The 106,431-nt window shown below is 67.1% G+C and carries 119 protein-coding genes, 7 tRNA genes and 1 other RNA gene (2 of these 127 only partly in view); 77 read left to right on the forward strand and 50 right to left on the reverse strand.

Annotated elements, in window-relative coordinates; translation table 11 throughout:
* The 7 genes from lon to NMB40_RS02150 all read left to right on the forward strand — a co-directional run.
* Positions 1-1,528, forward strand: the 3' portion of a protein-coding gene (lon, locus tag NMB40_RS02120; RefSeq protein WP_494359983.1) for an endopeptidase La. It extends 938 nt beyond the left edge of the window; only the last 1,528 of its 2,466 coding nucleotides appear in the window; the start codon falls outside the window, past its left edge; its stop codon occupies positions 1,526-1,528.
* Positions 1,529-1,733: 205 nt separating this feature from the next.
* Entirely contained in the window at positions 1,734-2,006 is a 273-nt protein-coding gene (locus tag NMB40_RS02125; RefSeq protein ID WP_019185801.1) for an HU family DNA-binding protein, read from the forward strand.
* A gap of 11 nt (positions 2,007-2,017) precedes the next feature.
* A tRNA-Val gene (locus NMB40_RS02130) sits at positions 2,018-2,092 on the forward strand.
* Between the two features lie 27 nt (positions 2,093-2,119).
* A tRNA-Asp gene (locus tag NMB40_RS02135) sits at positions 2,120-2,196 on the forward strand.
* A gap of 88 nt (positions 2,197-2,284) precedes the next feature.
* Positions 2,285-2,361, forward strand: a tRNA-Asp gene (locus NMB40_RS02140).
* An 88-nt stretch (positions 2,362-2,449) separates the two neighbouring features.
* Positions 2,450-2,526: transfer RNA gene (locus NMB40_RS02145), tRNA-Asp, on the forward strand.
* Positions 2,527-2,658: 132 nt separating this feature from the next.
* The gene (locus NMB40_RS02150; protein WP_494359984.1) at positions 2,659-4,632 is read left to right on the forward strand and encodes a peptidyl-prolyl cis-trans isomerase; all 1,974 of its coding nucleotides are present in this window, start codon (positions 2,659-2,661) and stop codon (positions 4,630-4,632) included.
* Between the two features lie 70 nt (positions 4,633-4,702).
* On the opposite strand, the gene NMB40_RS02155 is transcribed toward NMB40_RS02150, so the two are convergent.
* On the reverse strand, positions 4,703-5,905 hold the full coding sequence (locus NMB40_RS02155) for a lytic transglycosylase domain-containing protein (protein ID WP_494359985.1): 1,203 nt from the start codon (positions 5,903-5,905) through the stop codon (positions 4,703-4,705).
* Positions 5,902-6,669 (reverse strand): hydroxyacylglutathione hydrolase, encoded by a 768-nt coding sequence (gene gloB, locus NMB40_RS02160; RefSeq protein ID WP_494359986.1) that lies wholly within the window; start codon positions 6,667-6,669, stop codon positions 5,902-5,904. The genes NMB40_RS02155 and gloB overlap by 4 nt, the downstream gene beginning before the upstream one ends.
* 11 nt (positions 6,670-6,680) lie before the next feature.
* On the opposite strand from gloB, the gene NMB40_RS02165 reads away from it, so the two are divergent.
* Genes NMB40_RS02165 through dnaQ form a run of 3 tightly spaced genes read left to right on the forward strand, consistent with a single transcriptional unit; the run spans position 6,681 to position 8,520 of the window.
* Positions 6,681-7,325, forward strand: coding sequence for a hypothetical protein (locus NMB40_RS02165; protein WP_494359987.1), 645 nt, complete (start codon positions 6,681-6,683; stop codon positions 7,323-7,325).
* 12 nt (positions 7,326-7,337) lie between these two features.
* Complete coding sequence (gene rnhA / locus NMB40_RS02170) at positions 7,338-7,790, forward strand: ribonuclease HI (RefSeq protein ID WP_068849587.1); 453 nt, start codon at positions 7,338-7,340, stop codon at positions 7,788-7,790.
* Positions 7,791-7,794: 4 nt separating this feature from the next.
* On the forward strand, positions 7,795-8,520 hold the full coding sequence (dnaQ, locus tag NMB40_RS02175; RefSeq protein ID WP_494359988.1) for a DNA polymerase III subunit epsilon: 726 nt from the start codon (positions 7,795-7,797) through the stop codon (positions 8,518-8,520).
* 3 nt (positions 8,521-8,523) lie between these two features.
* Here the strand turns inward: dnaQ and NMB40_RS02180 are convergent, their stop codons facing one another.
* Positions 8,524-9,228: a PP2C family protein-serine/threonine phosphatase gene (locus tag NMB40_RS02180; RefSeq protein WP_494359989.1), complete on the reverse strand. Its 705-nt coding sequence runs from the start codon at positions 9,226-9,228 to the stop codon at positions 8,524-8,526.
* Positions 9,229-9,398: 170 nt separating this feature from the next.
* Here NMB40_RS02180 and NMB40_RS02185 point away from each other — a divergent pair.
* Both NMB40_RS02185 and NMB40_RS02190 read left to right on the forward strand, forming a co-directional pair.
* Positions 9,399-9,489 (forward strand) — tRNA-Ser (locus NMB40_RS02185).
* A gap of 241 nt (positions 9,490-9,730) precedes the next feature.
* Positions 9,731-10,135, forward strand: coding sequence for a DUF6165 family protein (locus NMB40_RS02190; RefSeq protein WP_494359990.1), 405 nt, complete (start codon positions 9,731-9,733; stop codon positions 10,133-10,135).
* On the opposite strand, the gene NMB40_RS02195 is transcribed toward NMB40_RS02190, so the two are convergent.
* Positions 10,117-11,169 carry a glycosyltransferase family 9 protein gene (locus tag NMB40_RS02195; protein WP_494359991.1) on the reverse strand — a complete coding sequence of 351 codons (1,053 nt, stop codon included), beginning with the start codon at positions 11,167-11,169 and terminating at the stop codon, positions 10,117-10,119. The genes NMB40_RS02190 and NMB40_RS02195 overlap by 19 nt on opposite strands.
* Before the next feature lie 21 nt (positions 11,170-11,190).
* Here NMB40_RS02195 and NMB40_RS02200 point away from each other — a divergent pair, with 21 nt between their 5' ends.
* Together NMB40_RS02200 and NMB40_RS02205 are read left to right on the forward strand one after the other, a co-directional pair.
* Positions 11,191-11,940 (forward strand): 3-deoxy-D-manno-octulosonic acid kinase, encoded by a 750-nt coding sequence (locus NMB40_RS02200; protein ID WP_068849604.1) that lies wholly within the window; start codon positions 11,191-11,193, stop codon positions 11,938-11,940.
* A complete protein-coding gene (locus NMB40_RS02205) occupies positions 11,940-12,698 on the forward strand; it encodes an MBL fold metallo-hydrolase (RefSeq protein WP_448142098.1) in 759 nt (252 codons plus the stop codon). Before NMB40_RS02200 ends, NMB40_RS02205 begins: the two co-directional genes overlap by 1 nt.
* Before the next feature lie 63 nt (positions 12,699-12,761).
* On the opposite strand, the gene ffs is transcribed toward NMB40_RS02205, so the two are convergent.
* An RNA gene (gene ffs, locus NMB40_RS02210) (signal recognition particle sRNA small type) lies at positions 12,762-12,858 on the reverse strand.
* Positions 12,859-13,136: 278 nt separating this feature from the next.
* On the opposite strand from ffs, the gene NMB40_RS02215 reads away from it, so the two are divergent.
* Entirely contained in the window at positions 13,137-13,454 is a 318-nt protein-coding gene (locus NMB40_RS02215) for a DMT family transporter (protein ID WP_214900485.1), read from the forward strand.
* 174 nt (positions 13,455-13,628) lie between these two features.
* On the opposite strand, the gene NMB40_RS02220 is transcribed toward NMB40_RS02215, so the two are convergent.
* Complete coding sequence (locus NMB40_RS02220; RefSeq protein WP_494359992.1) at positions 13,629-14,264, reverse strand: cation efflux transmembrane domain-containing protein; 636 nt, start codon at positions 14,262-14,264, stop codon at positions 13,629-13,631.
* A gap of 131 nt (positions 14,265-14,395) precedes the next feature.
* Positions 14,396-14,488: transfer RNA gene (locus NMB40_RS02225), tRNA-Ser, on the reverse strand.
* Positions 14,489-14,623: 135 nt separating this feature from the next.
* On the opposite strand from NMB40_RS02225, the gene dnaX reads away from it, so the two are divergent.
* Genes dnaX through NMB40_RS02245 form a run of 4 tightly spaced genes read left to right on the forward strand, consistent with a single transcriptional unit; the run spans position 14,624 to position 17,864 of the window.
* The gene (dnaX, locus tag NMB40_RS02230) at positions 14,624-16,543 is read left to right on the forward strand and encodes a DNA polymerase III subunit gamma/tau (RefSeq protein WP_494359993.1); all 1,920 of its coding nucleotides are present in this window, start codon (positions 14,624-14,626) and stop codon (positions 16,541-16,543) included.
* A gap of 6 nt (positions 16,544-16,549) precedes the next feature.
* Entirely contained in the window at positions 16,550-16,870 is a 321-nt protein-coding gene (locus tag NMB40_RS02235) for a YbaB/EbfC family nucleoid-associated protein (protein ID WP_068849611.1), read from the forward strand.
* A 2-nt stretch (positions 16,871-16,872) separates the two neighbouring features.
* Entirely contained in the window at positions 16,873-17,469 is a 597-nt protein-coding gene (recR, locus tag NMB40_RS02240; RefSeq protein ID WP_282247032.1) for a recombination mediator RecR, read from the forward strand.
* Between the two features lie 35 nt (positions 17,470-17,504).
* The gene (locus NMB40_RS02245) at positions 17,505-17,864 is read left to right on the forward strand and encodes a histidine triad nucleotide-binding protein (protein ID WP_494359994.1); all 360 of its coding nucleotides are present in this window, start codon (positions 17,505-17,507) and stop codon (positions 17,862-17,864) included.
* Positions 17,865-17,910: 46 nt separating this feature from the next.
* Here NMB40_RS02245 and NMB40_RS02250 read toward each other — a convergent pair whose 3' ends face one another.
* Genes NMB40_RS02250 through NMB40_RS02265 form a run of 4 tightly spaced genes read right to left on the reverse strand, consistent with a single transcriptional unit; the run spans position 17,911 to position 22,281 of the window.
* Entirely contained in the window at positions 17,911-18,435 is a 525-nt protein-coding gene (locus tag NMB40_RS02250) for a Slp family lipoprotein (protein WP_068849617.1), read from the reverse strand.
* Positions 18,432-20,378: a transglutaminase TgpA family protein gene (locus tag NMB40_RS02255; protein WP_494359995.1), complete on the reverse strand. Its 1,947-nt coding sequence runs from the start codon at positions 20,376-20,378 to the stop codon at positions 18,432-18,434. Before NMB40_RS02255 ends, NMB40_RS02250 begins: the two co-directional genes overlap by 4 nt.
* Positions 20,371-21,327, reverse strand: coding sequence for a DUF58 domain-containing protein (locus NMB40_RS02260; RefSeq protein ID WP_494359996.1), 957 nt, complete (start codon positions 21,325-21,327; stop codon positions 20,371-20,373). The genes NMB40_RS02255 and NMB40_RS02260 overlap by 8 nt, the downstream gene beginning before the upstream one ends.
* Positions 21,328-22,281 carry an AAA family ATPase gene (locus NMB40_RS02265; RefSeq protein WP_282247305.1) on the reverse strand — a complete coding sequence of 318 codons (954 nt, stop codon included), beginning with the start codon at positions 22,279-22,281 and terminating at the stop codon, positions 21,328-21,330. It abuts the gene before it with no gap.
* Between the two features lie 40 nt (positions 22,282-22,321).
* Here NMB40_RS02265 and NMB40_RS02270 point away from each other — a divergent pair, with 40 nt between their 5' ends.
* Entirely contained in the window at positions 22,322-24,163 is a 1,842-nt protein-coding gene (locus tag NMB40_RS02270; protein WP_494359997.1) for an ArnT family glycosyltransferase, read from the forward strand.
* 33 nt (positions 24,164-24,196) lie between these two features.
* Positions 24,197-25,897 carry a hypothetical protein gene (locus NMB40_RS02275; protein ID WP_494359998.1) on the forward strand — a complete coding sequence of 567 codons (1,701 nt, stop codon included), beginning with the start codon at positions 24,197-24,199 and terminating at the stop codon, positions 25,895-25,897.
* Positions 25,898-25,901: 4 nt separating this feature from the next.
* Here the strand turns inward: NMB40_RS02275 and NMB40_RS02280 are convergent, their stop codons facing one another.
* Positions 25,902-26,474, reverse strand: coding sequence for a Maf family protein (locus NMB40_RS02280; RefSeq protein ID WP_494359999.1), 573 nt, complete (start codon positions 26,472-26,474; stop codon positions 25,902-25,904).
* Positions 26,475-26,576: 102 nt separating this feature from the next.
* Here NMB40_RS02280 and NMB40_RS02285 point away from each other — a divergent pair, with 102 nt between their 5' ends.
* From NMB40_RS02285 to NMB40_RS02350, 14 genes are all read left to right on the forward strand, one after another.
* The gene (locus NMB40_RS02285; RefSeq protein ID WP_282247301.1) at positions 26,577-27,086 is read left to right on the forward strand and encodes a YceD family protein; all 510 of its coding nucleotides are present in this window, start codon (positions 26,577-26,579) and stop codon (positions 27,084-27,086) included.
* Between the two features lie 109 nt (positions 27,087-27,195).
* The gene (rpmF, locus tag NMB40_RS02290; RefSeq protein ID WP_068849629.1) at positions 27,196-27,393 is read left to right on the forward strand and encodes a 50S ribosomal protein L32; all 198 of its coding nucleotides are present in this window, start codon (positions 27,196-27,198) and stop codon (positions 27,391-27,393) included.
* Positions 27,394-27,459: 66 nt separating this feature from the next.
* Positions 27,460-28,437, forward strand: a complete 978-nt coding sequence (locus NMB40_RS02295; protein WP_282247300.1) for a beta-ketoacyl-ACP synthase III — start codon at positions 27,460-27,462, stop codon at positions 28,435-28,437.
* A gap of 63 nt (positions 28,438-28,500) precedes the next feature.
* Positions 28,501-29,283 (forward strand): BUD32 family EKC/KEOPS complex subunit, encoded by a 783-nt coding sequence (locus NMB40_RS02300; RefSeq protein ID WP_448142107.1) that lies wholly within the window; start codon positions 28,501-28,503, stop codon positions 29,281-29,283.
* Positions 29,284-29,366: 83 nt separating this feature from the next.
* Entirely contained in the window at positions 29,367-30,311 is a 945-nt protein-coding gene (gene fabD / locus NMB40_RS02305; protein WP_494360000.1) for an ACP S-malonyltransferase, read from the forward strand.
* A gap of 76 nt (positions 30,312-30,387) precedes the next feature.
* A complete protein-coding gene (gene fabG, locus NMB40_RS02310) occupies positions 30,388-31,131 on the forward strand; it encodes a 3-oxoacyl-ACP reductase FabG (RefSeq protein WP_282248191.1) in 744 nt (247 codons plus the stop codon).
* 153 nt (positions 31,132-31,284) lie between these two features.
* A complete protein-coding gene (acpP, locus tag NMB40_RS02315; protein ID WP_068849637.1) occupies positions 31,285-31,524 on the forward strand; it encodes an acyl carrier protein in 240 nt (79 codons plus the stop codon).
* A gap of 136 nt (positions 31,525-31,660) precedes the next feature.
* Complete coding sequence (gene fabF / locus NMB40_RS02320; protein ID WP_068849639.1) at positions 31,661-32,923, forward strand: beta-ketoacyl-ACP synthase II; 1,263 nt, start codon at positions 31,661-31,663, stop codon at positions 32,921-32,923.
* An 86-nt stretch (positions 32,924-33,009) separates the two neighbouring features.
* Positions 33,010-34,365, forward strand: coding sequence for an aminodeoxychorismate synthase component I (locus NMB40_RS02325; RefSeq protein ID WP_494360001.1), 1,356 nt, complete (start codon positions 33,010-33,012; stop codon positions 34,363-34,365).
* 110 nt (positions 34,366-34,475) lie between these two features.
* Positions 34,476-35,540: an endolytic transglycosylase MltG gene (gene mltG / locus NMB40_RS02330; RefSeq protein ID WP_494360002.1), complete on the forward strand. Its 1,065-nt coding sequence runs from the start codon at positions 34,476-34,478 to the stop codon at positions 35,538-35,540.
* The gene (gene tmk / locus NMB40_RS02335) at positions 35,537-36,205 is read left to right on the forward strand and encodes a dTMP kinase (protein ID WP_494360003.1); all 669 of its coding nucleotides are present in this window, start codon (positions 35,537-35,539) and stop codon (positions 36,203-36,205) included. The genes mltG and tmk overlap by 4 nt, the downstream gene beginning before the upstream one ends.
* Positions 36,198-37,154, forward strand: coding sequence for a DNA polymerase III subunit delta' (locus NMB40_RS02340; protein ID WP_282246728.1), 957 nt, complete (start codon positions 36,198-36,200; stop codon positions 37,152-37,154). The genes tmk and NMB40_RS02340 overlap by 8 nt, the downstream gene beginning before the upstream one ends.
* On the forward strand, positions 37,151-37,504 hold the full coding sequence (locus NMB40_RS02345; protein WP_068849648.1) for a PilZ domain-containing protein: 354 nt from the start codon (positions 37,151-37,153) through the stop codon (positions 37,502-37,504). The genes NMB40_RS02340 and NMB40_RS02345 overlap by 4 nt, the downstream gene beginning before the upstream one ends.
* Positions 37,505-37,569: 65 nt before the next feature.
* Positions 37,570-37,644 (forward strand) — tRNA-Val (locus NMB40_RS02350).
* Between the two features lie 91 nt (positions 37,645-37,735).
* Here NMB40_RS02350 and NMB40_RS02355 read toward each other — a convergent pair.
* On the reverse strand, positions 37,736-38,509 hold the full coding sequence (locus NMB40_RS02355) for a hypothetical protein (RefSeq protein WP_494360004.1): 774 nt from the start codon (positions 38,507-38,509) through the stop codon (positions 37,736-37,738).
* Between the two features lie 6 nt (positions 38,510-38,515).
* Positions 38,516-38,728 carry a hypothetical protein gene (locus NMB40_RS02360; RefSeq protein WP_494360005.1) on the reverse strand — a complete coding sequence of 71 codons (213 nt, stop codon included), beginning with the start codon at positions 38,726-38,728 and terminating at the stop codon, positions 38,516-38,518.
* A gap of 357 nt (positions 38,729-39,085) precedes the next feature.
* On the opposite strand from NMB40_RS02360, the gene NMB40_RS02365 reads away from it, so the two are divergent.
* The 6 genes from NMB40_RS02365 to NMB40_RS02390 all read left to right on the forward strand — a co-directional run bounded on the left by NMB40_RS02365 (position 39,086) and on the right by NMB40_RS02390 (position 44,075).
* On the forward strand, positions 39,086-39,541 hold the full coding sequence (locus NMB40_RS02365; RefSeq protein ID WP_494360006.1) for a hypothetical protein: 456 nt from the start codon (positions 39,086-39,088) through the stop codon (positions 39,539-39,541).
* Between the two features lie 372 nt (positions 39,542-39,913).
* Entirely contained in the window at positions 39,914-40,237 is a 324-nt protein-coding gene (locus NMB40_RS02370) for a SymE family type I addiction module toxin (protein ID WP_494360007.1), read from the forward strand.
* Positions 40,234-40,578, forward strand: coding sequence for a hypothetical protein (locus tag NMB40_RS02375; RefSeq protein ID WP_494360008.1), 345 nt, complete (start codon positions 40,234-40,236; stop codon positions 40,576-40,578). Before NMB40_RS02370 ends, NMB40_RS02375 begins: the two co-directional genes overlap by 4 nt.
* Positions 40,571-40,924 (forward strand): hypothetical protein, encoded by a 354-nt coding sequence (locus NMB40_RS02380; RefSeq protein ID WP_494360009.1) that lies wholly within the window; start codon positions 40,571-40,573, stop codon positions 40,922-40,924. Before NMB40_RS02375 ends, NMB40_RS02380 begins: the two co-directional genes overlap by 8 nt.
* A 74-nt stretch (positions 40,925-40,998) precedes the next feature.
* Positions 40,999-42,108 carry a hypothetical protein gene (locus NMB40_RS02385; protein WP_494360010.1) on the forward strand — a complete coding sequence of 370 codons (1,110 nt, stop codon included), beginning with the start codon at positions 40,999-41,001 and terminating at the stop codon, positions 42,106-42,108.
* Positions 42,108-44,075, forward strand: coding sequence for a PEP/pyruvate-binding domain-containing protein (locus tag NMB40_RS02390; RefSeq protein ID WP_494360011.1), 1,968 nt, complete (start codon positions 42,108-42,110; stop codon positions 44,073-44,075). Before NMB40_RS02385 ends, NMB40_RS02390 begins: the two co-directional genes overlap by 1 nt.
* Positions 44,076-44,084: 9 nt before the next feature.
* Here NMB40_RS02390 and NMB40_RS02395 read toward each other — a convergent pair whose 3' ends face one another.
* Positions 44,085-44,579, reverse strand: coding sequence for a lipocalin-like domain-containing protein (locus NMB40_RS02395; RefSeq protein ID WP_494360012.1), 495 nt, complete (start codon positions 44,577-44,579; stop codon positions 44,085-44,087).
* A gap of 107 nt (positions 44,580-44,686) precedes the next feature.
* Here NMB40_RS02395 and NMB40_RS02400 point away from each other — a divergent pair, with 107 nt between their 5' ends.
* Complete coding sequence (locus tag NMB40_RS02400; protein ID WP_494360013.1) at positions 44,687-45,526, forward strand: LysR family transcriptional regulator; 840 nt, start codon at positions 44,687-44,689, stop codon at positions 45,524-45,526.
* Between the two features lie 29 nt (positions 45,527-45,555).
* Here the strand turns inward: NMB40_RS02400 and NMB40_RS02405 are convergent, their stop codons facing one another.
* Positions 45,556-46,518, reverse strand: coding sequence for an AraC family transcriptional regulator (locus NMB40_RS02405; RefSeq protein ID WP_494360014.1), 963 nt, complete (start codon positions 46,516-46,518; stop codon positions 45,556-45,558).
* A gap of 88 nt (positions 46,519-46,606) precedes the next feature.
* Here NMB40_RS02405 and NMB40_RS02410 point away from each other — a divergent pair, with 88 nt between their 5' ends.
* The 6 genes from NMB40_RS02410 (at position 46,607) to NMB40_RS02435 (ending at position 51,306) form a co-directional block, all read left to right on the forward strand.
* A complete protein-coding gene (locus tag NMB40_RS02410) occupies positions 46,607-47,440 on the forward strand; it encodes an oxidoreductase (RefSeq protein ID WP_494360015.1) in 834 nt (277 codons plus the stop codon).
* Between the two features lie 92 nt (positions 47,441-47,532).
* Positions 47,533-47,928, forward strand: coding sequence for a hypothetical protein (locus NMB40_RS02415; protein WP_494360016.1), 396 nt, complete (start codon positions 47,533-47,535; stop codon positions 47,926-47,928).
* A 40-nt stretch (positions 47,929-47,968) separates the two neighbouring features.
* Positions 47,969-48,202, forward strand: coding sequence for a cyclase (locus NMB40_RS02420; protein WP_068849669.1), 234 nt, complete (start codon positions 47,969-47,971; stop codon positions 48,200-48,202).
* A 26-nt stretch (positions 48,203-48,228) separates the two neighbouring features.
* A complete protein-coding gene (locus tag NMB40_RS02425) occupies positions 48,229-48,912 on the forward strand; it encodes a hypothetical protein (protein WP_494360017.1) in 684 nt (227 codons plus the stop codon).
* A gap of 42 nt (positions 48,913-48,954) precedes the next feature.
* Positions 48,955-49,938 (forward strand): alpha/beta hydrolase family protein, encoded by a 984-nt coding sequence (locus NMB40_RS02430; protein ID WP_494360018.1) that lies wholly within the window; start codon positions 48,955-48,957, stop codon positions 49,936-49,938.
* Positions 49,939-49,941: 3 nt separating this feature from the next.
* Complete coding sequence (locus NMB40_RS02435) at positions 49,942-51,306, forward strand: serine hydrolase domain-containing protein (protein WP_494360019.1); 1,365 nt, start codon at positions 49,942-49,944, stop codon at positions 51,304-51,306.
* 7 nt (positions 51,307-51,313) lie between these two features.
* Here the strand turns inward: NMB40_RS02435 and NMB40_RS02440 are convergent, their stop codons facing one another.
* The 3 genes from NMB40_RS02440 to NMB40_RS02450 are packed head-to-tail and all read right to left on the reverse strand — an operon-like array spanning position 51,314 to position 53,810.
* Positions 51,314-52,555 (reverse strand): FG-GAP repeat domain-containing protein, encoded by a 1,242-nt coding sequence (locus NMB40_RS02440; protein WP_494360020.1) that lies wholly within the window; start codon positions 52,553-52,555, stop codon positions 51,314-51,316.
* A 17-nt stretch (positions 52,556-52,572) separates the two neighbouring features.
* Positions 52,573-53,439, reverse strand: coding sequence for a hypothetical protein (locus NMB40_RS02445; protein ID WP_494360021.1), 867 nt, complete (start codon positions 53,437-53,439; stop codon positions 52,573-52,575).
* A gap of 8 nt (positions 53,440-53,447) precedes the next feature.
* A complete protein-coding gene (locus tag NMB40_RS02450; RefSeq protein WP_282246712.1) occupies positions 53,448-53,810 on the reverse strand; it encodes an H-NS family nucleoid-associated regulatory protein in 363 nt (120 codons plus the stop codon).
* A 177-nt stretch (positions 53,811-53,987) separates the two neighbouring features.
* Here NMB40_RS02450 and NMB40_RS02455 point away from each other — a divergent pair, with 177 nt between their 5' ends.
* The 4 genes from NMB40_RS02455 to NMB40_RS02470 all read left to right on the forward strand — a co-directional run bounded on the left by NMB40_RS02455 (position 53,988) and on the right by NMB40_RS02470 (position 58,908).
* The gene (locus NMB40_RS02455) at positions 53,988-54,374 is read left to right on the forward strand and encodes a hypothetical protein (protein ID WP_494360022.1); all 387 of its coding nucleotides are present in this window, start codon (positions 53,988-53,990) and stop codon (positions 54,372-54,374) included.
* Between the two features lie 109 nt (positions 54,375-54,483).
* The gene (locus NMB40_RS02460; RefSeq protein WP_448142129.1) at positions 54,484-54,864 is read left to right on the forward strand and encodes a helix-turn-helix domain-containing protein; all 381 of its coding nucleotides are present in this window, start codon (positions 54,484-54,486) and stop codon (positions 54,862-54,864) included.
* Positions 54,865-54,903: 39 nt separating this feature from the next.
* A complete protein-coding gene (locus tag NMB40_RS02465; RefSeq protein WP_494360023.1) occupies positions 54,904-57,834 on the forward strand; it encodes a sensor histidine kinase in 2,931 nt (976 codons plus the stop codon).
* A gap of 231 nt (positions 57,835-58,065) precedes the next feature.
* Positions 58,066-58,908 (forward strand): alpha/beta fold hydrolase, encoded by an 843-nt coding sequence (locus NMB40_RS02470; RefSeq protein ID WP_282246729.1) that lies wholly within the window; start codon positions 58,066-58,068, stop codon positions 58,906-58,908.
* Here the strand turns inward: NMB40_RS02470 and NMB40_RS02475 are convergent, their stop codons facing one another.
* Positions 58,909-60,102, reverse strand: coding sequence for a GAF domain-containing sensor histidine kinase (locus NMB40_RS02475; RefSeq protein ID WP_494360024.1), 1,194 nt, complete (start codon positions 60,100-60,102; stop codon positions 58,909-58,911).
* 149 nt (positions 60,103-60,251) lie between these two features.
* On the opposite strand from NMB40_RS02475, the gene NMB40_RS02480 reads away from it, so the two are divergent.
* From NMB40_RS02480 to NMB40_RS02490, 3 genes are all read left to right on the forward strand, one after another.
* Complete coding sequence (locus NMB40_RS02480) at positions 60,252-62,207, forward strand: tetratricopeptide repeat protein (RefSeq protein ID WP_494360025.1); 1,956 nt, start codon at positions 60,252-60,254, stop codon at positions 62,205-62,207.
* A 72-nt stretch (positions 62,208-62,279) separates the two neighbouring features.
* On the forward strand, positions 62,280-63,050 hold the full coding sequence (locus NMB40_RS02485; RefSeq protein WP_494360026.1) for a DUF2306 domain-containing protein: 771 nt from the start codon (positions 62,280-62,282) through the stop codon (positions 63,048-63,050).
* A gap of 64 nt (positions 63,051-63,114) precedes the next feature.
* The gene (locus NMB40_RS02490; RefSeq protein ID WP_494360027.1) at positions 63,115-63,561 is read left to right on the forward strand and encodes a nuclear transport factor 2 family protein; all 447 of its coding nucleotides are present in this window, start codon (positions 63,115-63,117) and stop codon (positions 63,559-63,561) included.
* Positions 63,562-63,566: 5 nt separating this feature from the next.
* On the opposite strand, the gene NMB40_RS02495 is transcribed toward NMB40_RS02490, so the two are convergent.
* On the reverse strand, positions 63,567-63,698 hold the full coding sequence (locus NMB40_RS02495; protein WP_494360028.1) for a hypothetical protein: 132 nt from the start codon (positions 63,696-63,698) through the stop codon (positions 63,567-63,569).
* Between the two features lie 131 nt (positions 63,699-63,829).
* On the opposite strand from NMB40_RS02495, the gene NMB40_RS02500 reads away from it, so the two are divergent.
* From NMB40_RS02500 to NMB40_RS02520, 5 genes are all read left to right on the forward strand, one after another.
* Positions 63,830-64,546 carry a hypothetical protein gene (locus NMB40_RS02500; protein WP_494360029.1) on the forward strand — a complete coding sequence of 239 codons (717 nt, stop codon included), beginning with the start codon at positions 63,830-63,832 and terminating at the stop codon, positions 64,544-64,546.
* Between the two features lie 65 nt (positions 64,547-64,611).
* Positions 64,612-64,941, forward strand: a complete 330-nt coding sequence (locus tag NMB40_RS02505) for a hypothetical protein (RefSeq protein WP_494360030.1) — start codon at positions 64,612-64,614, stop codon at positions 64,939-64,941.
* A 46-nt stretch (positions 64,942-64,987) separates the two neighbouring features.
* Positions 64,988-65,368: a YbjQ family protein gene (locus NMB40_RS02510; protein WP_489990049.1), complete on the forward strand. Its 381-nt coding sequence runs from the start codon at positions 64,988-64,990 to the stop codon at positions 65,366-65,368.
* A gap of 87 nt (positions 65,369-65,455) precedes the next feature.
* Positions 65,456-66,337, forward strand: a complete 882-nt coding sequence (locus NMB40_RS02515; protein WP_494360031.1) for an SDR family NAD(P)-dependent oxidoreductase — start codon at positions 65,456-65,458, stop codon at positions 66,335-66,337.
* A gap of 49 nt (positions 66,338-66,386) precedes the next feature.
* The gene (locus NMB40_RS02520; protein WP_494360032.1) at positions 66,387-67,265 is read left to right on the forward strand and encodes a LysR family transcriptional regulator; all 879 of its coding nucleotides are present in this window, start codon (positions 66,387-66,389) and stop codon (positions 67,263-67,265) included.
* On the opposite strand, the gene NMB40_RS02525 is transcribed toward NMB40_RS02520, so the two are convergent.
* From NMB40_RS02525 to NMB40_RS02535, 3 genes are all read right to left on the reverse strand, one after another.
* A complete protein-coding gene (locus tag NMB40_RS02525) occupies positions 67,266-67,424 on the reverse strand; it encodes a hypothetical protein (protein ID WP_494360033.1) in 159 nt (52 codons plus the stop codon).
* A complete protein-coding gene (locus tag NMB40_RS02530; RefSeq protein WP_494360034.1) occupies positions 67,421-68,557 on the reverse strand; it encodes a PepSY-associated TM helix domain-containing protein in 1,137 nt (378 codons plus the stop codon). Before NMB40_RS02530 ends, NMB40_RS02525 begins: the two co-directional genes overlap by 4 nt.
* Before the next feature lie 66 nt (positions 68,558-68,623).
* Positions 68,624-70,714, reverse strand: a complete 2,091-nt coding sequence (locus tag NMB40_RS02535) for a TonB-dependent siderophore receptor (RefSeq protein ID WP_494360035.1) — start codon at positions 70,712-70,714, stop codon at positions 68,624-68,626.
* A 180-nt stretch (positions 70,715-70,894) separates the two neighbouring features.
* Here NMB40_RS02535 and NMB40_RS02540 point away from each other — a divergent pair, with 180 nt between their 5' ends.
* From NMB40_RS02540 to NMB40_RS02550, 3 genes are all read left to right on the forward strand, one after another.
* Positions 70,895-71,113: a hypothetical protein gene (locus NMB40_RS02540; RefSeq protein ID WP_249833851.1), complete on the forward strand. Its 219-nt coding sequence runs from the start codon at positions 70,895-70,897 to the stop codon at positions 71,111-71,113.
* A gap of 115 nt (positions 71,114-71,228) precedes the next feature.
* Positions 71,229-72,206 carry an Lnb N-terminal periplasmic domain-containing protein gene (locus tag NMB40_RS02545; protein ID WP_494361026.1) on the forward strand — a complete coding sequence of 326 codons (978 nt, stop codon included), beginning with the start codon at positions 71,229-71,231 and terminating at the stop codon, positions 72,204-72,206.
* On the forward strand, positions 72,203-74,134 hold the full coding sequence (locus NMB40_RS02550; RefSeq protein WP_494360036.1) for an esterase/lipase family protein: 1,932 nt from the start codon (positions 72,203-72,205) through the stop codon (positions 74,132-74,134). Before NMB40_RS02545 ends, NMB40_RS02550 begins: the two co-directional genes overlap by 4 nt.
* Positions 74,135-74,252: 118 nt before the next feature.
* On the opposite strand, the gene NMB40_RS02555 is transcribed toward NMB40_RS02550, so the two are convergent.
* Complete coding sequence (locus NMB40_RS02555; RefSeq protein ID WP_448142145.1) at positions 74,253-75,611, reverse strand: MFS transporter; 1,359 nt, start codon at positions 75,609-75,611, stop codon at positions 74,253-74,255.
* 89 nt (positions 75,612-75,700) lie between these two features.
* Between NMB40_RS02555 and soxR the strand changes: the two genes are divergently transcribed.
* Positions 75,701-76,135 (forward strand): redox-sensitive transcriptional activator SoxR, encoded by a 435-nt coding sequence (gene soxR / locus NMB40_RS02560; protein WP_448142146.1) that lies wholly within the window; start codon positions 75,701-75,703, stop codon positions 76,133-76,135.
* A 3-nt stretch (positions 76,136-76,138) separates the two neighbouring features.
* Here the strand turns inward: soxR and NMB40_RS02565 are convergent, their stop codons facing one another.
* Positions 76,139-76,741, reverse strand: a complete 603-nt coding sequence (locus NMB40_RS02565) for a short chain dehydrogenase (protein WP_494360037.1) — start codon at positions 76,739-76,741, stop codon at positions 76,139-76,141.
* Between the two features lie 95 nt (positions 76,742-76,836).
* On the opposite strand from NMB40_RS02565, the gene NMB40_RS02570 reads away from it, so the two are divergent.
* Positions 76,837-77,721 carry a LysR family transcriptional regulator gene (locus NMB40_RS02570; RefSeq protein WP_494360038.1) on the forward strand — a complete coding sequence of 295 codons (885 nt, stop codon included), beginning with the start codon at positions 76,837-76,839 and terminating at the stop codon, positions 77,719-77,721.
* A gap of 94 nt (positions 77,722-77,815) precedes the next feature.
* Here the strand turns inward: NMB40_RS02570 and proC are convergent, their stop codons facing one another.
* Together proC and NMB40_RS02580 are read right to left on the reverse strand one after the other, a co-directional pair.
* The gene (gene proC / locus NMB40_RS02575) at positions 77,816-78,634 is read right to left on the reverse strand and encodes a pyrroline-5-carboxylate reductase (protein WP_494360039.1); all 819 of its coding nucleotides are present in this window, start codon (positions 78,632-78,634) and stop codon (positions 77,816-77,818) included.
* Between the two features lie 64 nt (positions 78,635-78,698).
* Entirely contained in the window at positions 78,699-79,370 is a 672-nt protein-coding gene (locus NMB40_RS02580; RefSeq protein ID WP_494360040.1) for a YggS family pyridoxal phosphate-dependent enzyme, read from the reverse strand.
* Positions 79,371-79,487: 117 nt separating this feature from the next.
* Here NMB40_RS02580 and NMB40_RS02585 point away from each other — a divergent pair, with 117 nt between their 5' ends.
* The 6 genes from NMB40_RS02585 to NMB40_RS02610 all read left to right on the forward strand — a co-directional run bounded on the left by NMB40_RS02585 (position 79,488) and on the right by NMB40_RS02610 (position 84,639).
* A complete protein-coding gene (locus NMB40_RS02585; protein ID WP_068849741.1) occupies positions 79,488-80,525 on the forward strand; it encodes a type IV pilus twitching motility protein PilT in 1,038 nt (345 codons plus the stop codon).
* 86 nt (positions 80,526-80,611) lie between these two features.
* The gene (locus NMB40_RS02590) at positions 80,612-81,754 is read left to right on the forward strand and encodes a PilT/PilU family type 4a pilus ATPase (protein ID WP_102944162.1); all 1,143 of its coding nucleotides are present in this window, start codon (positions 80,612-80,614) and stop codon (positions 81,752-81,754) included.
* 115 nt (positions 81,755-81,869) lie between these two features.
* The gene (locus tag NMB40_RS02595; RefSeq protein ID WP_448142150.1) at positions 81,870-82,454 is read left to right on the forward strand and encodes a hypothetical protein; all 585 of its coding nucleotides are present in this window, start codon (positions 81,870-81,872) and stop codon (positions 82,452-82,454) included.
* A 130-nt stretch (positions 82,455-82,584) separates the two neighbouring features.
* The gene (locus tag NMB40_RS02600; RefSeq protein WP_494360041.1) at positions 82,585-83,568 is read left to right on the forward strand and encodes an aldo/keto reductase; all 984 of its coding nucleotides are present in this window, start codon (positions 82,585-82,587) and stop codon (positions 83,566-83,568) included.
* A gap of 64 nt (positions 83,569-83,632) precedes the next feature.
* Positions 83,633-83,848 (forward strand): DUF4287 domain-containing protein, encoded by a 216-nt coding sequence (locus NMB40_RS02605; protein ID WP_494360042.1) that lies wholly within the window; start codon positions 83,633-83,635, stop codon positions 83,846-83,848.
* A gap of 83 nt (positions 83,849-83,931) precedes the next feature.
* Positions 83,932-84,639 (forward strand): YitT family protein, encoded by a 708-nt coding sequence (locus NMB40_RS02610; protein WP_282247055.1) that lies wholly within the window; start codon positions 83,932-83,934, stop codon positions 84,637-84,639.
* Between the two features lie 4 nt (positions 84,640-84,643).
* Here the strand turns inward: NMB40_RS02610 and NMB40_RS02615 are convergent, their stop codons facing one another.
* Both NMB40_RS02615 and NMB40_RS02620 read right to left on the reverse strand, forming a co-directional pair.
* On the reverse strand, positions 84,644-85,171 hold the full coding sequence (locus NMB40_RS02615) for a DNA-3-methyladenine glycosylase I (protein ID WP_068849753.1): 528 nt from the start codon (positions 85,169-85,171) through the stop codon (positions 84,644-84,646).
* Positions 85,168-86,958 carry a DUF4153 domain-containing protein gene (locus tag NMB40_RS02620; RefSeq protein WP_494360043.1) on the reverse strand — a complete coding sequence of 597 codons (1,791 nt, stop codon included), beginning with the start codon at positions 86,956-86,958 and terminating at the stop codon, positions 85,168-85,170. Before NMB40_RS02620 ends, NMB40_RS02615 begins: the two co-directional genes overlap by 4 nt.
* 91 nt (positions 86,959-87,049) lie before the next feature.
* Here NMB40_RS02620 and NMB40_RS02625 point away from each other — a divergent pair, with 91 nt between their 5' ends.
* The 3 genes from NMB40_RS02625 to NMB40_RS02635 are packed head-to-tail and all read left to right on the forward strand — an operon-like array spanning position 87,050 to position 89,043.
* Positions 87,050-87,616, forward strand: a complete 567-nt coding sequence (locus NMB40_RS02625) for a YqgE/AlgH family protein (RefSeq protein WP_494360044.1) — start codon at positions 87,050-87,052, stop codon at positions 87,614-87,616.
* Positions 87,609-88,076: a Holliday junction resolvase RuvX gene (gene ruvX, locus NMB40_RS02630; RefSeq protein ID WP_494360045.1), complete on the forward strand. Its 468-nt coding sequence runs from the start codon at positions 87,609-87,611 to the stop codon at positions 88,074-88,076. The genes NMB40_RS02625 and ruvX overlap by 8 nt, the downstream gene beginning before the upstream one ends.
* Before the next feature lie 16 nt (positions 88,077-88,092).
* Entirely contained in the window at positions 88,093-89,043 is a 951-nt protein-coding gene (locus NMB40_RS02635; protein WP_282248347.1) for an aspartate carbamoyltransferase catalytic subunit, read from the forward strand.
* Between the two features lie 43 nt (positions 89,044-89,086).
* Here the strand turns inward: NMB40_RS02635 and NMB40_RS02640 are convergent, their stop codons facing one another.
* From NMB40_RS02640 to NMB40_RS02715, 16 genes are all read right to left on the reverse strand, one after another.
* A complete protein-coding gene (locus tag NMB40_RS02640; RefSeq protein ID WP_494360046.1) occupies positions 89,087-89,887 on the reverse strand; it encodes a carboxylesterase family protein in 801 nt (266 codons plus the stop codon).
* A gap of 67 nt (positions 89,888-89,954) precedes the next feature.
* Entirely contained in the window at positions 89,955-90,221 is a 267-nt protein-coding gene (locus NMB40_RS02645) for a hypothetical protein (protein ID WP_494360047.1), read from the reverse strand.
* 13 nt (positions 90,222-90,234) lie between these two features.
* The gene (mgtE, locus tag NMB40_RS02650) at positions 90,235-91,596 is read right to left on the reverse strand and encodes a magnesium transporter (protein ID WP_068849782.1); all 1,362 of its coding nucleotides are present in this window, start codon (positions 91,594-91,596) and stop codon (positions 90,235-90,237) included.
* Between the two features lie 102 nt (positions 91,597-91,698).
* Entirely contained in the window at positions 91,699-93,468 is a 1,770-nt protein-coding gene (ptsP, locus tag NMB40_RS02655; protein ID WP_494360048.1) for a phosphoenolpyruvate--protein phosphotransferase, read from the reverse strand.
* A 2-nt stretch (positions 93,469-93,470) separates the two neighbouring features.
* Positions 93,471-93,740: an HPr family phosphocarrier protein gene (locus NMB40_RS02660; protein WP_282246197.1), complete on the reverse strand. Its 270-nt coding sequence runs from the start codon at positions 93,738-93,740 to the stop codon at positions 93,471-93,473.
* Complete coding sequence (locus tag NMB40_RS02665; protein ID WP_068849788.1) at positions 93,733-94,125, reverse strand: PTS sugar transporter subunit IIA; 393 nt, start codon at positions 94,123-94,125, stop codon at positions 93,733-93,735. The genes NMB40_RS02660 and NMB40_RS02665 overlap by 8 nt, the downstream gene beginning before the upstream one ends.
* Positions 94,126-94,213: 88 nt before the next feature.
* Positions 94,214-95,101: an RNase adapter RapZ gene (gene rapZ / locus NMB40_RS02670; RefSeq protein WP_494360049.1), complete on the reverse strand. Its 888-nt coding sequence runs from the start codon at positions 95,099-95,101 to the stop codon at positions 94,214-94,216.
* Complete coding sequence (hprK, locus tag NMB40_RS02675) at positions 95,098-96,048, reverse strand: HPr(Ser) kinase/phosphatase (RefSeq protein WP_068849794.1); 951 nt, start codon at positions 96,046-96,048, stop codon at positions 95,098-95,100. The genes rapZ and hprK overlap by 4 nt, the downstream gene beginning before the upstream one ends.
* Positions 96,045-96,497 (reverse strand): PTS sugar transporter subunit IIA, encoded by a 453-nt coding sequence (locus NMB40_RS02680; RefSeq protein WP_282246203.1) that lies wholly within the window; start codon positions 96,495-96,497, stop codon positions 96,045-96,047. The genes hprK and NMB40_RS02680 overlap by 4 nt, the downstream gene beginning before the upstream one ends.
* Before the next feature lie 20 nt (positions 96,498-96,517).
* Positions 96,518-96,841 (reverse strand): ribosome hibernation-promoting factor, HPF/YfiA family, encoded by a 324-nt coding sequence (gene hpf, locus NMB40_RS02685; RefSeq protein WP_282246205.1) that lies wholly within the window; start codon positions 96,839-96,841, stop codon positions 96,518-96,520.
* 57 nt (positions 96,842-96,898) lie between these two features.
* The gene (locus NMB40_RS02690; RefSeq protein ID WP_494360050.1) at positions 96,899-98,344 is read right to left on the reverse strand and encodes an RNA polymerase factor sigma-54; all 1,446 of its coding nucleotides are present in this window, start codon (positions 98,342-98,344) and stop codon (positions 96,899-96,901) included.
* Between the two features lie 41 nt (positions 98,345-98,385).
* Positions 98,386-99,105 carry an LPS export ABC transporter ATP-binding protein gene (lptB, locus tag NMB40_RS02695; protein ID WP_494360051.1) on the reverse strand — a complete coding sequence of 240 codons (720 nt, stop codon included), beginning with the start codon at positions 99,103-99,105 and terminating at the stop codon, positions 98,386-98,388.
* Positions 99,105-99,671 (reverse strand): lipopolysaccharide transport periplasmic protein LptA, encoded by a 567-nt coding sequence (gene lptA, locus NMB40_RS02700; protein WP_494360052.1) that lies wholly within the window; start codon positions 99,669-99,671, stop codon positions 99,105-99,107. The genes lptB and lptA overlap by 1 nt, the downstream gene beginning before the upstream one ends.
* Before the next feature lie 65 nt (positions 99,672-99,736).
* On the reverse strand, positions 99,737-100,297 hold the full coding sequence (gene lptC, locus NMB40_RS02705; RefSeq protein ID WP_494360053.1) for an LPS export ABC transporter periplasmic protein LptC: 561 nt from the start codon (positions 100,295-100,297) through the stop codon (positions 99,737-99,739).
* Positions 100,294-100,842 carry a KdsC family phosphatase gene (locus tag NMB40_RS02710; RefSeq protein ID WP_214900630.1) on the reverse strand — a complete coding sequence of 183 codons (549 nt, stop codon included), beginning with the start codon at positions 100,840-100,842 and terminating at the stop codon, positions 100,294-100,296. The genes lptC and NMB40_RS02710 overlap by 4 nt, the downstream gene beginning before the upstream one ends.
* A 41-nt stretch (positions 100,843-100,883) precedes the next feature.
* The gene (locus tag NMB40_RS02715) at positions 100,884-101,885 is read right to left on the reverse strand and encodes a KpsF/GutQ family sugar-phosphate isomerase (protein ID WP_494360054.1); all 1,002 of its coding nucleotides are present in this window, start codon (positions 101,883-101,885) and stop codon (positions 100,884-100,886) included.
* 53 nt (positions 101,886-101,938) lie between these two features.
* Here NMB40_RS02715 and NMB40_RS02720 point away from each other — a divergent pair, with 53 nt between their 5' ends.
* From NMB40_RS02720 to NMB40_RS02730, 3 genes are all read left to right on the forward strand, one after another.
* Positions 101,939-102,169 carry a BolA family protein gene (locus tag NMB40_RS02720; protein WP_481441684.1) on the forward strand — a complete coding sequence of 77 codons (231 nt, stop codon included), beginning with the start codon at positions 101,939-101,941 and terminating at the stop codon, positions 102,167-102,169.
* A 68-nt stretch (positions 102,170-102,237) separates the two neighbouring features.
* Positions 102,238-103,509, forward strand: a complete 1,272-nt coding sequence (murA, locus tag NMB40_RS02725) for a UDP-N-acetylglucosamine 1-carboxyvinyltransferase (RefSeq protein WP_494360055.1) — start codon at positions 102,238-102,240, stop codon at positions 103,507-103,509.
* The gene (locus NMB40_RS02730) at positions 103,506-103,817 is read left to right on the forward strand and encodes a hypothetical protein (RefSeq protein ID WP_068849825.1); all 312 of its coding nucleotides are present in this window, start codon (positions 103,506-103,508) and stop codon (positions 103,815-103,817) included. Before murA ends, NMB40_RS02730 begins: the two co-directional genes overlap by 4 nt.
* Positions 103,818-103,854: 37 nt before the next feature.
* On the opposite strand, the gene NMB40_RS02735 is transcribed toward NMB40_RS02730, so the two are convergent.
* The 4 genes from NMB40_RS02735 to NMB40_RS02750 form a co-directional block, all read right to left on the reverse strand.
* Positions 103,855-104,538 carry a DUF3108 domain-containing protein gene (locus NMB40_RS02735; protein WP_282246222.1) on the reverse strand — a complete coding sequence of 228 codons (684 nt, stop codon included), beginning with the start codon at positions 104,536-104,538 and terminating at the stop codon, positions 103,855-103,857.
* 2 nt (positions 104,539-104,540) lie between these two features.
* On the reverse strand, positions 104,541-105,320 hold the full coding sequence (locus NMB40_RS02740) for a DUF3108 domain-containing protein (RefSeq protein WP_494360056.1): 780 nt from the start codon (positions 105,318-105,320) through the stop codon (positions 104,541-104,543).
* A 67-nt stretch (positions 105,321-105,387) separates the two neighbouring features.
* Positions 105,388-106,047: a phosphoribosylglycinamide formyltransferase gene (purN, locus tag NMB40_RS02745; protein WP_494360057.1), complete on the reverse strand. Its 660-nt coding sequence runs from the start codon at positions 106,045-106,047 to the stop codon at positions 105,388-105,390.
* A protein-coding gene (locus NMB40_RS02750) for a DUF2238 domain-containing protein (protein WP_282246265.1) crosses the window boundary here: on the reverse strand, positions 106,044-106,431 show its 3' portion. 224 nt of this gene lie beyond the right edge of the window; 388 of the gene's 612 nt are visible here — the last part of the coding sequence; its start codon lies beyond the right edge, outside the window — the gene reads right to left on this strand; its stop codon occupies positions 106,044-106,046. The genes purN and NMB40_RS02750 overlap by 4 nt, the downstream gene beginning before the upstream one ends.

Raw genomic sequence — 106,431 nt, forward strand, 5'->3', positions numbered from 1 at the left:
CCTGAAGGTCGCCCAGGACACCCTGGATGCCGACCACTTCGGCCTGGACAAGGTCAAGGACCGCATCCTGGAATACCTGGCGGTGCAGTCGCGCGTGAAGCAGATGAAGGGCCCGATCCTGTGCCTGGTCGGTCCGCCGGGCGTGGGCAAGACCTCGCTGGGGCAGTCCATCGCCAAGGCCACCAACCGCAAGTTCGTGCGCATGAGCCTGGGCGGCGTGCGCGACGAGGCCGAGATCCGTGGCCACCGCCGCACCTACGTCGGCTCCATGCCGGGCCGCATCGTGCAGAACCTCAACAAGGTGGGCAGCAAGAACGCGCTGTTCGTGCTCGATGAGATCGACAAGATGTCGATGGACTTCCGTGGCGACCCGTCTTCGGCGCTGCTGGAAGTGCTCGACCCGGAACAGAACAACGCCTTCAACGACCACTACCTGGAAGTGGACCTGGACCTGTCCGAAGTGATGTTCGTGGCGACCTCGAACTCGCTCAACATCCCCGGCCCGCTGCTGGACCGCATGGAAGTGATCCGCATCCCCGGCTACACCGAGGATGAGAAGCTCAACATCGCCATGCGCTACCTGGTGCCCAAGCAGCTCAAGGCCAACGGCCTGAAGCCGGAGGAGCTGGAGATCGAAGCCGACGCCATCCAGGACGTGGTGCGTTACTACACCCGCGAATCGGGCGTGCGCAACCTCGAGCGCGAAGTGGCCAAGATCTGCCGCAAGGTGGTGAAGGAAATCGCGCTGGGCGGTCCGGCCGTGCTGGCCAAGCCGGCCAAGGCCGGCAAGAAGGCCGCGACGAAGAAGAAGGCGCTGGTGGTGGTCAACGGCAAGAACCTGGAGAAGTACCTGGGTGTGCGCCGCTTCGACTTCGGCCGCGCCGAGGAGCAGAACGAGATCGGCCTGGTCACCGGCCTGGCCTGGACCGAGGTGGGCGGCGACCTGCTGCAGATCGAATCCACCCTGGTCCCGGGCAAGGGCGCGCTGATCCTGACCGGCCAGCTGGGCAACGTCATGAAGGAATCGGCCTCGGCCGCGCTGTCGGTGGTGCGTTCGCGCGCCGAGCGGCTGGGCATCGATGCCGAGTTCCTGCAGAAGCACGACGTGCACGTGCACGTGCCCGATGGCGCCACCCCGAAGGACGGCCCCAGCGCCGGCATCGCGATGGTGACCTCGCTGGTGTCGATGCTGACCAAGGTGCCGATCCGCGCCGAAGTGGCGATGACCGGCGAAATCACCCTGCGCGGTCGCGTCACCGCCATCGGTGGCCTGAAGGAAAAACTGCTCGCGGCGCTGCGCGGTGGCATCACCACCGTGATCATCCCCGAGGAGAACCGCAAGGACCTGGCCGACATTCCGGCCAACGTCACCCGCGACCTGAAGATCATTCCGGTCAAGTGGATTGAAGAGGTGCTGGACCTGGCCCTGGAAACGCCGCTGACCGCGCCCAAGCCCAAGAAGGATGGGCAACGCGTCACAGTGCGGGGCAAGAGCAAGACAGCATCCACGACGCGCGTCAAGCACTGACGCGCGCGCGGGAAATGCCCGAAACCCGCGTCGTTATTGGCTTTTCAGCTTGCGCGGGTAGGGGTGCGCTGGTATAAAAGCACCACTCGCAAGTCAGCAGACGCTGACGGGTGCGAATCGAGAACTTCACTGGCGTCCGGCCACGTAGCGGGTCGGATGCTTCACTGTCGAACATGCGGAATCCCCGCCAAAGGAGCTGTACAGAATGAACAAGACCGAATTGATCGACGCCGTTGCCGAAGCCGCTGACCTGACCAAGGCCGAGTCGAGCCGCGCTGTCGATGCCGTCATCGCTTCCGTCACCAAGGCCCTGAAGGGCGGTGATGCGGTGACCCTGGTGGGCTTCGGTACGTTCCAGGTGCGTGACCGCGCTGCCCGTACCGGCCGCAACCCGAAGACCGGCGACACCATCAAGATCGCTGCGTCGAAGAATCCGTCGTTCAAGGCTGGCAAAGCCCTGAAGGATGCCGTAAACTAAGCGGCTTGCTGGGGTGCTTAGCTCAGCGGTAGAGCGTCTCCTTTACACGGAGAGGGTCGGGGGTTCGAAACCCTCAGCACCCACCATGCACCGCCAGTAAAAGTTTGAAATGTGGAGCGGTAGTTCAGCTGGTTAGAATGCTGGCCTGTCACGCCGGAGGTCGCGGGTTCGAGTCCCGTCCGCTCCGCCAGTTTCAACGAGGCCCCTGAGCGATCGGGGGCCTTGTTTTCTGCAACGATCCAGATCGTCGTGGAAGGCAGCAATAAAGGTTTTAGTGCGGAGCGGTAGTTCAGCTGGTTAGAATGCTGGCCTGTCACGCCGGAGGTCGCGGGTTCGAGTCCCGTCCGCTCCGCCAGTTACAAAAAATCCTCGAAAAGCAGTACTTCGGGGTGGGTTTTCTGAATATCTTCGGATATAATGAGCGCCTGCAAAGTTTCAAGCGCGGAGCGGTAGTTCAGCTGGTTAGAATGCTGGCCTGTCACGCCGGAGGTCGCGGGTTCGAGTCCCGTCCGCTCCGCCAATTCTTGAAGGCCCCTGGTGCAAACCAGGGGCTTTTCTTTTGCCTGAAGGCATGGAGCGCGGCCTCCCTGTTGGGGAGTGGCCCGAAGCGGGGTACACTGCCGGATTCGCCAATCGGGCCTTGATTTCTCCCATGCTGCAGAAACTTCGCGACAAGACCTCGGGCTGGATCGTTACCGTGATCCTGGGGCTGCTGATGATTCCGTTCCTGTTCGTGATCGACTCCAGCTACCTGGGTGGTGTCGGTGCGCAGAACGTGGCCAAGGTGGCAGCGCCGCCGACCTGGTGGCGCTCGGCGCCGTCGTGGTGGCCGATGTCCTTCCTGTGGCAGCACCATGAAATCAGTGCGGAAGAATTCCGTACCCGTTTCGAGCAGGCGCGCCAGCAGGCCCGCCAGCAGCAGGGTGAGAACTTCGACCCGCGCGAATTCGAAAGCGCCGAGAACAAGCGCGCCGTGCTCGACCAGATGATCGATGAGCAGGTCGTGCGCCTGGCCGGCGAACAGTCCGGCATCGTCATCGGCGACGCCGCCGTGCGCGAAACCATCGCCTCCATCCCGGCGTTCATCGGCGCCGATGGCAAGTTCAACCAGGACCAGTACCGCCTGGCGCTGGGCACCGGCAACCCGCCGCGTACCCCGGCACAGTTCGAAACGCTGGTGCGCGAGAGCCTGCAGCAGTCGATCATTCCGCAGGCGCTGCAGGAATCGGGCTTCGTCACCAGCGTCGAGGCCGAGCGGCTGATGAAGCTGCTGGGCGAAACGCGTGACGTGGAAATCGCCGCGCTGCCGGAACTGCCGGCCGACACCGCCGAAGTCACCGACGCACAGATCAAGCAGTGGTACGACAGCCACCCGAAGGATTTCCGCCAGCCGGAAACCGTGTCGCTGGAGTTCGTGGAAATCAACGCGGCTACCCTGCCGCCGGCTGCCGCCGCCGATGAAGCCACGCTGCGCAAGCGCTACGCCGACGAGAAGGCACGCTTCTCCACGCCCGAAGCGCGTCTTGCGTCGCACATCCTGATCGCCGCCGATGGCAGCGATCCGGCCAAGCTCAAGGCCGCCGAAGAGAAGGCCGCCGCGCTGGCCGCACAGGCCAAGGCGCCGGGGGCGGATTTCGCCGCGCTGGCCAAGGCCAATTCGGACGACACCGGCTCCAAGGGCACCGGTGGTGACCTGGGCTGGGTGGAACGCGACTCCATGGTCAAGCCGTTCGAAGACGCGCTGTTTGGCATGAAGGCAGGCGAAGTGAGCGCACCGGTCAAGACCGAGTTCGGTTACCACGTGCTGCAGCTGCGCGAGGTCCGTGGTGGCCAGCAGCGTCCGTTCGAGGAGGTCCGCGACCAGATCGCCGCCGAACAGCTCAAGGCCGACAACGAAGGCGCGTTCTCCGAACTGAGCGGCCGCCTGGTCGACCAGGTCTACAAGAACCCGACCTCGCTGCAGGGCGCGGCCGATGCGCTGAACCTGAAGGTGCAGACCATTGGCCCGTTCACCCGTGACACCGCCAGCGGCATTGCCGCCAACCCGGCGGTGCTGCGTGCGGCGTTCTCCGATGTGCTGGTGCAGGACGGCACCGTGAGCGATCCGATTTCGATCACGCCCGACCACAGCGTGATGATCCGCGTGACCGACCACAGCCCGGAGCAGGCGCTGCCGCTGGACAAGGCCCGCGACGGCGTGATCGCCGCGATCCGCGCCGACCGCAACCGCCAGGTCTCGGCCAAGGCCGCTGACGCGTTGCTGGCCAAGCTCAACGCCGGGCAGACCCTGCAGGCGCTGGCCGCCGAAGAAAAGCTGCAGCTCAGCCCGCTGCCGGGCCTGCCGCGCACCCAGCCGGTGCCGACCCCGGAAATCAACCGCGCGGTGTTCGCCGCCCCGGCCCCGGCCGAAGGCAAGCCGAGCTACGGCAAGGTCGCCGTGCAGGATCGCTACGTGGTGTTCGCGGTCAACAAGGTGACCCCGCCGAACCTCGCCGACGTCCCGGCCGAGCAGAAGCAGCAGTTCAAGGACCAGCTGGACCAGGTCGACGGCATGGCCTCGGCCAAGGCCTTCATCCAGGCCATGCGCAAGCACTACAAGGTGCAGGTCGAAGAAGCGAACCTCTAAGGGTTCGCTGAGCGCATACGAAAAAGGCCCGGCAATGCCGGGCCTTTTTTTGTTCCTCGACCCAACCGGCTCAATCCTCGACGCGCAACACCGCACCGGGCTTGAGCACGCTGCTGCCGCTCAGGTTGTTCAACGACAGCAGCGCCTTCAGCGGCATCCCGTAGCGCTTGGCGATCGTCCAGGCCGACTCGCCGTTGCGCACGGTGTGGCGGCGCGCCTTCGGGCGGTCCGCGCTGGCCACGCTGCGGCTGGACACCTGGGTCTCCGTACGCGGGCTGACCGTGTCCGTGACGGGGGCATCGGCCTTGGCCAGCATCACCGAAGGATCCACCGGCGCGTGGGTGGCCGGGGCCAGCACGGTCACCTGGCCGCTGGGGCGGCCCTTGCCGCTGGCCAGGGCCGGATTGAGCCGGGCGATGCGCGCAGGGTCCAGCGAGCGCTGTGCGGCCCACTGCTGCACGCTGGTGCCGGCCGGCAGGGTGTGGCCCTTGAGCACGGGCACGGTGCGGTCCAGCGACGCCATCACGGTCGGGGTGGTTTCAGCGTCTTCCAGCACGCAGGCCAGCGCGTGCAGCTTCTCCACGTACGCATAGGTCACCGGCGACAGCCCCGGCAGTTCGGCCGGGCGCGCGTTCTGCGCGTTCATGCCGGCCTTGCGCAGCGACTGCAGCACCCGGTACTCGCCGGCGTTGTAGGCCATGGTGGCCAGGCGCCAGTCGCCGCCGAACATCCCATGCAGGGTCTTGAGGTAGCGCACCGCGGCCTGGGTGGAATCGGCCGCCGACAGCCGGCCGTCGTAGCCGCTGGTCATCTGCACGCGGTGGTTCTTGGCGGTGGAGGCGATGAACTGCCACAGCCCGGCCGGGCCGGCGCCATTGCGCGCGTTGGGCCGGTAGCCGCTTTCCACGAACGGGATCAGCGCGAATTCGGTGGGCAGGTTGGCCGCGCGCAGCTCTTCGACCACATAGCCGAACAGCACCAGCGCATCGTCATCCTGGTTGGCCAGGCGCGAGGGCGCGTGGGCGAACTGCTTCTGCCAGCGCGGGCTGGTGGCCTCGACATCGCAGGTCGGTTCGGCCAGGCCATCGCGGAAGCTGGCGAAGATGTCCTGGCCATTTCGGACCGAAGCGGGGGGCAGGGCAGCGCCGTCCAGCGGCAACTGCGACAAGCCGGCCACGTTCTGCGACATCCCCGCACTCAACGACTGGGCGCCCGCGGTGCCGGCGATGGCGATCGCCAGGCCTGCCGCGAGCGGCAACCATCGCCGACTCATGTTCGGAATCCGTCTTTCCAGCCCCGCAGACCTGCCAGGACATCGACTTCATCGGTGACGGGACGACCGAGGTGCTGGCTGACGGCAGCGCGGACAGCGGGTGTATCGGTTCGCAGGAACGGGTTGCATTCCAGCTCGCTTGCCAACGTAACGGGCAGCGTGGGGCGTTCATCGCGGCGCATGGCCAGTGCCTCCTCTTGGCGTCGCGCGAGCGCGGCGTTGGCGGGGTCGACATGCCGCGCGAAGACGGCATTTGACACGGTGTACTCATGGCCGCAGCACAACAACAGGTGCGGCGGCAGGGACGCCAGCTTGTGCAGGGAAGCCAGAAGCTGGGGTGGCGTACCTTCGAACATCCGGCCACAGCCCAGGCTGAACAGCGCATCGCCACTGAAAAAATGTTCAGCGCTGTGAAATGCGACATGCGACCGGGTGTGTCCGGGCACGGATACTACGTCCATCTCCAGCCCCAGTGCCTGAATGCGTTCACCTTCGCCCACCCGGCGGGTGGCGCCGGGAATGCGCGGATCGTCCGGGGCGATCACCTCCAGCCCCGGAAACCGGGCCTGCAGCTCCGCCACGCCGCCGATGTGGTCGTCGTGGTGGTGGGTGAGCAGGACCGTGTGCGGGCGCCAGTTCTGCTGCGCTGCGGCGGCCAGCACGGGGGCGGCCTGGCCGGGGTCGACCACGATCGCGCGGCCGTCGTCGGCGACCAGCGCCCAGATGTAGTTGTCCGCGAATGCGGGTAGGGCAGTCAGTCGCATAGAATTGGACCATGCCCGCCGCGCCGAGCCCCCGTCAAGCTTCCGTCGCATCCTGGTTTGATACTGAACCGGCGCAGGCGCTGCGTGAGCTCGAGCGCAAGGCCCTGGAACCGGTGCTGGCCTCGTACCCGCTGAACCCCTGGTTGTGGATCGCGCCGACCCCGGCGTGGCTGGAGGATGCCGCGTTGCCGGGGCAGGGCGTGCGCCTGCACCGCAGCGCCGGCGGCTACACCGGCGACGTCACCTGCGCGCTGCCGCTGCCGTTCCAGAGCGAGAGCCTCAACGCCATCGTGCTGCAGCACGTCACCGCCCGCGACGCCGAACAGCTGATCGGCGAATGCGCGCGGGTGCTGATGCCTGGCGGGCGGCTGTGGCTGTCAACGCTCAATCCGTTCAGCCCGTACCGCAGCCAGTGGCGCCGCCACGGGCTGGTGGTGCGCACGCCGCAGCGGCTGCGCCACACCCTGGAGCGGGCTGGGCTGGCCTGCGACGAGCTGGCCTGGCTGGGCCCGATGTGGCGCGACCGCGCGCCCGAGCGCGGCAGCATCGCCGCCCTGCGCGCGGCCTGCCTGTTCACCGCCGAAAAACGCACCCTGGCCCTGCCAGGACCTACGCCACTGCCGGTACGCCGTTGGCACGGCACCGTGGCGACCTGATCTGGAGTTGTATTGAAAACCATTGAAATCCACACCGACGGCTCCTGCCTTGGCAACCCCGGTCCCGGCGGCTGGGCCGCGTTGATGCGCTACAAGGGCCACGAGCGCGAGCTGAGCGGCGGCGAAGCGCACACCACCAACAACCGGATGGAGCTGATGGCGGCCATCTCCGGCCTGGAAGCGCTGACCGAACCGTGCGAGATCGTGCTGTTCACCGATTCGCAGTACGTGCGCCAGGGCCTGACCCAGTGGCTGCCGGGCTGGATCCGCAAGAACTGGAAGACCGCCGGCGGCGACCCGGTCAAGAACCGCGACCTGTGGGAGCGGCTGCATGCCGCCACCCAGAAGCACAGCATCGACTGGCGTTGGGTGAAGGGCCATTCCGGCGATCCGGACAACGAGCGGGTGGATACGCTGGCGCGCGACGCCGCGATCCGGATCCGTGCCGCCGGCCCGGTACACTAAGCCCATGCGTCAGATCATCCTCGATACCGAAACCACCGGCCTGGAATGGCGCAAGGGCAACCGCATCGTCGAAATCGGCTGCGTGGAGCTGCTGGAGCGCCGCCCGAGCGGCAACAACTTCCACCAGTACCTCAAGCCGGACTGCGAGTTCGAACAGGGTGCGCAGGAAGTCACCGGGCTGACCCTGGAGTTCCTCGCCGACAAGCCGGTGTTCGCGCAGGTGGCCGAAGAATTCCTGGCCTACATCGACGGCGCCGAGCTGATCATCCACAACGCCGCGTTCGATCTGGGCTTCCTGGATTACGAGCTGTCGTTGCTGGGCGACCAGTACGGCAGGATCACCGACCGCTGTACGGTGATCGATACGCTGAAGATGGCGCGCGAGCGCTATCCGGGCCAGCGCAACTCGCTGGATGCGCTGTGCAAGCGGCTGGGCGTGGACAACGCGCACCGACAGCTGCACGGCGGCCTGCTGGATGCGCAGATCCTGGGCGATGTGTACATCGCGCTTACCTCCGGCCAGGAGGAAATCGGCTTCGGTTCGGCCGATGACGCCCGCCCGGGAACCGCGCACGCGCAGGCCTTCGATACCAGCCGCCTGCTGCCGCGCCCGCGCGTGATGGCAACGGCCTCGGAACGGGAGGCGCACGAAGCGCGCCTGGCCAAGCTGCGCAAGAAGGCCGGCCATGCCATCTGGGATGGCCCGAAGGTGGAAGAGGCCGTCGCGTAAGCTTTAGTGGCAACGCACCAGGATGACGGTGATGTTGTCCGAACCACCGCCATCCAGCGCCGCGGCGACCAGCGTATCCACGCATTCCTGCGCGCTGGCGTCGTCGTAGGCCAGGGTGCGGGCGATGCCGGTGTCTTCCACTTCCTCGGTCAGCCCGTCGCTGCACAGCAGCAGCTGCATGCCGGGGCGCAGCTCGCCGGCGGTGGTCGCCACGTTCAGGTGGGCCGGGTCGGTCACCCCCAGCGCCTGGGTCACCACGTTGCGGTGCGGGTGGGCGCGCGCTTCCTCCGCGGTCAGGTTGCCCTGCGCCACCATTTCCTGCACCACGCTGTGGTCCTGGCTCAGCTGCGACAGCTTGCCGTCGCGCCACAGGTAGGCGCGGCTGTCGCCGACCCAGGCCACTTCATAGCGGTTGCCCTGGACCCGGGCGGCCACCACCGTGGTGCCCATCGGCAGGCTGTCGTTGCGGCGGCGCGAGGTACGGATGATTTCCTCATCGGCCACCCGGATCGCATGCGCCAGCGTGGCGCCCTGGCGGATCTCGCGCACGATGGTCTCGCGCGCCAGCGCGCTGGCCACCTCGCCACAGGCGTGCCCGCCCATGCCATCGGCCACCAGCCACAGTGCCAGCTCCCCGTCCCCGTAGTAGGTGTCCTCGTTGAGGTCACGGCGCAGGCCAGGGTGGGTCAGGTGTCCGAATTCGATCATGGAGGTGCGCAGGCCAGGAGTGTATTGCTGAGGGATAACGGCATGATCGCGGCCCTGCGGACATCCGGCAAGGCATCGATACAGAAGAAATTCATCGGAAGCGCGGGAATGGCTTGCCGTCGGCGGCTCCTGACCGTATTATTCGCTCCCCGGTTCGCCGGGGACCATCTGGAGAGGTGGCAGAGCGGTTGAATGTACCTGACTCGAAATCAGGCAGGCGTTTATAGCGCCTCGGGGGTTCGAATCCCCCCCTCTCCGCCAGACACGCGAAAAAGGCCACCCATTGGGTGGCCTTTTTTGCGTCTCTGACGTTCGAGGGGGGGATTGCAACGGCGCGTTGCGCCGTTGCCCCCGCATTGCTTCCTCTCCCCGCCCCTGTCGGGGCAGCCCCTCAACAGAGGGGCTTCTTCCTCCGTTGGAGTATGTGAACGGTGATGGGCGCGAACGCTTCGCTCGCGTTGCGTTCGTTAAACTGGGGCTATTCGAAACGGAACATCTCCCTATGACCGCTGAAATTTCTGTCCCCGTGTCCTTTGGTGAGCTGCTCGACAAGATCTCGATCCTGCAGATCAAGTCCGAGCGGATCAGTGATCCGGGCAAGCTGGCCAACATCCGGGCTGAGCTTAGTGCGCTGGAGAAGACCTGGATGGGGCACGCGGCTGGGAGCCGGGACATCGCTGAGCTGCGTGCCGAGCTCAAGGACATCAATGAGCAGCTCTGGGATATCGAGGACAACATCCGCCTGAAGGACCAGGCCGCTGAGTTTGATGGGGCGTTCGTCGCCCTGGCGCGCAGCGTCTACCAGAAGAACGACCAGCGCGCGCGGATCAAGAAGGACATCAACCTGGCGCTGGGCTCGGTCTACGTCGAAGAGAAGTCCTACAAGGATTACAGCGGGCGCGGCTGATCGGCCACGTAGCGTTCGAAGGCGGCAATGCCGTCTTCGACCGTGATCAGCTGCATCACGTCGTCGAACTCAACCTTGGTGCCCCACTTGAGTTCGCTGGCCGGCTTGCCCAGGAACTTCCTCGCCGCGTCGTCATAGCGGTCCACGCAGTAGCGCCGGTCGGAATAGGGGCCGCTGCGGTGCGGGTTGCTGGCCGCGTGCAGGCCCAGCACCTTGGTGCCCATCGCGTTGGCGATGTGCATCGGGCCCGAATCCGGGGTCATCACCAGCGCCGCGCGGGCCAGCAGGGGCGGCAGCTGCTTGAGGGTGTCCTTGCCCACCAGGTCCAGTGCCGGGGTGTCCAGCTGGGCCTGGATGGCGTCGGCCATGCCGCGCTCCAGCGCGCTGCGGCCGCCGCACAGCACCACCCGCCAGCCGCGCGCGACCGCGTGGTTGGCCACGGCGGCGTAGCGGTCGGCATACCAGTTGCGGCGCACGTGGCTGGAACAGGGGGAGATCATCAGCACCGGCCGGCCATCGTCCTGCCACTGCGCCTGCGCCCATTCCACCGCCGCCGGCGGGATCGCCAGGTCCCAGCTGACCTCGGTCTGGCGGATGCCCAGCGGTTCGCAGAAGCTGCCGATCGCATCCAGCACGTGGATGCCGGGACGGTCGGGGATGCGTTCGTTGATGAAAAGACCGTGCAGGTCCTTGGAGCGTGCCTTGTCGTAGCCGATCCGGCGCGCGGCCGGGACGAACGCCGACAGCACATTGGCGCGGAAGGCCACCTGCATCTGCAGCAGCGCCTCGAAGCGGCCCGGCGGCAGCGACGCGCGCAGGGCACGCATGCCGGCCAGGCCGGTCTTCTTGTCGTAGGCATGGAACACCACGCCCGGCAGGCCGTCCAGCAGCTTGTGCCCGGCCTTGTCGATGATCCAGTGCAGTTCGGTCCCCGGCCGCGCCTGCTGCAGGGTGCGCACCAGCGGCACCACGTGGGTGACATCGCCCAGCGCGGACAAACGCAAAAGACACAAGGAAGAGGACGCTGATGCCATGGTGTTGTTAGACTCGAAGGAATGGTCGCATTCGACGCCACTGAAGCGCTGACGCCCTGCCGCGATGGACGCGGCATGGGTGCCATTCTGTTCGACCGCGAACGGCTGCGGCAAGCCGAGATGAGCCTGTTCTCCCCGGGGCACTGGGGCGACCGGGCGCGCCCGGTCGGCGATGGTGGCCGTGGCGGGGCCTGGTTCGTCGATGCGCCGTTCGGCCACTGCGTGCTGCGCCAGTACCTGCGCGGCGGCATGGCGGCCAAGCTCAGCCACGACCAGTACCTGTGGCGGGGCGCCAACCGCACCCGCAGCTTCGCCGAGTTCCGCCTGATGCGCGCCCTGCGCGCGTTGAAGCTGCCGGTGCCGCGCCCGATCGCCGCGTTCTACATGCGCGAAGGCATGCGCTACCGCGCCGCGATCCTGATGGAGCGCCTGGAAGGCGTGCGTTCGCTGGCCGACCGCGCGCTGGTGGCGGGGCGGGGGGCGCCCTGGGAAGAGACCGGCCGGCTGATCGCGCGCTTCCACCGCGCTGGACTGGACCATGCCGATCTCAACGCCCACAACATCCTGTTCGATGCCAACGGCCACGGCTGGTTGATCGATTTCGACCGCGGCGTGCAGCGCATCCCGGCCACGGCCTGGCGCGAACGCAACCTCAAGCGCCTGCACCGGTCGCTGGTGAAGCTGCGCGGCGAGCGCAGCCACGACGAGGTCGAGAAGGACTTCGCGCGCCTGCGTCGGGCCTACGACCTGGCCTGGAACCGGGGCTACTGATGGACTGGGCACTGCGCTTCATGGGGGTCGGCAATGCGTCGGCCGTGCAGCTGGGTTCGCCGATGGCGGTGATCGAGCGCGGCGGCCAGCCGTGGCTGACCATCGACTGCGGCGGCGAGGGGCTCACCGCTTACCTGGCCCAGTACGGGCGCATGCCCGAAGCCCTGTTCGTCACCCATGTGCACCTGGACCACGTGGCCGGCTTCGAGCGGCTGTTCGTGGATGCCTACTTCTCGCCTCAGCGGCGCGGCCGCATCCGGCTGTACGTGCCGGCCACCGTGGTGCCGTTGCTGCACCGGCGCGTGGCCGACTACCCCAATGTGCTGGCCGAAGGTGGCGCCAACTTCTGGGATGCCTTCCAGCTGATCGTGGTGGGCGAGGCGTTCTGGCATGACGGCGTGCGCCTGGAAGTGTTCCCGGTCCGCCATCACTGGCCGGAAACCGCCTACGGCCTGCGCCTGCAGGGCGCGTTGGTCTGGAGCGGCGACACCCGCCCGATTCCGGAAATGCTGGCGCGCTACGCGGCCGACAACGAACTGATCGCGCACGACTGCGGCCTGCACGGCAACCCGTCGCACACCGGCGTGGACGATCTCGAACGCGAGTACAGCGCCGAACTGCAGGCGCGGATGATGCTCTACCACTACGCAAGCGACGCCGACGGCGAAGCGCTGCGCCAGCGCGGGCACCAGGTGGCAGTGCCGGGAGAGCGCGTAATGCTGTCCACCCCAACGGCGCCAATGGCAACCCCGCCGTAGAGCCACGCCCTGCGTGGCTGCCCGGCATGGCCGACGCCTTTCGGCAGGCCCAAACGGGTGACGGCCCCGCCGGCTGACCTCGGCGCCCGCGTCGATCGATACCGTTGCTGCCTTCCGGCCCTGGCGGGATTTTCGACCTAGCGTCGCGAGGGGCCGACGGGGCCGCCATAGAGACGAGTGCAGGCAGGACAAGGTCCCGCAGTGCAGCCACGCATTCTATCCCAACCGCTGCCAGCAACGCCAGCCACCCGACGCCCGCCCACGCGTAGCGACACGCCACGCGTGTCCCACGGATAGCTGAATCCCGTGTAGCCCCAAACATCCAACTCACGCCACCCCGACCCCCAGCGGCTAGAATGCCTGCACATCTGGAGGAACGGCCTCCCCCGCATCGGGCATCAACGACCAGGACGGCCTGGCCCCATCAAAGGAGGCCTCATGGCCTGGATCTATCTACTGGCAGCCGGTGTACTGGAAATCGTCTGGGCGTTTGCGATGAAGCAGTCCGACGGTTTCAGCAAGCTCACCCCGTCCATCATCACCATCGCCGGCATGATCGCCAGCTTCTGGCTGCTCGCCCTGGCAATGCGCACGTTGCCGCTGGGCACCGCCTATACGATCTGGACCGGCATCGGCGCGGTCGGCGCGTTCGTGATTGGCATCGTGTTCCTCGGCGAGCACGTCAGCGCGATGCGGATTGCCGCGGCGGTGCTGATCGTCAGCGGGCTGGTGCTGATGAAGGTGTCGAGCGCGTAACGGCAAACGCGGGCTTCGTTCGGTGGTCATGCCCTACCGGGTGTTGACCACCGTCGGCGGTCGATAGGGATGCGACCCTACCCATCACGTCGCCACGAGCAAGCGGAACGCCACTTGGTAGGGTTGGTTCCCAAACAACCGCCGATCCTGCTGATCAGCACTTGGACGCATGACCTACGCCGAAGAGCTGCTTGCCTGACCCCGCATCTCCCGCCAAGCCAAACGCAGCACCCGCAGCGCTGAGCGCAGGAACATCACCAGCAGTGCCGCTGCGATCAGCAGATCCGGCCAGCCGGCGCCGAATGCCCACACGGCAGCGGCGGCCAGCAGCACGGCCACACCCTCGAAAATGTCGTTGCGCGAGCATTCCCACGCCGAGGCCATGTTGACGTCGCCGTTGCGGAACGGATTCAGCAGCCACAGGCATACGCCGTTGGCGGCGAGGTTGAGTGCGCCGGCGATGCCCATGCCTTCAAACAGCGGTACGGCCGGGTGGGTGAGACGCCAGCCGATCTGCACGGCTACGGCGATCGCCGCGCCAAGAATCAGCAGCCCTTTCAGCAACGCCACACGCGCCTTGGCGCGCATCGATGCGCCGACCACGGCCAGACTGATCGCATAGGTCAGTGCATCGCCGAGGTTGTCCAGGCTGCCGGAGAGCAGGGAGGAGGAATGGCTCCACCAGGCGGCGGCCGCCATCATCACGAAGGTGGCGAGGTTGATCGCCAGCACGATGCGCAGCACGCGGCGCTGCTTCGCCTGTAGGGCGGCGACGTCGACGATTTTTCCGCAGCCGCAGCAGTCGGACATGGGGGAGGGCGGGTTGGGAGGTAGGGCTATTGTAGGGACACGCCATGCGTGTCTGCGCGGCGCTGAACGGAGGTCAGCCACGGGGCAAACGCAAAAAGGCCGCCCCTGGGGGCGGCCTTTTTGCGTTTGTCTGGCGGAGAGAGGGGGATTCGAACCCCCGAAGCGCGGTTTAGACGCTTACACACTTTCCAGGCGTGCTCCTTCAACCGCTCGGACACCTCTCCGGACCTGCTGCGATAACCCGCTGCAGGGGCGCAGATTCTAGCCGGGGAATGCGATTGGCACAAGCACCACGATCACCCGGCTGGGGGGCTGGACAGGCGTGGCACAATGGACGTCCCGATGAAGACGGTGGCCTGATGTCCTATCTCGTCCTTGCCCGCAAGTGGCGTCCCAAGCGTTTTGCCGAGCTGGTAGGCCAGGAACACGTGGTCCGTGCGCTCAGCAACGCGCTGGACAGCGGCCGGGTGCACCACGCATTCCTGTTTACCGGCACCCGAGGGGTCGGCAAGACCACCATCGCGCGCATTTTCGCCAAGTCGCTGAATTGCGAGCAGGGCACCAGCGCCGATCCCTGTGGCCAGTGCCCGGCCTGCCTGGATATCGATTCCGGGCGCTATATCGACCTGCTGGAAATCGATGCCGCGTCCAATACCGGCGTGGACGATGTCCGTGAGGTGATCGAGAACGCCCAGTACATGCCCTCGCGCGGCAAGTACAAGGTCTACCTGATCGACGAAGTGCACATGCTGTCCAAGGCGGCGTTCAATGCGCTGCTGAAGACGCTGGAAGAGCCGCCGGAACACGTGAAGTTCCTGCTGGCCACCACCGACCCGCAGAAGCTGCCGGTCACGGTGCTGTCGCGCTGCCTGCAGTTCAACCTGAAGCGGCTGGACGAGGACCAGATCCAGGGCCAGATGACCCGGATCCTGGCCGCCGAGGAGATCGAATCCGACCCGACCGCGATCGTGCAGCTGGCCAAGGCCGCCGATGGCAGCCTGCGTGACGGCCTGTCGCTGCTCGACCAGGCCATCGCCTATGCCGGTGGCGCGCTGCGCGAAGACGTGGTGCGCACCATGCTGGGCACCGTGGACCGCACCCAGGTGGCGGCCATGCTCGAGGCCCTGGCCGACGGCGATGGCGTGCGCCTGCTGCAGGTGGTGGCCGCGTTGGCCGAATTCTCGCCCGACTGGAGCGGCGTGCTCGAAGCGCTGGCCGAAGCCCTGCACCGCATCCAGGTGCAGCAGCTGGTGCCCGGCGCCCAGGCCGACGGCGAAGGCATCGATGCCGCCGCCTTCGCCCAGCGCCTGCGCCCGGAAGTGGTGCAGCTCTGGTACCAGATGGCGCTGAGTGGCCGCCGCGACCTGCACCTGGCGCCCAGCCCGCGCGCCGGTTTTGAAATGGCCGTACTGCGCATGCTGGCGTTCCGCCCGGCCGCCGCGGTACCGCCGGTGCCGCGTGACCCGGGCACCGGTACCGACGTGGGCAGCGGTTCGCGCGGGGCCGAGCAGGGGGGGATGGCCGCCGCGCCGGCCGCCGCAGCCGCGCCCGTAGCGGCTGCGCCCGTTGCCGTCGTCGCAGCGCCTGTGGTCGCTTCGGCGCCGGTGGCCCCGGCGGCGCCCGTGGTTGCCCCCGCTGCGCCGAAGCCGACACCTGCCCCGGTGGCCGAACCCGCCGCCGACGACGATCTGCCGCCGTGGCACCAGGCTGGCAGCGACGACCGTGACGAAGCCCTGGCCGTGGAACTGGCCAGCCCCGACGCGGCCATGGCCGCACCGTGGGAAGCGCCGCCGGAACGCCCGCCCGTCCAGGCGGTGGCGCCCGCGCCGCGCCCGCAGGGCATCGCCATCACCCCGTCGCCTGCGGCCGGCAGTGCCGGCCCGGTCGCGCTGGCGTCCGCCGAAACCTGGCTGGAACTGGTCGCCCAGAGCCAGCTGAATGGTCCGTCGCGGCAGCTGGCCGCGCACGCGGCCTTCATCGGCTTCCAGCACGGTGTCTTGAAACTGGCCGTATCGCCCGGATTTGAGTACCTGTGTTCGGACCGTTCGCTGGCGGCCCTGACCGAGGCCCTGTCGGGCCCGCTCGGGATGACCCCGAAGATCGTGATCGAACATGGCAACGCCGAGGCCGAAACGCTGCACCAGCGTTCCGACCGCCAGCGTGGCGAGCGACAGCAGGCGGCCGAAACCGCCTTCATGGCCGACCCGTCGGTGCAGCTGCTGATCCAGCAGCATGGCGCCCGGGTCGTGACCGATTCCATCCGTCCTTTTGATGAGTAACACGACATGCGCGGCAACATCGCCCAACTGATGCAGCAGGCCCAGAAGATGCAGGAAAACCTGCAGAAGGCCCAGGAAGAACTCGCCAAGCTGGAAGTCACCGGCACCGCCGGCGGCGGCATGGTCAGCGTGACCCTGACCGGCGCCAAGGAGTGCCGCAAGGTGCGCATCGATCCGTCGATCCTGTCCGATGCGGAAATGACCGAAGACCTGGTCGCGGCCGCCTTCAACGACGCCTCCAACAAGATCGATGCCGAATCCAAGAACCGCATGGGCTCGGCCACGGCCGGCATGCAGCTGCCGCCTGGCATGAAGCTGCCGTTCTAAGCGTGAGCCTGCCCCTGCTCGAACAGCTGATCGAAGCCTTCCGGGTGCTGCCCGGGGTAGGTCAGAAGACCGCCCAGCGCATGGCGTACCACGTGCTGGAGCGCGAGCGCGAGGGCGGTAAAAAGCTGGCCGAGGTACTGGCCAAGGCGATCGAGCGCATCGGCCATTGCGCGCAGTGCCGCGATTTCAGCGAAACCGACATCTGCGCGGTCTGCGCCAATGGCAGCCGCGAACGCCAGCAGCTGTGTGCGGTGGAATCGCCGGCCGACCGGCTGGCGATTGAAACCGCCACCGGGTTCCGCGGCGTGTACTTCGTGCTGCAGGGGCGGTTGTCGCCGCTGGACGGCATCGGCCCGCGCGAACTCGGCCTGGACCAGCTGGAAGCACGGCTGGGGCAGGGCGAGGTGCAGGAACTGATCATCGCCACCAGCGCCACCGTCGAAGGCGAGGCCACCGCGCATTACCTGGCGCAGCTGGCGCGTGCGCACAAGGTGCGGCCCAGCCGCCTGGCGCAGGGCCTGCCGCTGGGCGGCGAGCTGGAATACGTGGATCGCGGCACGCTGTCGCACGCGTTCGGCACCCGTACCGAAGCAACCTGACAGCCGGCATTGCCGGCAACCCTCAAGGTGACCCCATGTCTGAAGACACCCTGTTCGGCAAGATCATCCGCCGCGAAATTCCGGCCACCATCGTCTACGAAGATGACGATGTGCTGGCGTTCAAGGACATCGCACCGCAGGCGCCGGTGCACGTGCTGTTCATTCCCAAGAACGAAGCCATTCCCACGCTGGACGACGTGCAGCCTTCGCAGGCCCACCTGATCGGCAAGCTGGCGCTGGCGGCGGCAGAGTACGCACGCCGCGAGGGCTTCGCGCAGGAGGGCTACCGCATCGTCATGAACTGCCGCGAGCATGCCGGGCAGACGGTGTTCCACATCCACCTGCACCTGCTGGCGGGAGCGCCGCTGGGGCATTTCGGTACCCCTGGGCACTGAGCCAATAAAAAACCGCCCCGAAGGGCGGTTTTTTTTGGCGTGACCGTTACCACCAGCCCCAGCCGCGGTAGCCCCAGCCGGGACCCCAACCCGGGCCCCACGGGCCATACGGGTAGACCGGCACCACATCCACCTGGCGCTGTTCCGGCCACAGGTAGATCACGTCGGCCTCCAGCTTCGGCAGGCGGTACTCGTAATCGCCGATGCGGGTGTTTTCGTAGCCGGCGATCTTGCCGATGAAGGTCACGTCGCGGCCTTCCTCGAACACGGCCGGATCGTAGAAGCCGGCACGGCAGGCCACGAAGCGGCCGTCGCTGGCGTCATTGGAGCTGGTGTTCGGGCGGCCGCTGCCATTGAGCGGGCGCGACAGCAGCTGGAAGCAGGTCTGGCCCTGGCCCGGCGTGGTTTCGATGATGCGGCCGCCCCAGCGGACCGGCGTGCCCACCTGCTGGGTGGCAACGGAATCGCGTGGGCTGACCACGCTGAACTGCCCCTGCAGCGGTTTGGGGGCCGTGGCACAGGCGGCCAGCGCCAGCGACGCGGCAAGGGGAAGCAGGATCTTGACGTTCATGAGGTTGCTCCGGTGGACGGGCGATGCCTGTGCAGGTCACGCACGAGTGAAGGGTCGAGCTCAGCGCCAGCGTAGCGCGCCTGAACGAAACGCTGGCTGAGCGGAATCAACGCCGGGTCGGGGCGTTGCCGGTGGACGCGCTGCGCCCAGTCCGTGGCGGTTTCCGCAGGTTCCCGGGCCAGGCCATGCCGCGCGTAACGCCGCCCCAGCCGGTGCCACGCCCGCAGCAGGGGATCGCGCTCGCGCTCCCCGCGGGCCAGCAGCCATGCCATCCAGCCTAGCGCGGCGCCTGCGAAGGCGATGAAAATGGCCACCAGCTGTGAAGGCTCCAACGCGTCGATGCCGAACGGGCGCAGCAGTTCGCGCTGGCGGTTGGCATCGAATGACAACACCAGGTCGTTCCAGCCCTGGCGCAGGAAATCGCCCACCTGGCCCAGCTGCAGCCAGCGGCTCTCCAGGGTGCTGCCGGCGCCATCGCCAAGGCGGTCTTCGAGCGTGTCGTAGATGCGCTCGGGTGCCACCGCCGCGGTCGGGTCCACCCGCACCCAGCCGCGCTGCGGCAGCCACACCTCGGCCCATGCATGCGCATCCATCCGCCGCACCACGTAGTAGTCGCCATAGGGATTGCGCTGGCCGCCGGCGAAGCCGGTCACCACCCGGGCCGGGATACCGGCACTGCGCATCAGCACCACGAAGGACGAACTGAAGTGCTGGCAGAAGCCGGCCTGCTGGTCGAACAGGAATTCATCAACGCTGTGCCGCCCGGGAGCCGGGGTGGACAGGGTGTAGGCAAAGCGCGAACGGATCCATTCCAGTGCGCGGTCCACGATCGCCGCGTCGTTGCTGCCTGCGTCCTGCCGCCATTGCCGGCCCAGCGCCAGCGTGCGCGGATTGAGATCGGGCGGCAACTGCAGCGTGGCCCTGCGCTGGAAATCGTCCAGTGGCCCGGTGTAACTCCCCGCCGGTGCCGACTGCAGGTGCCAGCGGGTCAATGCCGACAGAGGATGCACGCTATGCAGGCTGTGGTTGCCATCCAGCGTGGTGCCGGGGGGCGCCTGCAGCGGCAGGTCCAGCGCCACCAGCTGGCGGCGGTCGGTGGGTTCGTAGTCGATCTGGTAATCCCAGCGTGGCGTGGCGCGGGTGACCGTGGCCGGCGAGCGCTGGTCGGCATACGGGTCCTGGTCCCAGCGCCGGCCATCAAAACGGGTCATCACCGGGCCGCGCCAGTAGCGCTGTTCAGGCGCGGGGATCGCGCCGAAGAAGCTCACCCGCAACGCGGTGGAGTCATCGGCCATCAGGTCCAGCCATTCGGCCGGCTCCATGTGGTCGGACAAGCCGGGCTTGCCTACTGCCCGCTCGGGCAGGCCCCAGAGCGGCTCGCTCAGCCGCGGGAACAGCCAGAACGCGGCCAGCGCCAGCGGCAGGCCCAGCGCCACCAGTTGGCCCACGTCGCGTAGCTGGCTGCCCAGGGGGGCGTTGGGTGCCTGGCCCTCGGCGCGGGCCAGTCGCTGCAGGGTCAATACCGTGGCCAGTGCCGCCAGCACCGCAAGGCTCATCGTCACAGGGCCCTGGTCGAGCAGGAACGCCGAGAACGGAGCGAACAGCGCAAAGCCCAGCAGGCTGCGCGCATCGCGCAGGCTGCGAAGTTCGCTGGATTTCAGCGCCAGCATCGCCGCCAGAAGCGCGCAGCCGGTATCGCGGCCCGGGCGGGCACCCATCTGCCAGTAGATCGCGGCCAGCATGCCCAGCACCAGCAGCACGCGGACCGGACCGGGCAGCACGCGGTGCCCGGATACCAGGGCGGTGAGCACCGCCGCCAGTGCGAACACGCCGGCCAGCAGCGGGGGAAGCTGCAGCAGCAGCGGCACCAGGGCCAGCGCGGCGCTGGCCAGGGTCCAGCGACGGGCGGCAGGGGAAAGCAGGGCGGCGGAGAGATCAGCCATGCGGCATCAGCGCCAGGGCGCGTTGGCAGAGGTGGTGGTGGCTGCTGCCCTGGCCGGGGCCCAGCACCGGTTGGCCGGGGAGCTGCAGGGTGTAACGGCGACCTTCGCGCTCGGCCAGGTCGACCCAGCGGGCCAGCCGCGAGATCTTCACTTCGAGCGGCAGCGACCCCATCTGCCGCCAGTCGAGCAGGACGTCCACGCCCAACGGCTTCTCGTACTCACGTACCAGCAGCGTGTCGCGGCGTGCGGAGTGTTTCCAGGAAATGCTTCGCTGCGGGTCGCCCGGCCGATACGGCCGCAGCTGGTGCAGCTCATCGCCGCTGGCATGCACGCGGGTGTGCAGCGGGTCGCCATCGCCTTCGGGCAGCGGCGGGGGCTGCTGCTCCGGCGTGGCGTAGACCAGCAACGGCGTGTCGGGCCACACCCACGACCATGCCCGCACCAGCCCCAGTGGCTGGGTGGTGGAAATGCGGATGCGGTCCACGTCCAGCCAGCCGCGACGCGTGGTGGGCAGCGCCAGGTCCACTTCGATCTGGTCGGTATCCACCAGGTGTCCGTGTCCCTGGCTGGCGCCCAGCGCCAGCACCAGGCCGCGACGCACGCGCGTATCGGCGCGCGAGAGGTTGATGCGCAGGCGCAGCGTAGCGCCGGCCACCACCGGTTCGGCCGATACCGCATCGATCTGCAGGCCGGACAACTGCAGGTGCGCGCTGAGCGTGCTGGCAATGGCCACCGTGGCCAGCAGAAGCGCCAGCAGCAGCGCCGGGTTGTTGTTGTAGTTGAGCGCCCCCAGCAGCATCGCGACCAGCAACAGCGCTACAAACAGGCCGAAGCGGGTCGGCAGCACGTAGATGCGGCGGCGGTCCAGCCGGCGCGGCAGGCTCTCCGGCTGCCGGGGCCGGGCCATCAATACCAGCCTGCGCCAGCGGTCTCCCCAGCCGCTGCGCATTCAGTCCACCGGAACGGTCTGGAGGATGGCGCGGGCCAGCGCCGGTCCGGTGCTGGCTTCGGCCTCAGGCACCAGGCGATGCCCGGCCACCGCAATGAACAGCGTCTGCACGTCTTCGGGCACCGCATGGCTGCGGCCCAGCAGCAGCGCATGTGCCTTCGCCGCGCGCAGCAGCGCCAGCCCCGCGCGCGGCGACAGGCCCACCCGCACGCCGGTGTGCTGGCGGCTGCGCGCCAGCAGCGCCTGCACGTACTGGATCAGTGCTTCGCTGGCATGCACCTGGCTGACCGCCTCGCGCAGGGCGCGCACCTGGTTGTCGTCCAGGCAGGCGGTGGCCTGTGCGATCAGGTGGCGGCGGTCGGTGCCGCGCAGCAGCTCGCGTTCGGATTCGGGATTGGGATAGCCCAGCGCAAGCCGCAGCAGGAAGCGGTCCAGCTGCGAATCGGGCAGCGGGAACGTGCCCGAGAGGTCCACCGGGTTCTGGGTGGCGATCACGAAGAACGGATCGGGCAGCGGATGGGTCACGCCGTCGAGCGTGACCTGCTGCTCGGCCATCGCTTCGAGCAGCGCGCTCTGCGTGCGTGGCGGCGCGCGGTTGATTTCATCGGCCAGCAGCACATGCGTGAAGACCGGGCCCGGGTGGAACTGGAACTGGCGGCTGGTGGCCTCGTAAACCGAGACGCCGAGCACATCGGCCGGCAGCAGGTCCGAGGTGAACTGCACGCGCTGGAAGCCCAATCCCAGGCTGGAGGCCAGCGCGTGGGCCAACGTGGTCTTGCCCAGGCCGGGAAGATCCTCGATCAGCAGGTGCCCGCCGGAGAGCAGCGCGACGAACGCCAGGCGGACTTCATGGGCCTTGCCCAGCACCAGCCCATTGACCTGGTCCTGCGCGTTGCGCAGGGACTGTCGCAGTTCTTCGGGTAGCATGGCGGGCACGCGGGGCGAAGTATCCATGTTCGTCTCGTGTCGATGATTCCTTCGATTCTATAGAGCAATGCAGGGCGAACAACGCGCACGCACAATATTTTTGGTGTTGTGGACGCTCATCACGGCCGTCAAGCTCGTGGTGGCCGCGCGTCTGCCCCTGTTCGTGGACGAAGCGTTCTATTGGCAGGAAGGCCAGCACCTGGCCGCCGCCTATTCCGATCTACCTGGCCTGACCGCCTGGCTCGCACGTTTGGGCGTGGAGCTGGGGGGCAACCATGTACTGGCGCTGCGCCTGCCGTTCCTGGCGATCGGGGCGATGTTGCCGTGGCTGGTTTCACGCATCGCCACCCGCTGGTTTGGCGCGGTGGCCGGCTGGCAGGCCGGCAGCCTGACCCTGTTGATGCCCCTGTCGGCCACGCTGGGCATGCTGGCCGTGCCCGATGTGCCGATGGCGCTGGCGGCGGTGTTGTGCCTGGATGCCGGCGCGCGCCTGCTGCGCAACGTCGATGCGGCGGCGGCGGTGAAGCTGTCGCTGGGGCTGGTGATCGGCGCGCTGAGCCATTACCGCTTCATCGGCGTGATCGTGGTCGGTTTCATTGCCCTGCTGCTGTTGCCGCAGGGGCGGCGCACGCTGCGTGATCCGCGCGTGTGGGTGGCGCTGGCGGTAGGTGTGATGGCCTGGCTGCCACTGCTGGCGTGGAATGCCGACAACCAGGATGCCGGCCTGAAGTTCCAGGTGGTTGAACGCCACCCGTGGGCATTCCAGTGGAGCGGCCTGTGGTTCCTGGTGATCCAGCCGATGCTGGTCACGCCGATCCTGTGCATCGCGATGTGGAAGGTGGCGCTGGCCGGCACCCGTTCCGGCGGTGGCGCGCGGGCGCAGTGGCGCTACTTCGGCCTGGTGGGTGCGGTGTCCACGCTGGCGATCTTCGCGCTGGGTTTCTTCACCGACGTGGAACGCATCAGCTTCCATTGGCCGCTGCCTGGCTACCTGGCGCTGTTGGTGGCGGTGCCGGTGGTGCTCAACGGCTGGCCACGCTGGCTGCGCCGCACCGGCTGGTGGCTGGCCGGGGCAGGGCTGGCGCTGGCGTTCTCGTATTACCTGGTGGCCTCCAGTCCTGGCCTTCGCGAGCAGCTGGCCGGCGACAAGTACTACCCGCGCAACTTCGCCGGCTGGGCGCCGTTGGCCGATGAGGTGCGCAGGGAACTGGCGGGCATGCCGCCGGGCACGCGCGTGCTGGCCGGCAACTTCAAGGTCGGCGCCGAACTCGGCTTCCAGCTGCGCGATCCGCGCATTGAAGTGCTGCGCCACCCGCTCAACGACAAGCACGGCCGCACCGCGCAGCTGGGCCTGTGGGGCCTGCTGCACGATGGCCAGCGCGATGCGCCGATGCTGCTGGTGCTCTCGCCCAGTGACCAGCGTTACCGCGACCTGCTGGATCGCTACCACGACATCTGCGCGCAGGTGGGCCCGTTGCCGCCGCCGCGCGTGGTAAGCCAGGACCATGGCTACCAGCGCTTCCTGCTGTTCAAGCTGCCCGCGCAGCGCATCGATGGCCCCTGCGTGACCCCGGCCATGGCCTGGATGGATGCGCCCCTGCAGGATGAGAAGGTGGCCGAGCGCATGGAAGTGCGCGGGTGGGCGTTCAAGGACGGCGTAGGGCTGTCGCGCGTGGAGCTGTTGATCGATGGCCAGCCGGTGGGCGATGCGGTGTACGGCCGCGCGTATGACATCACCGCCGCGTGGAAGATCTCCACCGATCCCCAGCACCCGCGCGTGGCCTTCGATGCCACGCTCGACACCCGCCAGCTCGCGCCGGGGAAGCACTGGCTGGGCATGACGCTGTATGGCAACGACGGCAGCGTGGAGCAGTGGCAGGAACAATCCTTCATCGTCCCCGCGCGCTGATCGCGCCGGCATTTTTCACGGAAGAAAAGATCCATGCGCGACGCGTTGCCTGCTGCTGCCTTTCCCGCCGTCGCCGTACCTGCCAACACTGAACCGCGCGTTCTCTCACGGTTGACCGCCCTGCTGTGGTGCAGCGCGCTCGCGGTCACCGCCGTGGGCCTGGCGGCCATGGCATGGCTGGCGCCGCGCGTTTTGTATGCCGACCCGTGGCGCTTCACCCAGAGCCTGCTGGAGCTGCCGTGGCCACGCAACGTGCTCGCCTCGGACAATGGCCACCGCGAGATCCTGCCCAACCTGGTGCGCTACGCCGAACTGGTCTGGCTGCAGGGCAACCAGTGGCTGCAGATCCTCACCGGCATGCTGTTGGCGGTGCTGTCACTGGCAGGCCTGGCCTGCATCCTGCGTCGCGATGCGGCGGTGCCGGTGGTGCGTGCCGCGGGCGTGCTGACCGCGGCGTTGTCGCTGTTCTGGGTGGGCAGCCAGCGCGTGCTTACCCACGCCAATGAAACCGTGCATGCCTACCTGATCACCGCGCTGTTGATCGCCGGTGTTGCGGCGCTGCTGCGGGGTGGTTGGCGGGGTGCCGCAATGGCGGCGCTGTGCGGGATCGCCGCCACGTTCTCGTTCGGCAGTGGCGTGGCGGTGTTCGTCGGCTTTGCCGCGGTGCTGGTCGTGCGTCGTGCGCCGTGGCAGCACTGGGGGGTGCTGGCCGCCGGCGCCGCGTTGGCCGTGGGCGTGCACCTGGGCATGGGCAACACCGGCATGCGCAGCGACATCGTACTTGCGCCGCTGCGCCAGCTGGACCTGCTGCTGCGTTGGCTGGCCTCGCCCTTCATCTACGCGGCGTGGCCGCTGCTGGACCCGGCCATTGCGCAGCAGCTGCCGGTCGCGCCGCTGCGCGCCGCTGTCGGCGGCGTAGCCGGTGGATATCAATCGGTGTTCGGCCCGGTGATGGGCGCGCGCTGGCCGCACCTGCTGCTGGGGCTGGCCGGGGTGGCAACCCTGCTGGCGATGAGCTGGCGCAGCTGGCAGCGCGGCCGTACCGCCAGTGCCGGTGAAACGGTGGCGTTGGCCCTGGCGTGGTTCGGGCTGGCCGTGGGCGGGTTGATCGCGCTGGGCCGCATGGGCTACTTCGTCGACTATCCCGACCAGCTTTCCGCGCCGCGCTACGTGCTCTGGTCGTGGCTGTTCTGGTGCGGGCTGGTGCTGTGGGCGGTGGTCCGCATCGGGCCGCGCCGCCCCCGCCGCACCGCCGGCCTGGCCCTGCTGCTGACCCTCGCGCTGCTGCCCAGTACCGTCTGGATGGGCATGCTGGGGCTGGGCATGCAGCGGGTGGCGGCCGCCACCGCTACCGCCGTGGCGGCCGGGGTGGTGGATCCGGCGCAGGTCCATGGCGAAACCGTGTTGAGTGAACTGCAGTCCGCGCTGCCGGTGGTGCGGGCGCAGCGCATCTCGATGTTCGCCTGGCCCGAAACCCGCTACCTGCAGGGCGAGCGGGCCGGCCTGGCCGGCACGGGCGTACCCATTCGCGGTGCCGCGTTGGCCCCGGTCGAAAATGCGCTGGGCGGCCCGGCCTGGCGGATCGACTTCGATGCCGACAGCAGCGCCAAGCGGCTGGTCCTGCAGTGTGGTGAGCGCCCGGTGGGGCTGGCCCTGCAGGTAGGCGGCCGTTGGACGGGCTGGGCCACTGGCCCGCTGGAAACGGCCTGCCTGGGCGCCCTGCAGCTGCGCTGAGGGCTCAGGGCAGGGTGTAGCCGGCTTTGCGCAGCAGCCCGCTGAGGACGATCAGCGGCAGGCCGATCAGGGCAGTCGGGTCGCGGTTGTCGATCGCCTCGAACAGCGTGATGCCCAATCCCTCGCACTTGAAGCTGCCGGCGCAGTCCAGCGGCTGCTCGGCCGCCACGTAGCGGGCAATCTCGTCCGCGCCCAGTGCCCGGAACCGTACCTCGGTCAGGTCGCAGGCCTCCAGCACCCGGTCGTCGCGGACCAGGCAGATCGCGGTGTGGAAGGCCACCGTCTGCCCGGACATTGCCGCCAGCTGCGCGTGCGCCCCTGGCACATCGCCGGGCTTGCCCAGCGGGGCCCCGTTCAGGTCCGCGACCTGGTCCGAACCGATCACCCAGCGCCCCGGGTGGCGGGCCGCCACCTCGGCCGCCTTGGCCCGCGCCAGCCGGATCGCCAGCGCACGTGGCGCCTCGCCCGGGGCAGGGGCCTCGTCCACGTCCGGCCGCGCCGTCTCCAGCGGCAGGCCCAGCCGTTCCAGCAGTTCACGGCGGTAGCGGGAGGTGGAGGCCAGCAGCAGGGGAAGCATGCGACAATACCGGGGTGACTGGGGGTGGGCCGCACTCTACCGCACGTTCCCGCATCGGGGTAATTGACAACGGGCGGTGGCGTCCTTAACATTCAGCGGCTTATGTCCGCGAACGTGCCCGAATTGCTGGATGCCTGGCGGATGGTCGCAGCACGAAGGTGCTTCGACGGTCAGGTAGAACTGGCAGAAATGACCCGCCTGCAAGGCCTTGTTGCCGATACCGAGGGAAAGTGCACCTTTGCGCTTGAATTCGGCCACGACGACATCCTGCGGGTATCCTATGTGGATCTGACCATCGATACCGAGCTGCCGCTGATCTGTCAGCGCAGCCTGCAGCGCTTCCTGCTGCCGGTGTCGGTCAAGCAGCGGCTCGGCCTGATCCGCAACGAAGACGAAGAGTCCTCGCTGCCGGAAGAGTACGAGGCGATGCTGGTGCCCGAAGACGGCAGCCTGCGTCCGCTGGATCTGGTCGAGGACGAACTGGTCCTGGCCGTGCCGGTGGTGCCGCTGTCGCCCGAGGGTGAAGCGGTTGACCGGGACTGGGCACCGACCGAAGAAGAACAGAGCAAGGCCAATCCGTTCGCGGCATTGGCGGCGCTGAAGAAACAATAGCAGCCGGATTGTCGTCGGCGGCTGCGGCGAAAGCGAAGACTGTGCTGGGCGCTGGCGTCCTGCGCGACGATACGACGAAGCAAAAACGAACCGAGTTTGGAGCAATCCCATGGCTGTGCAGAAATCCCGTGTTACCCCGTCCCGCCGCGGCCAGCGCCGTTCGCATGACGCCCTGAGCGCCAAGCAGCTGTCCACCGACCCGACCACCGGCGAAGTGCATCTGCGTCACCACATCACTGCTGACGGTTTCTACCGCGGCAAGAAGGTGATCACGACCAAGTCGAACTCGGCCGTCGAAGAAGATTGATCTGTGTGAGGGCCGCTGCCCGGTCGGGCAGCGGCCTTTACCCTTTCTTCCGTTACAGGAAATGCAATGAGCAAGCGGATCTACTCGAGGATCGCGGGCACTGGTAGTTACTTGCCCGAAAAAGTGTTGACCAACCAGGATCTGGAGAAAATGGTCGACACCAGCGATGAGTGGATCCAGACGCGCACCGGTATCCGTGAGCGGCACATCGCCGCCGAAACGGAAACCACCAGCGACCTCGGCTACCACGCCGCGGTACGTGCGCTGGAAGCGGCCGGTATCGACGCTTCCCAGCTCGACATGATCGTGGTGGGTACCACTACCCCCGATCTGATCTTCCCGTCCACCGCGTGCCTGATCCAGGCCAAGCTCGGTGCGAGCGGCTGCCCTGCCTTCGACGTCAACGCCGCCTGTTCGGGCTTCGTGTTCGCGCTGGGCGTGGCCGACAAATTCATTCGTTCCGGTGATGCCCGCCACGTGCTGGTCATCGGTGCGGAAACCCTCACCCGTATCGTCGACTGGAACGACCGCACCACCTGCGTGCTGTTCGGCGATGGCGCGGGCGCGGTGGTGCTCAAGGCCGACGAAGACACCGGCATCCTGAGCACCCACCTGCATTCGGATGGCAGCAAGAAAGAACTGCTGTGGAACCCGGTGGGCGTCTCGGCCGGTTTCGGCGAAGGCGAACAGGCCCGTGGCGCGATCCTGATGAAGGGCAACGACGTGTTCAAGTATGCCGTCAAGGCGCTGGACTCGGTCGTGGACGAAACCCTCGACGCCAACGGCCTGACCAAGGCCGACCTGGACTGGTTGATCCCGCACCAGGCCAACCTGCGCATCATCGAAGCCACCGCCAAGCGGCTGGACATGTCCATGGACCAGGTCGTGGTCACCGTGGACAAGCACGGCAACACCTCCTCCGCGTCGGTGCCGATGGCGCTGGACGTGGCGGTGCGCTCGGGCAAGGTCCAGCGCGGCCAGCTGCTGCTGCTGGAAGCCTTCGGTGGCGGCTTCACCTGGGGTTCGGCGCTGCTGCGTTATTAATACGTTAATCGGTTCACACGAAACGGCCCCGATGGGGCCGTTTTGCATTTCTGGAGGTGTGTCATGGTCGAACCCATCGTCATCGAGGGCCAGCGCGCCTGGCTGAAGCAGTACGGCGAGAGCAGCCGCGCGGTCGCGCTGGGCCTGCTCAATTTCGTGGCCAACCGCTTCCAGCTGGACGCCCTGCGCCCACCGCCGCACCGCGGCGGCGACGCCGCCCGTGAAACCGAAGCGCGGCGCCTGGCCGAACTGCAGGCCCAAGGCGTGAACGTGCCGCACGTGATCGGCAGCGGCCACGCTTCGCTGGTGCTGGGCGACAACGGCAGCTCCTTCAACACCTGCCTGCGCCAGGCCGACGATGCCGGCCGCGACGCGCTGGTGTCGGCCGCCATGCAGGCCATCGTGGCCGCCCACGCCAAGGGCGCCTATTTCGGCCAGCCGCTGCCGCGCAACCTGACCTGGGACGGCCAGGCCATCGGCTTCATCGATTTCGAGGAAGACCCGCTGGAAGTGATGGACCTGGCCCAGGCCCAGGCCCGCGACTGGCTGATGTTCGGCTATGGCGTGGCCAAGTACTACGAACACCGCCCCGAGCAGCTGCAGGCGCTGATGGCCGCGGCCATGGACGGCGAAGACGCCCCGGTGCTGGCGCATGCGCACGCGGTGTCCGGCCGGCTGCAGCGGTTGGCCCGCTACAGCATGAAGATGGGGCGTTCGGCGCGCGCGCTGGCGCACGCCATAGTGATCGTGCACGGGGCCACCACGCTGGGCATGTTGATGTTGGTGGCGATCTGCTTTGATTTCTTCAGCGATGGCGATCTGGACATTCTGCAGCTGTTCGTTTGACCCCCTCAATACGCGCCAGTACAGACGAAGCGCGGTATTCCCCCTTATCATTCGCCGTTCGTTTTTTGCAGGCGGAACTCCGCGTGACCGATTCCAATCTCGCTTTCGTGTTCCCCGGCCAGGGCTCGCAGTCGCTGGGCATGCTTGCTGAACTGGCTGAACTGCACCCGCAGGTGCGTGAAGCGTTCACCGAAGCCTCCGATGGCGCCGGCGTGGACCTGTGGGCGCTGTCGCAGGGTGGCCCGGAAGAGATGCTCAACCGCACCGAGTACACCCAGCCGGCCCTGTTGGCCGCCAGCATCGGCGTGTGGCGCGCATGGCAGGCGGTGGGCGGTGCCCAGCCGGCCGTGCTGGCCGGGCACAGCCTGGGCGAGTACACCGCCCTGGTGGCCGCCGGCGCGCTGACCCTGCGTGACGGTGCCCACCTGGTGCGCCTGCGTGGCCAGTTCATGCAGGAAGCCGCCCCGACCGGCGTGGGCGCCATGGCCGCCGTGCTGGGCGCCGAAGACGCCCTCGTCAAGGAAGTCTGTGAACAGGCCTCCGGCAGCCAGGTGGTGGTGCCCGCCAACTACAACTCGCCCGGCCAGATCGTCATTGGCGGCGATGCCGCCGCCGTCGACCGCGCCCTGGCGCTGCTGGCCGAAAAGGGCGTGCGCAAGGCCGTGAAGCTGGCCGTCAGCGTGCCTTCGCACACCCCGCTCATGCGCGAAGCCGCCAACCGCCTGGCCGAAACCATGGCCGGCCTGGACTGGCGCGTGCCGACCCTGCCGGTGGTGCAGAACGTGGATGCCCGCGTGCACGACGGCATCGATGCCATCCGCACCGCCCTGGTCCAGCAGCTGTACCTGCCGGTGCAGTGGACCGGCTGCGTCGAAGCCCTGGCTGCGCGCGGCGTGACCCGCGTGGCCGAATGCGGCCCCGGCAAGGTGCTCAGTGGATTGATCAAGCGCATCGACAAGAACCTGGATGCGCGCACACTGTCCACGCCCGCCGACTTCGAGACGGCCCGCGAGACCTGGGTCGCCTGATGACTTTCGACCGCGTTCGCCACGTGCCAGCCCCCGGGCCGGTGCTGCGGACCGGTCCCGTTCGAGGAAACTGAGCATGAGCAAGCCCCTTCAGGGTGAAATCGCACTGGTGACCGGCGCCAGCCGTGGCATCGGCGCGGCGATCGCCGATGCACTGGCCGCGCAGGGCGCGACCGTCATCGGTACCGCCACCACCGATTCCGGTGCCGCCGCCATCGGCGAGCGCCTGGCTGCCGCAGGCGGCCACGGCCGCGCGCTGAACGTGACCGACCCGGCCGCGCTCGAGGCCGTGCTGGACGGCATTGCCAAGGAATTCGGTGCCATCACCATCCTGGTCAACAACGCCGGCATTACCCGCGACAACCTGCTGCTGCGCATGAAGGACGAGGACTGGCAGGCCATCCTCGACACCAACCTGACCAGCGTCTACCGCACCTCCAAGGCCGTCATCCGCGGCATGATGAAGGCGCGCAAGGGCCGCATCATCAACATCGCCTCGGTGATCGGCGTGACCGGCAATGCCGGCCAGGCCAATTACGCCGCGGCCAAGGCCGGCATCATCGCCTTCTCCAAGTCGCTGGCCAAGGAAATCGGCTCGCGTGGCATCACCGTCAATGTGGTGGCGCCGGGCTTCATCGATACCGACATGACCAAGGCGTTGCCGGAAGAACAGCGCACCGGCCTGGTCAAGACCATCGCCCTGGAACGCCTGGGCGAGCCTTCCGACATCGCCAATGCGGTGGCGTTCCTGGCCGGTCCCTCGGCCAGCTACATCACCGGCGAAACCCTCCATGTGAACGGCGGCATGTACATGCCGTAAGCATGTGGTGCAGGGACTGCACCGCAAGTGGTTGATCCAAATGGAGTTTTGCAGCCATGCAAGGCCCCTGCGGTTTCCACTACACTATCCCACGGCCATCGCCATTTGATGGCGTCACTTTTTGAACCACTACTCCATCTGGAGCGATATCCAATGAGCACCATCGAAGAACGCGTCAAGAAAATCGTCGTCGAACAGCTTGGCGTCAAGGAAGAAGAAGTTGTCACCACCGCATCGTTCGTCGATGACCTGGGTGCCGACTCGCTGGACACCGTTGAACTGGTGATGGCGCTGGAAGAAGAATTCGAGTGCGAGATCCCGGACGAAGAAGCCGAGAAGATCAGCACCGTCCAGGCTGCGATCGACTACGTCAAGGCTCACGTCAAGGCGTGATGTCGGGCGGCTTGCGCGCGGTAGTGGTGCTTACCGCCACCGCGTGCAGCAAACCCATGGGGCCGCGCTTGCGGCCCTGTGCTTTTGAGCGTTACACCGCGTCAACCCCGCATTACCCGGGTCAGGAGAATCTGCAATGAAGCGTCGCGTCGTCGTTACCGGCATGGGCATGGTCTCGCCGTTGGGCAATGATCTGGCCACCAGTTGGAAGGGCATCACCGAAGGCCGTTCCGGCATCGGCCCGCTGACCAACGTTTCGCAGGCTTACCTGGACCGTTTCACCACCAAGATTGCAGGTGAGGTCAGGGACTTCGACATCACCGCCGACAACGAACAGTTCGGCAAGTTCCGGGTCAGTGGCAAGGATGCCAAGAAGATGGACCCGTTCATCCATTACGGCCTCGGTGCCGCCTTCATGGCCTTGAACGATTCGGGCCTGGAAATCACCGACGGCAATGCCGAACGCATCGGCGCCATCGTTGGCGCGGGCATCGGCGGCCTGCTGGGCATCGAGGAACAGACCATCGAGTTCCACGAGGGCAAGAAGATCTCGCCCTTCTACGTGCCCAAGACCATCATCAACATGCTGCCCGGGCAGCTGAGCATCATCACCGGTTTGAAGGGTCCGTCGTTCTCGGCGGTGTCGGCCTGCGCCACCTCCAACCATTCCATCGGCACCGCCATGCGCATGATCCAGTACGGCGATGCGGACGTGATGGTGGTGGGCGGTGCCGAGCGTGGCTCCTCGCCGACCGCGCTGGGCGGCTTCTGCGCCATGAAGGCCATGAGCACCCGCAACGACGCCCCGGCCGAAGCTTCGCGCCCGTGGGACAAGGAGCGCGACGGCTTCGTGCTCGGCGACGGTGCCGGCATCCTGATCCTGGAAGAGTACGAACACGCCAAGGCACGTGGCGCGCGCATCTACGCTGAGCTTGCCGGTTTCGGCGCCAGCTCCGACGCGTACCACATGACTGCCCCGAGCGAGAACGGCGAAGGCGCCGCCCGCTGCATGACCATGGCCCTCAAGGATGCCGGCGTGACCCCGGACCAGGTGGGCTACCTCAACGCGCACGGCACCTCCACGCCGCTGGGCGACCTGGGCGAAACCATGGCCATGAAGACCGCCTTCGGCGACCACGCCTACAAGATGATGGTCAGCTCCACCAAGTCGATGACCGGCCACCTGCTCGGCGCGGCCGGCGGCGTGGAAGCCATCTTCTCGGTGCTGGCGCTGCGCGACAACATCATTCCGCCCACCATCAACCTGCACGAAGCAGGCGAGGGCTGCGACCTGGATTACGTGCCCAATACCGCACGCGAGGCCAAGGTGGATGTGGTGATGTCCAACGGCTTCGGCTTCGGCGGCACCAACGGCACGCTGGTGTTCAAGCGCGTCTGATCGCGCCTTCCAACGCTACCGCACCGGGCCGCCATCTTGGCGGCCTTGGTGTATCTGGCCCCCGCACTTACTTTGGTTGCCCTGCCATGTTCCAGACCCGCCTGCTGCCCGACACCACCGACCTGCTTGCGCTTCAGCGGCTGGCGCCGGAGCGTTACCCGCTGCTGATGGAATCCACCGCCTCGGGCACCGCGCAGGGCCGCTGGGACCTGCTGCTGATGTGCAGCGGTGAATCGCTGGCGCTGCAGGCCGATGGCGTGGTGCGCGACCACGGCGGTGCCGCGCATGCCGGCAGCTTCCTCGACGTGCTCGACGCGCACTGGCAGTCCCTGCGTTTGCCGCGCGAAGAAACCGGCCTGCCGTTCCGGGGCGGCTGGGCACTGATGCTCGACTACGAACTGGCTGGCCAGATCGAAACCGTGCTCAGCCTGCCGGCGCGCGCCGACGGCCTGCCCAGTGCGCTTGCCCTGCGCTGCCCGGCCGCCGTGCTGCACGACCGCGTGCTGGGCCAGTTCCACGCCGTGTGCGAAACCGACCACGCCGCCCAGCTCGACACCCTGCTGCAGGACCTGGAAGGCACCGCCACGCTGCCCCCGCTGCCACAGTGGCAGCCCCCGGCGCAGATGGAAGAGGACGCGCCCACGCGCTTCACCGACGGCGTAGGCAAGGTCATCGACTACCTGCGTGCCGGTGATGTGTTCCAGGTGAACCTGTCGCGGCGCTGGATCGCGCATTTCGATGAGGCGCTGTCACCGCAGGCGCTGTACGCGCAGCTGCGCGTGGCCAACCCGGCACCGTTCGCCGGCCTGTTCATCGCGCAGGGCAGGGCGGTGGTGAGTTCCTCACCGGAGCGCCTGGTCTCGGTGCATGGCGACGACGTGCAGACCCGCCCGATTGCCGGCACCCGCCCGCGCTTCGCCGGCGACGACGATGCCGAGCGCATCCGCGAACTGGTCGGCCACCCCAAGGAGCGCGCCGAACACGTGATGCTGATCGACCTGGAGCGCAACGACCTGGGCCGCATCTGCACCGCCGGCAGTGTTGAAGTGGACGAGCTGATGAGCGTGGAAAGCTACGCGCACGTGCACCACATCGTGAGCAACGTGCGTGGCCGCCTCCGCCCGGGCGTGAGCCCCGGCCAGGTGATTGCCGCCACCTTCCCCGGCGGCACCATCACCGGCTGCCCCAAGGTGCGTTGCATGCAGATCATCGCCGAGCTGGAACAGACCGCGCGCGGCGCCTATACCGGCGCGTTCGGCTGGCTGAACCGCGACGGCGACCTGGACCTGAACATCCTCATCCGCACTGCCGAAGTGGCCGGTACCCACGCCGCGTTCCGCACCGGCGCCGGCATCGTGGTCGATTCGGACCCCGCCAAGGAACTGGACGAAACCCGCGCCAAGGCCCGCGGCCTGATGCGCGCGCTCGGCCGCCAGGAATGAGCAAGGTATGCTGTAGGGCGAACCCGTAGGGACACGCCATGCGTGTCCGCGCTGAAACGATAAACCCGTAGAGCCACGCCCTGCGTGGCTGCACCACCACCGAGGAATGCATGGCAGGCGTAAAACGAGGTTGTCTAACGGTCCTGACGGTACTGCTGCTAGGCGCACTTCTCTTGGCCGCCGCCGGCGCATGGTTCTGGCACAGCCAGAGCGGCTTCGCCGACACCGCCATCAGCCCCGACCAGCCCAGCGTGGTCATCGCCCCGGGCGATGGCCTGCAGACCGTCGTGCGCAAACTGCGCGATGCCGGCGTGGATGAAGGCAACGACACCCAGTGGCAGCTGCTCGCGCGCCAGCTGGACGCTGCCGGCAAGCTCAAGGTCGGCGAATACGCGCTGGACGCCAAGCTCACCCCGCGCGAACTGCTCACCCGCATGCGCCAGGGCCGCACCCTGCAGCACCGCGTCACCATCGTCGAAGGCTGGAACATCCGCCAGCTGCGTGCCGCGCTCAAGCGCGCCGATCCGCTGATCCACAAGACCGACGAGCTGGACGATGCCGCGCTGATGAAGGCGCTCGGCTTCCCCGGCCAGCACCCGGAAGGCCGCTTCCTGCCCGAGACCTACGTCTACCAGCGCGGCGATACCGACCTGGACGTGCTCAAGCGCGCCCACGCCGCCATGGAAAAGGAACTGGCCGCCGCCTGGGAAAGCCGCGCCGACGACCTGCCGCTGAATTCCCCGTATGAGCTGCTGATCCTTGCTTCCATCATCGAAAAAGAAACCGCGCTGCCCAGCGAGCGCCCGCAGATTGCCGGCGTGTTCATGCGCCGCCTGGAGATGGGCATGCGCCTGCAGACCGACCCCACCGTGATCTACGGCATCGGCAGCAGCTACGACGGCAACATCCGCAAGCGCGACCTCACCACCGATACGCCGTACAACACCTACACCCGCGCCGGGCTCACCCCCACGCCGATCGCCATGCCGGGCCGCGATGCCCTGCAGGCTGCCGCACGCCCAGCCGCCGGCGATGCGCTGTACTTCGTGGCCGTGGGTGATGGCAGCGGGGCGCACGTGTTCTCGGCCAACTACACCGATCACAATGCCGCCGTGGCGCGTTACCTGCAGGAGCTGCGCCAGCAGCGCGCCCAGCCACAGGCGGCCCCGCAATGAGCCCCGCACTGCGCCGCCACCCGCGGTTCGTCAGCCTGGAAGGCGGCGAGGGCGCCGGCAAGACCACCGCCCTCAACGCCATCCGCGCCGCCCTGCAGGCGCAGGGCCACGAAGTGGTGCTGACCCGCGAACCCGGCGGCACCCCGCTGGCCGAACGCATCCGCGCGCTGGTGCTGACCCCGGATGCGGAGATCGCCGCCGAACCGCTCAGCGCCGAAGCTGAGCTGCTGCTGGTATTCGCCGCGCGTGCCCAGCACGTGCGCCAGGTGATCGAACCGGCCCTGCGCCGGGGCTGCTACGTGCTCAGCGACCGCTTCACCGATTCCAGCTACGCCTACCAGGGTGGCGGCCGTGGCCTGGAGCCGGTCTGGATCGCCGAGCTCGAACGCCGCGCCGTGGGCCTGCTGCCCGGCCTGACCCTGCTGCTGGATGTGGACGTGGCCGTGGGCCGCGCCCGCGCCAACGGCCGCGACCTGTGGCCGGACCGCATCGAAAGCGAGCAGGACGATTTCTTCCAGCGCGTGCGCGCGGTGTTCCGCGAGCGCGCCAGCCAGGACCCCACGCGGTTCCGCCTGATCGACGCCAGCCAGGACCAGGCCGGCGTAGCCGCCCAGGTCGTGGATGCCATCAACGCATACCTCACCAAGGAGGGCGGCAATGGCTGAGTTTTCCCCCTGGCAGCAGCGCGCCTATGACCAGACCATCGCCGCGCTCGACGCTGGCCGGCTCGGCCATGGCCTGCTGATCTGCGGCCCGGCCGGGCTGGGCAAGCGCGAGGTGGCGCTGCGCATGGCCACCCACGTGCTGACCCGGGGCGAGCCGGCCGCGGCCCAGCGCGCCACCCAGCTGATCGCCGCCGGCACCCACCCGGACCTGCAGCTGGTCTCGTTCATTCCGAACAAATCCGGCGACAAGCTGCGCACCGAGATCGTCATCGAGCAGGTGCGCGAGATCTCCCAGAAGCTTTCGCTCACCCCGCAGTACGGCATCGCCCAGGTGGTGGTGGTGGACCCGGCCGATGCCATCAACCGCGCCGCCTGCAACGCCCTGCTCAAGACCCTGGAAGAGCCGCAGCCCGGCCGCTACCTGTGGCTGATCAGCAGCGACCCTGCGCGCCTGCCGGCCACCGTACGCAGCCGCTGCCAGCGCCTGGAATTCAAACTGCCGCCGCGCGAGGAAAGCCTGGCCTGGCTGCAGGCCCAGGGCCACAGCGAAGCCAGCGCCCGCGAAGCGCTGGATGCCGCCCGTGGCCACCCCGGGCTGGCCGACGACTGGCTGCGCAACGACGGCCTGGCCCTGCGCCGGCAGGTCGCCAGCGACCTGGAAGCGCTGGTGGCCGGGCGCTCGGGCGCGGTGGAACTGGCCCAGCGCTGGACCGCCGATGACCATGCCGCGCTGCGCCTGCGCCACGCCGCCGACCTGGCGCTGGCCCAGGCCACCGGCGGCGGCTTGACCGATCCCGAGCGATTGCACAAGCTGGGGGCCTGGTTCGACGCCGCCAACCGTACCCGCGATCTGTTGCGCACCACCGTGCGCGCCGACCTGGCGGTGGTGGAATTGTTGTTGGCCTGGAACAAGGTCAACGAGCGGCACGCAAAGGGGAATAGAGCATGAGCGCCACCAACGCCCGCCAGGGCATCCTGTCGCTGGCCGTCAAGGACAAAGCGTCGCTGTACAGCGCGTACATGCCGTTCGTGAAGAACGGCGGCATCTTCGTGCCCACGCCCAAGCGCTACTTCCTGGGCGATGAGGTGTTCCTGCTGCTCACCCTGCCGGACTCCAGCGAGCGCCTGCCGGTGGCCGGCAAGGTGGTCTGGGTGACCCCGGCCGGCGCCCAGGGCAACCGCGCGGCGGGCATCGGCGTGCAGCTGGCCGACGGCCAGGAAGGCGAGAACGTGCGCAACAAGATCGAGACCGCGCTGGCCGGCACCCTGAACTCGGACAAGCCCACGCACACGATGTGAAGAAATTTGCGCAAACCCGTTGACGCGAAATTTTGCCGCCCTATAATGAGCCGCTCAGCAGCATCGGGCGGTTAGCTCAGCGGTAGAGCATTGCCTTCACACGGCAAGGGTCACAAGTTCGAACCTTGTACCGCCCACCACATAGAACCCTGATTTTTAAGGGTTAACGTCAAAGCCGGCCTTGGGCCGGCTTTTTCGTGTGTGTCTGTTAAGTGCATCCAAGTTCGCGTCCTAAGGTTCTGCGGCCACCGGCGAACGTTCTTCGTAGAAATAGTCGAGATTCACGGTCTTTGAGTCCTTCAACTGCAAGACGAGTGTCTCGCCCGGGATTTCGATCCACCCGCCATCAAGTTCCTTACTGGATTGATTTTCTTGGGGGCCTTGTTCAGGACAGGTGTCGCTCGCCGATTTCTTCTTTCGTAGGGGCAGCGGTTTCTTGATTGCATATGGCAGAACTACCCGCTCAAGGTTGCCGTCCTTTCCAACGCTGTACTCCTGCACAGGCCCGGCGAACAGATAGCACATGCCGTCCAGTTGAACTTCCGTGGTAAGCCACACGAAAGATACTTCTTGCGGCTTGAGAAGTTCAGCCCAGCTGGCGCGGGGTCGCAGCCTGATCAGACGGTTGGCCATAATGCCTGCGGCCCAAGCTATCGTCGTTGTTGTCAGGAAATAGGCCGAGATTCTCAAGGGGAACTCGGTCAAGCTCTGAACTCCGGCCATCCCCCAGGCGCTTTTGAGATCGCCAGAAAGAAGTGCGAGAACCGGACCGATATCTGGCTCAGGCAAGCCGCGCGCACGGGTGTAGCCCGCAGCCAGGGAAAAGCCAATTCCGTGGAGTACAACATTGGCCGCTACGGCCAATGCAAGGCCGGCGCTGAAATGCTGCTCAATGGGGCTGCCAGGAGCCGACGGGTTGTAAAGCCTTGTCAGGCCCAGAACGAAGGCGGCTCCCGGCAGGAAAATGCAGAGCCCAACCAGCACGGAAAGGCTGAAGGACCCCACGTCCCTTTACTTCTTCTTGGGAGCCTGGGAAAGGGCGCTGCCAGCTGCATGGCCGCCCTTTGTCGTTGTGTACGAACGCCCGCTGACAACAAAGGAGTCGGTTCCGGATGCGGAGCGGGCGGCAAGAACCTTGGTGGCCAAGGTGCGCGCGGTTCCCCTGTCAGCGAACGCTTCCTTCGCTGCTTCGCTGAATGTGGCTTTTCCGCTCAGGCTTTTCATTGGCTGGTCTCCGTGACGAACCTACTGTAGCGCCTATTCCAAGCTGGGGCCCGCAGGAGGTCAAGTCATCGCTCGCGCGTCCCAAGTGGAAGGTGGCGAGAGTACCGCCAGGATGCACTGATCGTGCGATTCAACTGCTTTCTGAAGCGCGAATTTTTTCAGAATCGGCTGTCGGATCTAGCCCAGGCACGTCAGATGGCGGCCGAGACGATCCTTGGCTGACCGACGGGGGCCCAATCATCGCGACAGCTCGGTAGGCCTTATCAATGAGTCTTGGAAGAAGCGAAAGAACAATCAATTTCTCTTCTGGCTCGTCATCCGGCAGCGTGTTCCTACCATCGCGCGATAGGGCACATCATGAGCAGCCTGACTGGTTCGGAAGATGCTTACAGCACTCTGGTTGAAAGGGGCGAAGAGGGGTGGATCTACGGTCTTGTGGCGTTTGCCATCTTCGAAGAGCAGCGGATTGAGTGGATGCGTCACATCGAGTCAAGGTCCGGTTGCCTTCCCGATAGTGATCAGATTCGGGAATGGTACGAGCAGCAGCCAATTTCAGCGCTGATCCGCGCGCGGGAGACTGCGAAGGTCATGTTGAGTAAGCATGTTCAGGCGGCCCGCAAGATGCCCGGTGACGACTCCAAAGGCATGAAGGCAAGTTTCGCAGGTAGCTTGGATTCCCGTCAGCATCGATCAGGCGAGATGGACCCTTCGCCGGCGATGTCTGCTGCATCTCGAATTCTTCGGGATCCATCCAAAAGCAAGGCGGCCATGATTGCAGCGGAGCTTGCCCTGGGTCCGCGCCCGAAGCGGTAGATTCCGACACGCTTCGGGCGGCGCGCTCGAAGTTTTTACGCGTGCCTGAAGTGTGGATCACTCGTTGAAGTGTGAACTGCATTCGCAGATTGATAAGCAAGTGTGGTCGCTTGCGTCATCACTTAGGTTTCGTCAACCAGGATCGCCAGATCAAGAGATACAAACGATTTCCCAGCGTCCGCATCATCCTGCATGGTGTTGTACAGAGCCTAGAAACTCTTAAAGCCACACAATGTTGGACGTGCTTTGTCGGGAGGGCGGCTAATACAAGACCCTCGTGGAAATACGCCCGCCGTTCTGTGTGGCTTACGGTTTCTAGCCTCCCGACGCTCTTGTCACTCCGACGAGAGCCACACGTGCCGGAGGTCCAACATGTTTAGATGGCTGGCTAGTACGCCCTGCGAAGACGAACTTCGCCCCAAGCGCAAAGCCTTTTCCCGCCCGCCACGCACCTACAGGATGTGTGGGCATTGGTACGAATTACCTGGCGGGATAGGGCGCTACGAACGTGTTCCCTGTCTCAAGCTGACTGGCCGCTGGTTGCGGGATGTCGGCTTCGAGATCGGTGCCAGGGTGGCCGTTGAGGTGAAGGATGGCTCCATCACGCTCACGGTGATCGAAATGCCACCGCCGGTGGCTCCGAAGGTTCCCCACAAGGTGCAGCAGGAGTTGGCCCAGCTTGGGAGGTTGTCATGAGCAGGCGCGTACTCATGCGGGCGAAGATGGATGACAGCCTGCGCGCCAACTTCCAGGCTGCGGCGGCGCGCAATTTCCTGCCGGCAGCCACGGTGCTGCGGCAGCTGATGCAGGCTTACGTGGTGGTGCAGGGCGCGCCTGCCGACTCCGTGGCAAGGCGGCCTGGCAACGCCGTTCCGGTTGCTGCCGAGGCGGTGGCGAGGCTGACGCGGCCGCTGCACATGCAGGGCGACGACCGCGATGCTGACGTGCTGTTCCAGCGGCAGTGCTGCTGGAAGAACAGCGAATTCGGGAATGGAACGATCAGTAGCAAAGGGACCAGGGAGCGCACCCATGACTGACGACATGAGCAACTCAAAGTACGTGCAGGCCTCGCGTAGGGAAGCGGTGAGGGTCTGCTCCGGCATTCTGGAGGGGAGAGTGGATGTATTGAACGGTTGTCACCACCTTTCGGCGCTGCAATTTGAGGTGGGCGTCGATGACTGGGATCCTGACTTCAAGGTGTTTGTCGGGATCTCAGCCGAGTGTGTTGTCCCGCCTGGCCAGCCGGCTCGCAGGTACTGGTCAGCAAAAGAGGTCGAACGCTTCGAGCCGGACATCAATGATCCTGTCGGCTGGGCAATGGCCCTGGTAGGGGCGCCCTGCAGGTCGGTGGTGAAGCGCTTCAGCGCAGATATGGGCCGCTGAGCCACTGATGGGGGCTGCGCACGGCGGCCCCGGCTGGCCGTAGAATCCGGTTTCCAACGGTGAAGGATCACGGCATGAAGCTCAGGGGCGTGGGACGCGGCAGGGTGTGCATCGCGGTGGCGGGGCTGGTGCTGCTGGCCGGGTGCACCGAGATGAATCTGTCCGAGCCGGGCGTGAAAGCGCCTGACGAAGCGGCTGCGCCCCAGGCGCACGCCGAGGTGGCGGAGCCGCCAAAGGCCGCTCCGGCAGCCGTTGTGGCCCAGCCGGGCAACGAGGCCACCAAACCCTTCGCTTTCGACGCCCCGGCCACGGCCGACACTCCACCTGCTGCATGCCGGTTCGATGGCCTTAGCCTGCCGGCCAACACCAAGGTGTTTGCTGCCGGGGCGTACTCCGGCAAGGAGAGCGACTTCCAGATCGACCAGAGCGGCCACCCGGCGACCACCATCCAGGTGGCGGTGCATGAGCCCGACGCGCCGGTGGCGTTGCTGCTGGGCGCCTACGAGCCCACCGTGTGGACCGTTGGCTGGACCCGCGGCACCCGTATCGCCGCCGTGCTGGTCACCGGTTACCACCGGCAGCAGCTGACCGGCCTGCCGGCGGGCGTGCCGGTGCTGGTGAGTACCTATGACAACCGTGGCCCGTGCGGGTATGCCTACGTGAGCGAAGAGGGCGCGGCCAAGCTCAATCCGATGGCGCGCGAAGCCTTCGGCCGCCCGGTGGAAGTGGCCTACGTGGCGCGCGATGGTCGCGCGGTGGTCGGCAAGCTGCCGCCGGGTGCAGCGCTGGTGACCGATGCTGCTGCCGCGCCGGTGGAGGCGTTCCGGCTGAAGGATGCGCCGCTCGCGGGCCAGGCCGGACTCGACGCCGCGATGCGCGATGGCACCCTGCGCGCTTCCGCGCCCGCCGACGTGCGTGCCTGGAATGCGGCGCGCCAGCGCAGCGAGGGCGCGCCGGATATTCCACGCATTGAAGGTGGCAGCGCTTCGCGCGGCACAGAAGTGCCGTATCGCAGCTACACCGTGCTCAAGGCCTTCGCGATTCCCGCCGGCCTGCACGGTGCGCACTCGGCCACGTTCTTCGTCGCTGCGGGTGTGCCGGCACCCACCGGTGACCCTGGCCATTCGCAGGTGCGTTTCATCGAAAGCGGCAGCTGCATGGGTCCGACCTGCGGGATGCGCTGATGACATTGCAGAAGCGTGTGATGGCGTGGGGGGTGACGCTCGCGCTGGTGCTGGGTGCTGTCGCGCCTGTGGGGGCGCAGACAGCACGCAAGCCATCCCCCTACGAGTACCGCCCGGGCAATGACGTCGCTGCGCAGCCAGCGGTGGGGCCGGACTACCTGTCGCGGATCGATGGCCGTGAGCAGTTCATGCAGCTTGCCCGCGTCTACAACGCCGGCACCGCGCTGGAAATGCCGCACCTGATCTTCGTGATCGACCGGCAGAATGGGGCGCGCGTGTACTACATCAATACGCCGCGCTTCGAGCTGCACGAGAACTTCGTGCGCCGGCAGGGGCTGGTGCGTTCGCTGGACAAGGCCACGCTCAATGCGCAGTACCGTGATCCACAACGGCGCTTCCTGTTCGGTACCGTGAGCTGGCAGAAGGACCTGCCGGGGTACACGTACGAGTTCTGGGAGGGCGACAAGCTCACCGCCGCGCTGCTGCGGCAGACCGACGAGGTGGTACGCGCATCGTTCCGTGATCCGATCCGCTTCAAGACCAACTCCACCCAGCATGAGCAGCTGGCCAGCGGCATGAAGCTGCCGTTTGTCAGCCAAGAGGCCTTGTTGCGTGAGCAGCGTTTCCTGCCGTTGAACACCGGCAAGGCCGAAGGACGGCTGCGCATCGTACGCACCGAGGCGCAGCTGCGCACGTTGTCGCCGCGCGATATTCCGGTGCTGGACGAGGTGCCGATCGCGCTGGCCCCGGTGGCCGGGCTGGTCACCCAGCGGCCGTCCACGCTGTTGTCGCATGTGAACCTGCTGGCGAAGGGGTGGGGTATTCCCAACGTGTACGTGCGCGACGCCCAGAACGCGCTGCGCCAATACGATGGCCGCTGGGTGGCGCTGGAGGTCAGCAACAACGATTACCGGGTCACGCCGCTGGCGCGTCCGGCACGCACGCCGACTGCAGCGCCTGTTCGCGCCACGGTGCGCAACCTGCCGCGCCCGGATCTGGCGGTGGTCGCGCTTAAGCCGCTGGCGGTGCTGCGTGCACGCAACAGCAGCCACTGCGGGGTGAAGGCGGCCAACCTGGGCACGCTGAGGGCGGCGCTGCCACCGCTGGCGCGCGTGCCCGATGGCTTCTGCATTCCCTTCGCGCATTACCAGGCCGCCATGCAACGGCTGGACATTCCCCAGCGCTTGCAGGCGCTGCAGCGCCGCCCCGGATTCAACACCGACCCGAACGTCCGCCGCGAGGCGTTGGCCGCGCTGCGTGCGGAGATCACCGACGCCGCGCCGGACCCTGCCTTCATCCGCATGCTGGATGCGCAGTGGCAGGGCCAGTTGAAGGCCGGCGGGGTGTTCGTGCGCAGCTCGTCCAACTCGGAGGACCTGCCGGGCTTCAGCGGGGCAGGGCTGTACACCACGGTGCCCAACGTGACCCGCGCCGATGCCGTGGCCAAGGCCGTACAGACAGTGTGGGCCTCGGTCTACAACTTCGAGGCCTACGAAGCGCGCACCGCCGCAGGACTGCAGCAGGACGCGGTCGCCATGGCGGTGCTGGTGCAGCTGGCGGCACCCTCGGACAGTTCCGGGGTGATGATCACCCGCGATCCGTTTGATCGCGCCCACCAGCACACCACCTACATTTCGGCCAAGCGCGGGCTGGGCATCCGTGTGGTCGAGGGCAAGCGCCAGGCCGAACAGGTGATGTATTCGGACTGGTCCAAGGCGGTGCAGGTGCTGAGCCGGTCGGCCGAAGATACCCAGCTGGTGGCCAAGGCCGGCGGCGGCGTGCGCGAAGTGCCCATCACCGGCTCACGCCAGGTGCTTACCGATGCGCTGATCGCGCGCCTGGCCAAGGTGGGCAAGGCCACCAAGCAGGCATTGGGCGGGGTAGACCAGGATATCGAGTGGGCCGTGGTGGGCGATGAGATCGTGATGCTGCAGTCGCGGCCGTATGTGGATGGCGGCGCGCGGTAGCGCATCTGCTCAGTCAACCCGTCGCCAGACGGAGATGGGCACACTGCCATCCGCGCGCGGTGGAACGGAGTAGCGCAGTTCCACGCCCTCCAGCGTGTACCTGCGCCGCTGGGTGGTTCCTTCCCAGTTGGGGAAGGACGCTCCGTCGATGGTGAATACCAGTTCGTTGGCCCGTTCGTCGATGGCCACCACACCGTAGTGGGTGCTGCTGCCCATCACGGCGGAACGGAAATCCTCGGCACTGCCCTCGGCCTTGCTGTCACTGCCAAACCGCTGGCGGTCGGACCGGAAGATCTGCAGCGAGTACTGCCCGCTGGCATCGACCATCAGCCTGCCCTTCGGGTGTTCCCCGTAGTCGCGGGCGATATCGCCGTTGGGCAGGCGCTTGTCGGCGGCTATCAAGATCCAGGTGCCCTGCAACGGCGAAGGGCGCGTCTGCGCCTGTGCGTCGCGCGCGCCCAGTCCTGCCAGCAGGGCGAACAGCGTTCCGGTCAGAATCTTCATCAGGTGGCTCCTCATGGCGTTGGGGATGCGCCAAGCCTGGACCGGTTGAGTGATGCGATAAAGCCATCTATAAGGATATCTGTCATTTCAGAATCGAATGGTTGGGCATGAAAGCCATCGACGTGGAAGCGGTCAGGGCGTTCCTATTGGCCGGCGACCTGAAAAGCTTTACCCGGGCCGCCGAGGTGATGGGCACCACGCAATCGGCAATCAGCCTCAAGCTGCGCCGGCTGGAGGACCAGCTTGGCCGCCGCCTGCTGGAGCGCACCCCGCGCCATGTGCGCCTGTCCGCCGAAGGGCTGGCCTTTGTCGGGGTGGCGCGCGAGCTGGTGCTGTCCCACGACCGCGCGGCGGCTGCGTTCACCACCGAGCAACGCAGACTGTCAATCGGGATCAATCAGCAGCTGGTAGGTAGTGAACTGCCGGTGCTGCTGGGGAAGATGCGCGACCACGACCCGAACCTGCGGGTCGAGATACGCATTGGCGGCACCCACGAGCTGATGCAGGCCCAGCAGCGCGGGGACCTCGATGCCGTGCTGGTGTTGCGCCCCGACGAGGGCGGCAAGCGCGGCAGGATCGCATTCCAGGAGTCGTTCGCATGGTTCGCGGCGCCGGGCTGGGAGCGGTTCGCGGGCCAGCCCTTGCCGTTGGCCACGCAGGGAGAACCCTGCCGCATCCGCCTTGAGGCCGTGCGCGCACTGGACCGCGCCGGCATCGCATGGCGCGAGGTCTTCATAGGAAAGGGTGCTGCGATCCTCGGGGCGGCCGCTACAGCAGGCCTGGCGGTAGCCGTACTGGCCCGGCGCGCGGCGCCGCCCGGCACGGTGGACGTGGGCGGGCTGCTCTCATTGCCGCCGATCCGGGCGCAGGACGTGATGCTCTACAGCAGCCTCAGCGACCGGCGGACGCGTGAGGCATTGCGGATCCTTACGTTGGCCTTCCAATGAAACGGCGGATGGCCTGCCGGCGCTCTGCGTCAGTGGGATGAAACATAGCTTGCGCCGGGCCATGCCTGCGGAATGGCGAAGCTCTCGCGCATGCGCTGTGCTTCCTTTGCCGGTGTCAGCCCGAACAGCCGCTTGAACTCGCGGCTGAACTGCGAGGTGCTTTCAAACCCTACCGCGTGGCAGGCCGCAGCGGCCGTCATGCCCTCGCGCACCATGAGCAGGCGTGCCTGGTGCAGGCGCGTTGATTTCAGGTACTGCATGGGCGAGGTGCAGGTCACTGCCTTGAAGTGACTGTGGAACGAGGGCGTGCTCATGCCGGCGCTCTGGGCCAGTCGCGCGACATCCAGCGGTTGGGCGTAGTCCGAGTGGATGCGCTCAAGCGCTTTGGCAATCTTTCCGAACCTTCCCTGCTGGGAGAGTGCCGCGCGCAGCACGGCCCCTTGCGGGCCGGTGAGGACGCGGTAGTACAGCTCACGGAGCAGCTGGGGGCCGAACAGGGCCGATTCCACGGGATCGGCAAGCGCGCGTAGCAGACGCTCCAGGGAGAGCTGCATGGCCGCATCCAGCGGGCTGGACATCATGCTCTGCGGTTGCGCCACGTCCGTGCTGATGTCGTGGCGGTCAATCTCCAGCATCAGCTCGGCCGCAAGCGGAAAATCCAGGTGCAGGTACAGCGCGAGCAGCGGGGATTCCGCCGACGCATCCGTTTCCATGGTGAACGGCACCGGCACGGAGACGGCCAGGTACTGGTTGGCGTCGTACACGTACGTGCGTTGGCCGAAGTAGCCGCGCTTGCAGCCCTGGCAGACGATCACGATGCCAGGGTCGTACAGCACCGGGGTTCGCGAAAGCGGGCGGTCGGACCGGAGCACGCGCACGCTTGGCAGCGCGGTCAGGTTGTAACCCTCCACCGGTGCCAGGGCGAGCACAAGCGGTGCCAGCGGCAGGGGGCTGGCCGGTCCGGAGCGGGCGGTGGCGTTGGAGGGTTTCATAGGATCAGGCAATAAGCGGAGCGAATTACGCCTTATCGAGACCGGGTGCTGGAACTATTGTGCACCCCATCCCCTGATGGAGCACCCCATGACGCACCCCAAGCGAATCTTCATTACCGGTGTGAGCAGCGGCTTCGGCCTGGCGCTCGCCCGTGAAGCCCTGGCCGCTGGCCACGAGGTGGTTGGCACGCTGCGCCAAGCCGACGGCATCGCGGCGTTCGAGGCGCTGGCGCCCGGGCGCGCGCATGCGCGCCTGCTGGACGTTACCGATGAGGCAGCCATCCGGGCGGTCGTCAGCGCGGTGGAGGCGCAGCTGGGGCCGATCGATGTCCTGGTCAACAATGCCGGCTATGGCCATGAGGGCGTGATGGAGGAATCTCCACTGGCGGAGATGCGCAGGCAGTTCGACGTTAACGTGTTTGGCGCCGTGGCGATGATGCGGGCCGTCCTGCCCGGAATGCGCGCCCGCCGCTCTGGACGGATCCTCAACATCACCTCCATGGGCGGCATGATCACCATGCCGGGCATTGCCTATTACTGTGGAAGCAAGTTCGCGCTGGAGGGCATCAGCGAAGCGGTGGGCAAGGAAGTCCGTGACCTGGGGATCCGTGTGACGGCGGTGGCGCCGGGCTCCTTCCGCACCGACTGGGCAGGCCGCTCGATGGTGCGTTCACCGCGAACCCTGAGCGACTACGACGCGGTGTTCGACCCGATCCGCCAGCGCCGGCAAGAGGTCAGTGGAAAGCAGCTCGGCGACCCACGCAAGGCCGCGCAGGCCATGCTGGCCCTGATGGAAAGCGAAGCGCCGCCCGCGCATCTGTTGCTTGGCAGCGATGCCCTGGCCTTGGTTCGAGAGAAGCACATGTCTGCCCTGGATGACCTTGTGCGCTGGGAGCGTGTTACCCGCTCCACCGATGGCTGAACGAGGGGCAGTTACATCGCGGGTGGCGAGCGGACTTCGGCCTGTGCTTTCATTGGAATCGCATGCTGCCGCATGTGTCCAGAGAGACATCCATGCCGTCTGATACCAGAAGGATTTCCGGCGCAGCGCTGCTGCTGGTTTCCGTGGTCTACGCGCTCGCCATTGTGTGGGGCGTTGAGTGGCTGCTCGATCTACTGCGCTCACGCACGTTTGGCATGGGGCCGGAACTGCAGCCACGCTGGGTACGCACCGCGCTGGCTCTGGCGCCCTTCGCGCTGTTCTCGCTGTGGGTAGGCATCCGCCGCCCGCCCCGCGTGCGCCGAGGCTTCATCGCCGGGCTGCTTGCTTCGCTTGCGTTGTGGGGCTGGTACTACGCAGACGGATGGATGAACACCGGCGGCGGCGCCAACATCGGGCTGGGCATTATTATGATGCTCTCGCCACTCCCGGTGTTCGTGGTCATCTGGTGGTTCGCACGCAGGGCATGACCGACGGTCACGTTCAGACATACAGGAGGAACCAGTCAACATGGAAAAGCGTGTCTGCTTTGATTTCGAAATAGAGTTCAGCAACGGTGGCGGTATCCAGGGCCAGGAGTTCCGGCTGGATATCGAGGGCGATGACATCAGTGATGACGCGCTCGCCGACTACATCGTTCGTGACATGCGGCTGCTGATGGTGGGTACGGTGCGCATCCTCAACAAACGGATCATCGAAGAGCCGCACAAGCGCCCACTGGATGCGCTTGACGGAGCGGAATAATGGCGCGACACGGCATTGGAACGAGCATGCAGCGGGCCATCATTCTCGTGGTGATTGCGCTGGGTTCGGCTTGTAGTGGCAATCAGGACCGGCAGGTTGAAGAGGGTAATCCGGCCTCAGCGGCCAATGCACGAAGCGGTGCTGAACCCTCCAGAGCGCCGGGTGGGATGCCGCGCAGTGCTCCGGTGCTGGGTGAAGATGTGCCCGACGTTGAGGCAAGCGCTTACATGGAAGCCAACGGCGTTTCCCTTGAAGTTGCCAGGGAGCGGCTGCTGATCGAGTCAGAGCTTCTGCCACATGTCCAGGACCTACGGGAGCGATATCGAGAGAGGATGGCCTTCATCACGATCGAGTCAATGCCGTATCAGCACCTGGTGGTAGGGTTGAAGGGGCCGGCAATGGAGCCCGCCCAGCACATCAGTGTTCGCGGGACGGATGTCAGGGTTGAGTTCGAGGAAGGCTACCCCTACACGGCGCGGGAGTTCAGCGACATCATGAGCAAGGCAAGCGCCAGGGCTCTGGAGTTTTTTCCGGATGTGACCGGCCTGAGTGGTCGTCCGGAACTTGGCTTGATCGAAGTCATGGTGAGTGGAACAGACGAGCGGCGCTACCTGGCCGCGAAAGCTGAACTTGAAGCGGTGGCCGGCATTGAGATCAAGATTCTGTTGGGTAGGTCCCCGCCGAGAAATCTGATTGATATTCCGCATTGATCGACTCAAGGAGTGAGCCGCAGCGTGAAACCGAATACTGGAATGCCGGCCTTCCTTGGCCGAATGGGTGCGTTGCTTCTTTCGGTACTTGTTGGCCTGCCGGCTGCAGCCGCGAATGCCGTGTTTCAAGATGTCCTGCAGGTGCCTCGCGTTGACGGCAGCCTGTTGGCCGTGCACGTGCAGCGCCCCTCTTCAACGGGCAAGGTGCCGCTGCTGGTCTATATCGACGGCTCGCTGTGCATCCCCTCCACCTACAACGAAAGCGTTGCCTGGCTGCTGGAAAAGAGTGACGGTGCCCATCCCTTCGCGTTGGCCGTGATCGAGAAGCCGGGCCCGACCATCCCAGCGCTCAACGCCGAGGGAGATATCGAGATCGGACCAGATTTCCAATGCAGCGCGGAGTTTCGTCAGCACTACTCCATCCACCAGCGCGTGATTGACCATCTGCGCGCGCTGCAGCACCTGAACCGGCATGCGAGCTGGTGGAACGGGGAGCTGCTGGTATGGGGCTTCTCCGATGGGGGGCGCATTGGCGCGCAGCTGGCGGCGTACTACCCGCAGACCAGGGCCGTGGCGCTGGTGGGCGTTGGCGGCGGAATGCGGATGGCGGATTCCATGGAGGCGATGGTGTGCGCAGCGCCTGCGGACACCGCTGCGTGCCGCGAATCGCTGCGCAAGGAAATGGACGAGATCCGCGCCGCGCCGTTGCCCACGCGCGATTGGATGGGGGAATCCAACACCTATGCGACATGGGCCAGCCGCTTGGATGCGGTGGAGGCCAATGTGCTGCGCGACCTCAAGGCGCCGCTATTGGTCGTGCACGGCGAACGCGACGGGTCGGTGCCGGTGGCGTCCGCACGGAAGCTGGCCGAGCTCATGCAGGGCTCAGGCGTGGTGTTCCGTTACCGGGAAGTTCCGGGCATGCGGCACAGCCTGTGGGGAACGGCGTCCCCGCAGGAGAGCGAGGCACTGCACCAGGAGGTGCTCGAGTGGCTCACCAGACCGGACAAGGAATGGGAGGATTGAAGAATGACGGTGCGTTCCTGGACTACAGCGTTGCTGTTTCTTCTGACGGGCCCGGTCGGCGCAAAACCGCCAACGGAGGCCGCATTCGACGAATGGCTGGCGGCGTTCAACAGCAACGACAGGGCTGCGCTGGGCCGATTCAATGAACAGCGGTTCGGTGACGCGGGACACAATCTCGATTATCTCCTGGACACCCGCGAAGAGACGGGTGGGCTGGACGTGGTGCGCGTTGAGCGCAATGACGAGACGATGTTCGTTGCGCTGATGCAGGAGAAGAGCTTTCCTGCGTATCGCCGCGTCACGGTGCAGCTCAAGAAGCCAGGTTCACCGCTTCTTGAAGAGGTCACCCAGGACCCCGTACGCATGACCCAGGCAGACGCGCTGAAGGCATTGGATGCATTCGCCACGTGCCTGGCCGCAGCTGATCGGTTCTCCGGGGTGCTGGTGGTCGAGCAGGATGGCAAGCGGTTGTACGGCGGGAATTTCGGATTGGCCGACCGCGGACGCCGAACGCCGGTGCAGCGGGATACCGCGTTCCTGTTCGCGTCGCAAGGCAAGATGTTCACGGCCGTCGCGGTGCTGCAGCTCATCGAAGCGGGCAAGCTTGGCTTCGATGATCCCATTGGAAAGCACCTGATCGACTATCCAAACAAGGATATGGCGAAGGTCACCATTCGGCAGCTGCTTTCGCACCAAGGGGGTGCCGGAGACATGGGTGTTCTGCAGCCGGAAGAGGGTGCCAACCGCGCCTGGGTTCGCTCGATCGCGGATCTGGTCAAGCTCAACGGGGAGCGTTCCCCGGAGTTCCCGCCGGGCTCCCGGTTCGAGTATTCCAATTACGGCTTCGTGCTGCTTGGGGCGCTGGTCGAGAAGGTGAGTGGGCAGAGCTACTACGACTATGTCGCCGAGCACGTCTTTGCTCCGGCGGGCATGACCGCAACGGGCTATCCGACGACGGAGCAGATGGCCACGGTTGCCCAAGGCTATACGCAGGGCGAGGACGGTGCGCTGAAGCCGAGCGCTGAGCAGCTGCCGTGGCGCGGTACCCCGGCAGGTGGTGGGGTATCGACCGCCGTTGACGAGGTGCGCTTCGTGGACGCACTCAAAGCAGGCAAACTGATCCCGCTGCCGCTGTTGAGGGAAGCAACGCGCCAGCAGACCCGCTGGTACGGCTATGGCTTCATCTCATCCGGCCCGGCGGAGTTTCCGCATTGGGGTCACGGGGGTGGTGCGGCGGGCAACAGCGCGGCGCTATCGGTATACCCATCCAACAACATGACCATGGTGTGCCTGAGCAATCGTGATCCGCCGGCATGCGACCGCTTGTTGACCAGCCTGCATTACCATCTGGCACCCCCGCGACCCTGATGCCCGCCTAGTCGGTCTGCGTGGCACGGCTCAGCAGCAGCCGCGCCTGCGATTGCCAGCCGCCGATGAACAGGTCCGGCTTGCCATCGCCATCCAGGTCGCCACGGGCCATGCTCCAGCTGCGGCCCACGGTTGTTGCGGGAATCACCTTCGCGGTGACGTCGCTGAAGGTGCCCTTCCCATCGTTCTGCCACGCGCGTACCTGCAGGGGTACGAAGCCCGGCACGTCGATGGCGCTGACCACCAGATCAGGATGACCATCCTCGTTGAAGTCCACCACGGTGCCGCCCCAGCTTGAGAAGCGGTGGGTGGGCAGGCGGGCACGGGTTTCATCCTTGAACCGCGCGTTGCCCTGGTTGATCAGCAGTCGCGTCTGCGGGTCCTTGTCCCAGTCCCGGTTGTTGCTGGTGAGGTTGAAGAACACCAGGTCCAGCCGGCCATCGCCGTTGGCATCCAGGGCATGCACTTCGCGGGTCTCGGTCGGGATCTGTGGGCCCAACCGGTCGGTGGCATTGGTGAAGCGCCCGCCGCCATCGTTCAGCAGCAGCCGGTTGATCGGATCCTGGCTGGCAATGGCCATGTCCAGGTCGCCATCGCCGTCCAGATCGGCCAGCACGATGCCCTGCGCCTGCACGTCGATGGCCGGCAGGTGGGTGGTGCTGGCGTCGATGAACCAGCCTGGGCGTGCACGGTCATTGAGCCACAGGAAGGGCCGCGCCACGCCCTCCTTTCCCTCTGTGGTGTTGCCCACCACGATGTCGGGCAGGCCGTCGCCGTTCACATCGCCGACCGCCACCGCGTTGGCCTGGCTGGTGGCGGGCAGGCGTTCGCTCGCCCGGGTAAAGCCACCCTTGCCGTCGCCCAGGAACAGGTTGTGCTGCTCGGTATCTTCGGCCACGAACACCACATCCAGGTGGCCGTCGCCATTGAAGTCGGCCACGCGCACATGCTCGTTGTCGCCCGCGATGGAGCCGAACGCACCGGGTATGTGGCTGAGCTTGCCGGTGCCATCGTTGAGGTACAGACGGTTGGCGCCGTTCTCCACCGCCACCGCGACATCCAGGTCGCCGTCACCATCGGCATCCAGCAACGCCGCATCCAAGGCGTGCAGTTCGGCATCCGCCGGCACGTGGGTGGCGGTGACGTCGGTGAACACCGTGGAGGCCGGCGGCGGTGGCGCCGCGCAGGCGGTGATCGGGGTGCAGGACAGGGCCGTGAACAGCAGGAATGACGGGGTGGGTCGGTTCATGCAGTTCGTTCTCCAGTTCATTCCACCAAGGCAAGTTGCCGCGTGGAGCTTGGCCATAGTGCAAGCTTGTGGGTGACGTTGGTGAGGGTCCGGCGCGGGTCGGTGGGGTGTGGCCGGGACGATGTGCTGCTTCGGCCCTGGCGCCACAGCCCGAACATCACGATCTCCGCGCCCACCGGGAAGGACTTCAGCCAGGCGGCGTCGGCGTGGCCGACGCTGACTTCATAGAAGTCACGGCGATCGGTCACGCCGGTGTGCTGGTACTTCGGCGCGCAGTTGAGGAACAGCGAACCCGGCTGCGGCGAGCGGTGCGACCTTACGGTGCCGACCAGCGCCATGGGCAGGTCGGTAGTCCCGGCGCCAATACGCTCCCAGGCTTCGTCATAGCGCTCCTGGTCGTAGAAGAAATTTTCCCAGTCCACCCGCTTCTTGCCCAGGCGCAGGGTGACCTGCGAAGCCACGAGGTCATCGCTCTCACACATCGCGCGCAGCACCAGTAGATCGGTGAGGGTGCCCAGGTAGCCATCGAGGGTGTGCTGCTCGATGCCGCCACGTTTCAGCGCCTGCTGCAGCAACAGCAGGCGCAGCTCATGCCGGCCGTCGTCCAGCGGCGGCAGGAACTCGGGATCCGAACCTGCGGCGAGAATGGCCTGCAAGCGGCCGGGGGCGTTGTACCGGCAGCCCGGCTGGTGCTCGGCGCCCTTGTTCAGGGTGATGTAGGAAGGGTCCGCCGCCACGAACTTTACCGAAGCGCCGCACCCTTCACTGTCGCACAGCAGGGTGGGCAGGGTCTGCTGCGTATCGTGGCGCTTCTGCAGGCCCTCGATGCGATGCAGAGTGCCGTGCGTTCCCACCGCCCTGCGCATCTTGAGATCACCGCTCATCTTCGCGTTCAGCCCGGGTAGGCCGGGAAGCGCTCATCGGGGTGGTGCTTCTTCCACTCGGTGTGGGCAACGGTGCCCTCCCAGGCAAGGAAGGTGTTCGGCACGCGGCCGCGACCGGACCAGGTTTCCTGGGTATGCGGCAGCCAGTAGCGCGGCGGCAGTTCCTTCCGCTCGGCCTTGGCGGGTTTGGCCCGCTTGGCCGGGCTGGCCGCGCCCTCGCTGCCCAGCAGGGCACGCAGCCTGCGCTGCTGTTCCGGGCTGAAATCGCCGAAGCTGGTGGTCAGCAGCAGGGTGACGCGCTCATACGCCTCCTTGGTGGCTGCACGCAGCACGGCGTGCGGGGAGAGGGATGCGGATGGCTTGCGGGGCATGGAAGTCCAGGAAATGAGGGCTGACGGCGGCCACGATAACAAATGCCCATGTGATCAATCCCCGGAATCAGTGTCAGACAACCGGCGGGGGAGGCGCGCATTACTCTTTCGAGGCATGCGCGCCGGCGCCGATGGGTCCTCAATGGCCACAGCCAGATCGACGCTGGAGGCGCCCCGGTGCAGCTGTTGTACGCAACCTTTCCAGACCGCATGCCCGGCGTGGGCCTGCTGTTGTTCCGCCTGTTGCTGTCGTCGATGCTGGTAGGGCCGTGGGGCCTGCGCGGGGCGCTGCCCGCGGATGACCTGCTCGGGTTGGCCTGGGTGGCCGCCGCCCTGATCGCGTTCGGCGCGCTGCTGCCAGTAGGGATAGGCGGGGCACTGGTGCTGGCCGGGTTGGATGCCGCGCTGGACGGCTGGCCGCTGGCGGGGCTGCTGCTGGCGCTGCTGTTGCTGGGCCCGGGCGCGTATTCGGTGGACGCGGTGCTGTTCGGTCGGCGGGTGCTGGAGCTGCCCGCGTCACGGCGCGGCCACGCCGATGCCAAAGACACTCACCCGAAAGAGTAGTCGCGCGGCCAGCCAATCGGGGCTTGGGCGGGGCGCGCTGCAGGAACAGCATGCACGGGTAGATTTCGCGAGGTCCGAGCCAATGCATGCCCATCGTCCGGCATCCGCCGTGGAACCCGTGCCAGGCGCACCTTCGCGCGCGGTCGGGCGGGCGGTCGACTACATCGAGGCCAACCTGTCCGAACCCCTGCAGCTCAGCGCCATTGCCGGGGCGGCGTGCATGAGCCGGTTCCACTTCGCCCGCACCTTCCGCGAGCAGACCGGGCTGAGCCCGATGGAATACCTGCGCATGCGGCGCATTGAGCGCGCCAGGCACCTGCTGCGTACCGAGGGCCAGCGCGTGTGCCAGGTGGCCAGCGCGCTGGGCTTCTACGACCAGAGCCACTTCGTGCGCTGGTTCCGCCGCTCCCTGGGCTGCACCCCTACGGCCTACGTGCGCGCCCTGCCGCCGGCGGCATGCCAGCAATGCGACGGAACGCCTTGCGGGTAAGCGTTTTTGTATGATGGTCGGGACGCGCAGGGGCTGACCATGACGATCGCATTCCGGGGCCTTGCCTGCGCGTGCCTGCTTCTGCTGGGCGGCCATGCTGCGGCGTTGGACCCGGCGCGGGCGGTGGGGCAGTTCCACCACACCGCATGGACGGTCAACCAGGGCGCACCGGGGCAGGTGACCGCGCTGGCGCAGACAGCCGATGGCTATCTCTGGCTGGGTACGGAAATCGGCCTGTACCGGTTCGATGGCGTGCGCTTCACGCGCTTCGTGCCGCCCGGCGATGACGCCTTTCCCGCGACCAGTGTGTCGACCCTGTACGCCGCCCGCGATGGCGGCTTGTGGGTGGGCTTCCGCTACGGCGGGGTGAGCCGGGTCGAGCGCAACGGCGTGCGTCACTACGGGCCAGCGGCGGGGTTGCCGACCAGCACCGTGTTCCGGTTCGCCGAAGACGGCCAGGGCCGCTTGTGGGCGGCCACCTTTACCGGCCCGCTCTTGCTGCAGGGCCAGCGCTGGGCGCGGCCCACGCAGGCCATGGGCTACCCCGGACGCCAGGCGCGTACGTTGTTCACCGATCGCGAGGGCACGCTGTGGGTCGCCACGGAAGCCGGCATGGTGGTGTTGCGACGCGGTGCCAGCGCATTCGAACGGCTGCCGGCCCGCGTGGGCCGGGTGAGCCAGATTGCCCAGGCGCCGGACGGTGGCATCTGGGTGGCCGAAGCGGACGGCGGTGTGCGCCCGCTTTCAGGCCAGGGCGATGCCGTGGAATCGGCCGGGCTGCTGTTCGACCGTGATGGCGTGCTCTGGGCGACCACGCTGGGTACCGGGCTGGTTCGCCGCTCACCGCAGCGTACCCAGGCGGAGGCGGAGTCCTTCCGTCGCGTGGACGGGCTCAGCTCCGATTACGTGCAGCCGTTGCTGGAGGATCGCGAGGGCAACGTGTGGGTGGGCAGCAGCCGCGGGCTGGATCGTTTCCGCCACGCCAACCTGGTGCAGGTGCCGATGCCGGAAGGCGCGCAGGAGTTCGCCATGGCCGCGGAGGGCGACGCGCTGCTGGTGGGCACCCGCAACCACCCGCTGCAGCGCGTGGACATGGCCTCACGCCAGACGCTGGCACTGCCGGCGGGGATTACGGCCATGCACCGCGATGCTGGCGGCACCACGTGGCTGGCCGGTCCAGACGGGGTGTGGCGCCGGGACGGGGAGCGGTTCTCGAAGGTATCCGGGCTGCCGGTGGCAGCGCGCTCGGGTGTGCAGGCCATCGCGACCACCCCGGACGGCGCGCTCTGGGTGTCCTTGAACACGCCGGGGATGTACCGGTTCAAGGACGGGCAGTGGGCGCACTTCCAGGACCGGCCCGGACTGCCCACGGGCGGTTCGCCGCTGGTGATGCAGGCCGATGCCCGCGGGCGGCTGTGGCTGGGCTTTGCCCGCAACGCGGTGGCGGTGCTCGACCAAGACGTGTTCTCCACGCCGTGGGCGGGTGAGCCGCTGGACGTCGGCAACGTCACCGCGTTCTTCGAGGACGCGCACGGCATGTGGATGGGCGGCGAACGCGGCCTGGCGCGGGTGGCCGATGGCCAGCTGCACAACGTGCTGCCCGCAGTGCGCGAAGACCTGCGCGGCATCAGCGGCGTCGTGGCCGATGCTGCTGGCGACCTGTGGTTCAACGGGGCGCGTGGCGTGGTGCATGTGCGCGCCGGGGACATCGCCGGGCTGTTCAATGCGCAGGGTAGCCCGCGCTACGAGCGCTTCGATGCGCTGGATGCGTTGCCCGGCATCGCGGCACAGTTCCGGCCGTTGCCCACTGCCGCGCGAACGCAGGATGGGCGGCTGTGGTTTTCCACCACCAGTGGGCTGGTCTCGATCGCCCCCGCCCAGGTCGTGCGCAACCGCGTGGCACCGCCGGTGGAGATCCTGTCGGTGGCGGTGGACGGTGCGGACATGCCGATCCATGGCGGTGCCGTGGAGCTGCCGGCCGGTACGAAGAACCTGCGCATCCGCTTCACGGCACTGAGCCTGTCGATTCCCGAGCGGGTGCGTTTCCGCTATCAGCTGGAAGGCTTCGATCCGCAGTGGTTCGAGGCCTCGACCGGGCGCTCGGCGTTCTACAACGCGCCCGCCTCGGGGCAGTACGTGTTCCGGGTAGTGGCCAGCAACAACGATGGGGTCTGGAACGAGCAGGGCGCCAGCCTGGTGGTCAACGTTGCACCGCATTACTGGGAAACCGCCTGGTTCCGCGTGCTGTGCGTGATCGCGGGTGCGGCACTGCTGTGGCTGCTGTACCTGGGCCGGCTGCGGCAGCTGGCGGCACGGATCCGTACACGGCTGGACGAGCGTCACCGCGAGCGCGAGCGGATCGCACGCGAGCTGCACGACACCCTGCTGCAGAGCACGCAGGGGCTGATCCTGCGGTTGCATGCCTCCAGCCGCAAACTGTCGCCCACCGATCCGGTCCGCGCCGAGCTGGAAGCGGCCATGACCATGGCCGAGCAGGTAGCGGCCGATGGCCGCGAGCGGGTGCGGGGCCTGCGTGGCGATGTGGAACGCACGCGCGATCTTGGTGCTGCGCTGATGGGCGTGGCAGAGGAGGCGCATGGGCTTGAGACCCCGGCCGTTCGCCTGGTGGTGGAAGGCACGCCGCGCGCCATGCAGACCTGTGCGGCCGAAGAGGCGTACATGATCGGCCGCGAAGCCCTGCTCAATGCGTTCCGCCACTCACGCGCCGCGCAGGTGCAGATCCTGGTCAGCTATGGGCGCCACGGTTTCCGTCTGCGCATCAGCGACGACGGGATTGGAATGCCCCAGGGGGCCGAGGCGGTGGCAGGGCATTGGGGCCTGGAAGGCATGCGCGAGCGCGCTGCGCGCGCCGGTGGCACGTTGACGATCCTGTCCGGGCGCTCCGGGCGCGGCACGGAGATCGACCTGCAGGTGCCGGCGTCTTTTGCGTGGGAACCCCGGCGCCGCTGATCCGGGCATCGGCATGAAGAGCAACGGCGTACAAGCATGAACCTGCCGGTTTCTGGCCCCATGTGAGGTGCCGCCCATGCGCAGGATTCACCGATGCCCCCCAACGTGTTGGATACGCTGATGCTCACCCGCCGCCAGGCGCTCCAGGCCGGTGCCTCGGCGCTGGCCGTCATGGCGTTGCCGGGCTTTGCCATGGCACGCACCCCTTCCCCCGCTCCGGAGAACACTTTCATGTCCGAGAACTACGTCACCACCAAAGACGGCGTCCGCATCTTCTACAAGGACTGGGGCCCGCGCGATGCGCAGCCCATCGTCTTCCACCACGGTTGGCCGCTGTCGTCGGACGACTGGGACACCCAGATGCTGTACTTCCTGCAGAAGGGCTACCGCGTCATCGCCCACGACCGCCGCGGCCACGGCCGCTCGGCACAGGTCAGCGACGGGCATGACATGGACCATTACGCAGCCGATGCATCGGCCGTGTTCGAACACCTGGACCTGCGCAATGCCGTGCATATCGGCCATTCCACCGGTGGCGGCGAAGTGGCGCGCTACGTGGCCAGGCATGGCCAGCCGCAGGGTCGTGTGGCCAAGGCGGTGCTGGTCAGCGCGGTGCCGCCGCTGATGCTCAAGACGGCCTCGAATCCGGGTGGCCTGCCCATCGAAGTATTCGATGGCATCCGTGCGGGTGTTGCGGCCAACCGTGCGCAGCTGTTCGTGGATTTCCCGACCGGCCCGTTCTATGGCTTCAACCGCCCCGGCGCGACCATCTCCCAGGGCGTGATCCAGAACTGGTGGCGCCAGGGCATGATGGGCAGCGCCAAGGCCCACTACGAGGGCATCAAGGCCTTCTCCGAAACCGACCAGACCGAAGACCTCAAGGCGATCACCGTGCCGACGCTGGTCATGCACGGCGACGACGACCAGGTGGTGCCAATCGCAGACGCGGCGCTGCTCTCGGTGAAGCTGGTCAAGAACGGCACCCTGAAGGTCTACAAGGGCTACCCGCACGGCATGCTGACCACCCACGCCGACGTGATCAATCCGGACCTGCTGGCCTTCATCAAGTCCTGATCAGGCGCTGCCACCCGGCATCCGGAACGTAAACGCTGTCCCGGTGGCCTCTTCCGAGGCCACCACCAGCGTGCCCCCATGTGACCGCGCAATCTCCGCGGCGATGTAAAGCCCCAGGCCCAGGCCGGGGCGAGGCAATTCCGCCTGCTCGCGCGAGAACGGACTGAAAATGGTCGCCAGCCGTTCGGCCGGAATATGCCCGCCGTTGCGCACGGTCAGCACCAATCCTTCTGGACCGGTCACCGCATCCAGCGTGATCGGCGCAGCAGCGTCGCCATGCTGCACGGCATTGGTCAGCAGGTTGGCAAGCAACTGCCCCAGGCGGTTGGAATCGCACACCACCGCGCCGTTGATCTCCATCCGCACCGCGATATTCGAACGCCCGGTAGCGTTGGCCACCTCGTCCACTACCTGCTGAAGATCGGCCGCCAATCGGTCCGCGCTGCGCAATGCCACCGGAATGCCGCCACCCAGTCGGCCACGCGCGAAGTCGAGCACATCGCTCACCAATCCCTCCATGCGATTCACGCTGGCCGTGATGTGGTCGAACATGCGCTGCTGGGTATCCGTATGCGGCGCAGCTTCGAGTGCTTCGGTCACGATGCTGATTGATTGCAGGGGATTGCGAAGGTCGTGGCCCAGCACGGCAATGAACTGGTCACGCAGCTCAGCCACCTGCCGCGCATCGGACAGCGCCACTGCCGCCTGCTCAAGGCGTTCTTCGGTATCGAGGTAATTGCCGACCAGCTCCGCCAGCAGTTCCATGGAGCGCTGGACATGCACTTCATCGAACGTGGCCGGCGCCGAATCGATGGCGCACAGGGTGCCGAAGAAGCTGCCATCCGGCCTGAAGATCGGTACCGAGGCGTAGCTCTCCATCCCATAGATGCGCGGGGTATGGTGGGTGGAGTAGACCGGGTGCAGGCTCGCATGGGCGAACACCACCGCCTTGGGCGACTGCCGGATCTCATCGCAGATGGTGGTCTCCAGCACCAGCTGGCCGCCCGCCACCAGGCCAAAGCCGAGGGTGTCGTGGGTGGCGCAGGCCGTCCACGTGGTATCGGTCACCCGGGCAATGGCCGTGAACCGGCAGCCGGTAATGTGGGCGACCGTCTCGAGGATGCGCGGCACGGCCGCAATGCGGCCGATCTCGGCGATATCGCGGAGCAGGGCGGGATCGGACAGTTGGGGCATGGGGTTCAAGCAGGTCTTGAGGCCAGTAATGGTCACACGAATCGTGCGATGTTGGGATCCGTCCAGAGCCGCTTAACGGTTCAGCCGCCGCGGGATTGGTGCAGAATGGCCTGCGCCCAGCCCATGGAGGAACGATGTTCAAGCGTTTGATGCAGAGCCTGACCGGCAAGCCCGCCAGCGCCAGACCGCCGCTGGCCGTCTCCCAGGCTGCAGCCCCTCCGGCGGAGGCAGCGCCAGCCCAGCTCATCACCGCGTACGACGCCCACGGCCGTGAACTGCAGGTCACCCGGGCCGACTGGCGCGACAACATGCTGTTGCCCCAGATCAAGGCGATGTGGGACCAGCCCAACGAGCTCTACCAACTCATCCTCAATGCGCTGGACGACGGGTTCGCCGCCGAGGTTGATCCTGCGTCCCAGCGGATGCTGGAGATCGACCCCATCGTTGAACGGGCCCACGTCATCCGCGCGATCGTGCTGATGCAGCAGGAACGCTTCGCGCAGGCCGGGCAGGTGCTGCGCGATGCAATCGGCAGGATCGGCGAGACCGCAACGCTCCTTACCAACCTCGCGAAGGTGCAGGCCGGTAGTGGCGACGAGCATCAGGCCGATGCAACGTTGTGGAAGGCGCTGCAACTGGACCCGAACCAGGACAACGGCCTGGGCTGGTGGCTTGCACGTCAGCGCGAGCGCGGCGGTGAGCCCGCCTACCGGGCAGCACTGGAACTGGCAGCGGCCCTGCCGGGCAGCTGGCGCGCCAGCCTCTATCTGGGGCGGGAAAGCCTTGCGAAGCAGGATGTCCCGGCAGCGCTGGACCAGTTCCGCAGCGTGCTCGCCCAGGCAGCGCACAGCACCGATGTGTTGCTGGTCATTTCAGGCGACCTCGGCAATGCCAGCAGGATCGTCGAACTGGTGGACCTCATCGGTCCGTCCTACGACCCGGAAACGCATGGGCCGCAGGTCGGGATGAACCTGGTCCAGGCCTATCTGCATCTTGATCGCCTGGACGAGGGCGAAGCGCTGCTGCATCGCCTGTACGCGCTCAACATTCCGCCGTTCAAGCAGCATCTGGATGCAATGGCCAGCCAGTACGAGGCGCGGCGGCAAGCGGGTGCATCATCGCGGCCGATCGACACGGAAGCACTGCAGATCGCGCACATGCCGTTCGAACTTCCGATCTGGCGTTACGGCCTGCGCGAGCCGCAGTGGCTGTTTGCGAACAAGCCCGAAGGTGCGCGCAAGGTGACCTTCCTGATGCTGGGCAAGGTCGTGAACGGCGAAGAGCGCGCGGAACAACAACGGGAAGACGAACTGGGGCGCCTGAGTCGCGCCATTCCGCTGTACCTGGCGGAAAGCGCCTACGAATGGACATCCCTGCACGCCCACTCCCTGGCCGCAGTGGTCCGGGGTGGCGGGCCGGTGCTGTTCGGTGCCCAGGACGAGGCCGGCGAACGCGAAACCGCGGCGGGGTTCGCGTCCAGTACGGATCTTCTGGTGCTCGGTTCCATTGGTGAGGCAGGGAACCTCTGGACCGTCGATCTTGGGATCTGGGATACCGCCCGCGTGGCATTGATAGGGCGCGAAGCGGTGTCGTCGGACAGGGCAGGGTTGGAGGCCGCGATACTGGCGCTGGAAGGCAGGGTGCTTGCGCGCCTGGGCGGCGTACAGGGCGCGCCGCACGATGCGATCTACACGCGGCCCACGGCGGAACAGATGCAGCCGTATCTGGGCGCGCTGGCGCAGTCACTGACGCTGTCCCTGGTCGCCAACGAGGTCACGCGGAAGCAGGATCTGTGGGGCGAGCGCAACCTGATCGAATGGCCGCTGCGGATGGCACTGCAGTGGCCGGAGCAGGAAGTGTTCAAGGCCCTGTACCTGTCGGGTATCAGCCACGCGGCGCGCTACGGTTCCGAGCTGCTCAGCGAGTTCGAGGGGCGTTCGTTCGCCCTGCTGCACGAGATGGGGCAGGCGAAATCGCCCCTGGTCGACCTTGGACCGCTGCTGCTGCATGCCTTTGGCCGGGGCGACGGGCTGGCAGCGCTGCGCAGGGACACCGCCGATGCACGTCGCCTTGCATGGATTGAACGGGTAGTCGGGGTTGGCTAGATTGGCGGCTCGACAGTAGCTCAACCGGAAGAGACGCTGATGCCAACGCCCCGGTACACAGTGTTGAGAGCCATGTTCATGGTCGTCACCTGGCTGATCATCGTGGTGGTATCAGCCGAATTCCTGCTGGCGGCCTATGCAAACTACGGGCTTCTGGACAGCCCCGCGTACGGCCGCTTCGTGGATCGCCACGGCTGGCTATGGCTGCATCTGGCCGGTGGCGTGGTGGCCATCGTGACCGGGCCGATCCAGCTGCTGGCGCGCTGGTGGTGGGAACGTCCTGCACTGCACCGGCGGGTTGGGTATCTCTATTTCGGTGGAGTCCTCACGGCCAGCGCAGCCGCCGCCGGATTGATCGCCACCACCCCCGCACCGCTTTCCATCAAGATTGGTTTTGCCGGTACGGCCCTGGCGTGGTTGACCACCGCGCTGTTGGCCATGAGGGCAATCCACCGCGGACGTGTGGAGCGGCACAGGACGTGGATGATCCGCAACTACGCGGTGACCTTGGCGCCTGTCCTGTTCCGCTTGATGTTGCCCGTGGCCATTGCCTCAGGTCTGGCGCCGGGCGGGGCACTCATCTCGTGCCTGCTGTGGGCAAGCTGGCTGTTGCCCCTCGTCATGTTGGAAGTATTCCGGCGACTGGTCCTGGCTGCTACGCCTTCGCCCTACCGTTGGAGGACTGCCATCAGGCAGCACCTGCCTTGGTTCCTGATCAACCTGGGTTTCGCGGGTAAAGGCAGGGATTGCGAGGCGCATGGTGGCGCGCATTCCTGGTACAACGTCGACGGCACAACCTGCGGGTGTTATCACTGCAAGGTGGTCCGACCTGGCGCGCCGTAGCGGCATCGATCCAATCGTTGGACGCGTCACCTGTTGACTACCTTGTCACTCTCTTGGGGATTCCATGTCCGCACTTGCCCTGCTGTTTGCTGCTGCCGCCACCGCAAACACCCCGGCGGCACCCGACGCCGCCACCATAGCCGCCATCGAGGCGACCTGCTTTGACTATGTGGATGGCCAGCTGGAAGCCGATCCCCAGCGGGTAGCGCGGTCATTGCACCCAGACCTGGCCAAGCGGATGGTGCTGGGCGAAACCCCGGACGAGCGGCTTGGCCTGCGCCGCATGAGCAAGGAAGAACTGGTGGGCCTGACCCGCCAGGGCGCGCTGAAGACGCCCAAGGCGGAGTGGGACCGTACCTGCCGCGTGCTGGACGTTACCGGCAATGCGGCCTCGGTGCGGCTGGAGACGCCCTGGTTCGTGGACTACTTCCACATGGGTCGTTTCGGTGAGCGCTGGATCATCGTCAACGCGCTGTGGTACTCCAAGCCCGCCGTCGAACGTGGGGGCTGACAGGATCAGTCGCTGCCCAGCATCTTTGCCAGCGCGGCGGTCACCCGCCGTTTCACCGCGGGTGGCATGCGCCGGTTGGCGATGTAGTCATGGGCCCAGAGCCCGTCGGACGCCAGTCGCACGATGAAGTCGGCCATGGCCTGGCATCGTCCGGACCAAGGGGGTTCTTGTTCATTTTTGCCGCGCTCCTTAAGCTTCCGACAGCAACACGCACATCAGCACGGAGCGCAACGCAGCCCTGCCACGCGCCACCGGTCCAGGGGGGACCATGTACTCAACGGAATTCTTCGTAGCCCGTTTCCAGGAACTCGACACCGACGCGCTGGTGGAGAAGCTGGCGACGCAGGAGTTGACGGACGAGGCGCGCCAGGCCTTGACCCAGGTGCTGCGCGAACGCGGCAAATGGGGCGATGCGCTGGAGGGCGAGCTGCACCTGTCACGGCGGAACCAACACCTGAAGACCGGCGTGGACAATCGCTGCGATTTCTGTGGGAAGTCCCTGCTTACCGGGGCGTTCGCCATGGAGGGGCAGAAGTTCTGCGGCATCGACTGCTTCCACACCTCGCGTCTGCGCATGGTGGGCGAAGACATCAGCGACGAACGCGCCGCAGCGCATGCACGTGCGCTCAAGGCCGGCAGCTGCCCGCGATGCGGCAGATCACACCAGCAGCCTGACATGCACAGCGCACATTATATTGCATCGATGGTTTTTGTTGTCACGACCAGCACCGAGACAACGTTCTCGTGCCGTGCCTGCGCCAACCGCAGCAACCTCTGGGCCATGCTCTCCTGCGCCACGCTCGGCTGGTGGAGCTTGGCGGGAATTTTCGCCACGCCGTATCGGGTGCTCTGGAATGCCAGTGAAATGCTGCGTCGCAAGCCTGCGCCGGAGCCGTCACCCGCAATGCTGGACTGGGCGCGTATGGCTCTGGCAGATATTGAGTTGAAGGCAACAGGTGCGGGTCGTTACGGGCTGCGGGCGTGAGTCCTCGGCATCGAATGGTTGCGACGTGCTTGTTCGCAGCGTTTTCCTGCGCTCCGCTCACTGCGTTGGCGACCAACTACACCGGTGTACTGACCACCGCGATTGGCATTCCTTTGCTTTTCATCGCAGCAGGTTTGTTACTGACCCTGCTGGTTGTGCGCACGCAGCCGCGCTCATGGCTCACATGGCTGGCTACGATCCTTGCAGCGGCACTGCTGCTGGCAGGCGTGTGGGTATTCGAGATCGATACGTGGCGGCTCTGGCCCTACGCCAATGACAGCCAACGCGTGGCCAAGGGAACAGCGGTGGGCGTGTACTGCATGCTTTGGTTGGCGGTACTGGTTCAGACATGCCTCCTTTGGATCCTCGGCGCGCGACGGCCACAGGCGCATTAACCCTTCCGACCATCCGGGGCGGACCGCCCCTGGCAACGAGGCAACCATGGCAGACCCCTACAACAGCGCCGCACGCCCGCCGACCGGGCCCCGTCTTGACGACTCGATGGTGACCACGGCGTTTGAGCTGCCCGGCTTCCGGGTCGCGCGAAACCTCGGCGTGGTGCGCGGCATCACCGTGCGTTCGCGCTCCATCGTCGGCAACTTCCTGGGCGGCATCCAGACGCTGTTCGGCGGCAACATCACCATCTATACCGAGCTGTGCGAGCAGGCGCGCGAGGAGACCTACCGCGACATGGCCAAGCATGCCCGGATGCTGGGGGCCAACGCGATCATCGGGATGCGCTACGACGCCACCGACATCATGACCGGGCTGACCGAAGTGCTGTGCTATGGCACGGCCGTGGTGGTCGAACCGCTGCGGTGATTCGTTTGAGAGCGATACGCGGTTTGTATCGTGGACTGCTGCAGGGAGTATTGGCGCTGCGTGTGCCGTCAGCACGATCCTGTGCGGATGCAGACGCACGACGATGTTTCATTTGAAGGGCAGGTTGGGCTGGTTACCGGTGCAGCCAGCGGATTGGGCTTGGCCTACAGCCGGCTGTTGGCCCGGCGCGGGGCCCAGGTGGTCATGCATGACGTTGGCGCCGGGCTGGATGGAAACGGGCAGGACCCGCGCCGGATCGATGCGACCGTGGCGCTGCTGCGCGGTACCGGGCTGGAGGTGCATGCCGCGCACGCGGCGATCGACCAGCGCGATGGCTGCCGCGCGCTGGTCGCCGACATCATTGCCCGTCATGGCCGGATCGACTTCATCATCCACAACGCGGGGTGGGTGGAGTACCAGCAGATCGATGCGCTGGAGGAGGATCGCTTCGACCACATGATGACCATCGCGGCCAAGGCGCCGCTGTGGCTGGCCGAGGCGGCGTGGCCCTCGATGCAGGCCAACCACCATGGCCGCATCGTGCTGACAACCTCCGACCGCGCGCTGTATCCGCAGTACGTGCAGAAGGGGTTGGCCGCGTATGCCGCCGCAAAGATGGCGGCGGTGGGCATCGTCAACGTGCTGGCCGCCGAAGGCGCACCGCACAACATCATGGTCAATGCCATCTCGCCGGTGGCCAAGACCCGCATGTGGGGCGTGGAAGGCGAGCCGGATGAGCTGCACCCGGATGCGGTGGCGCCCGGCGTTGCCTTCCTTGCATCAGCGGCCTGCAGCGATGGCGGCTGGATCCTGCGCGCCAGCAACGGCCAGTTCCACGCAACCCGCAGCGTGGAGGCCGACGATGTGGCCTACCCGCGTGACCTGCGCGCCACGTCTGCGGAAAGCATCGAAGACATTGCCGCGCAGTGGTCGCGCATCGCGCAGCCCACGGTGGAACCCCGCAGGTAGTCACCGGCACGGCATACTGGCGGGGTTTCCGTCCAGCGCATGCATGCCCATGGTTGATCTCCGCCTGCTTCGCCAGTTTGTCGCCGTGGCAGAAGAGCTGCATTTCCACCGCGCCGCCGCGCGCCTGCACATGTCGCAGCCACCGCTGACGGCGGCCATCCGCAAGCTGGAAGACGAGATCGGCAGCGAGCTGATCCAGCGCGGCAACCGTACGCTTGGGCTCACCGCTGCAGGGGCGATGCTGCTGGCCGAAGCGCGCCTGCTGCTGCAGCAGGCCGACCACGCGCTGACCGCCACCCGTGATGCGGCGGCAGGGCGCACCGGTACCGTGCGGCTGGGCTATGTGGGCAGCGCGCTGTACGGGCGCCTGCCCGGGGTGATTCGCCGCTTCCGCCAAACCAGCCCGCACGTTCGCCTGGAGCTGATCGAAGCCACCTCCGCACGTCAGATCCAGATGTTGCGCGAGCAGCGGATCGACGTGGGCGTGGTGATTCCGCCAGTGTTCGAGGCCGACGACATGCGGCTGCAGGCGTTCGACCGGGACCACCTGTCGATCGCCCTGCCGCGCGCGCATCCGCTTGCACAGCGGGAGCACTTGACCATTGCGGCGCTGGCGGATGAACCGTTCGTGCTGTGGCCGGCGCGCGAGGGCAGGGGGTTCCACTCACAGGTGGTGCGCCTGTGCGCGGCGGCAGGATTCACCCCGCAGGTGGTGCAGGAGGCGCACGGCATGCATGCGGTGCTGTCGCTGGTAGCCGTGGAGGCGGGCATCTCGGTGGTACCCGCCAGCATGGCCGGGTTCCGCGATGACGAGGTGGTGTATCGCCCGATCAGCGGCGATGAAGCCGCGTTCGAGCTGCAGCTGTGCCTGCGCGCGGGTGAGGCATCACCGGCGGTAGTGAACTTCGCCCGGAACGTGGCCGGCTGATCAGCGCGTGCGCTTCACCCACCCACGCACCACCAGCCCGATCAGTGCGGCGAAGATCACCCACGACACCACATCGAACACACCGTCCCCGATCAGCGCGCTGACCAGGCCGAGCACGCTGGCGGCGGCGATCCAGGCAGGCGCTTTGAACGGACTCATGCGGCACCCCCGGTCTTTTCCGCGCGCTCGATCTCGGTTACCCGCGCTTCGGTGCTGCCGCGCTTGAACCACAGGTACAGGCCGCTCACCAGCACTGCGATGGTGAGCAGGTCCAGCAGCGCCCACAGGATCTTCAGCGGCAGCTTGCCGTAGTCGCCGAAGTGCAGCGGCTGGCTGAGCAGCAGCACGCTCATGTAGGTGGGCAGCTGCGGCCGGGCGGTGAGTTCGCCGCTGGTCGCATCGATCAGCACCGGGCGGTACAGGCGTTCGGTGAGGGGAGTGTTGCCCTGCATGAACACGCCATAGTGGTGGTCGCCGCTGTAGCCGGTGCCGGGGAAGCTGACGAACGCCGGGCGCATGCCGGGTTCGGCGGCGCGCGCGGTGTCCACCGCGGCCTGCAGCGAGGCCAGCGTGGTCGGGCGCGGCTGGCCGGCGTAACGCGCGGCGAACTCGCCCAGCTGCTGGCTCTGCCAGGCGGTTTCAAGTGGCTTCGCAATCGTGTTGATGGCGCCGGTGATGCCCACCACCAGCGCCCAGCCCAGGGTGACCACGCCGATCACGTTGTGCAGGTCCAGCCAGGCCAGCCGGCGGCTGCGCCCGGTGCGCAGGGTGCCGAAGCGCTGGCGGCGCATGAAGGGGCCGTACAGGACCAGGCCGGAGATGATCGCCACGGCGAACAGCAGGCCCATCGCGCCCATGAACAGCATGCCGGGCAGGCCGAGGAACAGGTCGGTATGCAGGCGGTACAGGAAGTACATCACCCCTTCGTTGAACTGCGGCGCGGGCAGCACCTCGCCGCTGCTGGCATCGAGCAGCGCGGTCTTCATCTGTGGCGGCGGCGTGGCCGCCTCGGTACCGGTGTTGACGTACACCGTATGGCCTTCCCAGTCCCAGCCCACGAACAGCGGCACGTTGCCCGGGTACTGCGCCACGGCGGTGCGCACCTGTTCGTCCAGGTTGCGATGCGCGGCCTGCGGCTGCGGGTTGTCCACGTGCGGTTCGCTGAGGTGGGCGATCTCCTCGCCGAACACCAGGGGCAGGCCGGTCACGCACAACAGCAGCAGGAAGAGCGTGCAGACCAGGCTGGTCCACTTGTGGACCAGGAACCAGGCTTTGATGGTGGAACGTTGCATTGAATTCTCTGGCGGCGGCTGGAGAGGGTACGAGCGCGGTAGTGCCGGGCCATGCCCGGCAAACCGTCAGAAGCGATAGGAAATCGTGCCGGTCACCGTGCGCGGGTTGCCGGTGAAGCAGTCCCCGAAATTGCGGCACGGGGCGAAGTACTTCTTGTCGCTCAGGTTGGTGATGTTCAGCGCCATCGTCCAGTCGGTGACCTGCACTTCGGCCAGCGCGTCCACCAGCGTGTAGCTGGGTGTGCGGATGAAACCGCCGTAGCCCAGCGACTGGGTGTTGCCCACGTAACGGCCACCGATGCCCAGGCGCAGGCGTGCGTCGTCGACCAGGTGGAAGGCCTTGCCCAGCCACACCGAGGCCAGCTCCTGCGGGGTGTCGTTGAGGCGCTGGTTTACTTCCATGGCGAAGTTGCTCTTGGTCACTTCGGCCTTGTTGCGCGAGTACGCGGCGGTGAGGGTGATGTCGTGCGCGAACTGGAACTGGCCCTCGACTTCCACGCCCTTCGATTCGATCTCACCGGTCTGGATCACGTTCAACACGTTGTCCGGATCGTTGGTCTGGCGGTTGGTTTCGGTGATGCGGTAGGCCGCCAGGGTCACCAGCATGTTCGACGCCGGCTGCCACTTGATGCCGCCTTCCCACTGGTCGCCCTGCATCGGCTTGAACGCACGGCCGTACAGGTCCTGGCCGGTCACCGGCAGGAAAGACTCGCTGTAGCTGATGTACGGCGAGAATCCCGCGCCAATCTCGCCGATCAGGCCGGCGCGGTAGGTGGTGGCGTTGTCGGTCTGGCTGGGCAGGCCTTCGGTCTTGCTGCGCGCATGGTCGCGGCGTGCGCCCAGCACCAGCGAGACGCGGTCGGCCCAGCGGATCTGGTCCTGCAGGTACACGCCCAGCTGGGTGGTCTGCTGGTCGGGCAGGCGGTCCCAGCCGTTGATGGTCACGCCTGTGGAGATCGGGTTGTAGATGTCGATCGGGGTCGGGGTGGCATCCAGGTTGTACGACTTCTCGCGGTAATCGCTGTAGTCCACGCCGGCCAGCAGCAGGTGCTGGAACGCGCCGGTGGCGAAGTCGAACTGCACTGCGTTGTCGCTGGTCAGCGAACGCACGTCCGGGCGCACGCCGTAGGCGTTGCGGTTGAGCACGCGCTTGTCGGCATCGATGAACGGGTCCAGCGGATTGGAATAGGTGTCCGGGTACAGTTCGCGGAATTCGGTCTTGCCGTCCAGGTAGCGCACGGCCGAGCGCAGGCTGATGCTGTCGCTGAAGCTGTGGTCGAACAGGGCGGTCACGCTGTACACGCGCGAATCGAGTTTGTCGAAATCGCGGTCGCCCAGGAACGTCGACGGATCCAGGCGCGGCGAACCGGCCGGTGCATTGAGCGTCGCCACCACCGGCAGGAACTGCTGGCTGGAGGCGGTCTTGTCGTGCTGGTAGCTGGCCAGCACGGTCAGGGTGCTGCGCTCGCCCTGCCAGCGGATCGACGGCGCCAGGTACACGCGGTCATCGTCGATGTAGTCGGTCTGCATGCCGGATTCGCGCACCAGCCCGACGAAGCGACCGGCGAGGGTGCCGGCCTCGTTCAGGGTGCCGGCCACGTCGCCCTGGAACTGCCTGCGGTCGAAGTTGCCCAGCTGCACGGCCACTTCACCGCCCAGGTCGCCGAAGGTCGGGCGCTTGGTGATGGCATTGATGATGCCGCCGGTGGCACCGGCGCCGTACAGCACCGACGAGGGGCCGCGCAGCACTTCCACCCGCTCCAGGCCGTACACCTCGGTGCGTGCCAGCGGGTTGAAGCCGTAACTGCGGCGCAGGCCGTCCAGGTACTGCACCGGGTCCAGGCCGCGCACGGTGCTGCCATCGCTGCGGGTATCCAGACCGTAGGCATCGGCGGTCACGCCGGCGCTGTAGCGCAGGGTTTCCTGCAGGTTGCGGGCGCCGCGGTCGGTGAACAGCTCGCTGGTCACCACGCTGATCGCCTGCGGGGTCTGGGTGAGCGGGGTATCGGTCTTGGTGGCGGTGCTGGCGCGGTCGGCCACCACTCTCACCGCATCCAGGGTACGGGCGGTGCTGGTGTCCTGGGCGTGGGCCATGGCCGAGGCCAGCAGGGTGGGAACCAGCAGCAGCAAGGGCGAACGGCGCGACAGGGCAGGCATGACGGGGATCCCGGGGACTGAGGGCCCGGATTATCAGGAGGTGAGGATGCGAACGCAAATGAATCTCAGATACAAGCCCGTGGCGGTCGGCTTTCATCCCTTTGCCACATCCCCTGCACGACCCGTACGCGCCGCCGGTCTTAACGTAGTCCGTCCCCGCTTCCCCTCTGGAGACACGCCATGAATACCCTGCAGACAGCCGCCCGGGCGATGCGCAATGGCCTGGAGGAGATGGCGGCCCTGTTGGTGGGCGAGCGCGCCGAGGACCTGCGCCGTGACGATACCGCCGCGCCGGGGGTGGGCATTCCGATGCCGCGCCGCCTGCCGCTGCGGCGCGCCCTGCCGCGCGCCCGCAAGGGCATGGCGCCCTGGCAGAAAGTGGGCGCGCCGCGCCGCTGAGCGAACCTGAACAGGGAAACATGTCCCCCACACGGTGGTTATGGCTAACTAGCGCCCCGACCAACCGACGGAACGATGTGTGAAGACAGCAGGACGATGGGGGCTGGCCGTATTGATGCTGGTCGCAGCGCTGTGGGTGGCCGGGCTGCTGGCCTATCAACTTCCCGGGCCGAATTGGCTCAAGGGCGTGCTGCTGGCGGGGTGGGGCGCATTCGCGCTCACCACGGCCGTGGCCGTGGGACGCGCCCGTGCCGGGCGCTGGCCAGGCCCGCTGTTCGTGGCCGCGCTGGTGCTCTGCGGCGTCTGGTGGCTGCTGCTCAGCCCGCGCCAGGACCGGGTCTGGGCCGATGATGTCGCCCAGCGCCTGAAGGTGGTGGAGTTCGACGGTTCCCGGGTGGTGCTCGACAACGTGCGCAACTTCACCTGGCGCACCGATGACGACCACGACGTGCGCTGGGATCGCCGCGAATACGACCTGGACCAGCTGCGTTCGGCCGACCTGGTGCTGTCGTACTGGATGGGGCCGATGATCGCGCACACGCTGGTGTCGTTCGGGTTCGCCGACGGCCGCCAGCTGGTGTTCTCGCTGGAGATCCGCAAGGAGCGCGGCGAATCGTTCTCGGCGCTGGGCGGGTTCTTCCGCAAATTCGAGATGACCCTGGTGGCGGCCGAGGAAACCGACATCGTGCGGGTGCGCAGCAACGTGCGCGGCGAGGATGTGTACCTGTATCGCCTGAAGGGGATGACCCGCGAGCAGCTCAAGGGCCTGTTCGTGTCCTACCTGGGCGAGGCGCGCAAGCTGGACGCGGCACCGGCGTTCTACAACACGCTGACCAGCAACTGCACCACTATCGTGTACGAGCTGGCCAAGCAGATCGCGCCGGGGTTGCCGCTGGACTACCGGCTGCTCGCCTCCGGCTATTTCGCCGAGTACGCGCGTGACCTGGGCGTGCTCACGCCCGGCGTGGACTTCGCCACGCTGAAGGCGCGCGGGCGCATCACCGATCGCGCGCGGGCGGCCGGTGATGATCCGCGCTTGTCGCAGCTGATCCGCGCCGGCGTGCCGGGCATCGACCCGGAGGTGACGCCATGAGCCGTCTCCTGCGCCGTGGCGTGCCCCTGCTGGCGGTGCTGCTGTCGCTGCTGCTCTCCAGCGGCTGCGCCATGGTCACCATGAAGCAGGTCTCGCCCACCGATTACCTGGCCAGCAAGCGCGGCGACGTGCTCACCTCCGGCAAGTTCAGCATGGCCTCGCAGGAAACGCTGAGCGTGATCGGGCTGGACGTGGCGCTGTGCGAAAAGGACGTGGCCGCCTGCGAAACGACACTGAGGGACACCCGCGACCTGCCCGAGGAACAGCGGCTCTCGACGCTGTCCGAGCTGTGGGTGAAGAACGCGCTGGCGCTGACCCCCAAGCCGAAGGACCGCGACAAGACCCCGATGTCCGACGCGGCGCTGGATGCGTGGCTGGAAGCAGCGCGGTATGCGTATGCCTACCTGTTCTTCAGTGGGCGCACGCCGTCGGACCGCGCGTTCGAAGACCGCCAGACCCAGGTGCGCGACTACTACAACTACGCCGCCGAGCAGACCGCCACGGTGGTGTTCAAGCGCAGCCGCGAAAGCGCGCTGGAAGGCGAGGACTACAACGCCGCGGTGGCGGGCGAGCGTTGGACGCTGACCTCGGACTTCGACGAGCTGCGCCTGACCAGCATTCCCACCACGATGGTGTCGGCGTCCTCGGTGAGTTTCGCCGGCCTGCGCAGTACCTATCGCCGCGACGGGTTCGGTGCCGAGCTGGTGGTGGTGATGGACCCGCCCAAGCTGATCGCCCCACTGGAAGGCGAGAAGGCCGAGATTCCGCAGTACAGCGAGATGTCGGCGATCAATGCCACCGCGCTGCTCCGCTTCAAGGGCGACACCCTGCAGCAGGTGCTGGATACCACCCAGGTGCTGTTCGACGTGTACTCGCCCGAGTCCACTGAAAGCGTGGACCTGCACGGTGAAAAAGTGCCGCTGGCCGGCAACTTCACCGCCGCCTACGGCATGTGGCTGGCCCAGTCCGGCTTTGCCACCCAGTCGCTGCGCACGCTGTTCGGGTTGAGCGAAGGCATTGCCGAACCGCACATGTACCTGATGCAGCCGTGGGATCCGGACCGCCGCATCATCTTCATGCTGCATGGGCTGGGCAGCAGCCCGGAAGCGTGGGTGAACGTGGCCAACGAGATCCTGGGCGACCCCGAGCTGCGCAGGCACTTCCAGGTGTGGCAGGTGTACTACCCGACCAATGCGCCGATCGCATTGAACCGCTATGAGATCGACCAGGCGTTCGACAACACGCTCCGGCATTTCGATCCGAAGGGCACCTCGCGTGCGTCGAAGGACATGGTGTTCATCGGCCACAGCATGGGCGGCGTGCTGGCCCGGCTGCTGGTCACCAGTTCCGGCGACACGTTGTGGAACCAGCTGCTGGCCAACTACGACCTGAAGGGTGAGCGGCTCAAGCGCGTGCAGGCCAAACTGGGCCCGCTGCTGCACTTCGATGCCGAACCGAACGTGGAGCGCGCCATCTTCATCGCCGCCCCCCACCAGGGCACCGATATCGCGGGCAACCGGGTAGGGCGCTTCATCGGGCGCCTGGTGCGCCTGCCGATCACCATCCTGGGCAAGTTCGAGGATGTGTTCCAGGCGCTGCAGCAATCGGAAGTGCAGTCGGCGCAGGCCACCAAGCTGCAGATCCCCAACAGCATCGACAACCTCAAGGCCACCGACCCGTTCGTGAAGGCGGCCGCCGCGCTGCCGATCATGCCGGGCCTGAAGTACCACTCGATCATCGCCCAGCGCAAACCCGAGGTGCCGCTGGAGAAGTCCGACGACGGCCTGGTGCCCTACTGGAGCGCGCACCTGCCTGGCGCGGTGTCGGAGAAGGTGATCATCTCCGGCCACAGCGTGCAGGAAACCCCGCAGGCAGTGCTCGAGATCCGGCGGATCCTCAGGGAAGATCTTGAGGAAGTGACGCCCTGACATGCCGCCTCGGTCGGCACCGCGCAGCCACGCAGGGCGTGGCTCTACGCGCGGGGCGCCGATCATCCGTAGAGCCACGCCCTGCGTGGCTGCGCGGCGCCGGATCAACCGACGACAATCAAACCCGCCGCGCCACCACCACGCTCGCGGCGGCCAGCAGCAACATGATCGCGAAGGTCTGCAGATAGCCCAGGGTCACATCCACCGACAGCATCAGGGCGAACAGCGAGCCGGAAATGGCCAGCGTGGTGGCCACGCCCAGCGCTTCGCTCAACTGCAGGGCGGATGTGTTCGCGCCCTGCTGCGCGGGCGGCGACAGCGACAGCGTCAGCACCGACAGGCTGGGGTAGATCAGCCCCATCCCCAGCCCGGTGAGGGTCCACCCCGCCAGCGCCAAGGCCAGCGGCACGCCTGGCTGGATCGCCAGTGCGGTGCCGATGATGCCAGTGCACATCAGCAGCGCGCCGGCGGTGAGCAGTTGCCGGCGCGACAGCCCCTGGCCGCCATGACCCTGGAACCATGAGCCGCTGAACCAGCCCAGCGCGCCCAGGCTCAACGCCACCCCGGCCAGCAGCGGGCTGAGGCCACGCTCGCGCTGCAGCAGCAGCGGCAGGAAGGCTTCGCAGCCAAAGAACGCAGACGCTGCAATACCGCGCAGGGCGATCACGCTGGGCAGGCCCCGGCGCAGGCGCAGGGTGCCGCGTGGCAGCAGCTTCCAGCTGCACAGCGCCAGCAGCGCCACTGCCGGCAGCAGCACCGCCAGTGCCGGCCAGCCGACCTGCTGGCCGCCCACGTACAGCAGCAGCGCGCCCACCGACGCACCGATCGCCCAGCGCACCACGCTGCCCTCCGAACGGGGCGCGGCAGCCAGCGCCGGCACCGCGCGCAGGGCGGGCCGCAGCAGCAGCGCGGCCGGAATGGCCAGCAACGGCACGCCCAGGAACACCCAGCGCCAGCCGGCGTGTTGCACGATCAGGCCGCTGATGGCCGGGCCGATCAGCGACGGCACCACCCAGCCTGCCGAGAACGCGGCAAAGACGCGTGGCCGCAGCACTTCGGGGAACGTGCGCCCGACCAGCACGTACAGCGAAACCGAAATGGCACCCGCGCCCAGCCCCTGCAGCAGCCGGCCGATCACCAGCACCGGCATGTGCTGGGCCAGCCCGGCCACCAGCAGGCCGGCGATGAAGCAGCACAGGCCCAGCCACAACGGCCGCGCCGGGCCGAGCCGGTCACTCCAGCGGCCCGCCAGCGTCATGCCGATCACGCTGGTGGCCAGTGTGCCGCCGAACGCCAGCGCGTACAGGCGCAGGCCGTCCAGCTCATGCGCCACGGTGGGCATGGCGGCGGCCACGGCGAGTGCCTCGAAGGCATGCAGCGATACCAGCGCGACCATGCCGATGGTGGTGGCGCGGTAGCGCGGCGAGAGGATCGACGTGGGCGCGTCGGCAGGCAGTGCAGCTACATCGGAAGACATGCGGATTCCAGGCAACGAAGAAGCGCGGTGCTTGCGGCACACCGCGAGGTGCCGCACGATGACACCTTAACCATGGTTGAGGTCAAGAAGTGATCGCGCAGGAGCTGAGTGTAGGCGACGTGGCACGTCGCAGCGGCGTGGCGGTATCGGCGCTGCACTTCTATGAGCGCAAGGGGCTGATCCGCAGCCTGCGCACGGCGGGCAACCAGCGCCGCTTCAGCCGCGACGTGCTGCGCCGGCTGGCGGTGATCCGCGTGGCGCAGCGGGTGGGCATGCCGTTGGAAGCGGTGGCCAATGCGTTTGCGGCGCTGCCGGAAAACAAGACGCCGACCCGCGCCGAGTGGGCGAAGATGTCGGCGCTATGGCGCGGCGAGCTGGATCAACGCATCGAGGAACTGTTGTTGCTGCGTGACCAGCTCACCGATTGCATCGGCTGTGGGTGCCTGTCGTTGAAGCGCTGCCGGTTGGCCAACCCGGGCGATGCGCTGGGCGAGCAGGGCGATGGTCCGCAGCGGTGGGGCTGATGGTTACCAGACGGTAAAGACCTGCCCGCTCTGCACGCCTTCCACGCTGCGCTGGTAGGCCAACGACGCGCGGTGCGCGGTCACCGGTTCAAACCCCGGGAAATACGCGCCGTAGTCGTCCATGGATTCCGCCAGCACGTTCGGGCTCACCACGTTGATGCGCAGCCCGCGCGGCAACAGGTCGCAGGCCGCCGCCCGCACGAACCCTTCCAGCGCCGCATTGACGGCGGTTGCATTGGCGCCATCGCGGATCGGCTGTGCGCCGACGATACCGCTGGTCAACGTGATCGAGCCGCCCACGTTCAGGTGGTGCTGCGCGGCCAGCGCCAGCCGCACCTGGCCCAGCAGCTTGTCCTGCAGGCCCAGGTTGAACTGCGCCGGCTGCATGTCGGCCAGCGGCCCGAAGTGCAGCCGGCCGGTGGCGGCCACCACCGCATCCACCGTACCCACCTGCTCGAACAGTGCCTGCACGCTGGCATCGTCGGTCAGGTCCACCTGCACATCGCCGCCGTGGCGGCCGGCGCGGATCAGCTGGTGGTGCACCCCCAGCGTGCTGGCGACGGCCTGGCCCAGGGTGCCGCTGGCGCCTACGAGAAGAATCTTCATGCCGGTTGCTCCTGAAGGAATGGAGCCAGTCTGCGCCGGGTTACCGGGTTTGGTAACCGGCGTATGCTTTGCAGATTCCTAACCAGGAGTTTCCAATGGACACCCTGCGCTGCATGCAGGCCTTCGCGGCCGTGGTCGACCGGGGCAGCCTGAGCGCGGCCGCCCAGCAGTTGGGGGTGTCGCCGGTGATGGTGGGCAAGTACCTGCAGCAGCTCGAGGCCTACCTCGGCGTGCGCCTCCTGCAGCGCAACACCCGCAGCCAGAGCCTCACCGATGCCGGCCGCAACTACCTGGCCGGCTGCCGCGCCGTGCTGGAGCAGGTGCAGCAGGCCGAGGCCAGCGTGGAAGGGCTGCAGGCGCAGCCGCAGGGCGTGCTGCGCATCAGCGCGCCGGTGACCTGGGGCAGCTGCGTGCTGGCACCGCTGGTGGCGGATTACCTGGCCGCGTTCCCGCAGGTCAGCGTCGAACTGGACCTGAGCAACCGGCGCGTGGACCTGATTGAAGAACAGTTCGACGCGGTGGTGCGGATGGGCCAGCTGGGGTCGGCCGAGTGGGTGGCGCGGCCGCTGCCGCCGTATGCGATGCAGATCTGTGGGGCGCCGTCCTACCTGCAGCGGCGTGGCGTGCCGGCCCACCCGTCAGAGCTGCACGCGCATGACTGCCTGACCCACCTGGCCTGGCGCGGTGGGCACGGCTGGCGCCTGCGTGGTTACCCCGAGCAGGACTGGTCGGCGCATTCGCGGCTGCTGTGCAATGACGGCGATGGGTTGCGCCGGGCCGCGCTGGCCGGGGCGGGGTTGATCCTGCAGCCGGCGGTGTTGTTGGCCGACGATATCGCGGCGGGGCGGCTGGTGCCGGTGTTGGGCGATTACCTGCCCGAGCCCAGGCCGTTGCACCTGGTCTATCTGCCGGATCGGCGGCCGCGGCCCAAGCTGGCCAGTTTTGTTGAATTCCTGTTGGGTGCGCTGGCGCCGGATTGACCGCGCAGCCACGCAGGGCGTGGCGCTACACAGCGACGATTCCCATCGTAGAGCCACGCCCTGCGTGGCTGCGCGATCCACCGGCAACGTTCATTCAATCATTGGCCGCCGACAACGCCTGCCCGCGCCGCGTCGCCGCATTGATCGCGCGCGCCACGATGGCTTCGAAGTCGTCGCCCTGGAAGCTCTCGATCGCGGCCTGCGTGGTGCCGTTCGGCGAGGTCACCCGGCGCCGCAGCTCGGCCGGGGCTTCGCCGGATTCGTCCAGCATGCGGCTGGCGCCCAGCAGGGTCTGCACCACCAGCGTGCGCGCGGCGTCGACCGGCAGGCCCTGCGCGATGCCGGCCGCTTCCATCGCCTCGGCCAGCAGGAACACGTAGGCCGGGCCACTGCCGGAGACGGCGGTGACCGCATCCATGCGTGCTTCATCCTCGATCCATACCGTGCGCCCGGCGCTGGCCAGCACGGTATCGGCCTGGCCACGCTGTTCGGCGCTGACGCCTGCGGTGGCAAACAGCCCGGTCACACCTGCACCGAGCAGCGCCGGGGTATTGGGCATGGCGCGCACCACCGCGCCCGCACCGCCCAGCCAGCGCAGCAGCTGCGCACTGGTGATGCCGGCGGCGATGGACACCACCAGCGGGCCCTGGGCCTGGGCGATGTCGGCCAGCGACGCACAGACATCGCGCAGCACCTGCGGCTTCACCGCCAGCACCCACATCGCCCCCTGCGCGGCCGCTTCGGTGGCGCTGGCGTAGGTCTTCACGCCGAAGTCGGTGGTGAGCTGGCTGCGCAGCTCGGCAACCGGTTCGGCCACGTGGATGTTGCCGGGGGCAGTGCCCTGGCGGACCAGGCCGGCGATCAGGCTGCGCGCCATGTTGCCGCCGCCGATGAAGGTGATCGAAGTGCTCATTGGGCATCCTTGTACGTGATCTGGGCAGCGGGGCAGGGCCCCGCGCTACGGGCGGGTGGGCAACTCAATGGCGTGCGCCGAACAGGGCGGTCCCGACGCGGACCATGGTCGCGCCGTGGGCAATGGCCTCGGGGTAATCCCCGCTCATGCCCATCGAAAGGGTATCCACCTGCGGGTACCGGGCGGTGAGCCCGGCAAACAGCGCGTGCATGCGTTCAAAGGCCTGGGCGCGTCGATCCGCGTCCGGCCACGGCGCCGGGATGGCCATCAGCCCGCGCAGGCACAGGCGCGGTTCGGCGGCGATGGCGGCGGCCAGCGCCGGTACCGCGTCGGGCGTGCAGCCGTGCTTGCTGCCCTCATCGTCGATATTGACCTGCACCAGCACGTTCAACGGCGGCAATGCGTCGGGGCGGTGCGCGGCCAGCGCGGTGACCAGCTTGGCCCGGTCCACGCTCTGCACCCAGTCGAAGCGCTGCGCGGCCAGGTCGGCCTTGTTCGACTGCAGGTGCCCGATCAGGTGCCACTCCAGCGCCAAGGCTGCCAGTGCATCGATCTTGGCCACCGCTTCCTGCACGTAGTTCTCGCCGAACGCGCGCTGGCCCTGCGCCGCCAGTGCCGCCACCGCCTCGGCCGGTTGGGTCTTGGACACCGCCAGCAGGCGCGGCGGTGGCCGCCCGGCGGCCGTGGCCGCGTTGTGCAGGTTCAGCAGCAGGGTAGACAGGGGCAGGGCGGTCACGGGTGGGGCGCTCAAGGGGTAGCTCTAGAAAGAGATATCGCGGTGGATCAGGGAGGCTATACTGCCGACCGGGGAAAGATCCTTCCAGTCGCAGCAGTCTATGGGGAGTAGCAGCGTATGGATATCGCCGAGCTGTTGGCGTTTTCCGTTAAGAACAAAGCGTCGGACCTTCATCTGTCGGCAGGCCTGCCGCCGATGATCCGCGTGGACGGCGATGTCCGTCGCATCAACATTCCTGCCTTGGACCACAAGCAGGTCCACGCCCTCGTTTACGACATCATGTCGGACAAGCAGCGTCGCGATTACGAGGAATTCCTCGAAGTCGACTTCTCGTTCGAGATTCCCAGCCTGGCGCGCTTCCGCGTCAACGCGTTCAACCAGAACCGTGGCGCCGGTGCGGTGTTCCGTACCATTCCGTCCGAAGTGCTGACCCTGGAAGACCTGAACACGCCGCCGATCTTCCGCGAGCTGATCGACCAGCCGCAGGGCCTGATCCTGGTGACCGGCCCGACCGGTTCGGGCAAGTCGACCACGCTGGCGGCGATGATCGACTACATCAACAAGAACGAATACGGCCACATCCTCACCGTCGAGGATCCGATCGAATTCGTGCACACCTCGCAGAAGTGCCTGATCAACCAGCGCGAAGTGCACCGCGACACGCACGGCTTCAACGAAGCACTGCGTTCGGCACTGCGTGAAGACCCGGACATCATCCTGGTGGGCGAACTCCGCGACCTGGAGACCATCCGGCTGGCGCTGACCGCCGCCGAAACCGGCCACCTGGTGTTCGGCACCCTGCACACCAGCTCGGCGGCCAAGACCATCGACCGCATCATCGACGTGTTCCCCGCCGGCGAAAAGCCGATGGTGCGCTCGATGCTGTCCGAATCGCTGCGCGCGGTGATTTCGCAGGCGCTGCTGAAGAAGGTGGGCGGCGGGCGTACCGCGGCGTGGGAAATCATGGTCGGCACCCCGGCCATCCGCAACCTGATCCGCGAAGACAAGGTGGCGCAGATGTACTCGGCGATCCAGACCGGCCAGCAGATGGGCATGATGACGCTCGACCAGCACCTGCAGGACCTGGTCAAGCGCAGCCTGATCACGCGCAACCAGGCCAAGGAATACGCCAAGGACAAGCGCATCTTCGAATGATGGTGGCGCCGGGCCCCGCCCGGCGCGACAGATTCGCAGCGCCGGGCCATGCCCGGCCCTCGGCAAGGTTTCCGGAGCACATCGCCATGAACACCACCAGCACCACCATCGACTTCACCTCGTTCCTCAAGCTGATGGCGCACCAGAAGGCGTCGGATCTTTTCATCACTGCGGGCATGCCGCCGGCGATCAAGGTCAACGGCAAGATCTCGCCCATCACCCAGACCCCGCTCACGCCGCAGCAGAGCCGCGACCTGGTGCTGAACGTGATGACGCCGGCGCAGCGCGAAGAGTTCGAAAAGACCCACGAGTGCAACTTCGCCATCGGCCTGTCGGGCGTGGGCCGGTTCCGCGTGAGCTGCTTCTACCAGCGCAACCAGGTCGGCATGGTCCTGCGCCGCATCGAAACGCGCATTCCCACCGTGGAAGAGCTGAGCCTGCCGCCGATCATCAAGACGCTGGCGATGACCAAGCGCGGCATCATTCTGTTCGTGGGTGCGACCGGTACCGGTAAGTCCACCTCGCTGGCGGCGATGATCGGTTACCGCAACCTGAATTCCACCGGGCACATCATCACCATCGAAGACCCGATCGAATTCGTGCACAAGCACGAAGGCTGCATCATCACCCAGCGCGAAGTGGGCATCGACACCGACAGCTGGGAAGCGGCACTGAAGAACACCCTGCGCCAGGCGCCGGACGTGATCATGATCGGCGAAGTGCGTACCCGCGAAGGCATGGACCACGCCATCGCGTTCGCCGAAACCGGCCACCTGGTGCTGTGCACCCTGCATGCCAACAATGCCAACCAGGCGATGGACCGCATCATCAACTTCTTCCCGGAAGACCGCCGCAACCAGCTGCTGATGGATCTGTCGCTGAACCTCAAGGGCGTGGTCGCCCAGCAGCTGGTGCCCTCGCCGGATGGCAAGTCGCGCAAGGTGGCGATGGAAATCATGCTGGGCACGCCGCTGGTGCAGGATTACATCCGCGATGGCGAGATCCACAAGCTCAAGGAAGTGATGAAGGAGTCGGTGCAGCTGGGCATGCGCACCTTCGACCAGAGCCTGTTCGAGCTCTACCAGGCCGGCGAGATCAGCTACGAAGACGCACTGCGTTACGCCGATTCGCAGAACGAGGTGCGCCTGCGCATCAAGCTTTCGCAGGGCGGCGATGCGCGCACGCTGTCGCAGGGCCTGGACGGCGTGGAGATTTCCGAAGTCCGCTGAACCTGCGGGCGCGGAACCAGGGCGCGTACGGTGCAATGCCGGCGCGCCTTTGTTGTAAGTGGTGTTTCAAGGGGCCGGCACCACGCCGGTGACACTGCCAATGATGAGAATGCACATGGAATTGCATGATCCCTACCGCGCACCGGCGACCATTCCGATGCCACCTGCTTTGCCCGGCACGCTGCCGGAATCCCAGTCCCAGGCACGGGCGATTTCCGACGCGGCCGAGTACTACTCGCCCTCCACCCTGAAAATGGTGCTGCTGTCACCCACCACGCTCGGGCTGTACCCGCTGTACTGGTTCTGGCGGAACTGGCAGGCGATCAAGCGCGAGACCGGCGGCGACCAGTGGCCCTGGGCGCGCGCGCTGTTTTCACCGATCTGGTCGTTCTTCTGCTTCCGCGACCTGAGCGACGCGGCCAGCAGCCGGCGTCGCGAACTGGCCTTCGCACCAGGGCTGTTGGCGGTGACCTACTTCCTGCTCAACTTCGCCAGCCGGCTGCCCAACGCCGGTTGGTTGCTGGCGCTGTTCACGTTCGTACCGCTGCTGCCGGTCAACAGCCTGCTGCGCCGCTACCACCAGGATGAACGGGTCGACATGGAGCGCATGGATCGGTTCAACGTCTGGCACATCCTGGTGATCATCGCCGGTGGCCTGCTGCTCCTGCTGGCCGTGATCGGGACCGTGGCCGAAAGCTGAGGCGGGCAGATGGCGCCTGCGCGCGCAGGCGCCATTGATGAAATCCGCTCATGACCACCAGTGGTCCCGCCGGTGCAATCGCCGGCGGCAGCGGGCGTATCGTGGGGCTCCCCACTGGAAGGAGCACCCCATGCAGACACGAACCCTTGGCAACAGCGGCCTGCGCGTTTCCGCGCTTGGGCTGGGCTGCATGGGCCTGAGCCATGCCTATGGCACCGCGCCTGATGTGAGCGCCGGCGTTTCGCTGCTGCACGCGGCGGTGGAGCGCGGCGTGACCTTCTTCGACACCGCCGAGGTCTACGGCCCGTTCCGCAACGAGGAACTGCTGGGCCAGGCGTTGGCGCCGTACCGCGACCAGGTGGTCATTGCGACCAAGTTCGGGTTCAAGGAAGCCAATGCCGACCTGGGGCTGGACAGCCGCCCGGAGAACATCCGCGCCGTCTGCGAGGCCAGCCTGCAGCGGCTCAGGACCGACCGCATCGACCTGTTCTACCAGCACCGGGTAGACCCGAACGTGCCCATCGAAGATGTTGCCGGCACGGTCAAGGACCTGATCGCGGAGGGCAAGGTGAAGCATTTCGGCCTGTCCGAAGCCGGCGAAGCCAGCATCCGCCGCGCGCATGCCGTGCAGCCGGTGGCGGCGCTGCAGAGCGAGTACTCCCTGTGGTGGCGCGAGCCGGAGCAGAGCGTGCTGCCGGTGCTTGAAGAGCTGGGCATCGGCTTCGTGCCGTTCAGCCCGCTGGGGCGTGGCTTCCTGACCGGGGCGATCACCGCCGATACCGAGTTCGCGCCCACCGATTTCCGCAGCTCGCTGCCGCGCTTTGCGGTGGAGGCGCGCCGCGCCAACCAGGCGCTGGTCGAGGCCATCGGGGCCATCGCCGCCGCCCGCCAGGCCACCCCGGCCCAAGTGGCGCTGGCCTGGCTGCTGGCGCGCAAGCCGTGGATCGTGCCGATTCCCGGCACCACCAAGCTGCACCGGCTTGAGGAGAACCTGGCCGCTGTCGAGCTGACCCTGCACGAGTCGGACCAGCAGCAGATCGCGGCGGCGCTGGACGGCATCGCCATCGTGGGCGACCGCTACAACGCCGAACGGCAGAAGCAGGTCACCCGCTGACGGATGTCGATTTCGTGCGCTGGCCAACGTCGTACTGGGTGAACCCCTCTGCAAGGAACAGGTCATGAGCGACACCACCCCGGTCAAAGGCCCCGCGTCGTACTTCCCGTCCATCGAAAAGACCTATGGGCAGCCAGTGGGTCACTGGCTTGCCCTGCTGGCCACCCAGGGCGGGCTCAGGCACATGGCGCTGGTCACGTTCCTGAAGGACCAGCACGGGCTGGGACACGGGCACGCCAACGCGCTGGTGGCGCACCATCTGAGGGATGGAACCGGCTGACGGGCGGGATGAATCGATTTCACCTGCAACTGTCACGCGGATCGTGTCTAATACCGCTCCCCACGTGTCTGGCCCCACCCCCCATGTCCCTTGAATCCCATGGCCCCGCGCCGTGCGACGACGCTGACGGCCATCTGGTCACCGCCGGCCCGCTGACCCCGCCGCCGGACAGCGCCGGCACCGTGGCCGATGCCATCGCCCTGCGCCATTCGGTGGCCGAGGACGTGCAGGGCATGATCCTGGCCACCCTGGTGGCCTCGCTGGGCCTGGCGATCTTTGCCAAGGGCGGGCTGATGATCGGCGGCATGGCCGGCCTGGCCTTCCTGGCCCACTACGCGTTTGGCTGGAACTTCGGCCTGGTGTTCGTGCTGGTCAACCTGCCGTTCTATTGGGTGGCAGTGCGGCGCATGGGCTGGGAATTCACCCTGAAGACCTTCGCGGCGGTCACCGCCTGCGGCGTGCTGACCGACCTGCTGCCGCGCTGGGCCGATTTCGCCCACATGAGTTCGCTGTATTCGGCGCTGGTCGGCGGCGCGCTGGCCGGGCTGGGCATCCTGTTCTACATCCGCCACCGCGCCAGCCTGGGCGGCATCGGCATCCTGGCGGTGTACCTGCAGCGTACCCGTGGCTGGAGCGCGGGCAAGGTGCAGATGTCGTTCGACACGCTGCTGATGGGCGTGGCGTTCTTCGTGCTCTCGCCCGACAAGGTGATGTATTCGGCGATCGGCGCGGTGGTGCTGAGCCTGGTGCTGATGTTCAACCATCGGCCCGGCCGGTACATGGGCGTTTGAGGGCTTACCCGGTTTTCTTGAGTTTCTGCAGGCGTTTGTACACCGGGCAATCCGGGCTGTGCGCGCCGGGCAGGTAGCCCAGGCTCATCAGGAATTCGCCGGTGATTTCGCCGCCGGTGAAGCGGAACGTCTTCTTGAACAGCTTCACCCACTCGGCCTTGTCGCGCGGGTGGTGCGCGTCCAGCCATGCCGCGAAGCTGCCGTGGCTGGCCCGCAGCTGCTGGATCACCTGGGCGTTGTGGATGGCCGCATGTACCTTGAGCCGGTTGCGGATGATGCCTGCATCGTTGAGCAGGCGTTCCACGTCGCGCTCGCCATAGCCGGCCACGGTATCCACATCGAACTGGCTGTACGCCGCGCGGAACCCTTCGCGCTTCTTCAGGATGGTTTCCCAGCTCAGCCCGGCCTGGTTGATTTCCAGCAGCAGGCGCTCGAACAGCTCGCGTTCGTCGCGCTGCGGAAAGCCATATTCGTGGTCATGGTAGTGACCGTGCACCGGGTGGCCCGGTGCGATGAGGCAGTAACCGCTCATGGGGTGTCGTCTTCAACGGGAGGTTGTTCGATGCCCAGTCTAGGCCCATCGCCGAGCGACAGTTGCGGCCAGCGTGCGGGATGTATCGTCAGGTTACCCCGCAGCAGCGGGTCGTACGCCGGGTCGCCCTGATACTCCGAGGGCATCGGGAATTCGATCTTGCCGGCGTCCGTCCAGTCCTTGCCCTCGCGCGCGTGCAGGCGGCATACCGCGCCGCCCCATGACGGCTCATGGCACAACAGCACCTCGTCCACGCCATCGCCATCCAGGTCGCGGCGCAGCGCCACGCAGACCTCGTCCATTTCCAGGCAGCTGCTGACGTTCACGGTCCTGGCCAGCAACGCCTGCCACCAGTCTGGATCCGGCGCCGGGCTGCCCTTGGCGAGTTTCAGCTGCTGCTGCAGCACCTTGAGGTCTTTGATGGTGTCGCTGTAGTCCCCATAACGGGCTCGCCGCGCGTCCACGCTCAGGACATTGGCGATCAGGGTGCTTGCACGCGGATCGTCGCGGAAGCGCGGGTCCTGCTGCAGTTCCTTCAGCACCACGGCGCCGCGCCGGCCATAGCCGAAGCGCAGATCGGTGGCGTCTTCGCCCTTGATCGCCGGCGCGGTTGCCTGCAGCCGGGCCGCCTGGCTGGCCAGGCTGATCCGGATCGGGTCCAGTACCGGCGTATTGGCCAGCACGGCCGCGCCCAGCACCACCCAGCACATCCAGCGGTTGACCGGTTCGATCCGCTGCAGCCAGCGCCCGCGCCTGCGCACTGCGGCCAGCGCATACCCCACCGCGTAACCGCATACCAGCAGCGCCGCCAGCAGCGCCCAGAAGCGCTCCAGGGTGACCCCGTACTGGCTGATGCGCAGGCCCATCGCATACAGCGCCAGTGCCGCATATACCGGCAGCGTGAGCAGGCTGGCCTCGACCAGCCGGCGCAGCCACGCCGGGTAGGGCGGCAGCTCGCTTTCATGCTGGTACACCGCGTTGCTGAAGACGATCAGCAGCAGCACCAGGGTCAGCAGTACCGTGGCCGCCGAGCGCGTGCGCCACAGCGGCTCCAGCCCGGTGAAGGGCAGGCAGACCACGAAGATCACTGCGATGAACGCCAGCAGCGGCAGCAGGCCGCGCGCCACGGCGAACAGCACCTGGCGGATGACCTGGATGGCCCGGTCCTGGGTGCGCCCGATCAGCACGCCGAACCCGAACAGCATGCCGGTGGCCAGCGCGATGAAGGCTTTTTCGCGGAACAGGTCGCGGAAGAAGTGGATGTCCACCAGGTCGAACAGCGCCGCCCACAGCCACAGCAGCATCCAGGTCAGCCCGGTGAAGCCCAGTGCCAGCGCAAGGGTCAGCCCGTTCTGCCAGGCGCGCTCGAACAGGGCTGCGTAGGTGGCGCGCCAGTGTCCGTGCTGCAGCCGGAACTGCCACCACGGCAGCGCGACGAACGCCGCGACGGCCACGCACACGGAAAACGGCATCAGCAGCGGTGCCTGGCGCAGGTCGTCGGGCGTTCCGCCCAGGTTCCAGCCGATCCAGCCGGCCATCGCCAGCACCACGGCCGAGGCCAGTGCCGCGTGCAGCCACAGGCGGCGGTCGCGCAGGTCCACCAGGGTCAGTGCAACGGCGGTGGGCACGCTCAGTACCCAGGTGTACCAGCACAGGCGCGTGCCGAACGCCTGGAACGGGCCGTGGTCGGCCGCTTCCTGCACCGCATACAGCATCAGGCCCTGCAGCAGCGCGATCAGCACGATGGCGGCGCGCGAGGCAAGGGACAGGGGTGGCTGCGGGTTCATCGTGCTCTCCATTGCGTACACACGTCCATGACTGCACGCATCGTAGCCGAGGCTCACGCCCGTGTGAGGATGCAGCGGGTAGAATGGGCCCATGTCCACGTTGCCTACCTCCCTTGCCGATCACCTGCTGGTTGCGCTGCCGTCGCTGACCGATCCGACCTTCGCGCGCACCGTAAGCCTGATCTGCCAGCACGACGAGAACGGTGCCATGGGCGTGCTGGTCAACCAGCCGTCCGAGTACACGCTGGGCGATGTGCTGGCGCAGATGGAGATCCAGACCGACGACCGGGTCCTGCGCGACCAGGTGGTGCTCAATGGCGGCCCGGTGCATCCCGAGCGCGGCTTCGTCATCCATGACGATGCCCGTGCGTGGGAATCGAGCCTGCAGGTGGGCGAGGGCGTGTACCTGACCACCTCGCGCGATATCCTCGAAGCCATGGCCCGCGGCGAAGGCCCGCGCAATGCGCTGGTCACGCTCGGCTGTGCCGGCTGGACCGAGGGCCAGCTGGAAGGCGAGATCGCCGACAACAGCTGGCTGACCGTGCCGGCCGATGCCGAACTGCTGTTCGCCACGCCATTGGAGCAGCGCTGGCAGGGCGCGGCCGCGCGGATCGGGGTGGACCTGTTCCGGTTGACGGACTACAGCGGCAATGTCTGAGCCGGCCACCATCCGCCGCGACGGCACCGTGCTCGGCTTCGATGTCGGCTCGCGCCGCATCGGCGTGGCGATCGGCAGTTCCTTCGGTACCCATGCCCGCGCCATCGCGGTGGTGGACGTGCACGGCCATGGCCCGGACTGGACCGCGGTCGAACGCCTGATCAAGGAATGGCGGCCCGATGGCCTGGTCGTGGGCGACCCGCTCACCCTGGATGGCCAGGACCAGCCCAACCGCAAGCGCGCGCAGGGCTTTGCCCGCCAGCTGCGGGAACGTTTCAAGCTGCCGGTGGTGCTGATCGACGAGCGTTCCAGCTCGGTCGAAGCGGCCCGCCGGTTCGCCGTCGAGCGCGCCGAAGGCCGTAAGCGGCGCCGCGATGCGGCCACGCTGGATGCGGTGGCCGCCGCGGTGATCATCGAACGCTGGCTGTCCTCGCCGGACGATGCCACCCCCGTTTCCTGACCCCCAGACCCTGCCCATGACCGCCTCGCAACTCGATTCCGACGGACGCCTGCGCCACCTGCTGACCCTGGAAGGTCTGCCCCGCGAAACCCTGCTGCAGCTGCTCGACCGCGCCGGCCAGATCCGCGATGCGGCGGTCGGCCGGGTCGGCAACAAGCGCCACGTGCTGGGCGGTTCGGCGGTGTGCACGCTGTTCTTCGAACCCTCCACCCGCACCCGCAGTTCGTTCCAGCTGGCCGCGCAGCGGCTGGGCGCGGATGTGCTGAACTTCGATGCCTCCACCTCGTCCACGCGCAAGGGCGAAACCGCCTGCGACACGTTGAAGAACCTGGAGGCGATGGGCGTGCGGGGCTTCGTGGTGCGCCACCCGGATGACGGCGCCGTGGCCGAGCTGGCCGCTGCGGCGGGCGAGGGCACCGCACTGATCAACGCCGGCGACGGCCGCAGCGCACACCCGACCCAGGGCCTGCTGGACATGCTGACCCTGCGCCAGGCCAAGGGCGGTGATTTTTCGAAGATGAAGGTGGTGATCGTCGGCGACGTGAAGCACTCGCGCGTGGCCCGCACCGACCTGCATGCCCTGCGCACGCTGGGCGTGGGCGAGATCCGCGTATGCGGCCCGCAGTCGCTGCTGCCGGACGATGACACGCTGAAGGGCTGCATCGTCGGCCAGGATTTCGACCAGATGCTGGAAGGCGCCGATGCGCTGATGATGCTGCGCCTGCAGCGCGAGCGCATGGAAGAAGGCCTGGTGCCCTCGATCGAGCAGTATCACGCCGAATACGGGTTGAACGCGGCGCGCCTGAAGCGCGCCGGCCAGGATGCCGCCGTGCTGCACCCGGGCCCGATCAACCGCGGCGTCGAAGTCACCGACGAAGTGGCCGACGGCCCGCAGTCGTGGGTGCTGCGCCAGGTCGCCAACGGCGTGGCCGTGCGCATGGCGGTGCTGGAAACGTTGTTGGGGTGATCCCCGGCGGTACGCGACGACCTATGGTCGTCGCGTAGTGTGATCACCGTCGTTGCGCGAACAGCCATTCCCACATAGCCGCGTCCGCGTAGGTCGCGTCCCAGGCGTTGTGGTTGCCCTGCGGGTATTCGGTGTAGCGCACGTCGCGGGCGCCGGCGGCATCGAACGCGGCCTTCAGTTTTCTGTCGTCCTCGGGCAGCACCACATCATCCAGTGCCCCATGGAACATCCAGATCGGCGTGGCCTTGAGGCGCTCGGCGATGGCGGCGTACGGGTCGGCTTCGTTCGCCACGGACTCCACGAACAATGACGCCCGCACCGCGTGCGGCGCCAGCACCGCGCCGCACACCGGCACGATGGCGGCAAACCGGTCCGGGTGTTCCAGCGCGATGTTCCAGCTGCCGTAACCGCCCATCGACATGCCGGTCAGGTACTGGCGCGCGGGATCGGCGCCGAACTCGGCGAGGGTGGCATCCAGCGCGGCCAGCGCGATGCGGTTGTTGATGCCCGACCATTCCTGCTCGTCCGGCGCCTGCGGCAACACCACCAGCGCCGGAAAGTCGCGCGCATGGTCACGCAGGTAAGGCCCCACGCCGGCGTGGGTCTGCTGGCGGCCGTCACTGCCGCGCTCACCCGAACCGTGCAGGAACAACACCACCGGCAGTGAACCCCGCTGGGCCTGTGCATCGCGCGGCACGAACACCTGGTAGCGCGATTCGCGCCCGTCCACCGTGACCGTGCGTCTGACGAACTGCCCGCTGTCCGATGTACGCGCCGACGCGATGCCGCTCACCGCCAGCATCGCCAGTACCACCCACCACCAACCACCCGTTCGCCGTGCCATGGCCTGTCCTTCACTGGAATCGTTTCCAGTCTAGGCGGCACACCGCCGGTGGGCATCTTGCAGTGCATCAGTCCGGGCGCGGTACCGAGGCCAGGATATCCAGCTGTTCGATCGCCTCGGGGTGGCCCTCGGCGGCGGCGGCCTGCACCTGGGCCAGGCTGGGGTGCAGCACCAGCAGGATCGGGTTCTCGCACACCGGGCAGTCGAACTCGGCCTCGTCTTCGTGCAGCTCCATGCTCATCTGGCGCGCGCTGCCCTGCCATTCGCAGGCGGGGCAGGTGTGGTTCTGGTCGCGCCAGCCGGCGGCGAAGTAGTTGTCGAGGGTCAGGGCCATGTCGGGAAACCGGTCAGTGCAGCAGGATCAGGGTGGCCAGGCCCAGGAAGCTGAAGAAGCCCATGACGTCGGTGACCGCGGTGACCACCACGGTGCCGGCCACGGCCGGGTCCACGTTCATGCGCTTGAGCAGCAGCGGCAGCAGCACGCCGGCCAGCGCCGCGGCACAGAAGTTGATGATCAACGCCAGGGTGATCACCAGCGACAGCAGGAAACTGTGGAACCACAGGTAGGCGATGATGCCCACCACGGTGCCGATCAGGGTGCCGTTGATCAGCGCCACCCGCGATTCCTTCCACAGCAGGATGCGCGCGTTGCTCTGGCCGACCTGGCCGAGCGCGATGCCGCGCACCATCAGGGTCAGCACCTGCACCGCCGCGTTGCCGCCGACGCCGGCCACGATCGGCATCAGCACCGCCAACGCCACCACCTTCTGCAGGGTCAGCTCGAACTGGCCGATCACCGTGGCCGCCAGGAACGCGGTGCACAGGTTGATGCCCAGCCACACCACGCGGCCGCGTACGGCGCGCTTGATCGGGGAGAAGAGGTCTTCCTCTTCGTCCAGGCCGGCCGCGCCCAAGGCCTGGTGCTCGGCCTGCGAACGGATGATGTCCACCACGTCATCGATGGTGATGCGGCCGAGCAGGATGTTGTTGTCGTCCACCACCGGTGCGGACACCCAGTCATGGTCGGAGAACTGCCGGGCCACTTCGTCGGCGCTCTCGCCCACGTCGATGGCCGGCTGCTCGTCGTCGATCAGCCGGTTGATCGGGGTGCTGTCCTCATGGGTCACCAGCGAGGCCAGCGACAGCCGGCCCAGGTACTGGTGGCGGCGGCTGACCACGAACAGGTGGTCGGTGTGGTCGGGCAGTTCGCCGCGCAGGCGCAGGTAGCGCAGCACCACGTCGACGTTGACGTCGGCGCGCACGGTCACCACGTCCGGGTTCATCAGGCGGCCGGCGCTGTCCTCGGGATAGGACAGGACCTGCTCGAGCCGCTCGCGGTTCTCGCGGTCCATCGACTTGAGCACTTCGTCGATGACCGTGTCGGGCAGGTCTTCGACCAGGTCGGCCAGGTCATCGATGTCCAGGTCTTCGACCGCGGCGATGATTTCGTCCGGGTCCATGTCGGCCAGCAGGCTTTCGCGCACTTCCTCGCCGACGTGGACCAGCACCTCGCCATCGTCTTCCGGGTCGACCAGCCCCCACACCACTTCGCGCTTGCCCGGCGGCAGCGATTCCAGCAGGTTGCCGATCTCGGCCGGCGCCAGCGTATTGACCAGCCGGCGCACCGGACCCAGCCGCCCGCTGTCCAGTGCATCGGACAACAGTCGCAACTGGCGCGCCGTCTTGTCGTGGCGTACGGCTTCGGCCATGCACAGCTCCCGCGGCAGAAAGAAAAAAGGCCGCTATGCCGGACAGGATGCGGCAGAGGGGGTGGTCACCGCGTCATTATCGCTTGGATGGATGACAGATGGTTATTGATTGCTGTCGATCCAACGTTCGATACCGCGCCGGTCGCGCGCGGCCAGCAGTTTTGGCGCGGCGGCCTGCAGCGCGGCCAGGTCGCTGTCGCGCACCGCGCGGCGCACTTCCAGCAGCGTGCCGGGGTGCAGGCTGAACTCGGTCAGGCCGAGCGCCAGCAGCATGCGGGTCATGCGCGGGTCGCCGGCGATCTCGCCGCATACCGCCACCGGTACGTCGTGTTCGCGGCCGGTGCGCAGGATGTGCGCCAGCAGGCGCAGTACCGCCGGGTGCAGGGGCGAATACAGCTCGCCCACCGCTTCGTTGTTGCGGTCGGCGGCGAGCAGGTACTGGACCAGGTCGTTGGTGCCGATCGACAGGAAGTCGACCAGGTCGATGAAGCTCTCCAGCGCGATCGCCGCGGCCGGTACTTCGATCATCGCCCCGAACGGGATGTGCTCGGCCACTTCGTGGCCCTCGGCGCGCAGCAGCTCGGCCTGCTTGTTCAAGCGGCGGCGCACCGCCAGCAGCTCCTCGCGGGTGCTGACCATCGGCAGCAGGATGCGCAGCTTGCCGTACGCCGAGGCGCGCAGGATCGCGCGCAGCTGGGTATCGGCCACCTTGGGCCGGGCCAGCGACAGGCGCACGCCGCGCAGGCCCAGCGCGGGATTCTCTTCGTTGCTCAACGTCAGGCCGGTGCGGTCGGCCTTGTCCGCGCCCAGGTCCAGGGTGCGGATGGTCACCGGCCGCCCGCTCATGCCGAGCGCGGCGTCGCGGTAGGTTTCGAACTGCTCCTGTTCGTCGGGCAGCTCATCGCGCTGCAGGAACAGGAACTCGGTGCGGTACAGGCCCAGTCCGTGCGCGCCCAGCGCATGCGCCTCGGTAACGTCTTCGCGCGATTCGGCGTTGGCCAGCAGGGCGATGTCGACGTTGTCGCGGGTGCGGCTGGGCTTGCTGCGCAGGCGGCCCAGCTCGCGCTGTTCGCGGGCCTGGTCGCGCAGGCGCGCGCGGTAATCGCGCAGGTCCGGCGGCAGCGGGTTGACGGTGATCTGGCCGGTGCTGCCGTCGATGCCCAGCACGTCGCCGTCGGAGATCTTCTGCAGCAGGTTGGGAATGTTGACGATCAACGGCAGGTGCAGGCTGCGCGCCAGGATCGCGCTGTGCGAGAGCGCGCTGCCGGCGGCGGTGACGATGCCGACCACGCCGTGCGCCTGCAGCTGGGCCAGCTCGGAGGGGGCGATGTTGTCGCAGACCAGGATTTCCCCGGCCAGCCCCTTCACGTCCGGCGGGCGCTTCTGCAGGAAGGCATGGATGCGCCCGATCACATGGTCCAGGTCGTCCATGCGGCTCTTCAGGTAGGCATCGTCCATGCCATCGAAGACCTTGGCCAGGCGATCGCGCTGCACGCGCAGCGCATAGCCGGCGCTATACGGGCCGCTGCGGATCAGCTCATCCAGGCCAAACAGCAGTTCGGGGTCGTCCAGCAGCAGCGCATGCAGGTCGAGGAATTCGCCCACTTCCTGGTTCAGTGCGCCCTGCAGGCGCTGGCGCAGGTCGTGCATTTCGGCGCGGGCGGCGTCCACCGCCAGGTGCAGGCGCTGCAGTTCGGCGGCCACCTGGGCCGGGGCGATGCGCTGCTCGGCCACGTCCAGTGCATGCGGCAGGCGCACCCGGGCACGCCCGAGTGCATTGCCGCGCGAGGCCCCGTGGCCGGCCAGCAGCAGGGCGCCGGACGCAGTCCGTGCCGGCGTGCTGGAACCCGGTCGCGACGGTGGCCCCGGCATGCTCAGCTGTCCTCGTCGAAGCGTCGCTCGAACAGGCCCACCACGGCTTCCATGGCGGCGGCCTCGTCCTCGCCATCGATGCGCACGGTAACCGGAGTGCCCTGGCCGGCGGCCAGCAGCATCACGCCCATGATGCTCTTGGCGTTGATCTCGCGGCCGCGCGCAATCATGGTCACGTTGCAGCGGAAGGGAGCCAGCACCTGCACCAGCTTTGCAGTGGCGCGGGCATGCAGGCCCAGGCGGTTGGATACGGTGAGTTCACGTTCAAGCATCGTCGACAATCGCTCCATTGCGAGTGCCCGCCGCCGCAGTGGCGGGCAGTTGATCCAGTCCCTGTTCCGGATAATTCATCACTCGCAACAACATCGGCAGGCTCAGCGCCGAGACCCGGCGTGCCGGGGTGCCCAGGCGGGCCAGCTGCGCTGCCAGATTGCTCGGGCTGGCGCCATACAGGTCGGTCAGGATCAAAACGCCCTCACCGCTGTCCACACGCCGCAGGGCGGCCGAGGCGAGCGGGAGCAGGGCATCCATGTCTGCGTCGAACGGTACTTCGAAAGCTTCGGTCTTCAGCGGCAGGTGCCGCAGGAGTCGGGTCGCCACGTCCAGCAGGGACGTGCCGACGCCGGGATGCGTTACAAGGAGAATGCCACAGGTCATTGCCGAACGTTAACATCCCAACATGAATTGGGGATACACCACGGTAGCAACGGACCGTTGGTCCGTTGGCTTTGATGCTTTGGCAGGCTCAATCCAGTTCGCGGTGGAACGTGGCCACTTCCGGCCAGCCCTGGTCGCGTGCGTGCCGGGCCAGGCGCTCGGCCAGGTACACCGAGCGGTGCTTGCCGCCGGTGCAGCCGAAGGCCACGGTGACGTAGCTGCGGGTGTCGTTGCCCAGGCGGGGCAGCCAGGTATCGAGGAAATCGATCAGCTGGTCCACGTACTTCTGCACGTCCGGCTGGGTGTCCAGGTACTCGCGTACCGGCGCTTCGCGGCCCGACATCGGCCGCAGCTCGGGGTTCCAGTGCGGGTTGGGCAGCACCCGGGCGTCGAACACGAAGTCGGCCTCGGCCGGCACGCCGCGCTTGTAGGCGAACGATTCGAACAGCAGCGACAGCTTGTTGCCGTGGTTCAGCGCGAACTCGGTCACCACTTTGCGGCGCAGCTGGTGCACGTTGAGGGTGGTGGTGTCGATCACCGCGTCGGCGGCGCGGCGCAGCGGGGCGGTCAGTTCGCGCTCGCGCGCGATCGCTTCGGGCAGTGACAGGCCCAGCTGGCTCAGCGGGTGGCGGCGGCGGGTGTCGGCGTAGCGCTTGAGCAGGGCTTCATCGGTGGCATCGAAGAACAGCAGCTGCGCGTCCAGCCCCGCAGCCTTGGCCTCTTCGCGCCAGTGCGACAGCTGGCTCAGGTCGCTCTGGCCGCGCACGTCGATGCCCACCGCCAGGCGGCGCGGGGCGTCGGCATCGTGCCCGGCCAGCAGGCTGCGCACGAAGTCCGGCAGCAGGTTGATCGGCAGGTTGTCCGAGCAGTAGTAGTCGAGGTCTTCGAAGGTCTTCAGCGCCACGGTCTTGCCGGAGCCGGACAGCCCGCTGACGATGATCAGGGTGGCGGCAGTGGGTTCGGCGGTGGCGTTCATGGGGTACGGCGTTCCAGCAGGTTGCTGTGGCGGGCGATGAACATCGCGGCCGGGTCGATGCCCTTGGTGCGCAGGATGTGCAGCCGGGTGGCCGCCTCGGTCAGCACCGACAGGTTGCGCCCGGGCATCACCGGCAGGGTGATCAGCGGCACGTCCAGGTCCAGCACGTGGCGGGTGCCCGAATCGCCGGTCAGGCGCTCGTAACCATGGGGGGTGGGTTCGGTCATGGGCTTGGTCAGGTGCACGATGAGCCGAAGGTACTTGTTCTTCTTTACCGCCGTGTCACCGAACATCTCGCGCACGTTGAGCACGCCCAGCCCGCGCACTTCCAGCAGGTCCTGCAGCAGTTCGGGGCAGGTGCCGTCGAGCACGTCCGGGGCGATCTGGGTGAATTCGGGGGCGTCGTCGGCCACCAGGCGGTGGCCACGGCTGAGCAGCTCCAGCGCCAGCTCGCTCTTGCCCGAACCGGCTTCGCCGGTGATCAGCACGCCGATGGAGTAGATCTCCATGAACACGCCATGCAGGATCACCCGGGGGGCCAGGGTCCGGGCCAGGTGGTAGGACAGGTGGTTGAGCAGTTCGTGACCGCGCTTGGGCGAGATCCACAGCGGGGTCTGCGATTCATCGGCGGCCGCACGCAGGTCTTCCGGGCAGGGCTGGTTGCGGGTGATCACCAGCGCCAGCGGGTGCGACTGCATGATGCGCTCGATGGTTTCCCAGCGCTGGCGCGAATCCAGCGAATCCAGCCAGGACAGCTCTTCGGTGCCCAGGATCTGCACCTTGTTGGGGTAGATGGCGTTGAGGTAGCCGGCCAGCGATGGGCGTCGCGAGACGGTGTTGCCGGCCTCCAGTTCGCGCCGCTCGCCCTTCTGCCCGGCCACCCAGCGCAGGCTCAGGCGGTCACGCTGCTGTTCGAACAGTTCACGCGCGGTGATGCTGGTATTCATGCGGCGCTCGCCGGCGGGGGGAATTCGATGACCTGGCGCAGGGCCGCCGCATCGCGCGCTTCGCGCAGCGCCTGGCGGATGGCCGGCTCGGAAAACAGCTCGGCCAGCTCGGACAGCAGCATCAGGTGTTGATGGGTGTAGTGGCTGGGCACGGCGATGGCGAATACCAGGTCCACCGGTTCATCGCCGCCGAAGTCGACCGGGGTCTCCAGCCGCAGCAGTGCTCCGCGGGGGCGTTCCAGCAGCGGCGCGCGGCCGTGGGGGATGGCGATGCCGTGGCCGATGGCGGTGCTGCCCAGCGTCTCGCGCTCGCGCAGGTTCGTGTAGAGCAGCTCGGCATTGGCTTCGCGGCAGGCCAGCAGCCGGGCGGCTGCCTTCAGCACACTGTCGCGATCGGCGGCCGGCAGCACCTGGGTGCGCACGGCCGCCAGTAGATCAGTCAAAGGCATGGAAAGGGGGAGCGGGGGCGTCAGACGCCATTGTCACCCAACGGAGCCGGAACCGGGGCATGCAGGTGCTTTTTCTCCTTGTGCTTGATCACCAGCTGGTCGAGCTTGTCGGCCAGGATGTCGATGGCGGCATACATGGTCTGGCCGTCGGCCTTGGCATGCAGCGCTTTTCCGGCGAGGGTCACGTCGGCGTCCACGTGATGCTGGGTCTTGTCCAGCTTGAGCGTCACCCGGATCTGGCAGTGCTGGTCGAAGTGTTTGCCAACCCGGCCAACCTTCTCGTTCACATAGCTCTGCAGGGCAGGGGTGACTTCCACGTTGTTGCCATACGTCTGAATTTCCATCGGTGCTTCTCCTCTTCGGATGTGCCAATGAACCTTCCCGCCCGGCGCGGTGGAGCGTCAGGCGATGCGTACTCGTTCGTGCGAGGCGGAAATGTTCATGGCCTCACGATACTTCGCCACGGTGCGGCGCGCCACCGGTATTCCCGAGGTCTTGAGCAGGTCAGCCAGCTTGGCGTCAGAAAGCGGCTTGCGCGGGTTCTCGTCATCGATCAGGCGCCGGATCATGGCCTGGATGGCGGTGCTGGAGGCCTCGCCGCCGCTGTCGGTATCGATCCCGGAGGCGAAGAAGGCGCGCAGCGCCAGGGTCCCGCGCGGGGTGCGCACGTACTTGCGGGCAATGGCCCGGGAAATGGTCGATTCGTGCAGGCCCAGCTCCCCGGCCACCTCGCGCAGGGTCAGCGGGCGCAGGGCCTGGGCACCGAACTCCAGGAAGGCGGCCTGTTGCTGCAGCAGGCAGCGCATGACCCGCAGCAGGGTCTCGCCGCGCGCCTCCAGCCCCTTCAGCAGCCAGCGCGCCTCCTGCAGGTGGGTACGCAGGTAGCCGGCGTCGCTTTCGCCACAGCGGCGGATCATCTGTTCATAGCCGCGGTGGATGACCACCTTGGGCCCGGCATGGCCGGCCAGGGCGGCCCGCCAGCTGCCGTTCTGGCGCCAGACCACGCAGTCGGGCACCACGTAGCTGTCGTGGGCCAGTTCGCCGATCTGGGTGCCCGGGCGCGGGTCCAGCGAGCGCAGCAGCTGCACGGCGGTGTCCACCGCCTCCACCGGCTCGCGCAGTTCATGGGCAATGCCGGCCACGCCGCTGCGCGGCAGGCGCTCCAGCGGGCCGTCGGCAATGCGCCGGGCCAGGGCCAGGCCGGGGGTCTGCGGGTCCAGCACGTCCAGCTGCAGCTGCAGGCATTCGCCCAGGCTGCGTGCGCCGACCCCGATCGGGTCGAAACGCTGGATCTGGTGCAGGACGGTGAGGATCTCGGCTTCATCGGCATGAATGGCCGGGAGCAGGGTTTCGGCGATGGCCGACAGCGGCTCGCGCAGGTAGCCGTCGTCCTCGAACGCGTCGATCAGCGCCGCGCCAATGCTGCGGTCGCGCCGCGACAGGTGCGACAGGTGCAGCTGCCACAGCAGGTGGTCGGCCAGGCTTTCGGTCTCGGCCACGCGCTCGGCGGCGCTGCCGTTGTCGTCATCGTCGAATGAACCACCGCTGCTGCCGCTGCTCCAGTCGCCTTCGCCGGGCGCCCAGTCATCGGCGCCGGACGGCGCAGAATCGCTGTCGCCGCCATTGTCGCGTTCGGCTACTTCGGGCGGGCGCTCATCGCTGTCAGGCGCGGCATCCAGCGTCGGTTCGGCGTTTTCAGCCCAGTCCAGCAGCGGGTTGGTTTCCACCGCCTCGGCGATTTCCAGCTCCAGTTCGGCGCTGGACATCTGCAACAGCTTGATGGCCTGACGCAGCTGCGGCGTCATGACCAGTTGTTGTCCCAGCGATGTCTGCAGCCGTGCTTTCATGCCTGTGCCGAACGGAGGGAAGGCGCTGCAGCGGCCGGCGGTCAGAGCTTGAAGGTCTCTCCAAGGTACACGCGGCGGACGTCTGCGTTTTCCAGGATCGCGTCTGGTGCCCCCTGCGCCAGCACGCTGCCTTCGTTGAGGATATACGCGCGGTCGCAGATTCCCAAGGTTTCGCGCACATTGTGGTCGGTGATTAGTACCCCGATGCCACGCTGCTTGAGGTGGGTGACGATGCGCTGGATCTCGCCGACCGAGATCGGGTCGACGCCGGCGAACGGCTCGTCGAGCAGGATCAGGCGCGGCTTGGCGGCCAGCGCACGGGCGATTTCGCAGCGGCGGCGCTCGCCGCCGGACAGGCTGGCGCCCAGCTGGTCGGCCACGTGGTTGATCTGCAGCTCGTCCAGCAGCGAATTCAGCTCCTTCTCGCGGCCGGACTTGTCCAGGTCCTCGCGCAGCTCCAGCACCAGGCGCAGGTTGTCGGCCACGGTCAGCTTGCGGAACACCGACGGTTCCTGCGGCAGGTAGCCCACGCCCTGCTTGGCGCGGGTGTACATGGGGTCGGCGGTGATGTCCTTGCCGTCCAGCACGATGCTGCCGGCGTCGGCCTCGACCAGGCCGACGATCATGTAGAAGCAGGTGGTCTTGCCGGCGCCGTTGGGGCCGAGCAGGCCGACCACTTCACCGGCATCCAGGGTCAAGCCGAATTCCTTGACCACTTCGCGCTGCTTGTAGCGCTTGCGCAGGCCTTTGGCGACGAGCATTACTTCTTGCTCCCAGCGGTGGGGACGGTGGCCTTGGCCGGGGCAGCCGCCGGCTTGGCGGCCGGGGCGGCACCCTTGTTCTTGGGCGGGATGACCGTGCGCACGCGGCCCTTGTCGCCGCCGCCGCCGCTGTTCATCTCACCGGTCCGGGTGTTGTAGATCATGTGCTGGCCGCTGTTGGTGCCCTGCGCGCTTTCGACCTTGTAGTTGCCGGTCAGGGTGATGATCTCGCCCTTGATGTCGTAGTCGATCTTGTCGGCGCGGGCATTCATCCAGGTGCCGTCATCCAGCTGCTGCTTCAGCGTGGCTTGCTTGCCGGTGAAAATCGCGCGCACCGCTTCGCCGTCCTTCATGTGGACGTCGGCCTGGGCGGCGCGGATCTCCAGGGTGCCCTGGGTGATGACCACGCTGTTGGACAGCTTGATGACGCCATCGCCGAGGAACGACCCGGACTGCGCACCGGACTCGATGGTCATTTCCTGGTCGCGGTCCGAGCTCTTCGCCTGCACGGCGACGGCGGGAGCCATCAGGCTGAGGGCGAAAACAGCGGCGTAGAGAATCTTCATGACGTGGGGCTTTCCTGCCGGATTCGGGGGAACGGTCAATGCCGTGGTGGGAGTATCGCTGCGGATCATTGACGGGGGGTGTAACGCGTCTTGACCTGGCTCAGGAACTGGTAGGTCTTGTCGCTGGAATTGAGTGCAAAACCCACGCCGGACTGGACCATGCCCGGTCGGGTCAGGGTCACCAGCCCGTCCGAGGTGGCCCGGTTTTCCTTGGGGAACACGTCCAGCTGCTCGGTGCGGAAAGTGGTGGGCGGGATGGTCGGCACGCGCGGGCTGTCGCCACTGACGTTGCCGGTCAGGCGCAGCTTGTCGCCGGTGGCGCTGACCCAGCCGGTGTCGCTGCGCAGTTCCCAGTGGTTGCCGTCGCGGTCGGGCAGCAGGAACAGCGGGGTCTGGATGGTCATGGTTTCATCGCTGCGGGTGCGCTCCAGCAGCGGCGCGCGCAACGTGGTCGACTCATGGCCCTGTTCGTCCAGCGCGATGATCTGGAAATCGTGCAGCACGTAATCCTTGCTGGCATCGTCGCCCACGGGCAGCGGCGCCTTGTCGCGGTCGCGCAGCAGCGACCAGCCGCTCAGCAACGCGCCGACGAGCAGCAGGGCACCCAGTCCGGTCCGCCAGCTCATGCGCCGAACCTCGCCAGCACCGCGTCCACGTGGCCCTGCGCGGCCAGCAGCACGTCGCACAGCTCGCGGGCGGCGCCCCGGCCGCCATCGGCGCGGGTCTGCCAGTGCACGCGCTCGGCGATCCAGGGGTGGGCGTTGGCGGGTGCCACCGCCAGCCCTACCGCGCACAGCGGGGCCAGGTCGGGCAGGTCATCGCCCATGAAGGCCACCTGGTCCAGCCCGATGCCGTGCTGGTCGCAGAGGGCGCGCACGCTGGCCAGCTTGTCGCCGACCGCGATCTGGGTATCGATGCCCAGGTCCGCGCCACGCTTCTGCGCCGACAGGCTGTTGCGCGCGGTGATCAGCACGGGGTGGATGCCGTGCTGCTGCAGCAGTTTCAGGCCAAGTCCGTCCTGCACGTAATACGCCTTGCTCTCGTTGCCATCACGGTCGTAGTAGAGCCGACCGTCGGTGAGTGTGCCGTCCACGTCGAAACAGGCCAACCGGATACGGCCGGCAACGGCATGCAGGTGGGACGGGAAACCGGGCAGCGGGGAATAGGGCATCAGGAGCGCAGGTCAGCTGAATGGAGGAGTGTCACTGTGGTTTAAACCACCCGGGCCCGCAACAGGTCATGAATGTTGAGGGCGCCAACCGCGCGGCCCTCGCCATCGACCACGATCAGGCCGTTGATCTGCTGGGTTTCCATGACCCTGGCCGCTTCCACGGCCAGCTGGTCGGCGCCGATGGTACGCGGGGTGCGGGTCATCACATCGACGATGCGCGCGCTGCGCACGTCCAGGTCGCTGTCCAGGGCGCGGCGCAGGTCGCCGTCGGTGAACAGGCCCACCAGGCGCTGGTCGGCATCGACCACGGCGGTCATGCCCAGCCGCTTGCGGCTCATTTCCACCAGCGCCTCGCTCAGGCTGGCGTTCTCGCCTACCTGGGGCAGCTCCTCGCCGCTGTGCATCACGTCGGTGATGTGCAGCAGCAGGCGCCGGCCCAGGCTGCCGGCCGGGTGCGAGCGGGCGAAGTCGTCGGCGGTGAAGCCGCGCGCGTCCAGCAGGGCCACCGCCAGCGCATCGCCCATCGCCAGCGAGGCGGTGGTGCTGGAGGTCGGGGCCAGGGCCAGCGGGCAGGCTTCCGCCGGCACGCTTACGTCCAGGTGCACGTCGGCGGCCAGCGCCAGCGAGGAGCCGGGGCGGCCGGTCATGGCGATCAGCCGGTTGCCCTGGCGCTTGAGCACCGGCAGCAGCATCAGCACTTCGTCCGATTCACCGGAATAGGACAGGGCCAGCACCACGTCGGCCTCGGTGATCATGCCCAGGTCGCCGTGGCCGGCTTCACCGGGGTGCACATAGAACGCAGGGGTGCCGGTGGAGGCCAGCGTGGCGGCGATCTTGCGGGCCACATGGCCGGACTTGCCCATGCCGGTGGCGACCACCCGGCCGCGGCTTTCCAGCACCAGCTGGCAGGCCTGGCTGAACCCCTCGCCCAAGCGTTCGGCTACTGCCGCAAGGGCATCGCGCTCGATCTCGAACACGCGGCGGCCGCTGGCAACCAGCGCGGCCGGGTCGGCGGATGAGGGGGGCAGGGGCGATACAGCCATGCGGGCGCCACGCGGAAGAGTAGAATGAGCGCACATTTTATTAGGAAAGCCCGTTGGACGCCGAGACCATCCGCAAATTGATCGAAGACGGCCTGCCGGGCGCCCGCGCGGACGTGCAGGGCGATGACGGCGTGCATTTCGAGGCCACCGTGGTTTCCGACGCCTTTGCCGGCAAAATGCCGCTGGCGCGCCACCGGATGGTCTATGCCACCCTGGGCGATCTGATGGGCGGGGCGATTCATGCCTTGGCGCTGAAGACCATCACGCCGGCTGAGGCTGGCTGAGTTCCCCGGGTCCCGCGCAGCCGACCAACGGTCGGCGCTACCTTTTTCTCCTCTAATCCGCAGAATCCATGGCCAAGATCGTAGTGACCGGCGGCAAGCCGCTGCACGGTGAAGTGAACATTTCCGGCGCCAAGAACGCCGTCCTCCCCATCCTGTGCGCGACCCTGCTGGCCGATGCACCGGTGGAAATCACCAACGTGCCGCACCTGCACGACGTGGTGACCACGGTGAAGCTGCTCAGCGAGCTGGGTGCCAAGGTCACCATCGACCAGGGCACGCTGTCGCGCGGCAGCGCGATCGTGGTCGACCCGCGCCCGGTCAACCAGCATGTGGCCCCATATGAGCTGGTGCGCACCATGCGCGCCTCGATCCTGGTGCTGGGCCCGCTGCTGGCCCGCTTCGGCGCGGCCGAAGTGTCGCTGCCCGGCGGCTGCGCGATCGGTTCGCGCCCGGTCGACCAGCACATCAAGGGCCTGCAGGCGCTGGGTGCGGAGATCGTGGTCGAGAACGGCTTCATCAAGGCCCACGCCAAGCGCCTGAAGGGCGCGCACTTCACCTTCGACATGGTGAGCGTGACCGGCACCGAGAACGTGCTGATGGCCGCCGTGCTGGCCGAAGGCACCACGGTGCTGGACAACGCGGCGATGGAACCGGAAGTCACCGACCTGGCGCACTGCCTGATCGCGCTGGGCGCGAAGATCGAAGGCCTGGGCACCGCCCGGCTGGTGATCGAAGGCGTCGAACGCCTGTCCGGCGGCCGCCATGAAGTGCTGCCCGACCGCATCGAAACCGGCACCTTTCTGGTGGCCGCGGCGATGACCGGCGGCAAGGTCACGGTCAACCGTGCCCGCCCGAACACGATGGATGCGGTGCTGGCCAAGCTGGTCGAAGCCGGTGCGAAGATCGACACCACCGACGACAGCATCACCCTGGACATGCAGGGCAAGCGCCCGTGCGCGGTCAACCTGACCACCGCGGTGTACCCGGCGTTCCCCACCGACATGCAGGCGCAGTTCATGGCGCTCAACTGCGTGGCCGACGGCGTGGGCGTGATCAATGAAACGATCTTCGAAAACCGTTTCATGCACGTCAACGAACTGCTGCGCCTGGGCGCGGACATCCAGGTCGAAGGCCACACCGCGATCGTGCGCGGTTCGGAACAGCTGAGCGGCGCGCCGGTGATGGCCACCGACCTGCGCGCGTCGGCCTCGCTGATCCTGGCCGGGCTGATGGCCGAAGGTGATACCACCATCGACCGCATCTACCACCTGGACCGCGGCTACGAAAACATCGAAGAAAAGCTGTCGTCGCTGGGCGCAACGATCCGGCGCGTCGCATGATCCTGCGCGGCCAGTTCACCCGCCGCCGCAAGGCGCTGCTGATCCTGGTGCTGGTGGTGCTGGGCTGGCTGGGCTACGCCTGGTATGCCGACATCGCCATCACCCAGGGGCTGGAACAGCAGGACATGGACTGGAACGGCGATGGCACGGTCAGCCGCACCGAGGTGCTGCAGGCGTTCTACGCCGTGGGCGTGACCACGACGGTGGAAGGCAACCGCCATTGCCGCTCGTTCTACTGGCGAAAGACCGGCGAGCAGATCCGCGTGGACTGCAAGACAGTGTTCCAGGCAGAAACGCCCGCGAAATGAAACAAGGCCCGCTGATGCGGGCCTTGTTCTTTAGCGATTATTTGAACGACTTGATGGTCAGGTCCAGCGCGTCCTTGCCGCCTTCGCGCTGCAGCAGCCGCGCCGGCACCGGGAAGTCCTTGACCACCCAGGCAATCAGTTCCTTGTTGCCGTCCACGCGCGCGACCTTGGTGGCGTCGTAGGCCTTGCCGCCCACGTTGACCTGTTCCTTGCCGACCACCTTGTAGGTCATCGGCTTGACCCGGCCTTCGTCGACCATGCGGTAGGTCAGCGGCTTGCCGGCGGCCAGGTCACGGGCGATGGCCAGGTTGATCAGCAGGGCATCCATGTCGCCGGCCTTGAGCGCCACCGGGCCGGCACGCTCGGGCTTGATGTCGCCGGTCCAGGTCGCCTGGTTCTTGGTCCAGTCGTAGTTGGCCTGCACGTTGCGCTTCTTAACCAGCAGCACCGAGCTGTCCTTGCTGCTGAGCGGGCGCAGGCGACCGTTGGCTTCTTCGAACACGGTGTTCTGGCTGAGCGTGGCCATCGGGCTGCGCACGTCCAGGCTGTACTTCCAGGTGTTGCCGTCGGCCTTGGCCAGGGTCATGGTGCCCGGGGCCTGCACACCCATGTAGTTGGCCTGGTACTGCGCGGTGAACGGCTCCATCGCCATCGCCGGCAGGCTGATGACGGCCAGGGCGCCGGCGGCGATCCAGGTCAGCGGGCGGGTCGGAATGCTCATGCTCAAACTCCTTGGTATTCGATCAGGCGCAGGTCGATCCGATCCTGACCGTCTTCGCGTTGCAGGATGCGCACCGGGGTGGGAACCCCGTTGGCGATCCAGAGGATGGTTTCATCGTTGCCGCCGTTGGTGCGATACACCCGCAGCGCGTTGTAGGAAAGCTCGCCCACCTGGACGTTTTCGGTATCCGGTGCGGCCTGGTAGTCATGCTGGCGCACCCGGCCCATATCCGCATAACGGTAATGCATCTGCCCGCCCGGGCGCGCATCGCGCATGATCGCCAGATTCAGCAGCAGCGCGCTCTGGTCGCCCGGCTGCAGCGGAACCGGCTGGGTGCGCTCCTTTTTCAGGTCGCCCACCCACTGTGCGGTACCGGCCTTCCAGTCGTAGGTACCGGTGACCTTCTTGCCCAGGAACAGGCCCTTGCGCACGGTCGCCTGGCTCAGCGGCACGTAAGTGGCGCCGTGTTTCTCGAACACGGTGCTCTGTTCAATGTTCAGGCCCAGCACGCTGGCGAAGCCGCGCCGGCCCACCACCTGCATGTCCACCCGCCACTGGTCGCCCCCGGTATGGGTGACGCGCATGGTCGCATCGCCGGCTTCCTTGCCCTTGTACAGGGCCTGGTAGGTGGCGGTGAACGGCTCCAGCGGCGGCGCTTCCCAGGAACTGGGCGGCGGCAGCACCGGCAGTTCCGGCGGGGTGGGTTCCTGCGCCTGCGCGATCGCAACCGTGCACAGCAGGGAGGCGAGCAGCACCAGCGGTTTGGACAGAGTGGTTTTCATGCGCGCGCGGAAGCGGGGGAAGGGGAAGGATGCCAGCGCCCGGGTCAGCGGCGCGTGTGCGCCGCAGTCAGGGGGTCAGCTGTCCGGCGCAATCTAGGCGCAGGGGACTGAACAGGGGGTGGCCGTCAACCTCCAGCTGACCGTTGCGTTCAGTTACGCGGCCGGCCACCAGCCACTGCAGGCTGGCGATCAGCAGCGGGTGCTCCACTGCCAGCACGCGCTGGGCCAGCTGTTCGGGGCTGTCGCCGGGCAGGACCGGCACCCGCGCCTGGGCCAGCACCGTGCCCGCATCCAGTTCGGGCACCACGAAGTGCACGCTGGCCCCGGCTTCGGCGTCGCCGGCCTCCAGCGCGCGGGCGTGGGTGTGCAGCCCCTTGTAAAGCGGCAGCAGCGACGGATGGATGTTCACCAGCCGGCCGGCGAAACGCTGCACGAAGGCTTCGCCCAGGATGCGCATGTAACCGGCGCAGACCACCCAGTCCGGGGCGAAGGCTGCAAGCGCATCGCCAAGCGCGGCATCGAACGCGGCGCGGTCGGCGAAGTCCTTGGGCGAGCGCGCCCAGCGCTGCCCGGGCGCGACCTTCTGCAGGGCCGAGGCGTCGGGCTTGTCCGACAGCACCGCCACCACCTCGGCGTCGAGCGTGCCGGCGGCGATCGCATCGACGATCGCCTGCAGGTTGCTGCCACGGCCGGAGGCCAGCACCGCGATGCGGCTGGGTGAAGTCATTTCAGTACGTTCCGCTTGAGCAGGGGCCAGGTGAGCAGCGCGCCTACCGTCGCCAGCAGCATGTCCGCATGGGCATCCCACATATCGCCCTGCTGGCCGTTGTACGACTCGGCCGCTTCGGGCGACAACAACAGGGCGATGCCCCATTCAAACCATTCGTAGACCAGGCTGGAACACATCACCGCCATCACCGCCAGCGCGAAGGCCTGGCCGATGCGCAGTGCCGGCCAGGCATGCCGCGCCAGCTGGGTCAGCGCCGGGGTGAAGCAGACGCCGTACAGCAGGTGGATCAGGCGGTCGAAGTGGTTGCGCTCCCAGCCAAAGGCCGCGTTCGGCGACCAGTGCACCGCCGCCTGCAGCCATGCGTCATACGGAACGTTGGAA

Source organism: Stenotrophomonas sp. FBCC-B152, assembly GCF_059134105.1.

Excerpts from the sequence above, each read along its gene's own strand:
- NMB40_RS02195 (WP_494359991.1), bottom strand. The coding sequence starts at position 11,169 with ATGGCATCAGCGTCCTCTTCCTTGTGTCTTTTGCGTTTGTCCGCGCTG.
- purN (WP_494360057.1), bottom strand. The coding sequence starts at position 106,047 with ATGACTTCACCCAGCCGCATCGCGGTGCTGGCCTCCGGCCGTGGCAGC.
- lptC (WP_494360053.1), bottom strand. The coding sequence starts at position 100,297 with ATGAGCTGGCGGACCGGACTGGGTGCCCTGCTGCTCGTCGGCGCGTTG.
- NMB40_RS02535 (WP_494360035.1), bottom strand. The coding sequence starts at position 70,714 with ATGCCTGCCCTGTCGCGCCGTTCGCCCTTGCTGCTGCTGGTTCCCACC.
- NMB40_RS02590 (WP_102944162.1), top strand. The coding sequence starts at position 80,612 with ATGAACACCACCAGCACCACCATCGACTTCACCTCGTTCCTCAAGCTG.
- NMB40_RS02600 (WP_494360041.1), top strand. The coding sequence starts at position 82,585 with ATGCAGACACGAACCCTTGGCAACAGCGGCCTGCGCGTTTCCGCGCTT.
- NMB40_RS02740 (WP_494360056.1), bottom strand. The coding sequence starts at position 105,320 with ATGAAAACCACTCTGTCCAAACCGCTGGTGCTGCTCGCCTCCCTGCTG.
- NMB40_RS02180 (WP_494359989.1), bottom strand. The coding sequence starts at position 9,228 with ATGATCGAATTCGGACACCTGACCCACCCTGGCCTGCGCCGTGACCTC.
- lptB (WP_494360051.1), bottom strand. The coding sequence starts at position 99,105 with ATGCTCGTCGCCAAAGGCCTGCGCAAGCGCTACAAGCAGCGCGAAGTG.
- mgtE (WP_068849782.1), bottom strand. The coding sequence starts at position 91,596 with ATGGCCGAAGCCGTACGCCACGACAAGACGGCGCGCCAGTTGCGACTG.
- NMB40_RS02690 (WP_494360050.1), bottom strand. The coding sequence starts at position 98,344 with ATGAAAGCACGGCTGCAGACATCGCTGGGACAACAACTGGTCATGACG.
- NMB40_RS02345 (WP_068849648.1), top strand. The coding sequence starts at position 37,151 with ATGAGCGCCACCAACGCCCGCCAGGGCATCCTGTCGCTGGCCGTCAAG.
- NMB40_RS02205 (WP_448142098.1), top strand. The coding sequence starts at position 11,940 with ATGGACTGGGCACTGCGCTTCATGGGGGTCGGCAATGCGTCGGCCGTG.
- NMB40_RS02200 (WP_068849604.1), top strand. The coding sequence starts at position 11,191 with ATGGTCGCATTCGACGCCACTGAAGCGCTGACGCCCTGCCGCGATGGA.
- NMB40_RS02555 (WP_448142145.1), bottom strand. The coding sequence starts at position 75,611 with ATGTCTTCCGATGTAGCTGCACTGCCTGCCGACGCGCCCACGTCGATC.
- NMB40_RS02385 (WP_494360010.1), top strand. The coding sequence starts at position 40,999 with ATGAAGCTCAGGGGCGTGGGACGCGGCAGGGTGTGCATCGCGGTGGCG.
- NMB40_RS02660 (WP_282246197.1), bottom strand. The coding sequence starts at position 93,740 with ATGCTTGAACGTGAACTCACCGTATCCAACCGCCTGGGCCTGCATGCC.
- NMB40_RS02285 (WP_282247301.1), top strand. The coding sequence starts at position 26,577 with ATGTCCGCGAACGTGCCCGAATTGCTGGATGCCTGGCGGATGGTCGCA.
- NMB40_RS02360 (WP_494360005.1), bottom strand. The coding sequence starts at position 38,728 with ATGAAAAGCCTGAGCGGAAAAGCCACATTCAGCGAAGCAGCGAAGGAA.
- NMB40_RS02480 (WP_494360025.1), top strand. The coding sequence starts at position 60,252 with ATGCAGAGCCTGACCGGCAAGCCCGCCAGCGCCAGACCGCCGCTGGCC.
- NMB40_RS02565 (WP_494360037.1), bottom strand. The coding sequence starts at position 76,741 with ATGAAGATTCTTCTCGTAGGCGCCAGCGGCACCCTGGGCCAGGCCGTC.
- NMB40_RS02340 (WP_282246728.1), top strand. The coding sequence starts at position 36,198 with ATGGCTGAGTTTTCCCCCTGGCAGCAGCGCGCCTATGACCAGACCATC.
- gloB (WP_494359986.1), bottom strand. The coding sequence starts at position 6,669 with ATGCGACTGACTGCCCTACCCGCATTCGCGGACAACTACATCTGGGCG.
- NMB40_RS02300 (WP_448142107.1), top strand. The coding sequence starts at position 28,501 with ATGGTCGAACCCATCGTCATCGAGGGCCAGCGCGCCTGGCTGAAGCAG.
- rapZ (WP_494360049.1), bottom strand. The coding sequence starts at position 95,101 with ATGAACGCCACCGCCGAACCCACTGCCGCCACCCTGATCATCGTCAGC.
- NMB40_RS02270 (WP_494359997.1), top strand. The coding sequence starts at position 22,322 with ATGCAGGGCGAACAACGCGCACGCACAATATTTTTGGTGTTGTGGACG.
- NMB40_RS02530 (WP_494360034.1), bottom strand. The coding sequence starts at position 68,557 with ATGCAACGTTCCACCATCAAAGCCTGGTTCCTGGTCCACAAGTGGACC.
- NMB40_RS02250 (WP_068849617.1), bottom strand. The coding sequence starts at position 18,435 with ATGAACGTCAAGATCCTGCTTCCCCTTGCCGCGTCGCTGGCGCTGGCC.
- NMB40_RS02640 (WP_494360046.1), bottom strand. The coding sequence starts at position 89,887 with ATGGCACGGCGAACGGGTGGTTGGTGGTGGGTGGTACTGGCGATGCTG.
- NMB40_RS02435 (WP_494360019.1), top strand. The coding sequence starts at position 49,942 with ATGACGGTGCGTTCCTGGACTACAGCGTTGCTGTTTCTTCTGACGGGC.
- NMB40_RS02430 (WP_494360018.1), top strand. The coding sequence starts at position 48,955 with ATGCCGGCCTTCCTTGGCCGAATGGGTGCGTTGCTTCTTTCGGTACTT.
- NMB40_RS02680 (WP_282246203.1), bottom strand. The coding sequence starts at position 96,497 with ATGCCTTTGACTGATCTACTGGCGGCCGTGCGCACCCAGGTGCTGCCG.
- NMB40_RS02325 (WP_494360001.1), top strand. The coding sequence starts at position 33,010 with ATGTTCCAGACCCGCCTGCTGCCCGACACCACCGACCTGCTTGCGCTT.
- dnaX (WP_494359993.1), top strand. The coding sequence starts at position 14,624 with ATGTCCTATCTCGTCCTTGCCCGCAAGTGGCGTCCCAAGCGTTTTGCC.
- NMB40_RS02375 (WP_494360008.1), top strand. The coding sequence starts at position 40,234 with ATGAGCAGGCGCGTACTCATGCGGGCGAAGATGGATGACAGCCTGCGC.
- NMB40_RS02405 (WP_494360014.1), bottom strand. The coding sequence starts at position 46,518 with ATGAAACCCTCCAACGCCACCGCCCGCTCCGGACCGGCCAGCCCCCTG.
- NMB40_RS02595 (WP_448142150.1), top strand. The coding sequence starts at position 81,870 with ATGGAATTGCATGATCCCTACCGCGCACCGGCGACCATTCCGATGCCA.
- NMB40_RS02390 (WP_494360011.1), top strand. The coding sequence starts at position 42,108 with ATGACATTGCAGAAGCGTGTGATGGCGTGGGGGGTGACGCTCGCGCTG.
- NMB40_RS02520 (WP_494360032.1), top strand. The coding sequence starts at position 66,387 with ATGGTTGATCTCCGCCTGCTTCGCCAGTTTGTCGCCGTGGCAGAAGAG.
- NMB40_RS02510 (WP_489990049.1), top strand. The coding sequence starts at position 64,988 with ATGGCAGACCCCTACAACAGCGCCGCACGCCCGCCGACCGGGCCCCGT.
- hprK (WP_068849794.1), bottom strand. The coding sequence starts at position 96,048 with ATGAATACCAGCATCACCGCGCGTGAACTGTTCGAACAGCAGCGTGAC.
- NMB40_RS02275 (WP_494359998.1), top strand. The coding sequence starts at position 24,197 with ATGCGCGACGCGTTGCCTGCTGCTGCCTTTCCCGCCGTCGCCGTACCT.
- mltG (WP_494360002.1), top strand. The coding sequence starts at position 34,476 with ATGGCAGGCGTAAAACGAGGTTGTCTAACGGTCCTGACGGTACTGCTG.
- tmk (WP_494360003.1), top strand. The coding sequence starts at position 35,537 with ATGAGCCCCGCACTGCGCCGCCACCCGCGGTTCGTCAGCCTGGAAGGC.
- NMB40_RS02615 (WP_068849753.1), bottom strand. The coding sequence starts at position 85,171 with ATGAGCGGTTACTGCCTCATCGCACCGGGCCACCCGGTGCACGGTCAC.
- NMB40_RS02610 (WP_282247055.1), top strand. The coding sequence starts at position 83,932 with ATGTCCCTTGAATCCCATGGCCCCGCGCCGTGCGACGACGCTGACGGC.
- ptsP (WP_494360048.1), bottom strand. The coding sequence starts at position 93,468 with ATGCCGGGGCCACCGTCGCGACCGGGTTCCAGCACGCCGGCACGGACT.
- NMB40_RS02190 (WP_494359990.1), top strand. The coding sequence starts at position 9,731 with ATGACCGCTGAAATTTCTGTCCCCGTGTCCTTTGGTGAGCTGCTCGAC.
- NMB40_RS02735 (WP_282246222.1), bottom strand. The coding sequence starts at position 104,538 with ATGAGCATTCCGACCCGCCCGCTGACCTGGATCGCCGCCGGCGCCCTG.
- NMB40_RS02485 (WP_494360026.1), top strand. The coding sequence starts at position 62,280 with ATGTTCATGGTCGTCACCTGGCTGATCATCGTGGTGGTATCAGCCGAA.
- NMB40_RS02625 (WP_494360044.1), top strand. The coding sequence starts at position 87,050 with ATGTCCACGTTGCCTACCTCCCTTGCCGATCACCTGCTGGTTGCGCTG.
- NMB40_RS02410 (WP_494360015.1), top strand. The coding sequence starts at position 46,607 with ATGACGCACCCCAAGCGAATCTTCATTACCGGTGTGAGCAGCGGCTTC.
- NMB40_RS02150 (WP_494359984.1), top strand. The coding sequence starts at position 2,659 with ATGCTGCAGAAACTTCGCGACAAGACCTCGGGCTGGATCGTTACCGTG.
- NMB40_RS02540 (WP_249833851.1), top strand. The coding sequence starts at position 70,895 with ATGAATACCCTGCAGACAGCCGCCCGGGCGATGCGCAATGGCCTGGAG.
- hpf (WP_282246205.1), bottom strand. The coding sequence starts at position 96,841 with ATGGAAATTCAGACGTATGGCAACAACGTGGAAGTCACCCCTGCCCTG.
- NMB40_RS02570 (WP_494360038.1), top strand. The coding sequence starts at position 76,837 with ATGGACACCCTGCGCTGCATGCAGGCCTTCGCGGCCGTGGTCGACCGG.
- NMB40_RS02265 (WP_282247305.1), bottom strand. The coding sequence starts at position 22,281 with ATGGATACTTCGCCCCGCGTGCCCGCCATGCTACCCGAAGAACTGCGA.
- NMB40_RS02665 (WP_068849788.1), bottom strand. The coding sequence starts at position 94,125 with ATGACCTGTGGCATTCTCCTTGTAACGCATCCCGGCGTCGGCACGTCC.
- NMB40_RS02585 (WP_068849741.1), top strand. The coding sequence starts at position 79,488 with ATGGATATCGCCGAGCTGTTGGCGTTTTCCGTTAAGAACAAAGCGTCG.
- NMB40_RS02260 (WP_494359996.1), bottom strand. The coding sequence starts at position 21,327 with ATGCGCAGCGGCTGGGGAGACCGCTGGCGCAGGCTGGTATTGATGGCC.
- NMB40_RS02420 (WP_068849669.1), top strand. The coding sequence starts at position 47,969 with ATGGAAAAGCGTGTCTGCTTTGATTTCGAAATAGAGTTCAGCAACGGT.
- NMB40_RS02415 (WP_494360016.1), top strand. The coding sequence starts at position 47,533 with ATGCCGTCTGATACCAGAAGGATTTCCGGCGCAGCGCTGCTGCTGGTT.
- NMB40_RS02165 (WP_494359987.1), top strand. The coding sequence starts at position 6,681 with ATGCCCGCCGCGCCGAGCCCCCGTCAAGCTTCCGTCGCATCCTGGTTT.
- NMB40_RS02605 (WP_494360042.1), top strand. The coding sequence starts at position 83,633 with ATGAGCGACACCACCCCGGTCAAAGGCCCCGCGTCGTACTTCCCGTCC.
- NMB40_RS02295 (WP_282247300.1), top strand. The coding sequence starts at position 27,460 with ATGAGCAAGCGGATCTACTCGAGGATCGCGGGCACTGGTAGTTACTTG.
- dnaQ (WP_494359988.1), top strand. The coding sequence starts at position 7,795 with ATGCGTCAGATCATCCTCGATACCGAAACCACCGGCCTGGAATGGCGC.
- NMB40_RS02370 (WP_494360007.1), top strand. The coding sequence starts at position 39,914 with ATGTTTAGATGGCTGGCTAGTACGCCCTGCGAAGACGAACTTCGCCCC.
- NMB40_RS02450 (WP_282246712.1), bottom strand. The coding sequence starts at position 53,810 with ATGCCCCGCAAGCCATCCGCATCCCTCTCCCCGCACGCCGTGCTGCGT.
- NMB40_RS02500 (WP_494360029.1), top strand. The coding sequence starts at position 63,830 with ATGTACTCAACGGAATTCTTCGTAGCCCGTTTCCAGGAACTCGACACC.
- NMB40_RS02425 (WP_494360017.1), top strand. The coding sequence starts at position 48,229 with ATGCAGCGGGCCATCATTCTCGTGGTGATTGCGCTGGGTTCGGCTTGT.
- NMB40_RS02635 (WP_282248347.1), top strand. The coding sequence starts at position 88,093 with ATGACCGCCTCGCAACTCGATTCCGACGGACGCCTGCGCCACCTGCTG.
- NMB40_RS02495 (WP_494360028.1), bottom strand. The coding sequence starts at position 63,698 with ATGGCCGACTTCATCGTGCGACTGGCGTCCGACGGGCTCTGGGCCCAT.
- lptA (WP_494360052.1), bottom strand. The coding sequence starts at position 99,671 with ATGAAGATTCTCTACGCCGCTGTTTTCGCCCTCAGCCTGATGGCTCCC.
- NMB40_RS02440 (WP_494360020.1), bottom strand. The coding sequence starts at position 52,555 with ATGAACCGACCCACCCCGTCATTCCTGCTGTTCACGGCCCTGTCCTGC.
- NMB40_RS02645 (WP_494360047.1), bottom strand. The coding sequence starts at position 90,221 with ATGGCCCTGACCCTCGACAACTACTTCGCCGCCGGCTGGCGCGACCAG.
- fabF (WP_068849639.1), top strand. The coding sequence starts at position 31,661 with ATGAAGCGTCGCGTCGTCGTTACCGGCATGGGCATGGTCTCGCCGTTG.
- NMB40_RS02525 (WP_494360033.1), bottom strand. The coding sequence starts at position 67,424 with ATGAGTCCGTTCAAAGCGCCTGCCTGGATCGCCGCCGCCAGCGTGCTC.
- NMB40_RS02620 (WP_494360043.1), bottom strand. The coding sequence starts at position 86,958 with ATGAACCCGCAGCCACCCCTGTCCCTTGCCTCGCGCGCCGCCATCGTG.
- NMB40_RS02400 (WP_494360013.1), top strand. The coding sequence starts at position 44,687 with ATGAAAGCCATCGACGTGGAAGCGGTCAGGGCGTTCCTATTGGCCGGC.
- NMB40_RS02515 (WP_494360031.1), top strand. The coding sequence starts at position 65,456 with ATGCAGACGCACGACGATGTTTCATTTGAAGGGCAGGTTGGGCTGGTT.
- acpP (WP_068849637.1), top strand. The coding sequence starts at position 31,285 with ATGAGCACCATCGAAGAACGCGTCAAGAAAATCGTCGTCGAACAGCTT.
- NMB40_RS02220 (WP_494359992.1), bottom strand. The coding sequence starts at position 14,264 with ATGTCCGACTGCTGCGGCTGCGGAAAAATCGTCGACGTCGCCGCCCTA.
- fabG (WP_282248191.1), top strand. The coding sequence starts at position 30,388 with ATGAGCAAGCCCCTTCAGGGTGAAATCGCACTGGTGACCGGCGCCAGC.
- NMB40_RS02245 (WP_494359994.1), top strand. The coding sequence starts at position 17,505 with ATGTCTGAAGACACCCTGTTCGGCAAGATCATCCGCCGCGAAATTCCG.
- NMB40_RS02710 (WP_214900630.1), bottom strand. The coding sequence starts at position 100,842 with ATGCCCTATTCCCCGCTGCCCGGTTTCCCGTCCCACCTGCATGCCGTT.
- NMB40_RS02545 (WP_494361026.1), top strand. The coding sequence starts at position 71,229 with ATGCTGGTCGCAGCGCTGTGGGTGGCCGGGCTGCTGGCCTATCAACTT.
- rpmF (WP_068849629.1), top strand. The coding sequence starts at position 27,196 with ATGGCTGTGCAGAAATCCCGTGTTACCCCGTCCCGCCGCGGCCAGCGC.
- NMB40_RS02235 (WP_068849611.1), top strand. The coding sequence starts at position 16,550 with ATGCGCGGCAACATCGCCCAACTGATGCAGCAGGCCCAGAAGATGCAG.
- murA (WP_494360055.1), top strand. The coding sequence starts at position 102,238 with ATGGCCAAGATCGTAGTGACCGGCGGCAAGCCGCTGCACGGTGAAGTG.
- NMB40_RS02445 (WP_494360021.1), bottom strand. The coding sequence starts at position 53,439 with ATGAGCGGTGATCTCAAGATGCGCAGGGCGGTGGGAACGCACGGCACT.
- NMB40_RS02380 (WP_494360009.1), top strand. The coding sequence starts at position 40,571 with ATGACTGACGACATGAGCAACTCAAAGTACGTGCAGGCCTCGCGTAGG.
- NMB40_RS02490 (WP_494360027.1), top strand. The coding sequence starts at position 63,115 with ATGTCCGCACTTGCCCTGCTGTTTGCTGCTGCCGCCACCGCAAACACC.
- NMB40_RS02255 (WP_494359995.1), bottom strand. The coding sequence starts at position 20,378 with ATGGCTGATCTCTCCGCCGCCCTGCTTTCCCCTGCCGCCCGTCGCTGG.
- NMB40_RS02715 (WP_494360054.1), bottom strand. The coding sequence starts at position 101,885 with ATGGCTGTATCGCCCCTGCCCCCCTCATCCGCCGACCCGGCCGCGCTG.
- NMB40_RS02465 (WP_494360023.1), top strand. The coding sequence starts at position 54,904 with ATGACGATCGCATTCCGGGGCCTTGCCTGCGCGTGCCTGCTTCTGCTG.
- NMB40_RS02215 (WP_214900485.1), top strand. The coding sequence starts at position 13,137 with ATGGCCTGGATCTATCTACTGGCAGCCGGTGTACTGGAAATCGTCTGG.
- NMB40_RS02470 (WP_282246729.1), top strand. The coding sequence starts at position 58,066 with ATGTCCGAGAACTACGTCACCACCAAAGACGGCGTCCGCATCTTCTAC.
- NMB40_RS02395 (WP_494360012.1), bottom strand. The coding sequence starts at position 44,579 with ATGAAGATTCTGACCGGAACGCTGTTCGCCCTGCTGGCAGGACTGGGC.
- ruvX (WP_494360045.1), top strand. The coding sequence starts at position 87,609 with ATGTCTGAGCCGGCCACCATCCGCCGCGACGGCACCGTGCTCGGCTTC.
- proC (WP_494360039.1), bottom strand. The coding sequence starts at position 78,634 with ATGAGCACTTCGATCACCTTCATCGGCGGCGGCAACATGGCGCGCAGC.
- NMB40_RS02125 (WP_019185801.1), top strand. The coding sequence starts at position 1,734 with ATGAACAAGACCGAATTGATCGACGCCGTTGCCGAAGCCGCTGACCTG.
- NMB40_RS02280 (WP_494359999.1), bottom strand. The coding sequence starts at position 26,474 with ATGCTTCCCCTGCTGCTGGCCTCCACCTCCCGCTACCGCCGTGAACTG.
- NMB40_RS02155 (WP_494359985.1), bottom strand. The coding sequence starts at position 5,905 with ATGAGTCGGCGATGGTTGCCGCTCGCGGCAGGCCTGGCGATCGCCATC.
- NMB40_RS02730 (WP_068849825.1), top strand. The coding sequence starts at position 103,506 with ATGATCCTGCGCGGCCAGTTCACCCGCCGCCGCAAGGCGCTGCTGATC.
- NMB40_RS02365 (WP_494360006.1), top strand. The coding sequence starts at position 39,086 with ATGAGCAGCCTGACTGGTTCGGAAGATGCTTACAGCACTCTGGTTGAA.
- NMB40_RS02475 (WP_494360024.1), bottom strand. The coding sequence starts at position 60,102 with ATGCCCCAACTGTCCGATCCCGCCCTGCTCCGCGATATCGCCGAGATC.
- NMB40_RS02550 (WP_494360036.1), top strand. The coding sequence starts at position 72,203 with ATGAGCCGTCTCCTGCGCCGTGGCGTGCCCCTGCTGGCGGTGCTGCTG.